This window comes from Kitasatospora sp. NPDC051853 (assembly GCF_044452665.1).
Lineage (GTDB): Bacteria > Actinomycetota > Actinomycetes > Streptomycetales > Streptomycetaceae > Kitasatospora.
In genome coordinates, this window is the sequence record NZ_JBITBY010000003.1 from 117,765 (window position 1) to 231,026 (window position 113,262).

General features: G+C 73.3%; 97 protein-coding genes, 3 tRNA genes and 3 pseudogenes. 47 read left to right on the forward strand and 56 right to left on the reverse strand.

The features are described from left to right. The first annotated feature begins 376 nt into the window (after positions 1-376). Genes ACIA8O_RS09535 through ACIA8O_RS09550 form a run of 4 tightly spaced genes read left to right on the forward strand, consistent with a single transcriptional unit; the run spans position 377 to position 5,624 of the window. The gene (locus ACIA8O_RS09535) at positions 377-2,029 is read left to right on the forward strand and encodes a (2,3-dihydroxybenzoyl)adenylate synthase (protein WP_396293060.1); all 1,653 of its coding nucleotides are present in this window, start codon (positions 377-379) and stop codon (positions 2,027-2,029) included. A gap of 27 nt (positions 2,030-2,056) precedes the next feature. After that, entirely contained in the window at positions 2,057-3,097 is a 1,041-nt protein-coding gene (locus ACIA8O_RS09540) for a ketoacyl-ACP synthase III family protein (protein WP_396293061.1), read from the forward strand. Between the two features lie 53 nt (positions 3,098-3,150). After that, positions 3,151-4,248 carry an AMP-binding protein gene (locus ACIA8O_RS09545; RefSeq protein ID WP_396293062.1) on the forward strand — a complete coding sequence of 366 codons (1,098 nt, stop codon included), beginning with the start codon at positions 3,151-3,153 and terminating at the stop codon, positions 4,246-4,248. Further along, positions 4,248-5,624, forward strand: coding sequence for an aldehyde dehydrogenase family protein (locus tag ACIA8O_RS09550; protein ID WP_396293063.1), 1,377 nt, complete (start codon positions 4,248-4,250; stop codon positions 5,622-5,624). Before ACIA8O_RS09545 ends, ACIA8O_RS09550 begins: the two co-directional genes overlap by 1 nt. 61 nt (positions 5,625-5,685) lie before the next feature. Here the strand turns inward: ACIA8O_RS09550 and ACIA8O_RS09555 are convergent, their stop codons facing one another. The 5 genes from ACIA8O_RS09555 to ACIA8O_RS09575 form a co-directional block, all read right to left on the reverse strand. Beyond that, the gene (locus tag ACIA8O_RS09555) at positions 5,686-6,747 is read right to left on the reverse strand and encodes a CE1758 family FMN-dependent luciferase-like monooxygenase (protein ID WP_396293064.1); all 1,062 of its coding nucleotides are present in this window, start codon (positions 6,745-6,747) and stop codon (positions 5,686-5,688) included. Positions 6,748-6,844: 97 nt separating this feature from the next. Further along, positions 6,845-8,242, reverse strand: a complete 1,398-nt coding sequence (locus tag ACIA8O_RS09560) for an MFS transporter (RefSeq protein WP_396293066.1) — start codon at positions 8,240-8,242, stop codon at positions 6,845-6,847. A gap of 133 nt (positions 8,243-8,375) precedes the next feature. Further along, positions 8,376-8,801: a PPOX class F420-dependent oxidoreductase gene (locus ACIA8O_RS09565; protein WP_396293067.1), complete on the reverse strand. Its 426-nt coding sequence runs from the start codon at positions 8,799-8,801 to the stop codon at positions 8,376-8,378. Between the two features lie 112 nt (positions 8,802-8,913). After that, positions 8,914-9,864: an oxidoreductase gene (locus tag ACIA8O_RS09570; protein ID WP_396293068.1), complete on the reverse strand. Its 951-nt coding sequence runs from the start codon at positions 9,862-9,864 to the stop codon at positions 8,914-8,916. Between the two features lie 494 nt (positions 9,865-10,358). After that, positions 10,359-10,432: transfer RNA gene (locus ACIA8O_RS09575), tRNA-Gly, on the reverse strand. Between the two features lie 160 nt (positions 10,433-10,592). Between ACIA8O_RS09575 and ACIA8O_RS09580 the strand changes: the two genes are divergently transcribed. Both ACIA8O_RS09580 and dcd read left to right on the forward strand, forming a co-directional pair. Further along, positions 10,593-10,814, forward strand: a complete 222-nt coding sequence (locus ACIA8O_RS09580) for a hypothetical protein (RefSeq protein WP_396293069.1) — start codon at positions 10,593-10,595, stop codon at positions 10,812-10,814. A gap of 69 nt (positions 10,815-10,883) precedes the next feature. Continuing rightward, a complete protein-coding gene (gene dcd / locus ACIA8O_RS09585) occupies positions 10,884-11,459 on the forward strand; it encodes a dCTP deaminase (protein ID WP_396293070.1) in 576 nt (191 codons plus the stop codon). Between the two features lie 52 nt (positions 11,460-11,511). On the opposite strand, the gene ACIA8O_RS09590 is transcribed toward dcd, so the two are convergent. The 4 genes and pseudogenes from ACIA8O_RS09590 to ACIA8O_RS09605 form a co-directional block, all read right to left on the reverse strand. Further along, a complete protein-coding gene (locus ACIA8O_RS09590; RefSeq protein ID WP_396293072.1) occupies positions 11,512-12,402 on the reverse strand; it encodes a metal-dependent hydrolase in 891 nt (296 codons plus the stop codon). Positions 12,403-12,461: 59 nt separating this feature from the next. Then, on the reverse strand, positions 12,462-13,415 hold the full coding sequence (locus ACIA8O_RS09595) for a Yip1 family protein (protein WP_396293073.1): 954 nt from the start codon (positions 13,413-13,415) through the stop codon (positions 12,462-12,464). A gap of 192 nt (positions 13,416-13,607) precedes the next feature. Then, positions 13,608-14,672, reverse strand: a pseudogene (locus tag ACIA8O_RS09600) (sugar phosphate nucleotidyltransferase); the annotation flags it as partial. 559 nt (positions 14,673-15,231) lie between these two features. Beyond that, positions 15,232-17,442, reverse strand: coding sequence for a (Fe-S)-binding protein (locus ACIA8O_RS09605; RefSeq protein ID WP_396293074.1), 2,211 nt, complete (start codon positions 17,440-17,442; stop codon positions 15,232-15,234). 285 nt (positions 17,443-17,727) lie between these two features. Here ACIA8O_RS09605 and dnaK point away from each other — a divergent pair, with 285 nt between their 5' ends. From dnaK to ACIA8O_RS09630, 5 genes are all read left to right on the forward strand, one after another. Continuing rightward, on the forward strand, positions 17,728-19,575 hold the full coding sequence (dnaK, locus tag ACIA8O_RS09610) for a molecular chaperone DnaK (protein WP_396293075.1): 1,848 nt from the start codon (positions 17,728-17,730) through the stop codon (positions 19,573-19,575). Beyond that, on the forward strand, positions 19,572-20,168 hold the full coding sequence (gene grpE, locus ACIA8O_RS09615) for a nucleotide exchange factor GrpE (RefSeq protein ID WP_396293076.1): 597 nt from the start codon (positions 19,572-19,574) through the stop codon (positions 20,166-20,168). The genes dnaK and grpE overlap by 4 nt, the downstream gene beginning before the upstream one ends. A 108-nt stretch (positions 20,169-20,276) precedes the next feature. Next, positions 20,277-21,422 (forward strand): molecular chaperone DnaJ, encoded by a 1,146-nt coding sequence (gene dnaJ, locus ACIA8O_RS09620; RefSeq protein ID WP_396293077.1) that lies wholly within the window; start codon positions 20,277-20,279, stop codon positions 21,420-21,422. A gap of 7 nt (positions 21,423-21,429) precedes the next feature. Next, positions 21,430-21,927, forward strand: a complete 498-nt coding sequence (locus tag ACIA8O_RS09625) for a heat shock protein transcriptional repressor HspR (protein ID WP_396293078.1) — start codon at positions 21,430-21,432, stop codon at positions 21,925-21,927. A 194-nt stretch (positions 21,928-22,121) separates the two neighbouring features. Further along, positions 22,122-23,123: a hypothetical protein gene (locus tag ACIA8O_RS09630; protein WP_396293080.1), complete on the forward strand. Its 1,002-nt coding sequence runs from the start codon at positions 22,122-22,124 to the stop codon at positions 23,121-23,123. Positions 23,124-23,217: 94 nt separating this feature from the next. Here the strand turns inward: ACIA8O_RS09630 and ACIA8O_RS09635 are convergent, their stop codons facing one another. Continuing rightward, positions 23,218-23,385 carry a hypothetical protein gene (locus tag ACIA8O_RS09635; RefSeq protein WP_396293081.1) on the reverse strand — a complete coding sequence of 56 codons (168 nt, stop codon included), beginning with the start codon at positions 23,383-23,385 and terminating at the stop codon, positions 23,218-23,220. A gap of 351 nt (positions 23,386-23,736) precedes the next feature. Here ACIA8O_RS09635 and ACIA8O_RS09640 point away from each other — a divergent pair, with 351 nt between their 5' ends. Next, positions 23,737-24,360, forward strand: coding sequence for a hypothetical protein (locus tag ACIA8O_RS09640; protein ID WP_396293083.1), 624 nt, complete (start codon positions 23,737-23,739; stop codon positions 24,358-24,360). A gap of 27 nt (positions 24,361-24,387) precedes the next feature. On the opposite strand, the gene ACIA8O_RS09645 is transcribed toward ACIA8O_RS09640, so the two are convergent. The 5 genes from ACIA8O_RS09645 to ACIA8O_RS09665 form a co-directional block, all read right to left on the reverse strand. Next, complete coding sequence (locus ACIA8O_RS09645) at positions 24,388-25,356, reverse strand: LuxR family transcriptional regulator (RefSeq protein ID WP_396293084.1); 969 nt, start codon at positions 25,354-25,356, stop codon at positions 24,388-24,390. Next, positions 25,349-26,320: a LuxR C-terminal-related transcriptional regulator gene (locus ACIA8O_RS09650; protein WP_396293085.1), complete on the reverse strand. Its 972-nt coding sequence runs from the start codon at positions 26,318-26,320 to the stop codon at positions 25,349-25,351. The genes ACIA8O_RS09645 and ACIA8O_RS09650 overlap by 8 nt, the downstream gene beginning before the upstream one ends. Before the next feature lie 391 nt (positions 26,321-26,711). Then, the gene (locus tag ACIA8O_RS09655) at positions 26,712-27,710 is read right to left on the reverse strand and encodes a LuxR family transcriptional regulator (protein WP_396293086.1); all 999 of its coding nucleotides are present in this window, start codon (positions 27,708-27,710) and stop codon (positions 26,712-26,714) included. Between the two features lie 196 nt (positions 27,711-27,906). Further along, on the reverse strand, positions 27,907-28,872 hold the full coding sequence (locus ACIA8O_RS09660; protein WP_396293087.1) for a LuxR C-terminal-related transcriptional regulator: 966 nt from the start codon (positions 28,870-28,872) through the stop codon (positions 27,907-27,909). A 570-nt stretch (positions 28,873-29,442) separates the two neighbouring features. Beyond that, entirely contained in the window at positions 29,443-30,549 is a 1,107-nt protein-coding gene (locus ACIA8O_RS09665) for a TDT family transporter (protein WP_396293088.1), read from the reverse strand. Between the two features lie 70 nt (positions 30,550-30,619). Here ACIA8O_RS09665 and ACIA8O_RS09670 point away from each other — a divergent pair, with 70 nt between their 5' ends. From ACIA8O_RS09670 to pyrE, 8 genes are all read left to right on the forward strand, one after another. Beyond that, entirely contained in the window at positions 30,620-31,522 is a 903-nt protein-coding gene (locus tag ACIA8O_RS09670) for a LysR family transcriptional regulator (protein WP_396293089.1), read from the forward strand. A gap of 227 nt (positions 31,523-31,749) precedes the next feature. Continuing rightward, entirely contained in the window at positions 31,750-34,365 is a 2,616-nt protein-coding gene (gene clpB / locus ACIA8O_RS09675) for an ATP-dependent chaperone ClpB (protein ID WP_396293090.1), read from the forward strand. Positions 34,366-34,526: 161 nt separating this feature from the next. Beyond that, the gene (locus ACIA8O_RS09680; RefSeq protein WP_396293092.1) at positions 34,527-35,075 is read left to right on the forward strand and encodes a YbjN domain-containing protein; all 549 of its coding nucleotides are present in this window, start codon (positions 34,527-34,529) and stop codon (positions 35,073-35,075) included. A 129-nt stretch (positions 35,076-35,204) separates the two neighbouring features. Continuing rightward, a complete protein-coding gene (locus tag ACIA8O_RS09685; protein WP_396293093.1) occupies positions 35,205-36,368 on the forward strand; it encodes a pyridoxal phosphate-dependent aminotransferase in 1,164 nt (387 codons plus the stop codon). 324 nt (positions 36,369-36,692) lie between these two features. Continuing rightward, positions 36,693-37,271: a DUF2617 family protein gene (locus ACIA8O_RS09690; RefSeq protein ID WP_396293095.1), complete on the forward strand. Its 579-nt coding sequence runs from the start codon at positions 36,693-36,695 to the stop codon at positions 37,269-37,271. A gap of 79 nt (positions 37,272-37,350) precedes the next feature. Further along, positions 37,351-38,970, forward strand: coding sequence for a spermidine synthase (locus tag ACIA8O_RS09695; RefSeq protein ID WP_396293096.1), 1,620 nt, complete (start codon positions 37,351-37,353; stop codon positions 38,968-38,970). A 325-nt stretch (positions 38,971-39,295) separates the two neighbouring features. Then, entirely contained in the window at positions 39,296-40,183 is an 888-nt protein-coding gene (locus ACIA8O_RS09700; protein WP_396293097.1) for an SRPBCC domain-containing protein, read from the forward strand. 37 nt (positions 40,184-40,220) lie between these two features. Then, positions 40,221-40,757: an orotate phosphoribosyltransferase gene (pyrE, locus tag ACIA8O_RS09705; RefSeq protein ID WP_396293098.1), complete on the forward strand. Its 537-nt coding sequence runs from the start codon at positions 40,221-40,223 to the stop codon at positions 40,755-40,757. Between the two features lie 87 nt (positions 40,758-40,844). Here the strand turns inward: pyrE and ACIA8O_RS09710 are convergent, their stop codons facing one another. Continuing rightward, positions 40,845-41,561 (reverse strand): DedA family protein, encoded by a 717-nt coding sequence (locus ACIA8O_RS09710; protein ID WP_396293100.1) that lies wholly within the window; start codon positions 41,559-41,561, stop codon positions 40,845-40,847. A 321-nt stretch (positions 41,562-41,882) separates the two neighbouring features. On the opposite strand from ACIA8O_RS09710, the gene fbaA reads away from it, so the two are divergent. Then, positions 41,883-42,905, forward strand: coding sequence for a class II fructose-bisphosphate aldolase (fbaA, locus tag ACIA8O_RS09715; protein WP_396293101.1), 1,023 nt, complete (start codon positions 41,883-41,885; stop codon positions 42,903-42,905). Between the two features lie 61 nt (positions 42,906-42,966). On the opposite strand, the gene ACIA8O_RS09720 is transcribed toward fbaA, so the two are convergent. Beyond that, a complete protein-coding gene (locus tag ACIA8O_RS09720) occupies positions 42,967-43,386 on the reverse strand; it encodes a DUF3151 domain-containing protein (protein ID WP_396293102.1) in 420 nt (139 codons plus the stop codon). A 190-nt stretch (positions 43,387-43,576) separates the two neighbouring features. Here ACIA8O_RS09720 and ACIA8O_RS09725 point away from each other — a divergent pair, with 190 nt between their 5' ends. After that, the gene (locus tag ACIA8O_RS09725) at positions 43,577-44,458 is read left to right on the forward strand and encodes a DUF3152 domain-containing protein (RefSeq protein ID WP_396293103.1); all 882 of its coding nucleotides are present in this window, start codon (positions 43,577-43,579) and stop codon (positions 44,456-44,458) included. Positions 44,459-44,496: 38 nt separating this feature from the next. Here the strand turns inward: ACIA8O_RS09725 and ACIA8O_RS09730 are convergent, their stop codons facing one another. The 4 genes from ACIA8O_RS09730 to purS all read right to left on the reverse strand — a co-directional run bounded on the left by ACIA8O_RS09730 (position 44,497) and on the right by purS (position 48,579). Further along, the gene (locus ACIA8O_RS09730) at positions 44,497-45,333 is read right to left on the reverse strand and encodes a sterol carrier family protein (RefSeq protein WP_396293105.1); all 837 of its coding nucleotides are present in this window, start codon (positions 45,331-45,333) and stop codon (positions 44,497-44,499) included. Positions 45,334-45,395: 62 nt separating this feature from the next. Next, complete coding sequence (gene purL / locus ACIA8O_RS09735; protein WP_396293107.1) at positions 45,396-47,651, reverse strand: phosphoribosylformylglycinamidine synthase subunit PurL; 2,256 nt, start codon at positions 47,649-47,651, stop codon at positions 45,396-45,398. Continuing rightward, a complete protein-coding gene (gene purQ / locus ACIA8O_RS09740) occupies positions 47,651-48,328 on the reverse strand; it encodes a phosphoribosylformylglycinamidine synthase subunit PurQ (protein WP_396293109.1) in 678 nt (225 codons plus the stop codon). Before purQ ends, purL begins: the two co-directional genes overlap by 1 nt. Continuing rightward, positions 48,325-48,579 (reverse strand): phosphoribosylformylglycinamidine synthase subunit PurS, encoded by a 255-nt coding sequence (gene purS / locus ACIA8O_RS09745; protein ID WP_396293111.1) that lies wholly within the window; start codon positions 48,577-48,579, stop codon positions 48,325-48,327. The genes purQ and purS overlap by 4 nt, the downstream gene beginning before the upstream one ends. A gap of 407 nt (positions 48,580-48,986) precedes the next feature. On the opposite strand from purS, the gene ACIA8O_RS09750 reads away from it, so the two are divergent. The 7 genes from ACIA8O_RS09750 to ACIA8O_RS09780 all read left to right on the forward strand — a co-directional run bounded on the left by ACIA8O_RS09750 (position 48,987) and on the right by ACIA8O_RS09780 (position 53,473). After that, entirely contained in the window at positions 48,987-49,304 is a 318-nt protein-coding gene (locus ACIA8O_RS09750; RefSeq protein WP_396293113.1) for an Lsr2 family protein, read from the forward strand. Between the two features lie 143 nt (positions 49,305-49,447). Further along, positions 49,448-49,520, forward strand: a tRNA-Gly gene (locus ACIA8O_RS09755). 36 nt (positions 49,521-49,556) lie between these two features. Continuing rightward, positions 49,557-49,629, forward strand: a tRNA-Gly gene (locus tag ACIA8O_RS09760). Between the two features lie 158 nt (positions 49,630-49,787). Further along, on the forward strand, positions 49,788-50,792 hold the full coding sequence (locus tag ACIA8O_RS09765) for an ABC transporter ATP-binding protein (RefSeq protein WP_396293114.1): 1,005 nt from the start codon (positions 49,788-49,790) through the stop codon (positions 50,790-50,792). Next, positions 50,789-51,580, forward strand: a complete 792-nt coding sequence (locus ACIA8O_RS09770) for an ABC transporter permease (RefSeq protein ID WP_396293115.1) — start codon at positions 50,789-50,791, stop codon at positions 51,578-51,580. The genes ACIA8O_RS09765 and ACIA8O_RS09770 overlap by 4 nt, the downstream gene beginning before the upstream one ends. A 43-nt stretch (positions 51,581-51,623) precedes the next feature. Beyond that, on the forward strand, positions 51,624-52,850 hold the full coding sequence (locus ACIA8O_RS09775) for a sensor histidine kinase (protein WP_396293116.1): 1,227 nt from the start codon (positions 51,624-51,626) through the stop codon (positions 52,848-52,850). Beyond that, positions 52,847-53,473 (forward strand): response regulator, encoded by a 627-nt coding sequence (locus ACIA8O_RS09780; RefSeq protein WP_396293117.1) that lies wholly within the window; start codon positions 52,847-52,849, stop codon positions 53,471-53,473. The genes ACIA8O_RS09775 and ACIA8O_RS09780 overlap by 4 nt, the downstream gene beginning before the upstream one ends. Before the next feature lie 56 nt (positions 53,474-53,529). Here ACIA8O_RS09780 and ACIA8O_RS09785 read toward each other — a convergent pair whose 3' ends face one another. From ACIA8O_RS09785 to purD, 4 genes are all read right to left on the reverse strand, one after another. After that, complete coding sequence (locus tag ACIA8O_RS09785) at positions 53,530-54,429, reverse strand: phosphoribosylaminoimidazolesuccinocarboxamide synthase (RefSeq protein ID WP_396293118.1); 900 nt, start codon at positions 54,427-54,429, stop codon at positions 53,530-53,532. 76 nt (positions 54,430-54,505) lie between these two features. Continuing rightward, on the reverse strand, positions 54,506-56,041 hold the full coding sequence (locus ACIA8O_RS09790) for a N,N-dimethylformamidase beta subunit family domain-containing protein (protein WP_396293119.1): 1,536 nt from the start codon (positions 56,039-56,041) through the stop codon (positions 54,506-54,508). A 177-nt stretch (positions 56,042-56,218) separates the two neighbouring features. Further along, positions 56,219-57,781: a hypothetical protein gene (locus ACIA8O_RS09795; RefSeq protein ID WP_396293120.1), complete on the reverse strand. Its 1,563-nt coding sequence runs from the start codon at positions 57,779-57,781 to the stop codon at positions 56,219-56,221. Positions 57,782-58,297: 516 nt separating this feature from the next. Further along, complete coding sequence (gene purD, locus ACIA8O_RS09800; protein ID WP_396293121.1) at positions 58,298-59,542, reverse strand: phosphoribosylamine--glycine ligase; 1,245 nt, start codon at positions 59,540-59,542, stop codon at positions 58,298-58,300. Positions 59,543-60,033: 491 nt separating this feature from the next. Between purD and ACIA8O_RS09805 the strand changes: the two genes are divergently transcribed. Continuing rightward, positions 60,034-60,816: an SLATT domain-containing protein gene (locus tag ACIA8O_RS09805; RefSeq protein ID WP_396293122.1), complete on the forward strand. Its 783-nt coding sequence runs from the start codon at positions 60,034-60,036 to the stop codon at positions 60,814-60,816. Between the two features lie 195 nt (positions 60,817-61,011). On the opposite strand, the gene ACIA8O_RS09810 is transcribed toward ACIA8O_RS09805, so the two are convergent. From ACIA8O_RS09810 to ACIA8O_RS09820, 3 genes are all read right to left on the reverse strand, one after another. Beyond that, positions 61,012-61,659, reverse strand: coding sequence for a hypothetical protein (locus tag ACIA8O_RS09810; protein WP_345290468.1), 648 nt, complete (start codon positions 61,657-61,659; stop codon positions 61,012-61,014). Positions 61,660-61,704: 45 nt separating this feature from the next. Continuing rightward, positions 61,705-62,670, reverse strand: coding sequence for a GntR family transcriptional regulator (locus ACIA8O_RS09815; RefSeq protein WP_396293123.1), 966 nt, complete (start codon positions 62,668-62,670; stop codon positions 61,705-61,707). 246 nt (positions 62,671-62,916) lie between these two features. After that, positions 62,917-63,714: a carbon-nitrogen family hydrolase gene (locus tag ACIA8O_RS09820; RefSeq protein ID WP_345290470.1), complete on the reverse strand. Its 798-nt coding sequence runs from the start codon at positions 63,712-63,714 to the stop codon at positions 62,917-62,919. Between the two features lie 150 nt (positions 63,715-63,864). Here ACIA8O_RS09820 and ACIA8O_RS09825 point away from each other — a divergent pair, with 150 nt between their 5' ends. Continuing rightward, positions 63,865-64,689 carry a maleylpyruvate isomerase family mycothiol-dependent enzyme gene (locus ACIA8O_RS09825; protein ID WP_396293124.1) on the forward strand — a complete coding sequence of 275 codons (825 nt, stop codon included), beginning with the start codon at positions 63,865-63,867 and terminating at the stop codon, positions 64,687-64,689. A 134-nt stretch (positions 64,690-64,823) separates the two neighbouring features. Next, positions 64,824-65,636, forward strand: a complete 813-nt coding sequence (locus ACIA8O_RS09830; protein ID WP_396293125.1) for a Bro-N domain-containing protein — start codon at positions 64,824-64,826, stop codon at positions 65,634-65,636. Positions 65,637-65,700: 64 nt separating this feature from the next. Here the strand turns inward: ACIA8O_RS09830 and ACIA8O_RS09835 are convergent, their stop codons facing one another. From ACIA8O_RS09835 to ACIA8O_RS09860, 6 genes are all read right to left on the reverse strand, one after another. Further along, positions 65,701-67,023: a nitrate/nitrite transporter gene (locus ACIA8O_RS09835; RefSeq protein WP_396293127.1), complete on the reverse strand. Its 1,323-nt coding sequence runs from the start codon at positions 67,021-67,023 to the stop codon at positions 65,701-65,703. 61 nt (positions 67,024-67,084) lie between these two features. Beyond that, positions 67,085-68,344: a M64 family metallopeptidase gene (locus ACIA8O_RS09840; protein ID WP_396293128.1), complete on the reverse strand. Its 1,260-nt coding sequence runs from the start codon at positions 68,342-68,344 to the stop codon at positions 67,085-67,087. Positions 68,345-68,586: 242 nt separating this feature from the next. Continuing rightward, complete coding sequence (locus tag ACIA8O_RS09845; protein WP_396293129.1) at positions 68,587-69,837, reverse strand: ABC transporter permease; 1,251 nt, start codon at positions 69,835-69,837, stop codon at positions 68,587-68,589. A gap of 1 nt (position 69,838) precedes the next feature. Beyond that, the gene (locus tag ACIA8O_RS09850; protein WP_396293130.1) at positions 69,839-70,459 is read right to left on the reverse strand and encodes an ATP-binding cassette domain-containing protein; all 621 of its coding nucleotides are present in this window, start codon (positions 70,457-70,459) and stop codon (positions 69,839-69,841) included. Then, on the reverse strand, positions 70,456-71,799 hold the full coding sequence (locus tag ACIA8O_RS09855) for a peptidoglycan-binding protein (RefSeq protein WP_396293131.1): 1,344 nt from the start codon (positions 71,797-71,799) through the stop codon (positions 70,456-70,458). The genes ACIA8O_RS09850 and ACIA8O_RS09855 overlap by 4 nt, the downstream gene beginning before the upstream one ends. Positions 71,800-72,023: 224 nt before the next feature. Next, a complete protein-coding gene (locus ACIA8O_RS09860) occupies positions 72,024-73,253 on the reverse strand; it encodes a benzoate/H(+) symporter BenE family transporter (protein ID WP_396293132.1) in 1,230 nt (409 codons plus the stop codon). 185 nt (positions 73,254-73,438) lie between these two features. Between ACIA8O_RS09860 and ACIA8O_RS09865 the strand changes: the two genes are divergently transcribed. Both ACIA8O_RS09865 and ACIA8O_RS09870 read left to right on the forward strand, forming a co-directional pair. Further along, positions 73,439-74,263, forward strand: coding sequence for an LAETG motif-containing sortase-dependent surface protein (locus tag ACIA8O_RS09865; protein ID WP_396293133.1), 825 nt, complete (start codon positions 73,439-73,441; stop codon positions 74,261-74,263). A 51-nt stretch (positions 74,264-74,314) separates the two neighbouring features. Then, positions 74,315-75,121, forward strand: a complete 807-nt coding sequence (locus ACIA8O_RS09870; RefSeq protein ID WP_396293134.1) for a hypothetical protein — start codon at positions 74,315-74,317, stop codon at positions 75,119-75,121. Between the two features lie 64 nt (positions 75,122-75,185). Here ACIA8O_RS09870 and ACIA8O_RS09875 read toward each other — a convergent pair whose 3' ends face one another. The 3 genes from ACIA8O_RS09875 to pdhA are packed head-to-tail and all read right to left on the reverse strand — an operon-like array spanning position 75,186 to position 78,738. Further along, entirely contained in the window at positions 75,186-76,607 is a 1,422-nt protein-coding gene (locus ACIA8O_RS09875; RefSeq protein ID WP_396293135.1) for a dihydrolipoamide acetyltransferase family protein, read from the reverse strand. 14 nt (positions 76,608-76,621) lie between these two features. Further along, the gene (locus ACIA8O_RS09880; protein WP_396293136.1) at positions 76,622-77,596 is read right to left on the reverse strand and encodes an alpha-ketoacid dehydrogenase subunit beta; all 975 of its coding nucleotides are present in this window, start codon (positions 77,594-77,596) and stop codon (positions 76,622-76,624) included. Beyond that, positions 77,596-78,738, reverse strand: coding sequence for a pyruvate dehydrogenase (acetyl-transferring) E1 component subunit alpha (gene pdhA / locus ACIA8O_RS09885; RefSeq protein WP_396293137.1), 1,143 nt, complete (start codon positions 78,736-78,738; stop codon positions 77,596-77,598). The genes ACIA8O_RS09880 and pdhA overlap by 1 nt, the downstream gene beginning before the upstream one ends. 356 nt (positions 78,739-79,094) lie before the next feature. Between pdhA and ACIA8O_RS09890 the strand changes: the two genes are divergently transcribed. Together ACIA8O_RS09890 and ACIA8O_RS09895 are read left to right on the forward strand one after the other, a co-directional pair. After that, on the forward strand, positions 79,095-79,754 hold the full coding sequence (locus ACIA8O_RS09890; RefSeq protein WP_396293138.1) for a response regulator: 660 nt from the start codon (positions 79,095-79,097) through the stop codon (positions 79,752-79,754). An 82-nt stretch (positions 79,755-79,836) separates the two neighbouring features. Then, a complete protein-coding gene (locus ACIA8O_RS09895) occupies positions 79,837-80,919 on the forward strand; it encodes a phosphotransferase enzyme family protein (RefSeq protein WP_396293139.1) in 1,083 nt (360 codons plus the stop codon). Between the two features lie 22 nt (positions 80,920-80,941). Here the strand turns inward: ACIA8O_RS09895 and ACIA8O_RS09900 are convergent, their stop codons facing one another. From ACIA8O_RS09900 to ACIA8O_RS09915, 4 genes are all read right to left on the reverse strand, one after another. Next, the gene (locus ACIA8O_RS09900; RefSeq protein ID WP_396293140.1) at positions 80,942-82,693 is read right to left on the reverse strand and encodes a protein kinase; all 1,752 of its coding nucleotides are present in this window, start codon (positions 82,691-82,693) and stop codon (positions 80,942-80,944) included. A gap of 96 nt (positions 82,694-82,789) precedes the next feature. Beyond that, the gene (locus tag ACIA8O_RS09905) at positions 82,790-84,268 is read right to left on the reverse strand and encodes a protein kinase (RefSeq protein ID WP_396293141.1); all 1,479 of its coding nucleotides are present in this window, start codon (positions 84,266-84,268) and stop codon (positions 82,790-82,792) included. A 219-nt stretch (positions 84,269-84,487) separates the two neighbouring features. Continuing rightward, a complete protein-coding gene (locus ACIA8O_RS09910; protein WP_396293142.1) occupies positions 84,488-85,078 on the reverse strand; it encodes a bacterial proteasome activator family protein in 591 nt (196 codons plus the stop codon). 151 nt (positions 85,079-85,229) lie between these two features. Next, entirely contained in the window at positions 85,230-86,156 is a 927-nt protein-coding gene (locus ACIA8O_RS09915; RefSeq protein WP_396293143.1) for a hypothetical protein, read from the reverse strand. 167 nt (positions 86,157-86,323) lie between these two features. Between ACIA8O_RS09915 and ACIA8O_RS09920 the strand changes: the two genes are divergently transcribed. Further along, entirely contained in the window at positions 86,324-87,037 is a 714-nt protein-coding gene (locus ACIA8O_RS09920; RefSeq protein ID WP_396293145.1) for a hypothetical protein, read from the forward strand. Beyond that, positions 87,034-88,329, forward strand: a complete 1,296-nt coding sequence (locus tag ACIA8O_RS09925) for a nucleotidyl transferase AbiEii/AbiGii toxin family protein (protein ID WP_396293146.1) — start codon at positions 87,034-87,036, stop codon at positions 88,327-88,329. The genes ACIA8O_RS09920 and ACIA8O_RS09925 overlap by 4 nt, the downstream gene beginning before the upstream one ends. Positions 88,330-88,333: 4 nt before the next feature. Here the strand turns inward: ACIA8O_RS09925 and ACIA8O_RS09930 are convergent, their stop codons facing one another. Together ACIA8O_RS09930 and ACIA8O_RS09935 are read right to left on the reverse strand one after the other, a co-directional pair. Then, a complete protein-coding gene (locus tag ACIA8O_RS09930; protein ID WP_396293147.1) occupies positions 88,334-89,311 on the reverse strand; it encodes an NAD(P)H-quinone oxidoreductase in 978 nt (325 codons plus the stop codon). A gap of 168 nt (positions 89,312-89,479) precedes the next feature. After that, positions 89,480-90,145: pseudogene (locus ACIA8O_RS09935) on the reverse strand (potassium channel family protein); the annotation flags it as partial. 157 nt (positions 90,146-90,302) lie between these two features. Here ACIA8O_RS09935 and ACIA8O_RS09940 point away from each other — a divergent pair. Continuing rightward, positions 90,303-91,406, forward strand: a complete 1,104-nt coding sequence (locus ACIA8O_RS09940; protein WP_396293148.1) for a potassium channel family protein — start codon at positions 90,303-90,305, stop codon at positions 91,404-91,406. 239 nt (positions 91,407-91,645) lie between these two features. Here the strand turns inward: ACIA8O_RS09940 and ACIA8O_RS09945 are convergent, their stop codons facing one another. From ACIA8O_RS09945 to ACIA8O_RS09960, 4 genes and pseudogenes are all read right to left on the reverse strand, one after another. After that, positions 91,646-92,815 (reverse strand): molybdopterin molybdotransferase MoeA, encoded by a 1,170-nt coding sequence (locus ACIA8O_RS09945; protein WP_396293590.1) that lies wholly within the window; start codon positions 92,813-92,815, stop codon positions 91,646-91,648. A gap of 155 nt (positions 92,816-92,970) precedes the next feature. Further along, a pseudogene (locus ACIA8O_RS09950) lies at positions 92,971-93,929 on the reverse strand (NTP transferase domain-containing protein). A gap of 47 nt (positions 93,930-93,976) precedes the next feature. Then, the gene (locus tag ACIA8O_RS09955; RefSeq protein ID WP_396293149.1) at positions 93,977-94,960 is read right to left on the reverse strand and encodes an MBL fold metallo-hydrolase; all 984 of its coding nucleotides are present in this window, start codon (positions 94,958-94,960) and stop codon (positions 93,977-93,979) included. Positions 94,961-95,122: 162 nt separating this feature from the next. Further along, positions 95,123-95,896, reverse strand: coding sequence for a polyprenol monophosphomannose synthase (locus tag ACIA8O_RS09960; protein WP_396293150.1), 774 nt, complete (start codon positions 95,894-95,896; stop codon positions 95,123-95,125). 358 nt (positions 95,897-96,254) lie between these two features. On the opposite strand from ACIA8O_RS09960, the gene ACIA8O_RS09965 reads away from it, so the two are divergent. Further along, on the forward strand, positions 96,255-97,637 hold the full coding sequence (locus tag ACIA8O_RS09965; protein WP_396293151.1) for a phosphomannomutase/phosphoglucomutase: 1,383 nt from the start codon (positions 96,255-96,257) through the stop codon (positions 97,635-97,637). 113 nt (positions 97,638-97,750) lie between these two features. Next, complete coding sequence (gene manA / locus ACIA8O_RS09970; protein ID WP_396293152.1) at positions 97,751-98,947, forward strand: mannose-6-phosphate isomerase, class I; 1,197 nt, start codon at positions 97,751-97,753, stop codon at positions 98,945-98,947. Positions 98,948-99,020: 73 nt separating this feature from the next. Here manA and ACIA8O_RS09975 read toward each other — a convergent pair whose 3' ends face one another. Continuing rightward, positions 99,021-99,596 (reverse strand): class I SAM-dependent methyltransferase, encoded by a 576-nt coding sequence (locus tag ACIA8O_RS09975; RefSeq protein ID WP_396293153.1) that lies wholly within the window; start codon positions 99,594-99,596, stop codon positions 99,021-99,023. 136 nt (positions 99,597-99,732) lie between these two features. Here ACIA8O_RS09975 and ACIA8O_RS09980 point away from each other — a divergent pair, with 136 nt between their 5' ends. The 3 genes from ACIA8O_RS09980 (at position 99,733) to ACIA8O_RS09990 (ending at position 103,403) form a co-directional block, all read left to right on the forward strand. Further along, positions 99,733-100,647 (forward strand): NADP-dependent oxidoreductase, encoded by a 915-nt coding sequence (locus ACIA8O_RS09980; RefSeq protein ID WP_396293154.1) that lies wholly within the window; start codon positions 99,733-99,735, stop codon positions 100,645-100,647. A 62-nt stretch (positions 100,648-100,709) separates the two neighbouring features. Then, positions 100,710-102,443, forward strand: coding sequence for an APC family permease (locus ACIA8O_RS09985; RefSeq protein ID WP_396293155.1), 1,734 nt, complete (start codon positions 100,710-100,712; stop codon positions 102,441-102,443). 30 nt (positions 102,444-102,473) lie between these two features. After that, the gene (locus ACIA8O_RS09990; RefSeq protein ID WP_396293156.1) at positions 102,474-103,403 is read left to right on the forward strand and encodes an oxygenase MpaB family protein; all 930 of its coding nucleotides are present in this window, start codon (positions 102,474-102,476) and stop codon (positions 103,401-103,403) included. 44 nt (positions 103,404-103,447) lie between these two features. On the opposite strand, the gene ACIA8O_RS09995 is transcribed toward ACIA8O_RS09990, so the two are convergent. Together ACIA8O_RS09995 and ACIA8O_RS10000 are read right to left on the reverse strand one after the other, a co-directional pair. Next, entirely contained in the window at positions 103,448-104,254 is an 807-nt protein-coding gene (locus ACIA8O_RS09995; protein ID WP_396293157.1) for an alpha/beta fold hydrolase, read from the reverse strand. Positions 104,255-104,286: 32 nt separating this feature from the next. Then, the gene (locus ACIA8O_RS10000; protein WP_396293158.1) at positions 104,287-104,952 is read right to left on the reverse strand and encodes a DUF4097 family beta strand repeat-containing protein; all 666 of its coding nucleotides are present in this window, start codon (positions 104,950-104,952) and stop codon (positions 104,287-104,289) included. Between the two features lie 229 nt (positions 104,953-105,181). Between ACIA8O_RS10000 and ACIA8O_RS10005 the strand changes: the two genes are divergently transcribed. Beyond that, positions 105,182-105,901, forward strand: coding sequence for a helix-turn-helix domain-containing protein (locus ACIA8O_RS10005; protein ID WP_396293591.1), 720 nt, complete (start codon positions 105,182-105,184; stop codon positions 105,899-105,901). Positions 105,902-106,014: 113 nt separating this feature from the next. After that, entirely contained in the window at positions 106,015-107,223 is a 1,209-nt protein-coding gene (locus ACIA8O_RS10010; RefSeq protein ID WP_396293159.1) for a GNAT family N-acetyltransferase, read from the forward strand. A 7-nt stretch (positions 107,224-107,230) separates the two neighbouring features. Here ACIA8O_RS10010 and ACIA8O_RS10015 read toward each other — a convergent pair whose 3' ends face one another. Both ACIA8O_RS10015 and dnaB read right to left on the reverse strand, forming a co-directional pair. Continuing rightward, positions 107,231-108,076, reverse strand: coding sequence for a hypothetical protein (locus ACIA8O_RS10015; protein WP_396293160.1), 846 nt, complete (start codon positions 108,074-108,076; stop codon positions 107,231-107,233). 40 nt (positions 108,077-108,116) lie between these two features. After that, positions 108,117-109,709 carry a replicative DNA helicase gene (gene dnaB / locus ACIA8O_RS10020; protein WP_396293161.1) on the reverse strand — a complete coding sequence of 531 codons (1,593 nt, stop codon included), beginning with the start codon at positions 109,707-109,709 and terminating at the stop codon, positions 108,117-108,119. A 271-nt stretch (positions 109,710-109,980) separates the two neighbouring features. Here dnaB and ACIA8O_RS10025 point away from each other — a divergent pair, with 271 nt between their 5' ends. Beyond that, the gene (locus tag ACIA8O_RS10025) at positions 109,981-111,306 is read left to right on the forward strand and encodes an MATE family efflux transporter (RefSeq protein WP_396293162.1); all 1,326 of its coding nucleotides are present in this window, start codon (positions 109,981-109,983) and stop codon (positions 111,304-111,306) included. Positions 111,307-111,394: 88 nt separating this feature from the next. On the opposite strand, the gene rplI is transcribed toward ACIA8O_RS10025, so the two are convergent. The 4 genes from rplI to rpsF form a co-directional block, all read right to left on the reverse strand. After that, positions 111,395-111,841 (reverse strand): 50S ribosomal protein L9, encoded by a 447-nt coding sequence (gene rplI, locus ACIA8O_RS10030; protein WP_396293164.1) that lies wholly within the window; start codon positions 111,839-111,841, stop codon positions 111,395-111,397. 17 nt (positions 111,842-111,858) lie between these two features. Further along, a complete protein-coding gene (gene rpsR, locus ACIA8O_RS10035; protein WP_030270170.1) occupies positions 111,859-112,095 on the reverse strand; it encodes a 30S ribosomal protein S18 in 237 nt (78 codons plus the stop codon). Between the two features lie 68 nt (positions 112,096-112,163). Beyond that, positions 112,164-112,793 carry a single-stranded DNA-binding protein gene (locus tag ACIA8O_RS10040; RefSeq protein ID WP_396293165.1) on the reverse strand — a complete coding sequence of 210 codons (630 nt, stop codon included), beginning with the start codon at positions 112,791-112,793 and terminating at the stop codon, positions 112,164-112,166. A 102-nt stretch (positions 112,794-112,895) separates the two neighbouring features. Continuing rightward, the gene (rpsF, locus tag ACIA8O_RS10045) at positions 112,896-113,186 is read right to left on the reverse strand and encodes a 30S ribosomal protein S6 (protein ID WP_345290507.1); all 291 of its coding nucleotides are present in this window, start codon (positions 113,184-113,186) and stop codon (positions 112,896-112,898) included. Between the last annotated feature and the right edge of the window lie 76 nt (positions 113,187-113,262).

Here is a 113,262-nt window from a genome sequence, read left to right on the forward strand (position 1 = left end):
GCCCGCGGGGGGTTGCAGCGCGCCCGGGGGCTGTGGGGCGCGCGGGCCGCTACCTCACCCCGCCAAAGCCCCCCGCCCCCGCAGCGGGGGGGGCGCCGGTTCGGCCGCCCCCCCCCGCTTCTTGCTTTTCCCGCCCGCGCACGTGCCCGACCTGTGCCGATCCTGTGAGGAATCGACCTTCCGAGCGCCAAAAAGAAACCGGGACCGCCGTTTCCGAGCGGCCCTTTTTCGTTTCCATAAAGAGTATTTCCTTATGATGCCATGTCAAAATGACATACTTAATACTGTCGCATTGCAGCTGAAGGTGGGGGGAACGATGCTCGGGGCGCGGGGATAACCCTCGGGTGGAAAAGCCTCAGCGAAGGGGACGCAGAGCATGGAAAGAGTCGGAGTGGTGTCATGGCCGAAGGAGGCCGAGGTCACCTACGTCGCCGAGGGCTACTGGCGGGAGCAGCCCCTCGGTGCGCTGCTCTGGCAGTGGGCCGAAGAACGGGGCGGGCGAATTGCCCTCGTCGACGGTGAACGCCGTTTGAGCTACCGGGAATTGGCGGAGACCGCCGACGCGCTGGCGGAGAACCTGGCGGGGCAGGGTCTCAAGGACGGCGACAACCTGCTGGTCCAACTCCCCAACAGCTGGGAGCTGGTGGTCCTGCTGCTGGCCTGCTTCCGGCTCGGCGTGGCCCCGGTGATGATGCTGCCGGCGCACCGCGACTACGAGCTCTCCGGCGTCGGCGGGCACACCCGGGTGGCGGCCATCGCCGTCCCGGACCTCTGCCGCGGCTACGACCACCAGGCGCTGGCCGCCCGGGTCTCGGCCGGCTTCGACTGGCCCTGTCTGACCCTGGTCTCCGGCACCGAGGTCAACCCCGGGAACGTGGACCTGCGTTCGCTCACCGCGGTGACCGGGGACGTGGCGGCCAGACGCGCCCGCCTGGACGCGGCCGCCCCGAACCCGGGCGACGTCGCGGTCTTCCTGCTCTCCGGCGGCACCACCGGCCTCTCCAAGGTGATCGCCCGGACGCACAACGACTACGAGTACAACGCCCGGCAGAGCGGTGCGGTCTGCGGGCTCGACGAGGACACCGTCTACCTGGTGGCACTGCCCGCCGGGCACAACTTCCCGCTCGCCTCCCCCGGCATCCTGGGCACCCTGATGGTCGGCGGACGGGTCGTCATGCTGCCCACCCCGTCGCCCCGGACCGCCTTCGCGACCATCGCCCGGGAGAGGGTCACCACGGTGGCCGCCGTCCCGGCCGTGGTCCAGCACTGGACCACCGCCGTCGCGGAGTTCGAGCCGGACCTGTCCAGCCTGAAGCTGGTGCAGGTGGGCGGCTCGCTGTTCGCCCCGGAGGACCACCACCGGGCGGTCAAGGAGCTGGGCTGCCACGTGCAGCAGTCCTTCGGGATGGCCGAGGGCCTGCTGAACTACACCCGCTTCGACGACGACCCCGAGGTGGTGGCCACCACCCAGGGCCGGCCGATCAGCCCGCACGACGAGGTCCTGATCGTGGACGAGGACGGACGGCCGGTGCCCGCCGGCGAGTCCGGTGAGCTGCTCACCCGCGGCCCGTACACCCCGCGCGGCTACTTCAACGCCCCCGAGCACAACGCCCGGGCCTTCACCGCCGACGGCTGGTACCGGACCGGCGACGTGGTCCGGATCGACCCGGCCAGCGGCAACTTCGTGGTCACCGGCCGGATCAAGGACCTGATCAACCGCGGCGGCGAGAAGATCTCGGCCGACGAGGTGGAGCGCCTGGTGCTGCTGCTGGACCACGTGGCCGAGGCGGCGGCGGTGGCCGCGCCGGACCCGGTGATGGGCGAGCGGGTCTGCCTCTACGTCACCCTGCACCCGGGCGGCGCGCTCGAACTGGACGACCTGAAGCAGCTGTTCGCCCGGCACCAGGTGGCCGCGTTCAAGGTCCCGGAGCGGATCGAGGTCGTCGCCGAGATGCCGTACACGGCCGTCGGGAAGATCGACAAGAAGGTGCTCCGCCAGCTGGCGGCCGCCGTCCCGGCCGGGCAGTGAGCCCGGCTCACCAGGGAGGTCAGTGAGATGAAGTACCACGGCCTGTACGTCAACGGGGTGGGCTCCTGGTACCCGAAGCCGTTCCCGGTGGACCAGGCGGTCTCCGAGGGGCACTACGAGGCGGAGCTGCAGGAGCGCACCGGCATGGTGAGCGTGGCCATCGCGGGCGAGGACGACTCGCAGCCCGAGATGGCGGTCCGGGCCGGACGCCAAGCGCTCGGCCAGTCCGGCCTGGCGGACGAGGAGTTCGGCCTGCTGCTGCACGCCACCGCCGGGTTCAACGGGCTGGACGGGTGGAACGTCGGCTCCTACCTGCAGCACCACCTGATCGGGGGCAACGGCACCGCCTTCGAGATCCGGCAGCTCTCCAACGGAGCGGTCGGCTCGATCGAGCTGGCGGCCGGCTTCCTCCAGGGCGGCACCGACCGGAACGCGGCGCTGATCACCGCCTCGGACCGGTTCGAGGCCCCGGTCTGGGACCGCTGGCACATGCACCCCGGCCTGATCTTCGGGGACGGGGCGAGCGCCCTGGTGCTCTCCCGCCGCCCGGGCTTCGCCAAGCTGGTCTCCTCGGTCACCGTGGCACACCCGGAGCTGGAGGGCATGCAGCGCGGCAGCCTGCCGTTCACCCCCAACTCCGACCCGTCCCAGCACCCGGTCCGGATCATCGACCGCACCAAGGACTTCGCGGCCCGCGAGCTGCCGCTGTCCCGGGTGGTGGAGCTGATGGACGCGGCGCTGGTCCGGACCGCGACGGCGGCCTGCGCCGAGGCCGGCATCCGGCCGACCGACGCGGAGCACGTGATCATGCCCAACTTCGGCGTCGAGATGGTGAAGCGGGAGAACCTCGACCCGCTCGGCATCGACCTGGAGCGGACCCCCTGGCGCTGGGCCCTGGAGGTGGGCCACGTCGGCGCCACCGACCAGTTCGGCGCACTCGACCAACTCGCCCACGAGGGGCGGCTCGAACCGGGTCAGCGGGTGCTGATGACCGGCATCGGCGGCGGCTTCAACTGGACCTCCGTGGTCCTGGAGATCGTCGACCGGCCCGTCCCGACCCCCCGCTGAGCCCATCCACACCACGCGAAACCGATCGCGGTACTGCCGAAGGGAACACTGAGTTGTCCGCCCCTGACCCGATCCTCGAATTGCCGTTCGACGTCCGCCCCGAGCCGGAGCAGTTCCTGCGTGCCGCCCTCAAGTGGCACTTCGAGCCGGCCACCGGCTCCCCGTTCTGGCTCCGGATCGCCGAGACCCTCGACTTCGACCCGCTGACCGAGATCCGCACCTTCGAGGACCTGTCCCGGTTCCCGAACGTGGCCAACCAGCTCCGCGACGTCCCGGTCGAGGACCTGATCCCGCGCGGCTACGGCCCCAAGCCGGAGATCACCGGCATCTACGACAGCGGCGGCACCACCGGCGCCCCCAAGCGCGTGGTGATGCTGCGCGAGTGGGCCGACGTCCTGGTCGAGCACAGCAGCGCCCAACTGGACGCGCACGGCGTCCCGCAGGGCGTGAACTGGCTGATGGTGATCCCGTCCGGCCCGCACATGGTCGGCGAGACCTTCCACCAACTGGTCCGCCGCCGGGGCGGGTTGGCGTTCACCGTGGACGTCGACCCGCGCTGGGTGAAGAAGCTGATCGGCCGCGGCGAGAAGGCCGAGGCCGAGCTGTACACCGAGCACCTGATCGACCAGCTGGCCTTCACCCTGGAGTCGCAGGAGGTGGGCGTGCTGATGCTCACCCCGCCGACCCTGGAGAAGCTCAGCCGCCGGGACGACCTGGTCGCGCTGGTCCGCAAGAAGGTCAAGGCGATCATGTGGGTCGGCACCCAGCTCGACCCCGACACCCGTGACCTCTACCGCACCGAGCTGTTCCCGGAGACGGTCTTCGTCAGCGGCTTCGGCAACACCATGACGCTCGGCCACGTGACCGAGCGCCCGGGCCTGACCGACGACGAGCCCTGCGTCTACGACCCGTTCTCCCCGTACATGACCTACCGGGTGATCGACGAGGAGACCGGCGAGCCGGTGCCGTACGGCGAGCGCGGCCGGGTGGTCATGCACTACGTCGGCAAGAGCCTGTTCCTGCCGAACAACCTGGAGCGCGACTACGCGACCCGGATCGCTCCGGTCGAGGGCCAGATCGGCGACTCGATCGCCGACGTCGCCCCGGTCAAGGAGTTCGACAACGAGACCGTGATCGAGGGGGTCTACTGATGACCACCGAGCCGATCGCCATCGACGCGCTCGGCCCGGCCGGGGCCTACCGGACCCGCAAGCGGTCCGCGATCCCCGACGTGACGGGCGCCACCTTCGCCGAACTCAGCATCGTGCCACGGCTGTTCGTGACCAGGGCGATGTCCGCGCTGCGGGCCGCGACCAGCCTGCCGGCCGAGCGCCGGCTGGCCGCGCTGGCCGAGGGGGCGGAGATCTTCCGGCACGGCGAGGTGGCCGGGCTGTCGTACGAGGCGTACGAGTACGCGGTCAGCCGGGTCTCCGGAGTCTCCCGGCAGGCCGTCCGCGACGCCGCCGACGAGATCCACGACGCCGCGCTGAAGGCGCACTACGCCACCTTCCAGGCCCGCCCCGGCAGCGCGGTGGCCGACTGGCGCGACCCGCTCACCCGGACCGGGCGGGCGGTGTGGACCAGGCGCGGCGAGGTCTTCGCGGTGCACGCGGCCGGCAACCACCCGGCGCCGCACGCGCTCTGGCTGGAGGCCCTGGCGCTCGGCTACCGGATCGCCGTCCGGCCGTCCCGGCGCGAGCCGCTGACCCCGCACCGGCTGATCATGGCGCTCCGTCAGGCCGGCTTCGGGGACGACCAGGTGGTGCTGCTGCCGACCGACCACGACGGCGCCGACGAGGTGCTGCGCGGGGCGGACCTGGGCATCGTCTACGGCGGCGACGCCGTGGTGCGCAAGTACGCCACCGACACCACCATGCTGGCCCAGGGCCCCGGCCGGTCCAAGACGCTGATCACGGCGGACACGGACTGGCGGGACCACCTGGACACCATCGTGGACTCGATCAGCCACCACGGCGGGGTGAAGTGCATCAACACCACCGCCGTCCTGGTCGAGGGCGACCCGGCGCCGCTGGCCGAGGCGATCGCCGAACGGCTGGCAGCCATCCCGGTGCTCCCGCCGGAGCACCCGGACGCGGTCCTGCCGGTGCAGCGCGCCGACTCCGCCCGGGCCGTCTCCGACTACCTGCTCAGCCAGGCCAAGGGCACCCGCGCCTGGCTCGGCGGTGACGGCGTGGTGGCCGAACTCGGCGACGGCAGCGCCGCGTTGACCCCCTCGGTGCGTCAGCTGGACCGCTGGGACAGCGGGCAGCTGGACATCGAACTCGGCTTCCCGTGCGTCTGGGTGGCGCCCTGGACGCCGGCCGACGGGGTGGCCCCGCTGCGCAACTCCCTGGTGCTGAACGCCTACACCAAGGACGAGGGCCTGATCGACCGGCTGATGGACGACCCGACCGTCAGCAACCTCTACCTGGGGGACCACCCCACGTACTGGATGGAGCCCGGGGTGCCGCACGACGGCTTCCTCGGCGAGTTCCTGATGCGGAGCAAGACCGTCATCCGCGGCTGAGCTCCCCCGACCACGACGGTGCCCTCCCCGGAAGTCCGGGGAGGGCACCGTCGTCACTGCTTCAGCGGGCCGCGGGGTGCACCGGGCCGGCCGGGACGTCCGCCGGGCGGCCGGCCGCGAACTCCTTGCGCAGCACCGGCAGGACCTCCTCGCCGAAGACCTCCAGCTGCTCCAGCACCACCTCCAGCGGGATGCCGCCGCCGTCGATCACGAACAACTGCCGCTGGTAGTCGCCGAAGTGCTCGCGGAAGGTGAGGGTCTTGTCGATCACCTGCTGCGGGCTGCCCACGGTGAGCGGGGTCTGGTCCATGTACTCCTCCAACGACGGACCGCCGCGGTAGACCGGCGAGTTGTCGAAGTACGGCCGGTAGGTGCGGATCGCGTCCTGGGAGTTCTTCCCGATGAAGATCTGGCCGCCGAGGCCGACCTGGGCCTGCTCGGGGCGGCCGTGGCCGTAGTGCGCGTAGCGGGTCCGGTACAGCTCGATCAGCCGCTGGAAGTGGTGGGTCGGCCAGAAGATGTGGTTGGCGAAGAAGCCGTCGCCGTAGTAGGCGGCCTGTTCGGCGATCTCGGGGCTGCGGATCGAGCCGTGCCAGACGAAGGGCGGCACGCCGTCCAGCGGGCGGGGCACCGAGGTGAAGCCCTGCAGCGGGGTGCGGAAGCGGCCCTTCCAGTCGACCGACTCCTCGCGCCAGAGCTTGTGCAGCAGCGCGTAGTTCTCGATCGCCAGCGGGATGCCCTGGCGGATGTCCTTGCCGAACCACGGGTAGACCGGGCCGGTGTTGCCACGGCCCATCATCAGGTCCACCCGGCCGTCGGCCAGGTGCTGCAGCACCGCGAAGTCCTCGGCGATCTTCACCGGGTCGTTGGTGGTGATCAGCGTCGTGGAGGTCGAGAGGATGATCCGCTCGGTCCGCGCGGCGATGTACGCCAGCAGCGTGGTCGGCGAGGAGCTGACGAACGGCGGATTGTGGTGCTCGCCGGTGGCGAAGACGTCCAGACCGATCTCCTCGGCCTTGCGGGCGATGGCCACCGTGGCCCTGATCCGCTCCTGCTCGGTCGGCGGCCGGCCGGTGTGCGGATCGGCGGTCAGGTCGCCGACGGTGAACAGACCGAACTGCATGCTGTCACTCATCTCGGTTGTCAGGAATGGGAGTTCGGCCGGACGGCCGGAAGGGCGGGTGCACCTGGGTGCACCCGCCCGGCCCGAATCGGGGACGTCACTCGGCTCGCGCCGCCTCCGCCCGCTTCAGGAAGGACCAGACCAGGACGGCGCCGATCAGCACCACCCCGGCGTCGATCAGCAGCGCCAGCCGGACACCGCCGAGCACCGCACGGGTGGCCGACTCGGTGGCCTCCAGCGCGTGGATCCGGGTCGCGGCCACCGCGCTGATCACCGGGATGCCGACCGCCAGCGCGACCTGCTGGGCCATCGTGGCCAGACCGGTGGCCAGGCCCTGCTCCTCGTTGGGCAGGCCGGAGGTGGCGGTGACCATGTAGGAGACCACGGCGGTCAGGTGGCCGAAGGCGCCGACCGCCAGCGCGGCCAGCACCAGCACGAAGCCGCTGCGGCTCTCCCCGATCAGGTACAGGCTGGCCGCGGCCAGCAGCTGGATCAGCATGCCGGCGAACAGGCCGTTGCGGTTGCCGAACCGGCCGATCACCTTGGGCGCCAGCACCCCGCCGAGGAAGGAGGCCACACCGAGCCCGCCGAAGGCCAGACCGGTGCTCAGCGCCGAGTAGTTGAGCACCTTCTGCAGGTAGACCGTGATCAGGAAGATCACCGCGGTCTGCATGGTGATGGTGACGAAGCCGCCCAGGTTGCCCCAGAGCACGGTGGGCTTGCGCAGGATCCGGACCGGGGCCAGCGGCGCCTTGGCGCGCAGCTCGATCAGCCAGAACGCCACCAGCAGCAGCGCGCCGACCGCGATCAGGACCAGCGAGGCCGGGTCGCTCCAGCCCTCCTCACCGGCCCGGGAGACCCCGTAGACCAGCGAGACCAGGCCCAGACTGACGGTGACCGCACCCGGCACGTCCAGCTTGGCCCGGTCCGACGCCCGGCTCTCGGAGAGCAGCAGCGGGGTGGCGATCAGGATCGCCAGGCCCGCCGGGACGTTGATCAGGAAGGCCCAGCGCCAGCTGAGCAGCGCGGTGAGCAGACCGCCGACCACCGCGCCGACCGTGAAGCCGGCCGCGATCATCGCGCCGTTCAGGCCGAGCGCCTTGGCCCGCAGCGGGCCCTCGGGGAAGGCGATGGTGAGCAGCGAGAGCGCGGTCGGGGTGGCGATCGCGGTCGCCAGACCCTGCAACACCCGTGCGGCGATCAGGACTTCGGGCGTGGTGGCGACACCACCGAGCACCGAGGCGGCCACCAGCAGGGCGATCCCGCCGAGGAAGAACCGGCGGCGGCCGTAGAGGTCGCCGACCCGGCCGAACAGCAGGGTGAAGCCGGCCGCCGTGATGGCGAAGGAGGTGGCGATCCACTGGAGGTTCTCGACGGAGAAGCCGAGACCCGACCCGATCGCCGGGATGGCCACGTTGAGCAGCGAGAAGTCGGCGGCCAGCAGGAAGGCCGAGCCGAGCAGCAGGAGCAGGACCGCCCGCTGGCGGGAGGTCATCCGCAACTCCGTTCCGGCACCGGCCGCTTGAGCGGTCGATTCGTCCAGCAAGGACATCGGGCGAGTACCTTTCGCGTGGTCGAAACGGGAGGTCAGGACGGTTCGCGTCACCGCCTGATGCGGTGCGGTCCCCTCAGTCGGAGATGCCGCGCGATGCGATCACTTTGTTGATCTTGACCCGGACCAGCCATTCGCCCGGGACGCCGTTGCGGGCGCCGAACTCCTCGGCCCGGTCCGCGCCCATGTACCGGCCGCCGATCACCCCGGCCCAGTGCCGGAGCGCGGCCGGCTCTTCGTCGACGGTCGCCTCGCCCTCCAACTGGACGAAGGCGAACGGCGGTTGCTCGTCGTCCACGCAGACGGTCACCCGCGGGTCGCGGAGCAGGTTGCGGCCCTTGACCGAGCCCGGGCCGCAGTTGAACAGCAGTTCGTCGCCGTCCAGGACGAACCAGACCGGCACCACGTGCGGGCGCCCGTCCGGCCGGACGGTGGCCAGCTTGCCGGTCCTGGTCCCGGCGGCGACGAACTCGCGCCACTCCTCCTGCGTCATCTTCTCCATGCCGTCAATCGTCGACGGTCCGGAAATGCCGGGGAAAGCGGCGGCGAATACTCCATCAGCTTCCGGTGACCGGTGACCGGAAATCCGATCGTCCGCCGGAAAGATCGGTATTTCAGGCCTGCAGGGTGTCCAGCTCGGCCAGGTCCTCGGCGGTGAGCCGGATCGAGGCGGCCGCCACGTTCTGCTCCAGGTGCGCGACCGTGGAAGTCCCGGGGATGCAGACCAGGTTGGGCGAGCGGTGCAGCAGCCAGGCCAGCGCCACCTGGTAGGCGGAGGCGCCGTGGCGCTCGGCGACCAGGTCCAGCGCGCGGTTGTCCAGCGGGGTGGCCAGCGGCACCTTGGCGTCCACGCCGGCCGGCTTCTCGTGCCGCAGGGTGTAGGTGCCCAGCGGGAAGAAGGACATGTAGGCGATGCCCTCGGCCGCGGCCAGCCGGAGCAGCTCCTCGTCGTCCCGGCGGACCACGTTGTACTCGTTCTGGACGCAGACCACGGGGGCGATCGAGCGGGCCTCCCGGAACTGCGCCACGGTCACGTTGCTCACGCCCAGGTGGCGGATCTTGCCCTGCTCGCGCAGCTCGGCCAGCGCGGTGAACGGCTCCTCGATCGAGTCCTCCGGCCCGAGGCCACCGCCCTCCTCGACGATCCGCAGGTTGACCACGTCGAGCCGCTCCAGGCCCAGGTGGTCCAGGTTGTCGTGCACCGCCTGCACCAGCTCGGCCGGCTTCAGCGCGGCCGGCCAGTCCTTCTCCGGGGTGCGCCGGGCACCGACCTTGGTGACGATCACCAGGTCCTCGGGGTACGGGTGGATGGCCTCCTTGATGACACCGTTCACCACGTGCGGGCCGTAGTAGTCACTGGTGTCGATGTGGTTCACCCCGAGCTCCAGCGCACGGCGGACCACGGCCAGCGCGGCCTCGCGGTCCCGCGGCGGCCCCCAGACCCCCGGACCGGCCAGCTGCATCGCGCCGTACCCCATCCGACGGATCGTCAGGTCCCCGCCGAGGACGAACTCACCGGCGGCACCTGCGTGCACACCCTCACCAACGCCGACGGTGGAAGCCATCCCGGTTCTCCTCACGATTCCGATGGCCCCGACGGGCCGCGTAGGCCGATTCAACGGCGTTCGTACACGGGGGGGCCAAGCCCGCGGAGCGATTCCGTCAGGTGCTCGTCAGGCCTCGAACAAGGCAGCACCACAAGGGAGTTGATATTCCGCATACCACTGACCCGCACCCGGCAACGGCGAAACCCCGGGCCGTCCCGCCGCGAGCCCTCCGACCACGGCGGGACGGCCCGGCCCGGCGGCCGGCCACCTGTGATCCATTTCATGGCCGGGACTGCGCCGAAATGCCCCCTGTGTTCGCGAAACCCATTTGCCACCACCCCGGCCCACCCCCCACCGTGTGCGCGTGCCGGGGACCTGACGCCCCGGCGGTCATCTGATCCGCCCGGAGGAAACACGGCCGCAATCCAGATCACCCAGCGGATCGCCGCCCTCCGCAACGCCCCCTGACACACGAAGAAGCCCCAACCGGCTCGTTCCGGTTGGGGCTTCAGTGGAGCGGACGACGAGAATCGAACTCGCGCTAGAAGCTTGGGAAGCTCCTGTTCTACCATTAAACTACGTCCGCACTGACGATCCGTCAGGGACGGGCCGGTCGACCAACACTCTACCCCATCTGCGGAGTTGTCCGCGCCGTACCCGGAAGAGGCGGCGCGTTGCCGTGTGGAATGTCCGGTAGATCCCCTAATGTGACGCAGGTTCGGAGTGGGCCTGGGAAGGGGATCGCGATGGAGCAGCGTACCGTCGTCCGGTGTGCCGAGGGGCACCTGTTCAGCACGGCCGGTTTTCCGATGCGGACGCTCGGGGCGGGGCGGCTGGGCAAGAGCAGGCTGATCCGCTGTCCGCAGTGCGGGCGGCTGCGCAGCTCGGTGCTGGCCGACCTGAGCGAGCTGACGGGTGCGCAGGTGGACCGGGCGCTGCGCCGGGAGGCGGTGGAGTTCCTCGCCTGAACCACCGTGCGGCCTTCCGCCCCGTGGGCTCGATGAGGCCCACGGGGCGGTTTCACGTAGTCTCGTGTCGTGCTTCTCTCCGACTCTGACATCCGCGCCGAGATCGACAAGGGCCGGGTCTCCATCGACCCGTTCGACCCCACGATGATCCAGCCCTCCAGCATCGACGTCCGGCTGGACCGGTTCTTCCGGGTGTTCGAGAACCACCGGTACCCGCACATCGACCCGGCCGAGGAGCAGCCCGACCTGACCCGGCTGGTGGAGCCGGAGGGTGACGAGGCGTTCATCCTGCACCCGGGCGAGTTCGTGCTGGCCTCCACGTACGAGGTCATCACCCTCCCGGACGACGTGGCTTCCCGCCTGGAGGGGAAGTCCAGCCTCGGCCGCCTCGGCCTGCTGACGCACTCCACGGCCGGCTTCATCGACCCGGGCTTCAGCGGTCACGTGACCCTGGAGCTGTCGAACGTGGCCACCCTGCCGATCAAGCTCTACCCGGGGATGAAGATCGGCCAGCTCTGCCTGTTCCGGCTCTCCTCCCCCGCCGAGCACCCGTACGGCTCCGAGCGCTACGGCTCGCGCTACCTGGGCCAGCGCGGTCCGACGGCCTCGCGCTCCTACCTGAACTTCCACCGCACCAAGGTCTGAGAACGACGGAGGGGCGGCCGCCGGGAAACCGGTGGCCGCCCCTCCGTGCTGTTCAGGCCCGCTTCGGGCGGGTGACGGCGACCAGCTCGCTGCCGTCCTCCGAAAGGGTCAACTCGGTGCGCAGCTCGGCCAGTTCACCCAGGTGGTGGAGATGGGTGCCGCCGCAGGCGATGGTGGCCGCGCCCTCCGGGAGCTCGGCGTGCCACTGGCGGCGGGCGGTCAGCTCGGGGCCGGGGACGTCGATCCGGACGGCGGCGTCGGCGGCCACCCAGGAGGCCAGCCGGGCGTTGACCGCCTCGGTGACCGCGGGCAGGGCCTCGGCCAGCGAGGGCAGCTCCTCGGCGGCCTCGGTGGTGAAGCCCTTCTTCCGCAGGGACTTGCCGAGCCGGTAGGTGTCGGTGGAGGCCTCGGTGTCCATCACCGAGGAGGCCATCGCCAGGCTGTCGAAGTCCGGGTGGCCGAAGGCGTCGGAGCGGCCCGGGTCCTTGCGCCAGCGCGGGGCCAGCGCCTCGTTCAGGGCCAGCGCCAGCAGGTGGCAGCCGCTGTGCGCGGAGGAGAGCAGCGCCCGCCGCAGCGGGTCCACCGCCAGCTCCACCGGACGGCCGGTGACCGCGCCCGGGTCGCCGTCCAGCACGTGCAGCACCAGCCAGGACCAGGCCTCGTCCCCGCGCCGCACCGGGATCTCGGCGCCGACCAGGAACTCGCCCTCGGGGCCGTACCCGCCGGTCAGGCAGTCCACCACCGGGTGGGCGGTGCCGTCCACGGTCAGGGTGCCGAGGTCGGCGGGCTGGTCCGGCCAGGTGTGGTCCAGCGGGTGGAACGGGCTCTCCTCGGTGACCACCGCGTACCGGCCGTCGGCCAGCGGGTGGACGGCCAGCACGGTGGAGGAGCCGTTCACCTCCCCGGCCGGGAAGCTGACGCGGGTGGTGGGGAGGGTGGTCATGCGGTGGCTCCGTACGTGCATCGGGGTGGGAGGGGCGGAAGGAGGGGTGGAAGGAGGGGTCAGCCCAGCGTCGGCAGCTTGATCAGCACCAGCAGGGCCAGCAGCTGGATGGCGGCGGCACCGGCCGCCTTGCCCCAGGGCAGGTCGTGGATCCGGCGGACCATGGTGGTCAGCAGCCCGGCGCAGAGCAGCCAGGTGGCCCAACCGACCACCTGCACCACCATGTTGTCGGCGGGCAGGAAGAGGGCCAGCAGCAGGCGGGGCACGTCGCTGGTCCAGCCGATCAGCACCGCCAGGCCGATGGTGGACGGCCACGGGCCGTCCCCGCCGAGCTGGCGGGCCAGGCCGTAGGTGACCGCGCCGAGCATCGCCCCGGCCAGGGTGAAGGCGACCGCCGAACCGGCGATGGCCGACAGCGCCACCGAGAAGGTGGAGCCGAAGACGTCGTCCCTGGTCGCCCCGAGGCCGAGCACGGCGAGCGCGCCGTACAGCACCGAGACGGTCAGCGCGGGCAGCCAGACCTGGTGGTCGCGGACCCGGTCGAAGGTGGCCGCCGGGGCCCGGTAGATGCCGGTCAGCAGCTCCTTCCAGACCGGGCGCGGGCCGCCGGCCCGCGGGGTCTGCTGGCCGCCGGCCCGGTAGGTGGCGACGTTGTCGCCCTGCGGGGCGGAGGCGTAGTGCTGCTCCTCGTCGACCGAGAAGGCCCGGGTGTGCCCGGGCTGGTCCGTCCCGTAGGCGCCGTCCGGGTAGCCCTGCTGCGGGTACCCGGACTCCGGGTACTCCGGCTGCGGGTACCCGGGGTGCGCCTGCGGGTACCCCTGCTGCGGGTAGGCCGGGTGCGGAGCCGTGAAGAACTCGGGCTCCCCCGTCGGCGCGTACCCGTGCGGGCCCTGGGAACCCTGAGGACCCTGCGGGCCCGGTGCTCCCTGAGCACCCTGCCCACCTGGCGCCGCCCCCCAGCCCTGCCGGGGGTCGACGGCGCCCTCACCGTTGTCGTATGCGTTGCCAGCCACGGCACGAAGGTACCCGCTGGAGCTGACCGCACGTCGGTTGATCATGGCTTCGGCGCGGGATTGCAGCAGTGCTGTGACCCCGCGCCGAGCCGACGGACCGTCAGCGCGGGATCAGCGCGCCGCGGCCGCCTGGCCGTGCACCACGGCGGCCGAGGTCTCACCGGCCGGGCAGCCGCCCGGGCCGGCGGTGGTGCGGACGGCACCGACCGGCAGCAGGGTGCCGCAGGCGATCCGGATGCCCGTCGGCAGCTCGTTGTCGGCCTCGACGGTGGCGCCGTCACCGATCACCGCGCCGTCCAGCGAGGTGCGCTCCCCGACGGTGGCGTACGCGCCGACGATGGAGTCCTTCACGTAGGCGTCGGCGGCGATCACCGCGCCGGGCAGGACCACGCTGCCCTCGACGATCGCACCGCCCTTGACCACCGCACCCTCGGAGACCACGGTGCCGTTGCTCAGCACCGCGCCCGGGGCCACCTCGGCACCCGGGAGCAGCAGCGCCTCACCGGTCTCGCCGGGGACGGCCGGGGAGTCCACCTTGCCGAGCACCAGGTCGGCCGAGCCGCGCACGAAGGCACCCGGAGTGCCCAGGTCCAGCCAGTACGAGGTGTCGACGACACCGCGCACCAGCGCACCGGTGGCCAGCAGCTCGGGGAAGGTCTCGCGCTCGACCGAGACCTCGCGGCCGGCCGGGATGCGGTCGATCACCGATCGGGTGAACACGTAGCACCCGGCGTTGATCTGGTCGGTGACGATCTGCTCGGGGGTCTCCGGCTTCTCCAGGAACTCCAGCACCCGGCCCTGCTCGTCGGTCGGCACCAGGCCGAAGGCACGCGGGTCCTCGACCCGGGTCAGGTGCAGGGTGACGTCGGCGCCGGCGGCCACGTGGCCGTCCCGCAGCGCCGCGATGTCCAGGCCGGAGAGGATGTCGCCGTTGAAGATCAGGACCGGCTCGTCCGGACCGCAGGTCAGGCCCGAGGCGGCGTTGCGGATCGCACCGCCGGTGCCCAGCGGCACCTCCTCGGTCAGGTAGACCAGCTCCAGCCCGTACGGGCTGCCGTCCTTGAAGTGCTCCTCGAAGACCTCGGCCAGGTACGAGGTGGCCAGCACCACGCGGGTGACCCCGGCAGCGGCCGCGCGGGCCAGCTGGTGGGCGATAAACGGGACGCCCGCGACGGGCAGCATCGGCTTCGGGGTGTGGGTGGTCAGCGGGCGCAGTCGTGTGCCCTTGCCACCGACCAGCATGATCGCCTCGGTCATGGTCGCGCTTCTCCCCTTGCTCCGTTGCCGTCCGCCCCGCCGGGTCGCGAGGTGACGTTGTCACTGTCGTCCGCTCGTGGTCCACGAGTTCGACGCCTACTGTATTTCGTTCCAAACCGCCCCCGTTCCAACGGGGGTCCGATACGTACCACCCGACACCCCGGGTGCGCCACCGGCCAGGGCAGCAACCAGGCCGCGTACGCACCGGTTCTCCGGGCCGACGGCCCGTCCACGGACAGGTGAACGGGCGTCGTCCCGACGTCGTACACCCCGGTCAGCGGTCTCCGGCGGCCGACCGGCCGCGTCCTCCCCCGGAGGGTCCGTGCGGTGGCGGCGGCGGAACTGCCGTCCGCCCAGCGGGCCTTGTGGCCCGGCCCGGGGCGGCGGAAGCGGCACGAAACCTCCTCCGGGTGTTCACCACCGGCGCCGACGGACATGCCCCGGCCATCGCCCAGGGGCCGAAGCGCCGAGCCGTCGAAGTGCGTGGGGAACGACCCGGCCCCGGCCGCCCGGAGGGGGCGGCCGGGGCCAGGTCCTTGACGAGGGGTCAGGCCGGGGTTCAGGCCTCGACCGGCTCCGGGTCGGCGGGCTGCGCCTTGACGGAGTCCAGCAGCAGCTGCGCCACGTCGACCACCTTCAGGTGCTCCTTGGCGGCACCCTCGTTCTTCTTGCCGTTGACCGAGTCGGAGAGCATCACCAGGCAGAACGGGCAGGCGGTGGAGACGATGTCCGGGTTGAGGGACAGTGCCTCGTCCACGCGCTCGGTGTTGATGCGCTTGCCGATCCGCTCCTCCATCCACATCCGGGCACCACCGGCGCCGCAGCAGAAGCCGCGCTCCTTGTGCCGGTGCATCTCCTGCTGGCGCAGACCGGGGACCTTGTCCATGATCTCGCGCGGCGGGGTGTAGACCTTGTTGTGGCGGCCCAGGTAGCAGGGGTCGTGGTAGGTGATCAGGCCCTCGACCGGGTTGACCGGGAGGAGCTTGCCCTCGTCGATCAGGTGCTGCAGCAGCTGGGTGTGGTGGATCACCTCGAAGTGACCGCCGAGCTGCGGGTACTCGTTGGCGATGGTGTTGAAGCAGTGCGGGCAGGTGGCCACGATCCGCTTGGTGGGGGCGTCCTCCAGCGCGGCGTTCAGCGTCTCGACGTTCTGCGCGCCGAGCATCTGGAACAGGAACTCGTTGCCCAGGCGGCGCGGGGAGTCACCGGTGCAGGTCTCCTCCTTGCCGAGGATGGCGAACTTCACGCCCGCCGTGTGCAGCAGCTCCGCGAAGGCCTTGGTGGTCTTCTTCGCCCGGTCCTCCAGGGCGCCGGCGCAGCCGACCCAGTACAGGTACTCGACCTCGGCCGGGTCGATGTCCTCACCGATCACCGGCACCTCGATGCCGGTCTCCTTCTTGAGCTCCTTCACCCAGTCCAGGCGGGCCTTGGTGGCCATGCCCCACGGGTTGCCCTTGTTCTCCAGGTTCTTGAGCATGGTCCCGGCCTCGGTCGGGAAGTTGCTCTCGATCATCACCTGGTAGCGGCGCATGTCGACGATGTGGTCGATGTGCTCGATGTCCACCGGGCACTGCTCGACGCAGGCACCGCAGGTGGTGCAGGACCAGAGGACGTCCGGGTCGATGACGCCGTTCTCCTCGGCGGTGCCGATCAGCGGGCGCTCGGCCTCGGCCAGCGCGGCCGCCGGGACGTCCTTCAGCTGCTCGGGCGTGGCCTGCTCGTTGCCCTCCATGTCCTTGCCGCCGCCGGCCAGCAGGTACGGCGCCTTGGCGAAGGCGTGCTCCCGCAGGCTCATGATCAGCAGCTTCGGGGAGAGCGGCTTGCCGGTGTTCCAGGCGGGGCACTGCGACTGGCAGCGGCCGCACTCGGTGCAGGTGGAGAAGTCGAGGATGCCCTTCCAGGCGAAGTGCTCGACCTGGGAGACGCCGAAGACGGCGTCCTCGGCCGGGTCCTCGAAGTCGATCGGGGCGCCGTTGCTGGTCATCGGACGGAGCGCGCCGAGGGCGGTGCCGCCGTCCTCCTCGCGCTTGAAGTAGATGTTGAAGAAGGCCAGGAAGCGGTGCCAGGCCACACCCATCGAGGGGTTGATGCCGATGGTGGTGGCCCACGCGAACGAGATGCAGATCTTCAGCATCGCGAACAGGTAGACCAGGTTCTCCAGGGTGCCGGTGGCCACGCCGCGGAAGGCCGCGACGATCGGGTACGAGACCAGGTACGCCGGGTCGAAGGAGTCGACGCCTTCGAGGGCGCCCTCCAGACCGCGCAGCATCATGATGCACAGGCCGATGCCGAGGATCGTGTACTCGACGTAGAAGGCCTGCCAGGCGATCGAGCCGGCGAACCGGGACTTGCGGCCGGCCCGGGAGGGCAGGCTGAGCAGCCGGATCACCATCAGGGTGAGGATGCCCAGCGTGGTCAGGGTGCCGATCAACTCGACGAAGACGTTCCACACCAGCCAGTGGCCGATGACCGGCAGGACGAACTCGGCGTCGAAGAGCTGTCCGAAGGCGTTCACCAGGGTGAGCACCAGCGAGAAGAAGCCGACCGCGACGAACCAGTGGGCGATGCCGACGACACCCCACTGGTTCATCCTGGTGTGGCCGAAGAACTCCTTGGCCACGGTGGCGACGCGCTGGGCGGGCTGCCCGAAGCGGGTGCTGTCGGCGGCGCCGGTGCGCACCACCTTGTAGATGTACAACGCCGCCCGGGCGGCGAGCGCGGTGCCGATCACGAAGGTGACCAGCGAGATGACGATCGCTGCTAGCTGCATCGGCTCTCCGTCTCCAGCGGCTGGAATGTGTGCAGGCTCCCCCTGAGTGTACTCATCAGTAACTTTCAGGGCCGACGGCCCGGAGACTACCGCGCGTTAACACCTGTTCAGAAGACGCACCGGGTATGGCGGCTGTCACTAAGGGCGGACTCACCCGCTCGGAGCAGGGGTCGACATAAGCGCGCAGTAAAGTTGAGCCCGATCCACTCATGGCAGTTGACTCTCCCCGGAGGGCCGTGCATCCTTGAGTCCGTAAAGCTCAACTTCTTCCCGGAGGTATTCACGATGGCACGCGCGGTCGGCATCGACCTCGGTACGACGAACTCGGTCGTCAGCGTTCTCGAAGGCGGTGAGCCCACCGTCATCACCAACGCCGAGGGCGCCCGGACCACGCCGTCCGTCGTCGCCTTCGCCAAGAACGGCGAGATCCTGGTCGGCGAGGTGGCCAAGCGCCAGGCGGTCACCAACGTCGACCGCACCATCCGCTCGGTCAAGCGCCACATGGGCACCGGGTGGAAGATCAACCTGGACGGCAAGGACTTCAACCCCCAGCAGATCTCGGCCTTCATCCTGCAGAAGCTGAAGCGGGACGCCGAGTCGTACCTGGGCGAGACGGTCACCGACGCCGTCATCACCGTCCCGGCCTACTTCTCCGACTCCGAGCGCCAGGCCACCAAGGAGGCCGGTGAGATCGCGGGCCTCAACGTCCTGCGCATCGTCAACGAGCCGACCGCCGCCGCCCTGGCCTACGGCCTGGACAAGGACGACCAGACCATCCTGGTCTTCGACCTCGGTGGTGGCACCTTCGACGTCTCCCTGCTGGAGATCGGCGACGGCGTCGTCGAGGTGAAGGCCACCAACGGTGACAACCACCTCGGTGGTGACGACTGGGACCAGAAGGTCGTGGACCACCTGGTCAAGGTCTTCCAGGCCGGCCACGGCGTGGACCTCTCCAAGGACAAGATGGCGCTCCAGCGCCTGCGCGAGGCGGCCGAGAAGGCCAAGATCGAGCTCTCCTCGTCCTCCGAGACCTCGATCAACCTGCCCTACATCACCGCCTCGGCCGAGGGCCCGCTGCACCTGGACGAGAAGCTCACCCGGGCCCAGTTCCAGCAGCTGACCGCGGACCTGCTGGAGCGCTGCAAGACCCCGTTCCAGAACGTCATCAAGGACGCCGGCATCGCGCTGTCCGAGATCGACCACGTGGTCCTGGTCGGCGGCTCCACCCGCATGCCCGCCGTCGCGGAGCTCGTCAAGGAGCTGACCGGCGGTCAGGACGCCAACAAGGGCGTCAACCCGGACGAGGTCGTCGCCATCGGCGCCGCGCTGCAGGCCGGTGTCCTGAAGGGCGAGGTCAAGGACGTCCTGCTGCTCGACGTCACCCCGCTGTCCCTCGGCATCGAGACCAAGGGCGGCATCATGACCAAGCTGATCGAGCGCAACACCACGATCCCGACCAAGCGGTCCGAGATCTTCACCACGGCCGAGGACAACCAGCCGTCCGTGCAGATCCAGGTCTACCAGGGCGAGCGCGAGATCGCGGCGTACAACAAGAAGCTCGGCATGTTCGAGCTGACCGGCCTGCCGCCGGCCCCGCGCGGCCTGCCCCAGATCGAGGTCACCTTCGACATCGACGCCAACGGCATCATGCACGTCGGTGCCAAGGACCTGGGCACCGGCAAGGAGCAGCGGATGACCGTCACCGGTGGCTCCGCGCTGCCGAAGGACGACATCGAGCGCATGATGCGCGAGGCCGAGCAGTACGCGGAGGAGGACACCAAGCGCCGCGAGGCCGTGGAGACGCGGAACCAGGGCGAGCAGCTGGTCTACTCCACCGAGAAGTTCATCGCGGACAACACCGACAAGCTCCCGGCCGACGTCAAGACCGAGGTCGAGACCGCCATCGGCGAGCTCAAGGAAGCCCTCAAGGGCGAGGACATCGCGGCCATCCGCGAGGCCACCGAGAAGGTCTCCACCACCGCCCAGAAGCTCGGCGCCGCGCTGTACGCGCAGAACGACGCCGCGGGTGCCGCCCCGGCCGGTGACGCCGGTGCGGCCGGTGCCAAGGACGACGACGTCGTCGACGCCGAGATCGTGGACGACGAGAAGCCCAAGGGCGGTGCGTCGGCATGACGGAGAAGCCGCAGGGCAGCGAGCCCGGCGACGACTCCGCCGAGGAGGCCGTGCTCAAGGCCGCCGAGGAGGCCGTTGCGGGCGGCGACGAGCTGGCCGCCGCCAAGCGGGAGGCCGCCGAGCGCACCGGTGACCTCCAGCGCCTCCAGGCGGAGTACCAGAACTACCGCAAGCGGGTCGAGCGGGACCGTCTGACGGTCCGTGAGATCGCGGTCTCCAACATCCTGGAGGCCCTGATCCCGGTGCTGGACGACATCGGCCGGGCCCGCGAGCACGGTGAGGTCACCGGCGGGTTCAAGTCCGTCTCCGACAGCCTGGAGACGGTCGTGGCCAAGCTCGGGCTGCAGCAGTTCGGCAAGGAGGGCGAGCCCTTCGACCCGACGCTGCACGAGGCGCTGATGCACAGCTACTCCTCCGACGTCACCGAGGACACCTGCGTGCAGATCCTCCAGCCCGGCTACCGGATCGGCGAGCGGATCATCCGCCCGGCGATGGTGGCCGTGGCGGAGCCCCAGCCGGGCACCCAGACCACCGCCGCCGCGGATGCCGACTCGTCGGACTCCGACAAGGCCGACGGTGCCTCGGAGAGCTGACACGGCACGCACTGCGGAGTCGTCCGTCGTCCTGGACGACGGGCGGCTCCGCAGTGCCGTATCCCCGACCGACCCAGTACGGAACAGCCACGGGAGGTGGCGGCAGCCATGAGCGCGAAGGACTACGTGGAGAAGGACTACTACAAGGTCCTCGGCGTGCCCAAGGACGCCACCACCGCCGAGATCAAGAAGACGTACCGCAAGCTCGCCCGCGAGTTCCACCCGGACGCCAACAAGGGTGACGCCAAGGCCGAGGAGAAGTTCAAGGACATCTCCGAGGCGTACGACGTCCTCTCCGACGACAAGCGCCGCAAGGAGTACGACGAGGCTCGCAGCCTCTTCGGCAACGGCGGCTTCCGGGCCGGCGGCCAGCAGGGCGGCGGCTTCGACTTCGGCGACCTGTTCGGCGGGGCGGGCGGCCAGGCGGGCGGCGGCGGGGTCGGCGACCTGTTCGGCGGCCTGTTCAACCGCGGGCCCCGGCAGCCCCAGCCGCGCCGCGGCGCGGACGTCGAGACCGAGGTGACGCTGGCCTTCGAGGAGGCCGTGGACGGCGCCACCGTGCCGCTGCGGATGACCAGCCAGGCCGCCTGCCGGGCGTGTTCCGGCACCGGCGCCAAGGCCGGCACCACCCCCCGGGTCTGCCCCACCTGCGTCGGCGCGGGCACCGTCAGCCGGGGCCAGGGCGCCTTCGCGCTCTCCGAGCCCTGCCGGGACTGCAAGGGCCGCGGCATGCTGGTCGACGACCCCTGCACGGTCTGCCACGGCAGCGGGCGGGCCTCCTCGGCCCGCACCATGCAGGTGCGCATCCCGGCCGGGGTCCAGGACGGCCAGCGGATCAGGCTCAAGGGCAAGGGCGCCCAGGGCGAGCGGGGCGGCCAGCCCGGCGACCTCTACGTCACCGTGCACGTGGACGCCCACCCGGTGTTCGGCCGCAAGGCGGACAACCTGACCGTCACCGTGCCGGTCACCTTCCCCGAAGCCGCGCTCGGGGGCACCATCGAGGTGCCCACCCTGAACGGCCCCTCGGTGAAGCTGAAGCTCCCGGCCGGGAGCGCCAACGGACTCACCCTGCGGGCCCGTGGCAAGGGAGCCACCCGCAAGGACGGCACCCGCGGCGACCTGCTGGTCACCGTGGAGGTCGTGGTCCCCAAGCACCTGGACGACGAGGCCCTCGCCGCCCTGGAGCAGTACCGCGAGGCCACCGCCTCGGACGACCCGCGAGCCGCCCTCTTCAAGGCGGCAGAGGGAGCGTGATGACCAGATGAGCCCGACCCCTCCGATCGGTCCCGGCCTCGGCGAGGGCCTCCCCGGCGGCGCCCCGCGCCCCCGGGTGGGCGCGACCCACTACGTGCTGACCGAGGACACCCCGGTCTACGTGATCTCGGTCGCGGCCGAGCTCTCCGGTCTGCACCCGCAGACGCTGCGCCAGTACGACCGCCTCGGCCTGGTCTGCCCCGACCGCACCGCCGGCCGCGGCCGCCGCTACTCGGCCCGGGACATCCAGCAGCTGCGCGAGGTCCAGCGCCTCTCCCAGGACGAGGGCATCAACCTGGCCGGCATCAAGCGGATCATCGAGCTGGAGAACCAGGTCGCCGCCCTCCAGTCCAAGGTCACCGAGATGGTCGACGCCCTGGAGGGCGCGGCCGCCGCCCTCCAGCAGCGGGAGGCCGCGGTGCACGCCTCCTACCGCCGGGACCTGGTCCCCTACCAGCAGGTCCAGCAGTCCAGCGCCCTGGTGGTGTGGCGTCCGAAGCGGTAGGCCCTGTTCCGCCCCGGCCGTTGGTACCCCTCCCATCAGAGGGGTACCAACGGCCGGGGCGGAATGGAATAGTGCGGGGTGCACCGCCTGACCAGCATTCGGCGACGGGCAGCACGAGGGGCACGTACGTCCTAGGATCGTGATCCGTGGAAGCACGTATCGGCAGGGGTTCGGACGATCACGAGGAGCCTTAGATGAGTGGTCGGGAGCAGCTCGGCTCCACCTCCGGGCGGCCTGACATCCTCTCCTCCGATGCCCGCTCGCTCTACCTGGCCGCCATCCGGGACAAGGGGCAGTTGAATAGGGAAAAGGTGGGCCCGAGCGAGAATGAGGCGCTCGCCGAGTTGTTGAATATCGGGCTATTGGTTCCGGACAGCGACGATCCTGACGTGCTCATTGCCGTAGATCCGAAGCAGTTGGGTACGGCACTCAGCAATACCTGGCAGCGCCAGGCACTCGATCTTCTCGCTCACGCAGTGGCCCTTCCTGCGGACCTGCACGAGCTGGCGGAGGCGTTCCACACTCCGGAGCAGGTGGGCGGCAAGATCGAGTACGTCCGCGGCAAGGTCCTCATCAATCAGCGCCTGGCGCAGACCGCCGCGGCCGGCATGGAAGAGGCACTGGCACTGCAACCGGGGGGCCCGCGGCCGCCCGAGACCCTCGCGGGGACCATCGACCGGGACCTCGAGACACTGCGGCGCGGCGCGACGATGCGCACGATCTACCACCCGAGCACCCGCTACCACCAGCCGACCAGGGACTACGTGGCCACCCTCGCGAAAGCCGGTGGCCAGTTCCGCACCCTGGACGAGCCGTACACCCGGCTGATCGTGATCGACCGCAAGGTGGCCGTGATCCCGGTGGCGGACGACCTGAGCCTCGCCGCGTTCATCCGGGACCAGGCCGTGATCGACTACTTGGTGGAGGAAGTGTTCGAGCGGAACTGGAACCGGGCGCTGGCGTTCGAGGGCGACCGCACGGTGCCGCAGGAGGTGGTGTCAGGTCTGCGCCAGACGATCATCGACCTCATGCTGGCGGGCACCAACCACAGGGTGATCGCACGTCGGCTCGGGATCAGCGAGCGCACGCTGGCGCGCCACATAGCCGAGATGCGGGAAGACTACAACGTCGACTCCCTGTTCCAACTCGGCTACGTCCTCGCCCGGGCCTCCCATGAGGATCTCGGTGAACGCTGAACGGTCCGGCCGGTCAGCGGCAGCCCCGGCACCCCAGGGCGAAGCGCCCTAGGGACCCTGTCCCCGCGTCCGGGGGCCACCCGTCCGCCGGGGCTCAGGTCCAGCTGATGTCGTCGGCAGCCTGCGTGATGGCGACCTTGGCAGCGCTCGGCGAGGTCCCTGCGGCGTCGGCGCCCGCAGCGGAGTACGCGCCGAACAGTGCAGCCGCGCCGATCACGAGCGGAAGAACTGACTTGCGGACAAAACGGTGTATGCGGGACATGCTCCACCCCTTCTAAAAGAACTTCCGCACTCCGAACGAATGCCGATGGTTAGCACAATCGTGCACATGATGCCGCACGGCAGACTCCGGTGTCACCTGGCGCACCTACCCGAGTGCGTCATCTCCCTGCCAGGCAGTCAGATGCCACTGCGGAAACCTGGACGCCGACACTCCGAACGATGGACGATCAGTTCGCTCTCGATGGTGTCGCTGCACCCCAGAAAACTTGCCAATGTCCAATCAATGTAGTCATCGACCCCCCGGAGCAGCCGACTGAGCAGCAGTCGGGCTATTGACCTCACCACCGGCCCGGAGCCCCAGCTCACGGACCGACCTTCCCCCGGAGTCGTCATGAGTGAGCCTTACCTGCGCAACCGCGCCGTTCAGACCCCCGAGGGTCGGCGCGCCCGGGTGTTCCTCGCCGCGCCGCTCATGCGGCTGACCGGCCCGGCGGACAGCGTGGTGACGCTGGCCAGCCGCACCCGGCTGACCACCCTGCGCTCGACCCTGCTGAAGAGCGGCGCCGCCGTGTACAGCGCCCACCACAGCGACGCCTGGACGGTGAACGGCCGCGCCCCCGAGCCCCGCGTCCCGTCCGACTTCCGCGCACTGCAGACCGCCGACCTGGTCTTCGCCTACGTCGGTGCCCCGCTCTCGGCCGGCGTCGCGCTGGAGCTGGGCTGGGCCTCCTCGCTGCGCAAGCCGATCGTGCTGCTGGTCGACGAGGCGATCACCCACAACCCGCTGATAGCCACCATCGAGCAGGTCGCCCCGGTGCTGCCGCTGGTCTTCGACGACACCTGGTCGCAGGAGGCCCTGCACCACACCGTCGAGACCGCCCTCGACTGGGCCGGCATGGCCCTCTCGCTCCGCGAGGGCTTCTGGACCGCCCCGGCCGAGGCCTTCCCGGCGCCCCGCCAGGAGACCTCCGGCTTCGGCTACTGGAGCGACTGGGGCGGCGTCGCCACCGGCTGACCCCGCTCCCCGGACGCGCGGGGGCGGTCAGTTCTCTGACGTCCCCTCCGCCCCGCGCATCTGCCAGCCGAGCTGGAACAGCGTCTCGGCGTCGTACAGCTCCCGCAGCCTCGCGATGTGACCGGCCACCGTCCGCTCGCTCAGGCCCAGCCGGGAGGCGACCGCACGCTGGGCGAGCCCCTGTGCGAGTAGCCGGCCGACCTGCTCATGCACCGGCAACTTCCCTGCCATCCCCGCGAGTTCGCTCCAACGAACACGCTCGGCCCGCTCCCAGTCCCGCTCCCAGATGCCCAGCAGGACGTTGATCACCGCCGGGTCTTCCACGAAGGCCGCCGCAGTGTTGTCAGAGCGGGCCGGGACCACTGCGACCTGACGGTCGAACACCAGCATCCGGGTGAACGGCTCGTCCAGGACCCTGACCTGCTCGCCGTAGGAAGTGACCAGGGCGGCGTACTCGACGGTGGGACCGTCCGCCCGGGCACCTGGCTGATACAGCGTCAACTTACGGCCGCCGGACTCCAGGTACTCACGGTCGCGGCCCAGCGACTGGGCCAGGAACTCGGCCGGGCGGGCGCCACCGGGCTGGGCCGCCAGCACCTCCTCCCGCCGCTCCGCCTCGATCTGCACGATCCGGGAGCGGATCTCCTCCATGTCGCTGACGATCCGCACCACCCCCGAACGGTCCGAGCGGCGCGGCGCGGCGTCGTACGCCTGCGTCAGCTCTTCCAGCGGGGCGGGCACCCTCTCGGCCCGGCTCAGCAACTCCTGTCCGGTCGTCCGCAGTTCGGCCGCCCGCCGGTCCGCCACCGAGCGGGGGTTGACCGCCGTCAGGGTGCCGTCCTCGGTGTGGTGCACCAGCAGGCCGTACTCCAGCAGGCGCAGCACCGCCGGGGCGTCCTCGGGCACCACGTCCCGGAACCACACCCGGCCGCCCTCCGCGAGGACCGCCGCGTAGACGGACCGCTCGGCGGGGCCGAGCGGCTGACGGTCACTCATGTCCGCACCCGGGCCGCATCCGCCAGCCGAGCTGGAAGAGCGTCCGGGCTCCGTGCCGCTCGCGCAGCCGGGAGATGTGACCGGCCACTGTCCGCTCGCTCAGGCCCAGCCGGGAGGCGACGGTGCGCTGGGTGAGCCCTTGTGCGAGCAGCCCGCTGATCCGGTCCTGGGTGAGGTCGGCGGCGGACTCGGCGGCCCGGCAGGACCAGTCGACCGCGTCCGCCCGGGCCCAGTCGCGCTCGTGGACGGCGGCCAGGAAGGAGACCGTCACCGGGTCGGAGACGAAGACGGCCCGGGTGAGGTCCTCGGCGGCCGGGACCACCGCGACCCTCCGGTCGATGATCATCATGCGGCGGAACGGCTCGTCCAGCAGCCGGATCTCGGCCCCCTCGGCGGAGAGGGTGGCGGCGTACCCCACGGTGGCGGGCTCGCCGAGCACCAGCGGCTGGTAGAGGGTGCGCAGCCGGACGCCCCGGCGCCGCAGCGCGGTGTCCTGGCGGACGGCCATCCGCAGGCCCTCGGGGGGCCGGGGGCCGGGCTGGGCGGTGAGCAGTTCGCTCTCGCACTCGGAGAGCAGTTCGGCCAGCCGCTGGCGGATCTCCGCCAGGCCGTCGACGTGGACGGCCTGCTCGCTCTCGCCGCCCTGCCGGGGCACCGAGTCGTAGGCCCGGGTCAGGCCGTCCAGGGCGACGGGCAACTCCTCGACCCGCTGGAGCAGCCGGGCGGCGGCGGAGCAGAGTTCGGCGCCGATCCGCTCGCCCACCACCCGGGGGCTCTGGGCCACGTACCGGCTGCCCGGTCCATCCACCCGCACCAGGCCGGTCTCCAACAGCCGTGCCAGCGCCGGGCCCTGGGGCACGACGGTGACCGGCAGCCGGCCGCCCTCGGCGAGCACGGCCAGGTAGAGCTCCCGGGCCTCCTCGTCCAGCAGCCCGGCCTCTCCGGTCGGCGTGACCGTGGCCATGACCGTGTACCTCCTCGCCCGTTCCCGTACCGCTCCGGCCATGATCCCAGCGCGGTCCGGCCCGACGCGCCCCCCGGGGTACCAGCCCCCGGGAGACCCGCCGACATCGCACCAGGCCGGACGTCTTCCGACGGGACGGAGCAGCAACGTCCCGCCACGCTTCACGGGGGCCGATCACCACAAGCGGCACCCCGGCCGCGGCCCGCCCGTTCGAGACCGGTGCGTGGGGCACCGGCTACACCCCCGGGGGCGGGCCAAGTCGTCCCCGCCGGGCTGCGTGCGCCCGGTCGGCCTTGGCATGTACCACCCTCACAGGCGCCCGTACACCGGACAAGACCTGCGCGCATGCAGGTTCCCGCAAGTGCAGGAACAGGCAGCGGGGGTCACCCGGTCACCGTGCTCCGGAGCCTCCCCGCATCCGCCAGCCGAGCTGGAAGAGGGTCTCGGCCCCGTGCAGTTCGCGCAGCCGGGCGAGGTGGCCGGCCACCGTCCGCTCGCTCACGCCCAGGCGCAGCGCGATGGTGCGCTGGGTGAGCCCGGCCGCCAGCAGCCGGCCGACCTGCTCCTCCACCGCCCGCTCCGGCTCGGCCGCCTGGTCACCGGCCCAGCTGACCTGCTCGGCGCGCTGCCAGTCCCGCTCGAAGCCGCCGACCAGGAAGGACACCACCGCCGGGTCCTCGACGAAGGCGGCGCTGCTCTGGTCGGCGGCCGCCGGCACCACCGCCACGGACCGGTCGAACACCGTGACCCGCTTGAACGGCTCGCCCAACACCCTTACCGCGATGCCGAGTTCGGTGAGCGAGCGGGCGTACGCGACGGTGGCCGGATCGGCCCGCGCGGCCGGCTCGTAGAGCACCCGGGCGGTGCCGCCCCGGGCGACGAAGGCCCGGGCCCGCGCGGTGGAGTCGGCCAACTGCTGCGGCGCCAGCGGGGTGCCCGACTGGGCGGTCAGGATCTCCCGGGCACCGACCTCCAACTCCCGTGCCTGGTCGATCACCTGCTGGACGTCATGGACGTGCCGGATCACCCCGGACCGGACCGAACGGCGCGGCGCCGAGTCGAAGGCCGCGGTGAACTCCCGGAGCTCCTCACCCAGTTGCTCGGCCTCCAGCAGCTTCCTGGTACCCGCCGTCCGGAGCCCGGCGCTGATCCTGGCGCTCACCGCGCGCGGGTCCACCGCCGTCCAGCCCAGGCCGTCGTCACTGTCCACCAGCAGCCCGCCGGCCAGCAGCCGGCCCAGCGGCCCCTGGTCCGCCTCCCCGAAGGCGGCGTGCGGCACCCGGCCACCACGGGCCAGCACCTCCAGGTAGAGCTCGCGCTCGGCCTTGTCCGGCAGCTCCGGCACCTCGGACGGCACGGGCTCCGCCACCCGCTCCGGCAGTTCAGGCATCACGGTCTCCTCGCATCCGCCGGCCGGGCTGGAAGAAGGTCTGCGCCCCGCACCGCTCCCGCAACCGGGCGATGTGCCCGGCCACCGTCCGCTCGCAGCAGCATCCCGATCGCGTCGGCCCGCAGCCCGGCCGCGCGCACCCCGGCGGCGCCGTCCTCGTGCCCGTCCTCGACCATCCTCGGCGCACCCCTTCCCGCTACTCGGAGCGGTCCCGCATCCGCCAGCCGAGCTGGAAGAGGGTCTGTGCCCCGTACTGCTCGCGCAGCCGGGAGATGTGCCCGGCCACGGTGCGTTCGCTCAGGCCGAGGCGGGAGGCGACCGCCTTCTGGGTGAGGCCGGTGGCGAGCAGGCGGCCGACCCGGCGGGTGGCGGCCTGGGCGGGCGGGGCGGTGCCGAGGCCGCCCCAGTCGAAGGTCTCGGCGCGGGCCCAGTCGCGTTCGTAGACCGCGGCCAGGAAGGCGACCGCCGCCGGGTCGGTGATGAAGACCGCCCGGCTGTAGTCGTCCTCGGCGGGGACGACGGCGACCTTGTGGTCGATGATCAGCATCCGCTGGTAGGGCTCGTCCAGCAGCCGGACCTGGCCGCCCTCGGCGGCCACCGCGGTGGCGTACTCGACCGCGGTCGGCTCGTTGACCGTCATCGGCTGGTAGAGGGTGCGCAGCCGGGCGCCCCGGCGGAGCAGGGCGAGGTCCTGGAGGCGGGCGACGGCCAGGCCCTCGGGGTTGCGCGGGCCGGGCTGCGCGGTGAGCACCTCCTGGACGGCCTCGGAGACCAGTTCGGCGATCCGGTGGCGGATGCGGTCCTGGCCGACCACGACGGCCGGCTGGGCCGGTTCGGCGGTGCCGCGCGGGACGGCGTCGTAGGCGCGGGCGAGGCCGCCGAGGCTGTCGGGGAGCTGTTCGGCCTGGAGCAGCAGTCTGGTCGCGCCGGCCCGCAGTTCGCTGCTCATCCGCTCGCCGACCGAGCGGGGACTGACCGCGACGTAGGCCTTGTCGATGATGTTGGGGATCACCAGACCGGTGTGCAGCAGCTGGTCGAGCGCCGCCTGCTCGGTCTCGGGCACGTCGGTGAACGGGACCCGTCCACCGGCCGTCAGGATGTTCAGGTAGAGCCCGCGGGCCGCCTCGTCCGGGAACTCGGCCCCGGCCGTCTCCGCAGCCATCCCGGTACCTCCTCGCCGATCGCCGCAGACCGTCCCGGCCATGATCTCAGCGGCTTGGACCGACCTGTGTTCGGGGGGCAGATGAAGGAGCGACGTTGGGGTGCGTGGCTCGGCGGCGCCGACGAGGAAGTCCATGCGGAGCATCGGCGACCGAGGAGAAGCCGGCGAGGTACGCACCCCAACGCCGCGACGCTGCCCCCCGAACGCAGGTCGGTCTTGGGCCGACGTGTCCCCCGGGATGCCACGTCCCGGGGAACCCGTCGATCTCGCGCCAGGGTCCGGCGACCCCGGCGAGGCGGAGCAGCAACGCCTCGCCGACACCGGCCCGGAGCCATCACCACACATGGCGTACCGGCCGGGGCCCCACCTCGTCTCACCGGCGCGCGGACGCACCGGTGTCCCCCGTGGTGGGACGATTCGCCTCTCCCGGGCTGCGGTTGCCCGGACGACCTTGGCGTGTTCCCAACCTTCACAGCAGGGGGGGCTACGAACAAGGGGCGCCCGGCTGCAGGTTCCCGCAAGTGCAGGAACCTGCAGCCGGGCCCGGCCCCGGGGTCCTCCGACGGTCCGTCAGGTGGACTGGACCGGTCCGAGCAGCCGGCCGTCCCGCAGGCCCGCCACGGTCCGCGCCGAGGCCACCGCCCAGGCCACCACGAGCAGCAGGTAGAGCGCCGCCGCGAGGCCGGTGAAGCCGTCGAACCCGGTGTGCCGGGCCAGTCCCGCGGCCCCGGTGACCAGGGTGCCGACCGGGAAGGTGAAGGCCCACCAGGTCATCGCGAAGGGCATCTCGGCCCGCAGCGCCCGCAGGTTGGCGGCCAGCGCCACGGCCAGCCAGAGCATCGCGAAGCCGATCATCGAGACCCCGTAGAGCACCGCGAAGCCGGTCGCGAAGGGGGCCACCCCTGGGGCCACGCCCTTGGCCGCGTCGGCCAGCTGGTTCACCGCGGTGGTGGACTGGCCGAGCGGGCCGAGCACCAGGAAGAGCGAGGGGGTCAGCACCAGCGAGGGCAGCTTGCTGTGCACCAGCCCGGCGAAGACCACCGGCAGCAGCACCAGGGTGGCCAGCAGGCTGGCCCCGAACAGCGCGTAGCAGCCGTACAGCATGGCCGGCCGCAGCCCCTCCGGCAGGTGCGGCACCAGCACCGGGCCGAGCGCGGCGGAGACCATCGGTGCCACCACCGGCAGCAGCCAGGTGGGATTGGCCTCCAGCGGGGCCAGCCGGTGCCGGGTGATCATCAGGTACGGGATGCCGAAGGCCACCACCACCGCGTACACGGTGCCCACCGACCAGAGCACCAGGTCGGCGGTGAGCGCGGCCTGACTGCCGATCAGACGGGAGCCGAGCACCTCGGTGCCGTAGCCGACCGCCAGCAGGGCCATCGGCGGGCAGCCGTAGAAGACCGCGGTGGCCGGGTTGTCCAGCAGCTGCTCGCGGGCCGCCTCGCGGTGCTTGGTGAAGTGCACCAGCCGCCCGGCCACCAGCACCACCAGGGCCGCCGCGGAGAGCGCCCAGACCACCTCGCCGAAGCCGATCAGGCCCGGCAGGGCGACCGGCAGCGCGGCCGCCCCGTTGGCCACGATGGCCGTGCCCATCACGGCGGCGTACCAGTTGGGGCCGAGCCGGGAGAGGTCGAGGCCGTAGCCGGCGAGGGTGCGGGGTGCGGTGATGGTGGCCATGACTCCACGGTGCGCCCGGGGCGCCCCGGCCGGTAGCGCGGCCGGACCGATGGCGGCATAGCCTGGCCTTATGGCCCTCTCCCCGCACGTCCCCGAACTCGGCGCCCTGGAACTCCTGCTCGCGGTGGCGCGACTCGGCAGCGTCGGACGGGCCGCCGCCGAACTGGGGGTCAGTCAGCCCGCCGCCAGCGCCCGGATCAAGGGCATGGAGCAGCAGATCGGCGTCCCGCTGCTGGACCGCTCCCCGCGCGGCTCGCAGCCCACCGAGGCCGGCCGGCTGGTGGTCGAGTGGGCCCGCAACGTGGTCGAGGCCGCCGAGGCCCTGGACGCCGGTATCGACGCCCTGCGCGGCCGCCGCGACACCCGGCTCACCGTGGTCGCCAGCCTCACCGTCGCCGAGTACCTGATGCCCGGCTGGCTGCTCGCCCTCCACCGGATCAGCCCCGACACCTCCGTCACCCTGCGCACCGCCAACTCCGCCGACGTCGCCGCCCACGTGCTGGCCGGCGACGCCGACCTCGGCTTCGTCGAGGGCCCCACCACCCCGGCCGGCCTGCACGGCGCGGTGGTCGCCGCCGACCGGCTGGTGGTCGTGGTCGCCCCCTCCCACCCCTGGGCCCGCCGCCGCAGCCCACTCGGCGGCGCCGAACTGGCCGCCACCCCGCTGGTCCTGCGCGAACCCGGCTCGGGCACCCGCGAAGTGCTGGAACAGGCCCTCGCCCCGTACGGCGGCACCACCACACCACGGCTGGAACTGGCCTCCTCCACCGCCCTCAAGGCCGCCGCGATGACCGGCGCCGGGCCGGTCTGCCTCAGCGAACTCGCCGTCACCGAGGAGCTCGCCACCGGCCGCCTGGTCGCCGTCCCCGTCGACGGCGTCGACCTCCACCGCCCCCTCCGCGCCGTCTGGCCCGCCGGCCACCGCCCGGCCGGGCCGGCCCGGGAGCTGCTGGGCCTCACCCGCAAGAGGTAGTGGCTACGCGTTGGGGGCGCGAGGAACTGCGCGAGTGCGGAAGGCGGACCAGCGTGAGATCGGGGCAGGCCAGCCAGTTGCATGTGGTGCCGTTCCCCTGCGCGCAGTTCCTCGCGCCCCCAGGTCGCTGCCCTCCGGACGCCAGCCGTTTGCTGGACCCATAAAGGTTGAGCGCGCTAGACTCAACTTGTCGTACACCACCCGAGTCAAAGAGGAGCACGCCCGTAGTGGACGCCAGCAGGTTCACCAGCAAGACCCAGGACGCCCTGTCCGCCGCGATCCGCCAGGCCAGCGCCGCAGGTAACCCGGACGTCAAGCCGGTGCACATCCTGCTCGCGCTGCTGGAGCAGCCGGAGGGCATCGCCCGCCCCCTGCTCGAAGCGGTCGGCACGGACGTCGCCGCCGTCACCGCCGCCGCCAAGCGGCAGGCCACCGCCCTCCCGAGCGCCCAGGGCTCCACCGTCTCCGCCCCGCAGCTGGCCCGCGACACCCTCGCGGTGCTGGCCGAGGCGGGCAAGCGCGCCGAGGACCTGGACGACCAGTACCTCTCCACCGAGCACCTGCTGGTCGGCCTGGCCGCCGAGGGCGGCCCGGTGGCCGAGCTGCTCAAGGAGCACGGCGCGACGCCGAAGGCGCTGCTGGCCGCGTTCAAGGACGTCCGCGGCTCCGCCCGGGTCACCTCCGCCGACCCGGAGGGCACCTACAAGGCGCTGGAGAAGTACGGCACCGACCTCACCCAGGCGGCCCGGGACGGCAAGCTCGACCCGGTGATCGGCCGGGACCAGGAGATCCGCCGGGTGATCCAGGTGCTCTCCCGCCGGACCAAGAACAACCCGGTGCTGATCGGTGACCCGGGCGTCGGCAAGACCGCCGTGGTCGAGGGCCTGGCCCAGCGGATCGTGGCGGGCGACGTGCCGGAGTCGCTGCGCGGCAAGCGGCTGGTCTCGCTCGACCTGGGCGCGATGGTGGCCGGGGCCAAGTACCGCGGCGAGTTCGAGGAGCGGTTGAAGGCCGTCCTGAACGACATCAAGGCCAGCGACGGACAGGTCGTCACCTTCATCGACGAGCTGCACACCATGGTCGGCGCGGGCGCCGGCGGCGACTCCGCGATGGACGCGGGGAACATGCTCAAGCCGATGCTGGCCCGCGGCGAGCTGCGGATGGTCGGCGCGACCACGCTGGACGAGTACCGCGAGCGGATCGAGAAGGACCCGGCGCTGGAGCGCCGCTTCCAGCAGGTGCTGGTCGGCGAGCCGAGCGTCGATGACACCATCGCCATCCTGCGCGGCCTGAAGGGCCGGTACGAGGCGCACCACAAGGTGCAGATCGCCGACTCCGCCCTGGTCGCCGCCGCCACCCTCTCCAACCGGTACATCACCGCCCGGTTCCTGCCGGACAAGGCCATCGACCTGGTGGACGAGGCCGCCTCCCGGCTCCGGATGGAGATCGACTCCTCCCCGGTCGAGATCGACCAGCTCCAGCGCTCCGTCGACCGGCTGCGGATGGAGGAGCTGGCGCTGGAGAAGGAGTCCGACCCGGCCTCGGTGGACCGGCTGGAGCGGCTGCGCCGCGACCTGGCCGACAAGCAGGAGCAGCTGAGCGCGCTCAACGCCCGGTGGGAGCAGGAGAAGAAGTCGCTCAACCGGGTCGGCGAGCTCAAGGAGCGCCTCGACGACCTGCACGGCGCGCTCGAACGCGCCCAGCGGGACGGCGACTTCGAGCGCGCCTCCAAGCTGATGTACGCCGAGGTCCCGGCCGCCGAGCGCGAGCTGGCCGAGGCCCAGCAGCACGCCAGGGACGAGGACACCTCCGACTCGATGGTCAAGGAGGAGGTCGGCCCGGACGACGTGGCCGACGTGGTGGCCTCCTGGACGGGCATCCCGGCCGGCCGGCTGCTGGAGGGCGAGAGCGCCAAGCTCCTGCGCATGGAGGAGGAGCTCGGCCGGCGCCTGATCGGCCAGACCGAGGCCGTGGCGGCCGTCTCGGACGCCGTCCGGCGCACCCGCTCGGGCATCGCCGACCCGGACCGCCCGACCGGTTCCTTCCTGTTCCTCGGCCCGACCGGCGTCGGCAAGACCGAGCTCGCCAAGGCGCTGGCCGACTTCCTGTTCGACGACGAGCGGGCCATGGTCCGGATCGACATGAGCGAGTACGGCGAGAAGCACTCGGTCTCCCGCCTGGTCGGCGCCCCGCCCGGGTACGTCGGCTACGAGGAGGGCGGCCAGCTCACCGAGGCGGTCCGCCGCCGCCCGTACAGCGTGGTGCTGCTGGACGAGGTGGAGAAGGCCCACCCCGAGGTCTTCGACGTGCTGCTCCAGGTGCTCGACGACGGCCGGCTGACGGACGGTCAGGGCCGGACGGTGGACTTCCGCAACGCCATCCTGATCCTCACCTCCAACCTGGGCAGCCAGTACCTGGTCGACCCGGCCACCCCGGAGGACCGGAAGAAGCAGTTGGTGCTGGACACCGTCCGCTCCGCCTTCAAGCCCGAGTTCCTCAACCGGCTCGACGACATCGTGGTCTTCGACCCGCTGGGCACCGCCGAGCTCAGCCGGATCGTCGACCTCCAGGTCGCCGCGCTCGGCGCCCGGCTGCGCGACCGCCGGCTCACCCTGGAGGTCACCCCGGCCGCCCGCGACTGGCTGGCGATCACCGGCTACGACCCGGCCTACGGGGCCCGGCCGCTGCGCCGCCTGGTGCAGTCCGCGATCGGCGACCAGCTGGCCCGGGCGATCCTCTCCGGCCAGGTGCACGACGGCGACACCGTGGTGGTCGAGCAGGACGAGGCCGGCGACCGCCTGACCGTCCGCGCGGAGTCCCCCGGCACCGGGCTGCGGAAGTGATCCGGAGCGGCTCCGGAGCGCGTTCGCCCAGGGAGTAGTGCAAGTCGCGGCCCGGGCCGGGTAGGCCCTGTGTCCCGGGCCGCGAATGAGGCAGGATGGGTCCCGGAAGGGCGGCCCCTCACAGTTCGCCACCTCCTCGTGCACTGAGAAAAGGACCCCCGATGAGCATCGACCCGTCGTCCATCCCCTCCTTCGGCGCCCCGCAGGGCGGCGGCCAGCCGGCCCCGCAGGGCCCGCCGCCGGTCGTCGTGCCGGACCAGGCCCTGGTCGGCCAGCTGCTCGACCAGATGCAGCTCAAGCACGTGGTCGACGAGGAGGGTGACCTCACCGCTCCCTGGGAGGGCTTCCGGGTCTACTACATGTTCCGCGGCGAGCAGAAGGAGCTCTTCGCGGTCCGTGCCTTCTACGACCGCGCCTACCCGCTCGAGGACAAGGGCGAGATCCTCGACCTCATCGACGAGTGGAACCGCGAGACCCTCTGGCCCAAGGTCTACACCCACACCCACGAGGACGGCGTGGTCCGCCTGATCGGCGAGTCCCAGATGATCGTCGGCACCGGCGTCAACCTGGAGTACTTCGTCACCACCACCGCCAACTGGACCCAGGCCGCGGTCGGCTTCGAGCAGTGGATCGTCGAGCGCCTCGGCCTCCAGAAGGACATCGAGGAGGGCGAGGGCGGCGACGCCGCCGCCCCCTCCGACGAGAGCTGATCCAGCCACTCCGGAAGGCCCGTCTCCCCCGGGAGGCGGGCCTTTGCCGTGCCCGCAGGGCGTCCCCTTGCCCCGCCCCACCGCCCCCGCGAGGATGTGCCTGATTTCCACGAGCCGTGAGGAGCACCGATGGGTACGAGGCCGCTGCTGAACCGCAGCCTGGCGGGCATGGGAACGACGATCTTCGCGGAGATGTCCGCCCTCGCCGTCTCCACCGGTTCGATCAACCTCGGCCAGGGCTTCCCGGACACCGACGGCCCGGCCGAGATCGCCCGCGCCGCGGCCGACGCGGTGCTGACCGGCCGGGGCAACCAGTACCCGCCCGGCCCCGGCATCCCCGAGCTGCGCCACGCGATCGCCGAGCACCAGCAGCGGCTCTACGGCCTCTCCTACGACCCCGACCGCGAGGTGCTGGTCACGGCCGGCGCCACCGAGGCGATCGCCGCCTCGCTGCTCGCCCTGCTGGAGCCGGGCGACGAGGTGATCGCGATGGAGCCGTTCTACGACTCGTACGCCGCCTGCATCGCGATGGCCGGCGCCACCCGGGTGCCGCTCACCCTCCGCGCCCCGGACTTCCGCCCCGACCTGGACGAGCTCCGCGCCAAGGTCACCCCGCGCACCCGGCTGCTGCTGATCAACACCCCGCACAACCCGACCGGCACCGTCCTGACCGCCGAGGAGCTCCGCTCGATCGCCGAACTGGCCGTCGAGCGCGACCTGTTGGTGGTCACCGACGAGGTGTACGAGCACCTGGTGTACGGCCCCTCCGCCCACCACCCGATCGCCGCCCTGCCCGGCATGCGGGAGCGCACCGTCTCGATCTCCTCGGCCGGCAAGACCTTCTCCTTCACCGGTTGGAAGGTCGGCTGGGTGACCGGCTCCCCCGAGCTCGTCGCGGCCGTCCGGACCGCCAAGCAGTACCTGACCTTCGTCAGCGCGGGCCCGTTCCAGTACGCGGTGGCCGACGCGCTCCGCCTCCCGGACACCTACTTCGACGGCTTCCGGGCTGATCTCCTGCGCAAGCGCGACCTGCTCGCCGACGGCCTGGCGGCGGCCGGCTTCGAGGTCTACCGCCCGCAGGGCACCTACTTCATCACCACCGACATCACCCCGCTCGGCGAGACCGACGGACTGGAGTTCTGCCGGAAGCTGCCGGAGCGCTGCGGCGTGGTGGCGATCCCGAACGTGGTGTTCTACGACGACACCGAGGCCGGCCGGAGCCAGGTCAGGTGGGCCTTCTGCAAGAAGGACGAGGTGTTGGAGGAGGCCGTCGCCCGGCTCCGCAGGCTCTGACGGTCCCTCAGTGTGCGCCCCGGCGCACGACAGTGGTGAACGGCGCGCGCTCCGGTGAAAGGGGCGCGCGCCGTTCAGAGTCGTGCACCGGGTTGATCACACCAGGGCAGAGGGTGTAGCCAGAACGGTGAATGCCGGGCAAAGCTGGGTAAATCCCTGACGGACCCGGAGAATTCGTGCTTCTCTGCTGCTGAATCTCCAGCCGGAATCCTTCCTTCCACGGTCGGCCGCGCCACGGACCGCACAGCTTCGAACACCCCCGACGCCAACGCCGGGCCGGAGGCTGACGGCGGGCGCGCACGGAGCTGAAACGCGGAGCCCAGCATGCTCACCACACTGCAGACCTCCTACACGGACACCCGAGCCGGTGACCTGGCCTGGTGCCTGGGCGGCAGTCCGCTGCCCGCGCTCGCCGTGCGGGACCTGAGACTCGACCGCATCGGCAGCACACCGCCCGGTCGGCTCGCCGGCGGCACGCTGCAACTCAGGCTGCTCGGGGCCTCCCACCAGGTGATCCTGGCGGCCGGGCCGGGTGAGTGCCTGGAGACGGTGGCCTGTCTGCCGGGCCGTCAGACCCCGCTCCCCGCCCGGGTGGCCAAGCAGGTCGGTGGCTGGGAGTACGAGTTCGCGGCCCGGATCGAGGAGCTCTCCCCGCACGTCTTCGCGGCCCGGGCGCAGGAGCTGCTCGCCCTGGTGCAGGGCCACCCGTACGCGCTGGCCGGGGTCTTCCCGGGGGACCCGAGCGCCTTCACCGCCCTGGTCGCGCACGGGGACGACCAGCGGGTGCTCTGGCGGACCTGGCACGCCTACCCGCAGGAGGGCCGGCTGGTCTGCACCCGGTCCTCGTTGACGGTCTTCGGAAGCACGTCCGAACCGGACCGCCCCGCAGGTAACCCATGGTGATGAAACGTCAATTCTCTGCACCGTCAAGTCCGTCGAATGGGTGCAGCGGTCGGCCGCCCACCTCGCCTAGCGTTTGTTCGTGATCAACCATCCACCGGGCCCGCCCCTCCGTCCGCGCCCCGCACCCGACGACCCGGCCGGTCTGGCCGTGCTCGGGGCGAGCGCGGTCCGGGCCCGGGACACCGCCCACCCGGCCCCGCTGCGCGGCCGGGCCCGGGCGGCCCGGCTGCTGGTGCTGCTGGCGGCCTTCGTCTGCGCCGCCTGCGGCCTGGTGTACGAGCTGGAGCTGGTCGCCCTCGGCGGACAACTGCTCGGCGACGCCACCACCCAGACCTCGGTGGTGCTCTCCGTGATGGTCTTCGCGATGGGCGTCGGCTCGCTGCTCGCCAAACGGCTCACCCGCCGCCCCGCCGCCTCCTTCGCCCTGGTCGAGTGCGCGCTGGCCCTCACCGGCGGCACCTCCGTGCTGCTCCTCTACTGGGCCTGGGCCCGGCTGGACCAGCACGGGGCGACACTGGCCGGGGTGGTCGCCGCCACCTTCCTGATCGGCGTGCTGATCGGCGCCGAGATCCCGCTGCTGATGACCCTGATCCAGCGCATCCGCCGGGAGGACGCCGGCCGGGCCGCCGCCGACCTGTTCGCCGCCGACTACGTCGGCGCCCTGGTCGGCGGGCTGGCCTTCCCCTTCCTGCTGCTCCCCCAGCTCGGCCAGAGCACCGGCGCCCTGCTCACCGGCGCGGTCAACGCCGTCGCCGGGGCGGCCGTGGTGCTCCGGCTGTTCCGTGACGAGGTGTCACCCCGCGCCCGGGTCCTGCTCTGGACCGGCTGCGGCCTGGTGCTGCTCGCCCTCGCCGTCGCCGCCGCCTGCACCGACGCCATCGAACGCGCCGCCCGCCAGGCCCTCTACGGTGCCCAGGTCCGCCTCGCCCTGCACAGCCGCCTCCAGGAGATCGTCCTCACCGGCGACGCCGACCCCACCGCCCGGGTCCCCCCGCAGCGCGCCCCGCTGGAGCTCTACCTCGACGGGCGCCTCGCCGTCTGCGGCCCCGACGAGTACCGCGAGCACGAGGCCCTCGCCCACCCCGCCCTCGGCGGCGGCCCCGCCGGACGGGTCCTGCTGCTCGGCGGCGGCGACGGCCTCGCCCTGCGCGAGGTGCTCCGGCACCCGGCCGTCCGGGCCGTGGTGGTCGTCGAACCCGACCCCGCCCTGGCCGACCTCGCCCGCCGCGACCCCGCCCTCGCCGCCCTCGGCGAGCACTCCCTCGCCGACCCCCGGGTCCGGCTGGTGACCGGCGACCCGCTGCGGTGGCTGCGCGAGGCCGACGGCTCGTACGACGTGGTGCTCAGCGAACTGCGCGGGCGGCCGTACGACACCCAGGAGTTCTACGGGCTGGCCGCCCGCCTGCTCGGGCCCGGCGGGCGGCTGGCCGTCCGCGCCGAGGAGCTCTGGCCGGCCGAGGCCACCCTCCGCGCGGCCGGACTGCGCACCGCCCCCTACTCCGCCGCCGACGGCCCGCGGCACTGCCCGCGCGGCCCCGGCTCCCCCGCCGCCTTCGTCCTCGCCGCCCGCACCCCGCCCGTCCTCACCCTCACCGCCCCCACCCGCTCCCTCACCCCCGACCACCTCCGCACCACCGCCGCCGCCCTCGCCACCACCCGCCCCGACCCCCTCCCGGCACCACGCACCCTGCTGGGCTGAAGTGGTTGCACCGGGGGCGCGAGGAACTGCGCGAGTACGGAAGGCGGACCGGCGCCAGGTCGGGGCAGGCGAGCCGGTTGCACGTGTTGCCGTTCCCCTGCGGACGCTGCTCGGCTGGGCCGGGGGGCGCCCCGCAGGGGCGCGGGGAACTGCGCGCGGGGGAACGGCAGCACCGGCAACCGGCTGACGGCGATTCAGTTGCCGACGAGCCGCCTCCCGATCCGCGCAGTTCCCCGCGCCCCTGGAGGCATCACGTCGTCCCTCGCCGAAGGTGCCGGGCACGGCCTCTGCTCGGTGGCCACCCCGGGTGGGTAGGCTCGGCAGCATGGAGCATGAGGTTGTCGTCCAGCTGCCCGCCGCCGCCGTCCAGGAGGCCCTGCGGGACCAGGAGCTGGTGTCCCGCTGCGTCCCCGGACTGACCACCGACGAGGAGCCCGGCGGCCCGGCGCGGCTGCGCCTGCGCATCGGCGGCTCGACCATCACCTACCGCGGCGAGCTCTCGCTGATCGAGGGCCGCGAGGGCGTGCTGACCGTGCTGGCGGAGGGCCAGGAGGCGCGCGGCAGCGGCGAGGTGACCGCCACCGTCCGCCTCTCCGTGCAGGCCGGCGCCGACGACGAGAAGTCCTGCACCCTCCGCTTCACCGGCGACCTGTCCGCGACCGGCCGCCTCACCGAGTTCGACGCCGCCACCCTCGGCACCACCGGCCGCCGTCTGCTGGACCGTTTCGCGGCCGAGCTCACGGCCGAGCTGAGCGGGGCGGAGCCCCCGGAGGCGACCGTGGTCTACCTGGAGGACCACGCGGCCGGCTTCGGCACCGACCTGGACGACGACCTCTCCGACCTGATCGCCTTCTCCGACGACCTCCCGGCGGACGACGTCCTCCCCGAGCCGGCCGCGGCCGACCGGCCGGAGCGGCACCCCGAGCCCGAGCCCTCCCTCGACTACCTGACCGACCCGGCCGCCGCGTCCGGCGGCCCGGTCCGCCGCAGCATCGTCGGCCGTTCGGCCGAGGAGGTGGACCACGCCCCGCCGCGCGGCCGCTACGCCCCGGCGCTGCCGGCCCGCAGCGCGCGGGCCCGGGCGGCCAGCCGCTGGGGCGGCCCGGAGGTGGTGGCCCCGAACGACCGGAGCCCGCTGCCCTGGGTGATCGGCGGCGGCGCGGTGCTGCTCGGCGGCGCGGTGGTCCTGGTCCGCGCCCTCCGCAAGCGCTGACCAGCGCCTGGGCACCGCGCCCGTAGACTGACTGCCCATGAGCAACGACCGCGACGCCCTGCTGGCGCAGATCAAGGACAAGGCCGTCGTGCACGGCAAGGTCACCCTCTCCTCCGGCAAGGAGGCCGACTACTACGTCGACCTCCGCCGGATCACCCTGGACGCCGAGGCCGCCCCGCTGGTCGGCTCGGTCATGCTGGACGCCTCCGCGCACCTGGAGTACGACGCCGTCGGCGGCCTGACCCTGGGTGCCGACCCGGTGGCCGCCGCGATGCTGCACGCCGCCGCCGCGCGCGGGCAGAAGCTGGACGCCTTCGTGGTCCGCAAGGCGGGCAAGGCGCACGGCCTGCAGCGCCGGATCGAGGGCCCGGACGTGAAGGGCCGCCGGGTGCTGGCGGTCGAGGACACCTCCACCACCGGTGGCTCGGTGCTGACCGCCGTCGAGGCGCTCCGCGAGGCGGGCGCCGAGGTGGTCGGCGTCGCGGTGATCGTCGAGCGCGGCGCGGCCCCGGCCATCGCCGAGGCGGGCCTGGAGTACGTCACGGCCTACACCCTGGACGACCTCGGCCTCTGAGGTCCCCGACCGGACCGCCGTACGACAGTGGCCCGCCGCTCCACGTGTTTCACGTGAAACGGCGGGCCACTGCCGTGTGACGGAGCGTCAGCCCTTGCGGTGCCGGCCGCTGCCGGCCGCCTCGGCCGGGGCCTGCTCGGCCACGTCGGCCGCCTTCTTCTTCTTGCGCTCGCGCCAGACCTCGACGAAGACCGGGGAGAGCGAGACCAGGATGATCAGCAGCATCGCCGGGATCAGGTACTTGTCGATCACGGGCGCCAGCTGGTCACCGGTGAAGTAGCCGATCAGCAGCATGGACTCGGTCCACAGCAGGCCGCCGATCACGTTCCAGACGAAGAAGGTCTTGGCGGGCATCTCCAGCACGCCGGCGACCGGGTTGAGGAAGGTCCGCACGATCGGGATGAAGCGGGCCAGCACCACGGCCTTGGCCGGGCCGAACTTGTCGAAGTACTCCTCGGCCTTCACCACGAACTCGCGGCGGAAGATCTTCGAGTCCGGCTTGTCGAACATCTTGGGCCCGACCTTGACCCCGAACAGGTGCCCCAGCTGGGCCCCGGCGATGGCGCAGAGCGGGGCGCCGATCAGCAGGGCCGCGATCGACATCTGCGCCCCCTCCCCGAGCACCTTCTCGGCGGCGCTGGAGGCGGCCACGCCGGCCAGGATGAGCAGCGAGTCGCCCGGGAAGAAGAACCCGACCAGCAGGCCGGTCTCGGCGAAGATGATCGCCAGGATGCCGATCACACCGACCGATGCGACGAGCGATTTGGCGTCGAGCAGATTGACGGCGAGCTGGTTGTAGTCCACGGGCGCAGGATAGCGCCCTGGCCTTGCGGGAGGCTTAAGGTCCCTACCGCCCCAGGGCCCTCCGACTCCTCTCCCGACACCTTCCGTCCCAACCAGCGGGCCACTGGGTGTTCCCGGGGGCCGAGTCTGGGAAGATGGCACAGGTGTCCGGCCCGCGGTCGCACCCACCCTCAGTGCACACCGCGGCGGACTCCGCCGAACCGGGGTACCGGAGCCGCACCGCAGAGCCGCGACGGCAGCCGGCACCGCGCGTCGTACCGAAGGCGTACCGAGCGTCGGACAGGTCGTCCGTACGCCGAGCACCGACAGGAGCGAATTCGCATGCCCATCGCAACTCCCGAGGTCTACAACGAGATGCTCGACCGGGCCAAGGCGGGCAAGTTCGCCTACCCGGCCATCAACGTCACCTCGTCGCAGACCCTGCACGCCGCCCTGCGCGGCTTCGCCGAGGCCGAGAGCGACGGCATCATCCAGATCTCGACCGGTGGCGCGGAGTTCCTCGGCGGCCAGCACAACAAGGACATGGTCACCGGCGCGGTCGCGCTGGCCGAGTTCGCCCACATCGTGGCGGCCAAGTACGACATCACCGTCGCGCTGCACACCGACCACTGCCCCAAGGACAAGCTGGACACCTACGTCCGCCCGCTGATCGCGGTCTCCGCGGAGCGCGTGGCCCAGGGCCGCAACCCGCTGTTCCAGTCGCACATGTGGGACGGCTCCGCCGAGACCCTGGCCGACAACCTGGCCATCGGCCAGGAGCTGCTGGCCGCGGCCGCCGCCGCCAAGATCATCCTCGAGGTCGAGATCACCCCGACCGGTGGCGAGGAGGACGGTGTCTCGCACGAGATCAACGACGAGCTCTACACCACGGTGAACGACGCCGTCCGCACCGCCGAGGCCCTCGGCCTGGGCGAGAAGGGCCGCTACCTGCTGGCCGCCTCGTTCGGCAACGTGCACGGCGTCTACAAGCCGGGCAACGTCGTGCTGAAGCCGGAGCTGCTCCGCGACCTGCAGGACGAGATCGGCAAGCAGTACGGCAAGCAGGACCCGTTCGACTTCGTCTTCCACGGCGGCTCGGGCTCCACCGCCGAGGAGATCGCCACCGCGCTGGAGAACGGCGTCGTGAAGATGAACCTCGACACCGACACCCAGTACGCCTTCACCCGCCCGGTGGTGGCGCACATGTTCAGCAACTACGACGGCGTGCTGAAGGTCGACGGCGAGGTCGGCAAGAAGAACACCTACGACCCGCGCACCTGGGGCAAGCTGGCCGAGGCCGGCATGGCCGCCCGCGTGCTGGAGGCCGCGCAGCAGCTGCGCTCGGCCGGCAAGCGCATCAAGTAAGCAGCCAAGCGAAGGAGCCCCGGCCCACCACGGGCCGGGGCTCCTTCGCGTTCCGCGACGACTACTGCTTCAGCTCGGCGTAGGCCTCGGCGCTGCTGTCCTTGAGGAACTGCCAGCAGCGCTCGGCCTCCTCGGTCTCCTTGATCGCCTCGGCGGCCCGGGCCAGCGCCGCCAGGCAGCGCAGGAAGCCCCGGTTGCCCCGGTGCTCCCACGGCACCGGGCCGTGGCCCTTCCAGCCCGCCCGCCGCAGCGAGTCCAGCCCGCGGTGGTAGCCGGTCCGGGCGTAGGCGTAGGACTCGACCACCCGGCCGGCGTCGTACGCGTCGTCGGCCAGCATCGCCCAGGCCAGCGAGAAGGTCGGGAACGCCGCCGCCACCTGGGTCGGCGAGGCCGACTCCTCACCCAGCATCCGGTAGGGCTGCTCGTCCTCGGTCAGCCTGGTCGGTTCGGGGCCCCCGAGGAGGTTCTGGTGAATACTCATGCGTGCCAGTCTGCCCGTTCGGCGGTGCGGCTGTCGCCTCCCTCCCGGCTTCCCCACCTCCCTCCCGGCTTCCCCACGGACTCCGCCCGACTCCCGTCCGCACTCCGGTCGCGGGGAACCGCCCCCGAGCCGGGTATCGTCCTGAACGACAGTGCGACGAGTCCTGCCAGGCGACCAGAGAGCATCCGCAGTGCGATCCAACCCCAGGAGCACCCCGGCCCCCCGTGGACGGCGGGCGGCTGCCCCCGCGCCGAGCCGACGGCGGGCCGCCGCCGCACGGCGCCGGCAGCAGGCGGCCCGGCGCCGGCTGGTGCTGCTGGTGGGGCTGACCGGGGCGCTGGCCGTGCTCGGGGTCACCGCGTTCAACCTGTACGGCTCCGACGGCGAGCCCTCCGCCCCCGCCACCACCCAGGCCCGGGCCGTCCCGGCGGCCGAGGCCCCCGCCCCGGCCCAGCCGCCCGTCCCCGCGCCCTCGCCGACGCCGGCCGCCACCCCGACCGCGGTGGTCGAGAAGGGCAAGGGCACCTTCAGCACGGTGCGGGCCAACGGCCCCGTCGTCGGCAAGGGCGCCACCCTGCGCAAGTACAAGGTGGAGGTCGAAGACGGCATCGGCATCGACGCCGCCACCGCCACCGACCAGGTGCAGAAGATCCTCGCCGACAAGCGCGGCTGGACCGCCGACGGCAAGCACTCCTTCCAGCTGGTGGCCTCCGGCCCGGCCGACTTCTCGGTGAAGATCGCCTCCCCCGGCACGGTGGACGCGGTCTGCGCCAAGGCCGGCCTGAACACCGGCGGCGAGGTGAACTGCAACGTCGGCGAGGCCGTGATGGTCAACACCAAGCGCTGGACCGTCGGCTCCCCGCAGTTCAGCGGCCCGATCGAGGAGTACCGGGCCCTGATCGTCAACCACGAGGTCGGCCACTTCATCGGCCGCGGCCACGAGGGCTGCTCCGGCGCGGGGAAGCCCGCGCCGGCGATGATGCAGCAGATCTACGGCCTGGAGGGCTGCGTCTCCAACGCCTGGCCGTACGGGGCCGACGGCAAGTACATCTCCGGCCCGCCCCGCAAGTAGGCCTGACGGCGCGTCCCGGGCCCGGCCCTGACGCTGCCTCAGCCCAGCACCGGCAGGTACGCCGAGAGGTCGCTGCGCTCGCCGCTGGCGGTCAGCTCGGCGGCGTCCTCGGCGGTGGTCCAGGTGGTGCGGCCGGTGGCCAGGCGGATCCAGGTGAGCGGGTCGGTCTCGACCACGTTGGGCGGGGTGCCGCGGGTGTGGCGGGGGCCCTCGACGGCCTGGACGACGGCGTACGGGGGGATCCGCAGCTCGACCGAGCCGCCGGGCACCCGGTGGGCGAAGGCGTCGGCCAGCAGGCGGGTGACGGCGGCCAGGGCCTGCCGGTCGTGCGGGAAGGCGGGCAGCTCCAGGGCGGCCGCCAGGTCGTCCGCGTGCACCACGGTCTCGACCAGCCGGGTGACCAGGAAGTCGGTGACCAGGATCGGGCCGAAGCGGATCACGAACCGCCGGGCCGGGTCGGCCACTTCGGGCCGTTCCAGACTCGCCAGCAGCAGGTCGCAGGCGGCGTCGAACTCCTTCGCCACCTCGGCCGGGGAGCCCGCGAAGGCGCCCTCGGCGTGCTCGACCACGGCGGCGGAGATGGCCTCGGCGGCGGTCCTGGTCAGGCCCGGCCACTCGATCAGCGGGATCACCGCCCCGGCGGGCACCGGCTCGTCCAGGTGACGGGGCAGCCAGTCCAGGCAGAAGCCCAGGTGGGCGACGAGCTGACGGACGTTCCACTCCCCCAGCCTGGTCGGCCGGGCCAGCAGCTCCTCGGCGTCCGGCCGGGCGCACAGCTCGCGGACGGCGGCGCGCAGCGCCCCGGTCTGCCCGGCCAGCGCGGCGCGCACCTTGGCGGGGTCGTAACTGCGGGCCTTCTTCGCGGAGTTCGCCATTGCGCGAGCGTACAGCGAAGGGGCGGCCCGACCGGGCCGCCCCTTCACCAGGTGAGACGCCGTCAGGCGAGCAGCGCCTCGATCACACCGGTGTGCGCGTCCTTCAGCTCGGCCAGCGGGACCGAGAACTGACCCTGGACCTCGAGCACGTCGCCGTCCACCACGCCGATCCGGGTGGCGGGCAGGCCACGGGCCCCGCACATGTCGTTGAAGCGGAGCTCCTCGCTGCGCGGCACGGCCACGACGGCGCGGCCTGCCGACTCGGAGAACAGGAACACGAACGGGTCCATGCCCTCGGGGACCACGACGCGCGCGCCGTTGCCGCCCTTGAGGCAGCTCTCCACCAGGGCCTGGCCGAGGCCGCCGTCGGAGAGGTCGTGGGCCGCGTCGACCATGCCGTCCCGGGAGGCGGCGATCAGGATCTCGCCGAGCAGGCGCTCGCGCTCCAGGTCCACCTTGGGCGGCAGGCCGCCGAGGTGGCCGTGGACGACCTGGGTCCAGGCCGAGCCGCCGAGCTCGTCCTCGGTGTCGCCGAGCAGGTAGAGCAGCTGCCCCTGCTCGCCGAAGGCGACGGGCGTGCGGCGGGTGACGTCGTCGATGACGCCGAGCACCGCGACCACGGGGGTCGGGTGGATGGCGACCTCGCCGGTCTGGTTGTACAGCGAGACGTTGCCGCCGGTGACCGGGGTGCCGAGCACCAGGCAGGCGTCGGCCAGGCCGCGGGTGGCCTCGGCGAACTGCCACATCACGTCCGGGTCCTCGGGGGAGCCGAAGTTGAGGCAGTCGGAGACGGCGAGCGGCTTGGCACCGCCGGCCGCGACGTTGCGGTACGCCTCGGCCAGGGCCAGCTGGGCACCGGTGTACGGGTCCAGCTTGGCGAAGCGGCCGTTGCCGTCGGTGGCGACCGAGACGCCGAGGTTGGTCTCGTCGTCGATCCGGATCATGCCGGAGTCCTCACCGTGCGAGAGCACGGTGTTGCCGAGCACGTACCGGTCGTACTGGTCGGTGATCCAGGACTTGGAGGCCTGGTTCGGGGAGGAGGCGACGGCCAGCAGGGCCGCCTTGAGCTCCTCGCCGTTCGCCGGACGCGCGAGGCGCTCGGCGGTCGGCGCGTCGGCCTGCAGCGCGTCCTGCCAACTCGGCCGGGCGAACGGCCGGTTGTAGGTCGGGCCGTCGTGGGCGACGGAGCGCGGCGGCACGTCGACGACCTGCTCGCCGTGCCAGAAGATCTCCAGGCGCTCGCCCTCGGTCACCTCACCGATGACGGTGGCGATGACGTCCCACTTCTCGCAGATCTCCAGGAAGCGGTCGACCTTGTCGGGCTCGACGATGGCGCACATGCGCTCCTGCGACTCGCTCATGAGGATCTCCTCCGGCGAGAGCGTGTTGTCGCGCAGCGGCACGGTGTCCAGCTCGATCCGCATGCCGCCGGAGCCGGCCGAGGCCAACTCCGAGGTGGCGCAGGAGAGTCCGGCGCCGCCGAGGTCCTGGATGCCGAGCACCAGCTTCTCGGAGAAGATCTCCAGGGTGCACTCGATGAGGAGCTTCTCCTGGAACGGGTCGCCGACCTGGACGGCCGGGCGCTTGGCCGGCTTGGTGTCGTCGAAGGTCTCGGACGCGAGGACCGAGACGCCGCCGATGCCGTCGCCACCGGTACGGGCTCCGTACAGGATGACCTTGTTGCCGACGCCGCTGGCCTGCGCGAGGTGGATGTCCTCGTGCTTCATGACGCCCACGCAGAGCGCGTTGACCAGCGGGTTGCCCTGGTAGCAGGAGTCGAAGACGACCTCGCCGCCGATGTTCGGCAGGCCCAGGCAGTTGCCGTAGCCGCCGATGCCCGCGACGATCCCGGGCAGCACGCGCCGGGTGTCCGGGTGGTCGGCCGCACCGAAGCGCAGCGGGTCCATCACGGCGACCGGGCGGGCGCCCATCGCCAGGATGTCGCGGACGATGCCGCCGATGCCGGTGGCCGCGCCCTGGTAGGGCTCGATGTACGAGGGGTGGTTGTGCGACTCGACCTTGAAGGTCACCGCGTAGCCCTGGCCCACGTCGACCACACCGGCGTTCTCGCCGATGCCGACCAGCATCGCGTCGCTGTCCGGCTTCTTCTCGCCGAACTGCTTGAGGTGCACCTTGGAGCTCTTGTAGGAGCAGTGCTCGGACCACATGACCGAGTACATCGCCAGCTCGGCGCCGGTGGGACGGCGGCCGAGGATCTCGCGGATCCTGGCGTACTCGTCTTCCTTGAGCCCGAGTTCGGCCCAGGGCTGCGCGGAGTCCGGGGTCTGCTCGGCGTTCTTGACGGTGTCGAGGGACATCAGGCGTTCACCAGCTGCTTCAGGACGGAGGTGAAGAAGCCCAGGCCCTCGGTGGTCGGGCCCGTGAGCGGCTCCACGGCGTGCTCGGGGTGCGGCATCAGGCCGACGACATTGCCCGCCGCGTTGGTGATGCCGGCGATGTCGCGGTACGAACCGTTCGGGTTCACGTCCAAGTACCGTGCCACGATGCGGCCTTCGGCCTCGAGCTGGTCCAGGACGCGCTCCTCGGCGACGAACCGGCCCTCACCGTTCTTGAGCGGCACGACGATTTCCTGGCCCTCGGAGTAATCCTTGGTCCAGGCCGTCCCGGCGTTCTCGATGCGGAGCTTCTGGTCGCGGCAGATGAAGTGCAGCGAGTCGTTCCGGGTGAGCGCACCGGGCAGCAGGTGCGATTCGCAGAGCACCTGGAAGCCGTTGCAGATACCGAGGACCGGCATTCCCAGCTTGGCCTGCTCGATGATGCTGTCCATCACCGGGGAGAAGCGGGAGATGGCCCCGCAGCGCAGATAGTCACCGTAGGAGAATCCGCCCGGCAGGACGACGGCGTCGACCTGGTGGAGATCCTTGTCACGGTGCCAGAGGGCGACCGGCTCGGCGCCGGCCAGGCGGACCGCGCGCTGGGCGTCGCGGTCGTCGAGGGAGCCGGGGAAAGTGACGACGCCGACGCGGGTGGTCACTTGCCCTCCTCCTCGACCCGGACGGTGAAGTCCTCGATCACGGTGTTCGCGAGGAAGGTCTCGGCGGCTTCGCGGATCTTGGCGAGCGCGGCGTCGTCGACCGGACCCTCCAGCTCCAGTTCGAAACGCTTGCCCTGACGGACATCGGCGATCCCGGCGAATCCGAGCCGGGGCAGTGCACGCTGCACCGCCTGGCCCTGGGGGTCGAGGATCTCGGGCTTGAGCATGACGTCGACTACGACGCGAGCCACTGGCACTCCCGTTGGTGTGGTGCGTGAGGCGGGGGACCTCCAGACTACCGGGGCATTCGGGCGTGTTTGCGGGCCGGTCGGAGCGACGCGCGTAGACTCACGCCCCTTACGCCGCAAGGGTTCCACGACTCTCGGCCGCCCCCGCCCTGTCCCTTTTCGGCCGTTATCGCGATCCCTTGCGGACCGTCCGAATACCGGCACTACGGGACAGAACGACCAGCGCGATCCCCCGCTATCCCGTGTCCGACGAAGTCTCGTGAATATCCGGAAAAAGAAAGCGCAGCCCTTCGATTTCTCTCGCCTTTGGGTGCAGAATAGGGCCCACCGGTGACGGCGGGCGCTGCACATCAGCGCGGGTTCCTGCCTGCCCGGACGCGCTCGCGAATTGCCCGAGAGGATTGACACCCATGGCTCAGCGTGTAGTCGTCACGCTCTCCGACGACCTGGACGGCGGCGCCGCCGCGGAGACCGTCCACTTCGGTGTCGACGGGAAGTCGTACGAGATCGACCTGTCGCAGGACAACGCGGAGAAGCTCCGTGAGGCGCTCGCCCCGTTCGTCGCGGCCGGCCGTCGCCAGAGCCGCGCCGGAAAGTCCTTCCGCCGCACCGCTCTCACCCCGGACCCGGCCGCCGTCCGCGCCTGGGCGCAGTCCCGCGGAATGGAACTGCCCGCCCGCGGCCGCATCCCCAAGCACGTCTACGAGCAGTTCGCCGAGGCCAACTGACCTGGCACGGAGGCTCCGTCGCCCCGCCCCGACCGCCACGGCGGAAAGGGTGGGGCGACCACTCCTTCCGATGGGGTAGAGTTCTTCCTGTCGCCGCAACCGGAGAGATCCGGAGAGGCGGCTGGTGGCCTGACGGACACCATGCGGACGTGGCTCAGTTGGTAGAGCATCACCTTGCCAAGGTGAGGGTCGCGAGTTCGAATCTCGTCGTCCGCTCGCAGTAAGAAGTACCGCAGTACAACCGAAGATCGTGCGGACGTGGCTCAGTTGGTAGAGCATCACCTTGCCAAGGTGAGGGTCGCGAGTTCGAATCTCGTCGTCCGCTCAGTGTGAAGGGCCCCTCGGAAGAGGGGCCCTTCGTCGTTCCCGCACCACCCCCTCCCCCGCCGGTGACATTTGTCATCGGCGACCCGTGCGAACGCGGCACGGACCGGTGATGCCGCGCACTGCCCGCAGGCCCCGGCCGCCGGGAGGCTTGAGGGCATGGACAACAGCCACCGCGAGCCGCCCGCCATCGAGGCCACCGGCCTGCACCGCCACTACGGCCCCGCCGGGGACGCCGGCTTCGACGCCGTCCGGGGCCTGGACCTCACCGTCCGACGGGGCGAGGTCTTCGCCCTGCTCGGCACCAACGGTGCGGGCAAGACCTCCACCATGGAGCTGCTCGAAGGACTGGCCGCCCCGACGGAGGGTCAGGTCCGGGTGCTGGGCCACGACCCGTACCGGGAGCGGGCGGTGGTGCGGCCGAGGATCGGCATCATGCTCCAGGAGGGCGGCTTCCCGTCCGAGCTCACGGTGGCCGAGACCGGCCGGGCCTGGGCCGGGATGACCAGCGGGGCCCGTCCGGTGGACGAGGTGCTGGAGCTGGTCGGGCTGGTCCACCGGCGCACCGTGCGGGTCAAGCAGCTCTCCGGCGGCGAGCGCCGCCGGCTCGACCTGGCGCTGGCCCTGCTGGGCCGCCCCGAGGTGCTCTTCCTGGACGAGCCCAGCACCGGGCTGGACCCGGAGGCCCGGGCCGGCGTCTGGCGGCTGGTCCGCGAACTGCGGGCACAGGGCACCACGGTGCTGCTCACCACGCACTACCTGGAGGAGGCCGAGGAGCTGGCCGACCGGCTGGCCATCATGCACGCCGGACGGATCGTCACCCGGGGCACCGTGGCCGAGGTGATCGCCGGACGGCCGTCCCGGATCTCCTTCGAACTCCCGGAGCGCGAAGGCCGGTTCGAGGCGCTGGCGCTGCCGCAGCTGGCCGGCGCCGAGCTGCTGACCGAGGGCCGCCGGATCACCGTGCAGACCCCGCACCTCCAGGCCACCCTGACCGGGCTGCTCGGCTGGGCCGCCCGGCACGAGGTCCCGCTGGCCGGGCTGGACGCCCGCAGCGCCTCGCTGGAGGAGGCCTTCCTGGCCATCGCCTCCGGCGCCGCCGCCGACCCCACCGACTCCCCCGCCTCGCCCGCCGAGACCGTCCTGACCGGAGCCACCCGATGAGCACCGTCACCGCCACCGCCGCCCGCAGCACCACCGCCTCCCGGATGCTGGCCCTCGGCCGGGCCGAGACCACCCTGCTGCTGCGCAACCGCACCGCGCTGTTCACCGCCCTGGTGCTGCCGCCGCTGATGGCCGTCGCGCTGAGCGAGCCGATCAAGCAGCAGAGCCAGGACCTCCCCGGTCTCCCGGCCTCCGCCCTGGTGGTCACCGGACTGCTCGGGATGCTCCCGCTGTTCGTCGTCTACTACAACCTGACCTCGGCCTACGTGGCCCGCCGCGGCGAGCTGGTGCTCAAGCGGATGCGCACCGGCGAGGCCCGGGACGCCGAGCTGCTCGGCGGCATGGCGCTGCCGTCCGTCCTGCTCTCGCTGGTGCTCGGCGCGGTGCTCTGCGTGGCCGCGGCCTTCCTGATGGACCTGCCCGCGCCCTCCGACCCGGCCAGGGTGGTGCTCGGGATGCTGCTGGGCCTGGTGGTGCTGGTGCCGCTGGCCGCACTGTCCAGCGTGATCACCAGGACCGTGGAGAGCGCCGGGCTGACCACCCTGCCCCTGCTGCTGATCAGCCAGTTCGGCTCCGGCATGATCTTCCCGCTGGACGCGATGCCCGACCAGCTGGCCGCGTTCTGCCGACTGCTGCCGACCACGCCGGCCGTCCAACTGCTGCGCGACGGCTGGACGGGGGCGACCGGCTGGGGCGAGGCCCTGCCGCAGCTCGGCCTGGCCGTGGCCTGGACCCTGGTGGCCGGGTGGGCCGCACTGCGCTGGTTCCGCTGGGAGCCCCGGCGCTGACGCCTGATAGGAATTCCGTACCGATCGCACCGGAGGAGGGGCCGTGGAGCTGCGACGACCGCTGCGCCGCTGGCGCGCGCTGGGGAAGCCGCAGCGCACCGAGCTGTACGTCCGCTGGTCCTGCTACTTCGCGCTGTCGGCACAGCCGCTGGCGGTGCTCGGCGCGCTGGGCGAGGAGGCCGGGGAGGTACCGGTACTGACGCTCCGTCTGCTGCTGGTGGCGATGGTGGCCGGGGCGGTGCTCTCGGTCCTGCTGTTCCGCACCGGGCTGGCCCACTACCTGGGCCGCCGGGTGCTGCCCACCGGCCTGCTGGCCGCCTCCACCGTGCTCACCCTGGTCACGGTCTGGGTGCTCGCGCTGGCCTCCGGCCCCGTCCCGGACCGGGCGGCCGGGCTCGGCCCGGTCCTGGTGATGTTCTGGTTCGGCCCGGTGACGGTGACCCTGCCGGTCCGCCGGGCCTGCGCGCTCGGCGGCGGGATGCTGCTGGGGGTGGCGGCCGCGCTGCTGGCCGCGGGGGCGCCGCTCGCCACCTCGCTCGGCGTCTCCACGGTGGTGGCGTTCGGCTGCGTGTTCTTCGGCGCGACCTGCCGCTCCTCCGCCTGGCTGGCCGGGGTGGTCTGGGAGCTGGACGGCGCCCGGGAGACCCAGGCCCGGCTGGCGGTGGCCGAGGAGCGGCTGCGGTTCTCCCGGGACCTGCACGACGTGCTCGGCCGCAACCTCACCACGATCGCGCTGAAGAGCGAGCTGGCCTCCCAACTCGCCCGCCGGGGGCGGCCGGAGGCGGCCGACCAGATGACCGAGGTGCAGCGGATCGCCCAGGAGTCCCAGCGCGAGGTGCGCGAGGTGGTCCGGGCCTACCGCGGCGCCGACCTGAACGCCGAGCTGACCGGGGCCCGCTCGGTGCTCCGGGCCGCCGACGTGGACTGCGAGGTGGACCTGGCCGGGGCCGAGCAGCTCCCGCTCCCCGCCCAGTCGGTGCTCGGCTGGGTGGTCCGCGAGGGGACCACCAACGTACTCCGGCACAGCGAGGCCACCAGCTGCCGGATCCGCCTGCGGGTCGGCGGCGGCCAGGCCCTGCTGGAGATGGCCAACGACGGGGTGCCCGAGCGGCCCGCCGCCGCCCCCGGCACCGGCCTCACCGGCCTGCGCGAGCGGCTCGCCGTGTACGGCGGGCAGCTGGCCACTCCCCCCGCCGAACCCGGCTGGTTTCGCCTCACCGTGGACCTGCCGCTGACCGCACCCGCCCTCTCCCTGGAGACCACCGGATGACCGCGCCGACGACCGCGCCCGTACGACTCCTGCTCGCCGACGACGAGCACCTGATCCGGGGTGCGATGGCCGCCCTGCTGGCGCTGGAGGAGGACCTGACCGTGGTGGCCGAGGCCGCCTCGGGCCCGGAGGCGCTGGCGATGGCCAAGGCGCACCGGCCGGACGTCGCGGTGCTGGACCTGCAGATGCCCGGGATGGACGGGATCGAGGTGGCCACCGAGCTGCGCCGGGTGCTGCCAGAGTGCCGGACGATGATCGTCACCGGCCACGGGCGGCCCGGCTACCTCAAGCGGGCGCTGGAGGTCGGGGTGCGGGGCTTCCTGCCGAAGACCGTCTCGGCGGCCGACCTGGCCGGAATCATCCGCACCGTGGTGGCGGGCGGCCGGTACGTGGACCCGGAGCTGGCGGCGGACGCCATCGCGGCCGGGGAGAGCCCGCTCACCCCGCGCGAGACGGACGTGCTGGAGCTGGCCGCGCACGGCACCTCGGTCGCCGAGATCGCCGAGCGGGCCGCGCTCTCGCCCGGCACGGTGCGCAACTACCTCTCCTCGGCGGCCGGGAAGCTGGGCGCCGAGAACCGGCACGCGGCGGTCCGGATCGCCCGCGAGCACGGCTGGATCTGAGGCGGCGTCACGGACGCGGACGGCCGGGGCCCGCAGGGGCCCCGGCCGTTACGGCGTCACTGCCAGGTGTTGCCGGTCAGGCGCTCGTACGCCTCGACGTACTTGGCCCGGGTGGTGGCCACGATCTCGGCGGGCAGCTCCGGCGGCGGCTGCTCGCTCTTCCGGTCCCAGCCGGAGGCCGGGGAGTCCAGCCAGTCCCGGATGAACTGCTTGTCGAAGGAGGGCTGGGCCCGGCCCGGCTGCCAGAGGTCGGCCGGCCAGTAGCGGGAGGAGTCCGGGGTGAGCACCTCGTCGCCGATCACCAGCTCGCCCTCGTAGAGGCCGAACTCGAACTTGGTGTCGGCCAGGATCAGGCCGCGCTCGCGGGCGATGTCCCGGGCCCGGGAGTAGACGGCCAGGGTGGTCTGACGGAGCGTCGCCGCCAGGTCCGCGCCGATCCGGCGGGCGGTCTCCTCGTAGGAGACGTTCTCGTCGTGCTCGCCGACCTCGGCCTTGAGGGCCGGGGTGTAGATCGGGGCGGGCAGCTCGGAGCCGTCCTCCAGGCCCTCCGGCAGGGCGATGCCGCAGACCGTGCGGTCGTTGCGGTACTCGACCAGGCCGGAGCCGGTCAGGTAGCCGCGGGCCACGCACTCCACCGGGGCCATCTCCAGCGCCCGGCAGATCAGCGTCCGGCCCTTCCAGTCGGCGGGGGCGCCGGCCGGGAGCTCGGTGGAGATGACGTGGTTGGGCACGATGTCGGCGATCCGCTCGAACCACCAGAGCGAGAGCTGGGTGAGGATCCGGCCCTTGTCCGGGATCTCGTTGGGCAGCACCCAGTCGAAGGCGGAGGTGCGGTCGCTGGCCACCATCACCAGGTCGCCGTTGGCGGCCCGGTAGAGGTCGCGCACCTTGCCGGTGTGCAGGTGTTCCAGACCAGGTACCTGGACCGGTTCGGGCTTGGTGACAAATCCGCTCAAGGTCGTCTCAGTCCTCGGGGGAAGGGGTGCTGGGGCTCCGAGTCTTTCACGTGCGCCCCCGCACCCCCGCCCCCGGCTACTGCGGACCGGCCTTGCAGAGGTGGTCGAGCAGGTTGGCGGTGGCCCGCTGGATCCGCTCGTCGGTGTGGCCCGGGCGGTCCAGCGCGGGCGACCAGGCGAAGGTGCCGGAGGCGAAGACGTAGGCGCCGCTGGGCGCCCGGTAGAGCGAGCTCTCCTGGTACCGGACCTTCCCCTCGGCGTCCCGGTACGGCGAGTGCGCCAGCAGCACCCGCTCGGTGTGCTCGGGCAGCGCGACCCGCGGGAAGTAACGGTCCGCCTCACCGGCCACCAGGCCGGGCAGCTCCTCGCCCTCGCGCAGGCCGGTGCCCTCCCAGAGCCAGTGGCCGGTGTGCCGGGCCACCAGCGGGACGGGCGTGGGCACCCGGCCCGCGTACTGCACGCCGAGCAGCCGCTGCTCCGGCTCGCCCGCGTCCCGCCACAGGGCGCTGCGGCTGCCCGGCACCCCGGCGGCCGGGTGGTCGGCCGGGACGCGCTGGCGCTTGCGGCAGTTGAGCAGCCGGTGCGGCTCGCCGGACGGGCCGGGCTCCAGCTCGACCCGCCAGTACACCGAGTTGGCGGAGAGGAAGACCAGTGAGGTGCCGCCGTCCCGGGCCGCCTCGACGGCCCGGCGCATCGGCTCGGACCAGTACTCGTCGTGGCCGGGGAAGACCATCGCCTTGTACCGGGCCGGGTCGACGTGCCCGGCGTGCAGGTCGGTGGCGGTGGCGTAGGCCAGGTCGTAGCCGTAGCGCTCGGCCCAGCGGATGAAGTCGTAGGCGTGGCCGACGTGCAGCGGCAGGCCGGCGCCGGCGTGCGGGCGGTCGAAGGAGACCGTGACGGCGGCGTCCTCCTCGCCGAGCAGGCCGCCCGTCTCGTCCCAGGCGTGGTAGAGGCTGGCGCCGTGCAGGCCGTCCTCGGGGAACAGGTTGTAGGCCTGCCAGGTGACGTCCGGGAGCACCAGCAGCAGGTCGGCGGTCTGCTCGAAGTCCCGTACGGTGAACGGGATGTGACTGCGGTGCAGGTTGTCGGCGGTGGTCAGCACCGCGACGTAGGCGCCCGGCCTCCAGTGCAGCGGGACCTGGAGCCGCCAGGACTGCCACCAGTGGTGGCAGGAGACGGTGCGGCCGACCACCAGCGGGGCCGGCTGGGCCAGGCCGGAGATCAGCGGACTGGCCGTCATGTGGTGGGCGCCGTCACCGCCGTAGTGGCCGATCCGGTAGACGTCCACGGTGAAGCCGCGCGGCGGGTTCACGGTGACCCGCAGGTCCACCGAGCCGCCGGGGCGGATCACCCCGGCCGAGGCGAAGCCCTTGATCTGCCGCACCACGTCGTCGGAGTTGGCCGGGGTGCCGACCGGTGGCTTGGGGCGCGGGGCGGCCTGCGGGCGCTGGCCCGGGGCGTCCAGGCTGACGTACCAGGGCACCGCGCCCTCGATGCCGGCCACGTAGTGGTCCGGACTCCGCAGCCAGGGCAGCGGGCCCTGGCCGAACGGGTCCGAGACCCCGTGCTTGAGCGTCCCCGACTCCCAGCGGCGGTTGAGTTCCGACCCCACGCGCGCCCCTCCCCCCTCGCACCGGCCCGGCTCGGCCCCCGGTGGCATGTGCCACGCGGATGTGCGTGCGGACCAGCACACCACAGTGCTGGCGCTGCGTCACCCCACCGTAGCAACAAGTGTCGTTGAAAATTGATTCGTACCGGGCCGGTCCCCTGACCGGGGCATGACGCCTCGTCAGAGCCGTACCGAGCCCGTCGTCCGCAGCCCGGCCGACTCCAGCCAGCCGCGCAGCGGGGCACCGTCGCCGTGCTCCACCGCCTCGGCCACCAGGGCGGCCAGCTCCGGCCTGCGGGCGCCCGCCAGCAGCAGCACCGGGCCGTCCAGCCAGTCCAGGCCCGGACGGCCGGCCCCGGCCTCCAGCGCCGTCAGGCAGACCAGTGCGGTGACGTGGTCGGCCAGCAGGTCCCGGCCGGTGCGCACGACCTGCAGCGGGGGCGCGACCTGCCCGGTGCGCGCCACGTGCGCGGCGAGTGCTGCCGCCAGGGGCTCGCCGCCGCCCTCCGCGAGCCGGGTCAGCACCAGGTGCAGCGCCGGGCCGGGCTCCTCCGGCGCGCGCTCGCCGAGCACCGCGCGCAGCGCCCCGGCCTGGCCGCGCCAGCCCGCCTCGACCACCTCCGCCGGGTAGTCGGCCCAGGCCAGCTCGCGCCAGCCCGTCCCGACCGTGCCCACCGGCTCGCCGAACAGCACCTCGGCGGCCAGCAGCGAGACCGCCGCGTCCACCTTCCCCGGCTCCTCCAGCAGGTCGCAGGCGGGGCGGTCGCCCAGCCGGGTGCCGTAGCCGTCGGCCAGCCGGTCCCGGCGGGAGAGCTCGGTGAGCGCGGAGACCACGCCCGCGTTCAGGTGGGCCGGGTGGCGGCCCAGCCGCCAGGCCGGCAGGGCGACCCGGGTGAGCAGCCTGTCCCACCCCGCGTAGGCCAGGCCGACCTGCTCCTGGGCGGCGATCCGCAGCCCGTAGTCCACCGCCTTGGCCTGCTCGGAGGCGGCGGCCGCGACCGCCCGCTCCAGCTCGGCCGCGTGCTCCCGGCAGGCCGAGAGCAGCAGCCGGGTGAGCCGGTCCAACAGCGCGCCCGGCAGCGCCCCGGGGCCGCGCCGCTCGCCCAGCGAGGCGTCCAGGCCGCGCAGGAAGCGCCGGGCGGCGGCGATCTCCGGATCGGCCGAGGCCGCCGTGCCGGCCACCACCGGGGCAAGCAGGGCGCGCAGCTCGCCGGCCCGCATCCACCAGAGGAAGGGGGAGCCGATCACCAGCACCGGGGCGGCCTGCTGCCCGCTCCGGCCGGCCCTCAGCTCGTCGCCGACCGGGGCCGACGGGCCGTCAGGCGCCTTGCGGCGGCGGCCGGGCGGCTCCTCCAGCCAGCTGTCGCAGTCCGGGGTGAGCGCGATGGCGGAGGGCGCCGGGACGCCGAGCCGCTCGGCGAGGTCGCCGATCTGGCGGTACAGCTCCGGTGCGTCCTCCCGGGCCAGCGGCACCGCGGGGGTGCGCGGCGGCACCGCCCGGGCGTAGGCCCGGGCCGCCAGGCCGGCCGCCAGCAGCACCAGCGCGGCGACCGCGCAGACCACCCAGCGGACGGCGTCCCAGACCCCCGCGTCGGCCGAGCCGGGAGCGCCGATCCGGCCGGTGAACCGGCCGGCCAGCAGCACCACGGCGACGGCGACGGGCAGCGCGGCGGCGCCCAGCGCCAGCCCGCGGACCCTCAGCACGGCCTGGGCACGTGCGCGGGCTGCGTCGACAGCGGCCATGTGGCGCGGCACCCCCTTCGGGGCCCGGGGACGGGAGGACCGCACCGCCCTCCGGAGGGGAGGCGGCGATCCGGTCACCCGGGCCGACTCGAAATGATCAGTATCCGACCGGGAGGCGACGGAGGTCGCCCCCGGTTGTGCATCGTGCTTGGCACTTCTGACAGTTTTGACGCCCGTCCACGGGTGGGTGTTCCGGATCGCTACCGTTTCCACCCGTCCTGGTGACAACCACCACCCGGGACGCCACCGTCAGCTTCCCCCCGGCCGGGCCCGGACACCCGGCGGAGACCGCAGCGGCCGACGGCCGCCCACGCGATCCAGCGCACCCTACGACCCGGGACACGGCCACGTCAGCCGGATGGTCATCGGATCACCCGAAGGGCTGGAATCCTGCCGCCGAGCGGTGTGGTGGTTTGCCGCCCGCTCGAACGGGAGAGCGGTCCGCAGAACGACGGAGGGCGCTGCGTCCGGCGGGTGATCCCACCGGGCGCAGCGCCCTCACGGCCGTGCCCGTCCTTACTGCTGCGCCGCCTTCAGCGCGATGTCGGTGCGGTGCTGCCCGCCCTTGAGCGAGATCCGCGCGACGCCCCGGTAGGCCAGCTCGCGGGCCGCGGCCAGGTCGGCCCCGGTCGCGGTGACCGAGAGCACCCGGCCCCCGGCGCTCAGCACGGAGCCGTCCGGGCCCTCCTTGGTGCCGGCGTGCAGCACGAACGCGCCCTCGGCCTCGGCCTCGGCCAGCCCCTCGATCGGGTCGCCGGTGCGCGGCGCGGCCGGGTAGCCCTCGGAGGCCACCACCACGGTGACCGCGGCGCCCTCGTCCCAGCGCAGCGGCTCCAGCCCGCCCAGCGTCCCGTTGGCCGAGGCCAGCAGCACGCCCGCCAGCGGGGTGCGCAGCCGGGCCAGCACGACCTGGGTCTCCGGGTCGCCGAAGCGGGCGTTGAACTCGATCACCCGGGTGCCGCGCGAGGTCAGCGCCAGGCCCGCGTAGAGCAGGCCGGAGAACGGGGTGCCCCGGCGGCGCAGCTCGTCCACGGTCGGCTGCAGGACCGTCTCCAGCACCTCGTCGACTAGGCCCTCGGGGGCCCAGGGCAGCGGGGAGTAGGCGCCCATGCCGCCGGTGTTCGGGCCCTCGTCGCCGTCCAGCGCGCGCTTGAAGTCCTGCGCCGGGACCAGCGGCAGCACGGTGGTGCCGTCGGTGATGGCGAACAGCGAGACCTCGGGACCGTCCAGGTACTCCTCGATCACCACCTGCTCGCAGGAGGCCGCGTGGGCCAGCGCCTCGGCCAGGTCGGAGGTGACCACCACGCCCTTGCCGGCCGCCAGGCCGTCGTCCTTCACCACGTACGGGGCGCCGAAGGCGTCCAGCGCCTCGGCGGCCTCCTCCGGGGTGCGGCAGACGTAGGAGCGCGCGGTGGGCACGTTGGCCCCGGCCATCACGTCCTTGGCGAAGGCCTTGGAGCCCTCCAGCTGGGCGGCCTCCCCGGACGGGCCGAAGACCGGGATGCCGGCCGCCCGGACGGCGTCCGAGACGCCGGCCACCAGCGGGGCCTCCGGGCCGACCACGACCAGCTCGGCGCCGAGCTCCCGGGCCAGCGCGGTCACGGCCGCACCGTCCAGCTGGTCGACGGGGTGGACCGTCGCCACCTGTGCGATCCCGGCGTTGCCCGGGGCACAGTGCAGCTCGGTCACGGCAGGATCTTGGGACAGGGAGCGGCACAGGGCGTGTTCGCGGGCGCCGCCGCCGATGACGAGGACCTTCACGCTTGGCAAGCGTAGTCGGTGGCCGTTCCGGCCCCGGGTGCGGGCCCCGTGGCAAGCTCCAACGGATTGCCTGCTACGGGGCCCCGGGACTGGAGGAAGCTCCAGGGAGCGCCCCGGGCCGGGCCCGGCAGAGTGGCCGGAGTCAGGGCCGCAGGACCGGACGGGCTCGCTCGGAAGGGTGAAATCCGATCGGCCGCCGCAACTCTCCCACCTCGGGTCGATGGGGTGAATTCCGATAACGATCGCGGCCGAAGCGGCCACACGGTCAGCCATTCGGCGGTAAGAAGGTCTGTCGGACGACCCCCGGCCACGGCCGGGGCACGGCACCATGGGGCATCCCGCACCCGCTCCTGGCGCCGCCGTCCGACACGGTGTCAGATCCGGCCGCCATCCCCCGATAGAGGCCGCCCGACACCGACCGCCCGACGCACCGTCAGGCCCGGCACCCCGCCAGGGCCTTCGCAGTCCGCCCGCCACAGGGAGCCCCACAGGTGAGCCAGCCGGAAATGCAGCCCGAGGAGAGCCCTTGGGGCAAGGACCTCGGTGAAGAGGACCAGCCCGTGGCCACCTCCAGCCCGACCCCGACCCGCCGCCGCACCGACCTGAGTGCCCGCCAGTTCCCGCTCGGGGACTGGGGCGAGCCCGCCGAGCGGCTGGAGGAGCTCTACCGCTGGTCCGAGGAGCGCGCGGTCGAGGCCATCGACTGGTACCGCCGGGACCGGGTCTGGAAGCGGCGCTGGGCCCGCCTGCTCCGCTTCGGCGCCGCCGGGTTCGCGGTGGCCGGGGTGACGGCTCCGCTGGTCTCGATGACCGGCGCCTTCTCCTTCCACGCCTCCTGGGGCTACGTCGGGCTCGCCCTCTCCGCCGCCTGCGTCGGCCTGGACCGGGCCTTCGGCCTCACCTCCGGCTGGATGCGGGACGTCTCCACCGCGCAGGCGCTGCAACGGCGGCTGGAGACCTTCCAGTTCGACTGGGCCTCGGAGTGCGTCCGGGAGGTCCTCGGGCCGACCGAGGGCACGGCCGGGGAGGCGGCGGAGCGGTGCCTCGGGGTGCTGCGGCGCTTCTGCGAGGACGTCTCCGACGTGGTCCGCAGCGAGACCTCCGAGTGGATGCTCGAGTTCCGGGCCGGCATGACGCAGCTGCCCACCCAGTCGCCCGGCCCCTGGGGCGGCCGCACCGAACCGGGCACCGGAGCCCAGGTCCGCGTCCTCCCCCCGCCGGGCACCCGGCCCACCATGCCCCGCCAACGCCCCCCGGAGGGGCCGCTGCGGTAACCCTGCGGGGGCGCGCGGCAGGTGGTCACCCCAGGGGCGCGAGGAACTGCGCGAAGCGGAAGGAAATGACCCGTCTGCCGGGTACGGGGATCCACTGGCAAGTGACTGTCCGTACCCGGCACACGGGTCTCCGCCTACCGCCGCGCGCAGTTCCTCGCGCCCCTGGGTCCCCGACGGTCGCCCTCAGCGGGACGCCTAAGCGAAGACGATCATGGAGCCCTGGGTGACGCTTCGGGTGGCGGCGGCGTAGAGGCCGGCCCAGGCGTGGCGTTCGCGGGCGTAGGGGTGGAGGTCGTCGATCGGCGGCTCGAAGGGCTGCTCCAGCTCGGTGGGGGCGAGCGGGCGGGTGGGGGCCGGCGGGTCGAGCGGGTCGATGCCCAACACCGGTGCCACCGCCTGGAGTTCGCGCAGCAGCCCGTACGAGGACCCGAGCGGCCCGCCCTCGGCGAGCAACTCGTCGGCGACCAGCGGCAGTTGGAAGTCGATCGGAACGTACGCCCCGGCGTGGTCGAAGTGCCAGACCAGATGGGACTGTTCGGCCGTGGACTCGAACATCTCCAGCAGCTGCTCGTAGTCGCTGCCGAGCGCGTCCACCGGGGTGATCTGGAACCCGGTCAGCCCCAACAGGTAGGCGCGGCGCAGGAAGTGGAGCGAGTCGTAGTCGAAGGCGGCTATCGGCTCCACCGAGCCGCTCAGCTCCGCCGAGTACTGGTAGACCGGCACCGGCGGCAGCCCGTGCGCGGTGAGGGCGGCGTCGTAGCGCGCCAGGTCGTCCCGGAACGGGTTGTCGGAGCTGTACGTCAGGACGTCCACCAGCGGGACGAGCCAGAGGTCGCAGGCCATGGGCCGGCTCTTCCTCTCAGGGGGCGGGGCAACGGAGAGCCCACCCTACTGCCCGGGCAGGGCCTCGCGGCGAGCGGCGGCCTCCTCGGCCGGCTTCCCGGCGCGGGGGGCGGACGGGCGACCGAAGCGGCCCGGCGGGACGGCCCTGGGGAGCGGCACCAGCCCGTGGCCGACCTCCGGCCCGGCGGACGCCCCGACGGGCGCCTCGGTGGACGCTCCGGCCAGCGGCGGCGAGGCGGGCGGATCGGCCGGAGCCGGGGAGCCGCCGCCGGGGACCGGCCCGCGCAGCAGGGAGAGCACGCCCACCGACTCCAGCGAGTGGCCGCCGAGCCGGGCCAGCAGCTCGACGGTGAAGAGGTTGTACTGGTTCACGATCCGGTGCGCGCCGGAGATGTCGCGGGCCTCGATCCGGTCCACCAGCTCGGGGTGGCGGTCCCAGCAGACGCCCTCCATGGAGTCGGCGGCGCGCAGGTAGGGGGCCGCGTACATCCAGGACTGCACCCGCAGCCAGCCGAGGTAGCCGGCGATCCGGGTGTTGTCGAGCAGCACCGCGGCCTCGTGCCAGAACCGCAGGTCGCAGCCGACCAGGACGTCCAACTGCCCGGCGCGGGAGGCCCGTTGGGCGGCCTCGGCGCGGCGGCGCAGGGACGGGAGGCGGTGCCAGTCGTAGCGGCTGACCCGGTCGTGGAGCTGGCGCAGGGCCGAGTCGGTGAGCAGGGTGCGGGCCTCGAAGATCTCCAGGAAGTCCGACCAGGAGAACTCGGGGACGGTGAAGCCCCGGTGGTGCTCGGCCCGGAGCAGGCCCTGCGCGGCCAGGTCGACCAGCGCCTCGCGGGCGGGGGTGGCGGAGACCCCGTAGAGCTCGGCGATCTCCTTGACCGTGAAGTTGCGGCCCGCCTCCAGCCGGCCGGCCATCATCTCCTCGCGGAGCGCCGCGGCGATCTGCTCGCGCAGGCTGTTGCGCTGGATCGCCGGACGGCCGTCACCGGGGAGTCCCAGGGTGCTGGACATGCGGTCGTCGGGCTCCTCTCCGGCTCCGTGCTGGCCCTCGGCCGGCCCGGACGGGAACACGACCAAGGCTCATCTTCTCAAATGCGCCCAGCTGGTGCGCAAGAGCCTCACGGCCTCCATATCCGGACATTCGGCCGTGTCCGCAGGTCAGCGCGGTGCCCCGGCGCAGAACGGCCGCGGCCACCGGGGCCCCGGGCAGCACCCGGGGCGGCCCGGTGGCCGTCCGTGATCACCGTCGGGGCGCGGTCAGCGCTGGACCGGGGCCGGGATGCCCAGCAGGCGGTCCCGGAGCACCGGGAACTCGGCCCGGGCCTTGGCCGCCCCGGCGCCGTCGAACTCCACCGTGAGCACCTCCTCGCCCGCCCCGGCCTCGGCCAGCACCTTGCCCCACGGGTCCACCACGATCGAGTGGCCGCCCTGCTCCACCCCGGCGTGGGTGCCGGCGGTGTTGCAGGCCAGCACGTACGCCTGCTCCTCCACCGCCCGGGCCCGGGCCAGCAGGGTCCAGTGCTCGCGCCGGCGCTCCGGCCAGGCCGCCGGGACCACCAGCAGCTCCGCCCCGGCGTCCAGCAGCGCCCGGAACAGCTCCGGGAAGCGCAGGTCGTAACAGGTCGCCAGACCGAGGGTGCCCAGCTCGGTGGTGGCGGTGACGATCTCCTGCCCCGCCCCCATCGCGACCGCCTCACCGCTGTCGAAGCCGAAGCGGTGGATCTTGCGGTACGTCGCGGCCAGCTCGCCGTCCGGGGCGAACAGCAGCGAGGTGTTGTAGATCGGGCCGTCCGGATCGCGTTCCACGATCGAACCGGCGTGCAGCCACACCCCGGTCGCCCGGGCGGCCGCCGACATCGCCTCGGCGGTCGGGCCGTCCAGCGGCTCCGCCCCGTCCGACCACGCGTCGTACGCGAACCCGCCGAGCGGCCACAGCTCGGGCAGGACCACCAGGTCAGCGCCCTCCTGGGCGCGGACCAACGCGGCCGCCCGGGCCCGGCGTTCCGCCACCGGCTCGGCGTCGGACACGGCGAGTTGGATCAATGAGGCGCGCACACTACCACCGTCCATGGGACCAGTCCTACGATCGTCACCCGAAAGCGCTGCCCTGCTGTCACCCGGCAGCGTAACGTGCGGGTAGCGCCCGCGCCGGGAAGCCCCGACCTTGGTGCGGTGGTGCGGAACTGACGGAGGGCCGGATAACCCGTGACCGACAACGAGACGACCGTGCAGACCTGCGTCGACGCCTGGACGCAGTCGATCGAAGCGATATCCGAACTCGTCGCCGCCCTGCCCGGCGACGCCTGGAACCGTCCCACCGAGTGCCCGGGCTGGTCCGTCCGCGACGTCGTCTCGCACATCATCGCCCTGGAGTCCGAACTCCTCGGCGACCCCCGCCCGATCCACTCCCTCCCCTCCGACCTCCGGCACGTCAGCGGTGACTTCGCCCGCTACATGGAGCTCCCCGTCGACAAGCGGCGCTGCCACACCCCGCCGGAGCTCACCGGCGAACTGGAGTACACGATCATCCGGCGCTCGCGCGCCCTGCGGGACTCCCGCCACCAGGCCGAGGACCTCGTACGGTGGCCGGCCGGCCCGCTCTCCCGGGACGTCCCCTACCTCACCCTGCTGCGGCTACGCGTCTTCGACGTCTGGGTCCACGAGCAGGACCTCCGCCGCGCCCTCGCCCTCCCCGGCAACCTCGACTCCCCCGGCGCCCGCATCACCCGCGACCACCTGGTCTCCGCCCTCCCCCGCACCGTCGCCAAGTCCGCCGGCGCCCCCATCGGCACCACCCTCGCCCTCGACGTCACCGGCGCGCAGGAGTTCTTCCGGACCGTCCGGGTCGGCGCGGACGGCCGCGCCACCGTCGACGAGTCGGTGACCCTCGCCCCGACGGTCTCGCTCGGCATGGACTGGGAGACCTTCGTCCGGCTCTCCTGCGGCCGCGGCAAGCGCGGCCCCGTCACGGTGGACGGCGACCACGAACTCGCCGACCGCATCCTCGACCACTTCGCCGTCACCCCCTGAGGGCGCGCACTCCGCACGCACGCGGGGTGGCGCACCTCGCGTACTCCTGTCCGATCTCGGCGGGCCAGTACGTCACCCGTTCGGCCTCGTTGTGCCAGACAGCCCATACCTCCGAACAGAATTGAGGGGCTGTCATGAACGACGAGTCGATGGAACTGGTCCGCACCAGCTTCCCGGTCACCGGCCAGCCGATCCGGGTGGTGATGATCAACGACGAGCCCTGGTTCGTCACGGCCGACGTGTGTGCGGTGCTCCAGCGGACCAACCCCAGCTGGGCCAGCCGCATCCTGTCGCCGGAGGACACGCGCACCGTCGACATGCGCTCGGTATGCCTCACTTCAAGTGAGGCATACGGCGTTCCCGCAGGTCAGAAAGCCTCCGTGCGGGGCAATCCCTACCTCAACGTGATCAGCGAGGCGGGTCTCTACCTCCTGATCATGCGATCGAAGAAGCCGTCCGCGCGCGGGTTCCAGCAGTGGGTCACCGCCGACCTGTTGCCGTCGATCCGGCGAGGTGACACCGACGTGCCGCGGCAGCAGCAGCGGATGGCGGAGACCCTCGCGGACGCGATCGGGCAGCAGGTGCACATCGTCGCCGAGGTCCAGCAGGACGACGGGCCCGACTTCCACGTCCGCTCCGACGGGACGGTGCACTGCCGCCACGGCGAGATGGGCTTCCGGATGCCGAACCGTCAGGAGGACAGCGGCCCGCCCTTCGGCGGGTACTTCCACTGCCTCAGCTACGAGCGCGTCGGGATCCGCGGCGGCAAGGCGATCCCGCGCTGCGAGAAGCTCAAGCTGGTCGACCTGGTCCGCCGTCTGAACGCCCGGCCTCCCGCGCCCGAACCCTCCCTCGGTGGAACGGTCCACGGCGAGGTCGGCCCGTTCCGGTTCACCACCGGCCCGGACGAGTTCGTCGACCTGATGCGGCGCAGCGGCCTGCTGTAGCGCCTCGCTGGGCGAATAGCCTGACCAACGGTCAGGCTATTCGCGTTTCCACAGGTCGGAAACCCTACGCGACCTTCCGCCGGAGGTGCAGGATCATCCCCGTGCCGAACGCCAGCGGCACGAACAGCCAGCACAGCGCCCAGCGGTACGCGTCCGCCGTGTGTGCCGCTCCCGCCGGGGTGAGGGCGTCGAGGAGGAGGCCGACGCCCAGCAGGGTGGTGACGATGCCGAGGAAGCCGCCCATGTTGGCGATGCCGGTGGCGGTGCCGAGGCGGGTCGCCGGGTTGTTAGCGCGGGCGTAGTCGAGGCCGACGAGGGAGGCGGGGCCGTTGGTTCCCATCACCACGAGGAGGGTGACGAGGAGCCAGGTGGGCGGGGTGGCGCCGGGCCAGGCGAGGACGGCGGCCCAGGTGAGGGCGGTGGCGGTGATGACGGTGAGGGTGACGGGCATCCGGGCCCGGACGGTGCGGAGCAGGAGGCGGCCGAGCAGCAGGGCGAAGACCATGTTGGCGAAGACCAGCAGGGTGAGCAGGCCGCCCGCCTCGGCGCGCGAGAGTCCCTGGCCCTCCACCAGGTAGGGCATCCCCCAGAGGAGTCCGAAGGCTCCGGCCGGGAAGGCGGTGGTGAAGTGGACCCACAGCCCCAGCCGGGTGCCGGGCTCGCGCCAGCTGTCGCGGACCTGGGAGCGGAGCGAGGGCCGCCCCTCGGCGGTCGAGGGCAGCGGGGCGGCGCCGGGGGGTGCCTCCCGGAGCAGCAGGGCGACGGCCGCGAAGACGGCGACGCCGAGCAGGGCGACGGTGGCGAAGGAGGCGGTCCAGCCCTGGCTGTGCAGGGTCTGGGCGAGGACGGCGGTGGTGAGGAGGTTGCCGCCCATGCCGACCAGGCCGGTGAGTTGGGCGACCATCGGGTTCTGGGCGGCGGGGAACCACCGGGCGGCGATCCGGAGCACGCTGATGAAGGTCATGGCGTCGCCGCAGCCGAGCACGGCCCGGGAGGCCAGGGCGGGGCCGAAGGCGGTGGAGAAGGCGAAGGCGAGCTGACCGAGGCTCAGCAGCAGGATGCCGCCGAGCAGGACGCGCTTGGGCCCGTAGCGGTCGACCAGCAGGCCGACGGGTATCTGCATGGCCGCGTAGACCAGGACCTGGAGCACGGCGAAGGTGGAGAGCGCCGAGGCCCCGATGCCGAAGCGGTCGGCGGCGTCGATGCCGGCCACGCCGAGGCTGGTGCGGTGGATCACCGCGAGCACGTAGACGGTGGCGGCGACCGCCCAGGCGAACCACGCGGCGCCGCCCCCCGGGGCCCCCGGGGCGGCGGAGGCGACCGGCGCCCGCTGCCCGGGGACGGCGGCGACGGTGGGGGCTGCGACGGTCTCCGGGTCGGTGCTCACTCGAACAGGTTAAACAGCCCGTCAACAGCCGGAATCCGGACGTCGCACACGAAGCACCGTCTCATCCCTTGAGCGTCCAGCTCACCGTCCGGGTCATCCGCTGCTCCCGGAAGGCCTCGTCCCGGACCCAGTCGGTGTCGTCCCGCACGGTGGCCGAGACGGTGACGGTCCGTCCGGCGGGGACGGCGAGCCCGGCGGTCTCCAGCCAGCTGCCGTCGGGGGCGGGGCTGGTCACCGGGAGGCCGTCGACCCGCCACTCGACCACCAGTTGGCGGTCCCCGGCGAGCGGGACGGGGCGGACCAGCAGTCGGGGGCGGCCGGCCACCGGGCCGGGGGTGGGTTCGGGGCGGTCGGCGGGGCTGATCCGCTGGTAGAGCTGCTTGACGATGGCCTCCCGGGAGGGCGGGTTGTAGCTGCCCCCGAGGGTGCGCATCACCGAGTCGGCGGTGGGGCGGAAGGTGCCGTTGGCGCTCCGGTAGGCGCCGACCACGCCCGCGCCGCCCTCGGTCTCCGCGCCCAGCCAGCGCCACCACTTGAGCTGACGGCGCCTCATCTCCTCGGCGTCCACGGTGGAGAGGTTGGGGTAGTCGGCGTCGCCCGGCGCGCTGTCGTACTCGTCGCCGAGGTCGCCGACGGTGTGGCCCATCTCGTGCTGGATGATCCGCCCGGCGTCGGGGCTGCCGCCCGCCAGGGTGGTCACCCCGGTGCCGCCGGCTCCGCCGTACTCCCTGGAGTTGGCGAGTGCGATCAGGTACTGCGGACCTTCGCCCTCCCCGGCGTAGCGGGCGGCGGCGGCCTCGTCGGCGCAGAGCAGCCGGGCGGTGCCCTCGCACCAGAAGTGCATGCCGAGCGGGGTGCCGGGGCGGCGGCCGGTCTGCTCGCCCTCGGCGATGCCGGGGGTCGGGGAGACCACCTCGACCCGCCGTATGTTGAAGAAGCCCTGGTAGCTGTGGAAGGGCTCGATCTCCATCAGTGCGTGCCAGGCCTGGTCGGCCTGACGGCGGAACAGCTCCTGCTGGTCGGCGGTGTAGCCGTCGCCGAGCAGGACCAGGGTGATCCGGTTGGCCGGGTCGCCGGTGCGCCGTATGTCCACGGTCGGGGCGGTGCCCGGCGTGCTGGCGGCCGGCCCGGGGGGCCGTTCGACGCCGTTCGGCGGGGCGGCCCGGTCGGGGGCGGGGGACGGGACGCCGATGACCTCGTACGGGGGCCGGGCGGTGAGTTCCAGGGCGGCGGGCAGCCCGGCCAGCGGGAGCAGCAGGAGCGCGGCCAGGCCTCGTCCCGTTCCTCGGCGGACGCGGTGTCCGGTATCGCCAGGCGCCATACGGGTACGTCCTCGGTGCTCCGGTCACCCGGCGGGGGCCAGGGTGGGGGGTCGCGGAGACGTACCCGCGCCGCGCGCCCCCGCAGTACTCCCGCGCCGCGGGTTCCCCGGGCCGGACCAACCGGTTCCGCCGCCCGGCCCACCCGGCTTGCGACCGCGCCCCGGTCCGTACGCACGGCGGCCCGTACACGTCCCGGTCCGTACGCGCGGCGGCCCGGAATCAGCCGTGCAGGGGCCCGGGGTCAGCCGCGCAGGGCCGCGACCGGGTCGGTGCGGGCCGCCCGGAGCGCCGGGTGGGCGCCGGCCAGCAGGCCGAGGGCGGTGCCGAGCAGCGGTGCGGGGAGCACGGCCCAGGCCGGGAGCACGGCGGTCCAGTCCCGGGCCAGGGCCACCGCGAGGACGGTGAGCACGCCGAGGCCGGTGCCGGCCAGTCCGGCGAGGGTGCCGGCGGTGGCCGCCTCGGTGAGGAACTGGGCGCCCACCGCCCGGCGGGAGGCTCCGAGGGCACGCCGCAGGCCGGTCTCGGGGGCGCGTTCCCCCACCGCGACCAGGCCGGCCGAGGCGGTCACGACCGCGCCGACGGCCAGGCAGGCCCCGGCCAGGGTCAGTGCCACCAGGAGGCCGGTGCGCCGGGGTGCGCCGCCCCGGCGCTCGTACGGGTCGGGCGGGGCGTCCACGGCGAGCCGGTCGGGTGCCTCGGGGCGCAGGGCGGCCGGGAGCTGACGGGCCACCACCCCGGCGGCCCCGGGGCGGGTGGCGACCAGCACCTTGGCCGATTCGCGTCCGGCCGGGCCCGGGTTGCCGAAGCGCTCCAGCGCCGTCCCGGCCGGGACGATCAGGCCGTGCAGCGTCTCGGGGGCACGGGCCACCTGCCGGTAGAGGCCGATCACGGTGAAGGGGACGCCGTCCAGGAAGACGGCGGGCTGGGCCGCGACCAGGCCGGGGCCGATGCCCAGCCGGGTGGCGGTCTCCTCGCTGAGCATCGCCACGGGCAGCCGCCGCCGCTCCGGGAACTGATCGAGGGTCACCCCGGCGGTCAGCTCCGGGGCCATCGCGGCGACCGCGCCGGGGCTGGCCGCGAAGACGGTGGTGCCGGGGCCGGCCGGGCCCTCGGCGGCCGGGTTGGCGGCGATCCGGACGCCGTCGCCGACCCGCCACCAGACCCCGGCGGCCGTCACCCCGGAGATCCGGGAGACCCGGGCCTCGGTGTCGGCCGGCAGGCCGGTGGGCGGGGCGGCGCCGGGGGGCAGGCCGGTGGCGTCGGGCTGGTCCACGGCGGTGACGGTGGTGGCCCTGGTGAGGTCGTAGCCGGGGCGGACCTGCCCGTCGGCGGTGGCGGTCAGGCCGAGCGCGGCGACCAGGGTGCCGATCCCGAGCGCCGGGGCGAGCAGCGTGAGCAGGGTGCGCCGGGGCCGCTCCAGCAGCCCGGCCAGCGTCTCGGCGCCCAGGTCCCGCAGGGCCGGCCCCCGGCTCCCGCCCGCTCTCCGGAGCACCTCAGACCACCACCGCTCCGGCCGTCTCCCCGTCGGGGAGCCGTACCGTCCGCCCGGCCCGGTCGGCCGCCGCCCGGTCCCGGGTGAGCAGCAGGACGGTCCGGCCCTCGCCGTGCAGCCGGTCGAGGTGGTCCAGCACCGTCCCGGCCGCGGCCGGGTCCAGGCCGGCGGTCGGTTCCTCGCAGAGCAGCAGCGCGGGCCGGTTGACCAGGGCCCGGGCCAGGGCGAGGCACTGCCGCTCGCCGTCGGAGAGGGCGCCGGGCAGCGCGGCGGCCCGGTGGCCGAGGCCGACCGCTTCCAGGGCGGCCCGGGCGGCGGCGCGCCGCCCGGCGCGCGGGGTGCGGGCGTAGACCTGGGCGAGCAGCAGGTTCTCCTCGGCGGTGCGGTGCGGGAGCAGCACGGGCCGCCGGAGCAGCAGACCGATCCGGCGGCCGCGCAGCAGGGCGCGCTCCGGCTCGGTGAGCCGGCCGGTGTCGGTGCCCTCCAGCAGGAGGCGGCCGGGGGCGGCGGCCTCGAACAGGGCGAGCAGCGGCAGCAGCCCTGGCGGCCCGGCGAGGGCCACGCACTCCCCGTCGGAGACGGTGAACTCCCCCGGGGCACCGCGCAGTTCGATGACCGTCACGAGCCGACCGCCACCTGGTCGCCGGCCGCCAGCCCGCCGCCGGTCAGGGCCACCCAGCCGCCCACCGTGACGCCGGTGGTGACCGCGACCACCTCGCGGCGGCCGTCCTCGGTGACCCGGGTGACCACGGTGCGACCGGCCGAGTCGGTGAAGACCGCCGCCACCGGCACGCTGGGCACCGGCTCGGCGGCCGGGCCCTGGAGCACGGTGAGCCGGACGTTCTGGCCGTTCAGGGCGGCGGGCAGGCCCTGCTCGGTGGTGATCTGCAGCGGGACGTAGAGCGGACCGGGCTGCGCCGGGTCGGCCGGGGCGGGGGCCGGGCCGCCGATCGGGATCACCCGGCCGGCGGGCGGCAGGGCGGTGGGGGCGCCGAGCCCGGAGACGGTGCCCCGGGCGGTGGCGCCGCTGACCTCGGCGAGCAGTTCCACCGTCATCCCGGCCTGCACCCCGGCGGCCTGAGCGGGCGTCAGCCGGCCGGTGACGGCCAGTCCGCCGCCGGCCAGGGAGAGCAGCGGGCCGGAGACCGGGGCCCCGACGGGCGCGTTGACGGCCGTCACGGTGGCCGGAAAGGCGGGCAGCAGCACCACCTCGCCCGCCGGGACCATCGGACCGTCGGCCGCCTCGGCCTTCGCCAGCGCCTCCCGGTCGGCCGCCAACCTCCGCCTGGCCTCCGGCAGTTGGGCCTGCCGTTCCGGATCGGCGGCGGTCTCGGCCAGCTGCCGCTGGTCCGCCTCGACGGCCCGGCGGGCCGCCTCCACCGCCTGCCGGGTCTCCGGCCCCGGGGTCGGCGCGGTCTGCCCGATGCTGCGGTAGTAGTCGCCCACCGCCTTGGCGGTGCCCCGGCCGTAGCTGCCCTCCGGATCGCCCCCCGGGCCGAAGCCCAGCTCCTCCAGCGCCTTCTGGAGCTGGGCCACGTCCGGGCCGGTGGAGCCGGGCTTGAGGTCCCGGTACGCGGGAACGTCCCCGTGCAGCACGAACAGCGGACGGCCGGAGACCACCGCGAGCAGGCGGCCGTTCTCCACCCGCTCGCCCGGACGGACGGCCAGCGCGGAGACGAACAGCTGGGTGATCTCGGCGGAGGAGGCCCGCGGCGTCACCTCGTACCGGGTCGGCGGGTAGACCTCGCCCCGGGCCACCACCGAGGGGGTGAGCGCGCGCAGCGTCACCGGGGCGGTGAGCAGGCTGCGCGGCGGCGGCGCGGCCCCGACGGTCCGCTCGGCCGGGGACTCCACCAGGGAGGAGGCGGCCCAGCCGCCGGTGGAGACCAGCGCGGCCCCGACCGCCACCAGCAGCGCGGCGCGCTGGCGGCGGGCCAGCCGCGACGTCCCGGCCTCGTCCACTCCGGCCCCCTCCCGCGCGGCGGTCCGCCCCGGACGGCGCGCCGGGGCTCCGGTGCGCGGAGGGCGGGTCGCGCCACCGCGCAGGTCACCACCAGCATGCGCGGGCACCGGGCCCCGGCCCGGTCACCCGGGCCGCGCCGCGCGGGCGGTGGCACCGGTGCGGGGGACGGCGGCAGCCATTCGGCCCAGCCCCGCCTTGACGCGGCGTCAAGGCGGGTCGTCCGTCAGGCCTTCTCCCGCCGCCCGGCCTCCAGCACCAGGTGCGTCCCGACGCCGAACAGCAGCCCCCAGAACGCCGAGCCGATCCCGTACAGCGTCATCCCCGAGGCGGTCACCAGGAAGGTCACCACCGCCCCGTCCCGGCCGAACGGCTCGGCCAGCGCGCCGGTCAGGCTGCCCTGGAAGGAGGCCATCAGGGCGACTCCGGCGATCACCGCGATCAGCGCGGGCGGCAGGCCGGTGAAGAGGCTGACCAGCACCCCGGCGAAGCTGCCGATCAGGATGTAGAGCACCCCGGTGGACATCCCGGCCACGTACCGGCGGCGCGGGTCGGGGTGGCTCTCCGGGCTGGTGCAGATGGCGGCGGTGATGGCGGCCAGGTTGACCCCCGGCGAGCCGAACGGGGCCAGCAGCACCGAGAGTCCGCCGGTCGCACCGATCAGCAGCCGGTCGTCCGGGTCGTAGCCGGAGGCTCGCATCACCCCGAGGCCGGGCGCGTTCTGCGAGGCCAGCGCGACGATGGTGAGCGGCAGCGCCAGGCCGACGGTGGCCGCCCAGCTGAACTGCGGCACCGTCAGTTCCGGCCGTACCGGGCCGCCCTGGCCGAGGTGGAGCGGCAGCCCGACCGTGGCGGCGGCCAGCACCGCGCCCGCCAGCAGCGCCACCGGCACCGCGTAGCGGGGCACGAAGCGGCGGGCCAGCAGGAAGGCGGCGAAGCTGCCGAGCACCAGCGCCGGGGCGCTCTTCACCGAGGTGAAGATGCCCGCGCCGAAGGAGAAGAGAATGCCGGCCAGCATCGCGTTCACGATCCCGGCGGGTATCGCCCGCATCAGCCGCCCGAACAGACCGGTCACCCCGAACAGCGCCACCGCCACGCTGCTCAGCAGGAAGGCACCGACCGCCTCCCGGTACGGGTAGTCGCCCAGGCTGGTCACCAGCAGCGCCGCACCGGGCGTGGACCAGGCCGCGATCACCGGGGTGCGGGTCCACCAGCTGAGCAGCAGACAGCTCAGCCCGCTGCCGATCGAGACCGCCCAGATCCAGGAGGCGGTCTGCCCCTGGTCCAGCCGCCCCGCCTGCGCGGCGGCCAGCACCACCACCAGCGGGCCGGAGAACGACACCGCCACGCACACCAGCCCGGCCAGCAGCGCCGGCCCCGACACGTCCCGCCGCAGCGACGGCCGCGCGTCCCCGTCGACCGCCGTCACCTCGGGTTTCCCCCGCAGTTTCGTCATCCCGGAAGTATCGCGGAGGGCCGTTCGAAGGGCCCGGAAAAAAGTTTTGAAGTCACCTGCAACCCCCCGGGGGGATGGACGTCTGTATGGATGAAGGCACGGAGAGCGGCCCCGGCAAGGGGACCGGCGCCGCAAGGACCTTCACCTCACACACCGTCAGACACGACTCCCTGGGGGGACACACCATGCGCGCGTCCGTTATCAACCGTTTTGCGAAGATTGCCCCGCTCTCCGTCGCCACCCTGCTGCTCACCAGCGGCATCACCCTGATCACCGCCGACACCGCCTGGGCGTGCGGCCCGTCGCCCGTTCCGCCGATGTACGAGGGCCCGCGCCACGCCACCGAGCCGGTGCAGGCCTTCATCCCGGAGCTGCCCCGGACGATCACGGCCGGCGGCGCGAAGGTCGAGGTGGGCATCGAGCTCTTCAACGGCACCGGCTCGGCCTACCAGCAGATCACCCCCGGGTTCGGGCTGCTCGCGCCGCAGCCGGCCGGCGGGCGGCAGGCCCTCCGCGCACAGGACATCACCGTGGAAGCCATGGTCGGCGGGGTCTGGAAGACGCTCCCGACCCGCTACGACTGCGGCGGCGCCTTCTACACCGACACCGCCGCGCTGAAGGGCCCGCTCGACACCGGACACGCCAAGCGCTTCATGTTCCGGGTCGGCCTCAAGAGCAGCACTCCCGCCACCCAAGGCTCGATCCTGCTCCACACCACCGACCAGCCGGCCACCCTGAAGGTCGTGCACCCGGGCGCGGCCCCCGCACCGGCCGCCCCCAAGCCGATCCCCTCCACCGCCAAGGCCGCCGCTCCCACCGCTCCCGCCGCTCCCACCGAGGCCCCGAAGGCCACCCCGAGCACCGCGAGCACTCCTGCCGCCATCCCCGCCGCCGAGTTGGCCAGCACCGGACCCAAGACCCCGACCGCCCCGCTGGCCGGTGCCGCCGCCGCGCTGCTCGCCCTCGGTGCCGGCGTTCTGTTCCTCGCCCGCCGCCGCACCGCCCGCTGACCGACGCCCACCGACCACGAGCCAGTTCACGACCACACGGGGACCACCACCATGCGCATCGCCCGCCCGCTCGCCGTCACCGCCGCCGCCCTCACCCTGGCCGTCGGCGTCCCGCTCGCCACCGGCTCGACCTCCGCCTGGGCGGTCTGCAGCGAGGCCTCGCCGCTCCCGGCCGGCACCCCGGCCCCGAAGCACCGGGGCACCCTGGCGGTCGAGGCGCTCAAGACCCTGCCGACCCGGATCACGGCGGGCGGCGCCCCGGTCGAGGTCCCGGTCCGGATCACCAACCGGACGGACGCGGCGTACCGGCAGGTCGAGCCGATGATCTCGCTCGGGCACTTCTACGACACCAGCACCGACCTGCAGATCAAGCAGGTCACGGTGGAGTGGCGGCAGGGCAAGGGCGCGTGGCAGAAGCTCGGGATCCAGCAGGGCTGCACCCGCGGCCTGGTCAACCGGGACGTCCTGCCGAGGCTCGCGCTGGAGCAGGGCGAGTCGGCCGAACTCACCTTCCGGATCGGCCTGGTGGCCGACGTGCCGAAGGCCCTGGACACGGTCATGTACACCGTCTCCGCCCAGGGCGAGGACCGCACCGAGAGCACTGTGCACGCGACCCTGAAGGTGGCCCCGGCAACCGCGAAGGCCTCCCCCACCCCGGCTCCCGCGAGGCCCTCCCCCGCCTCGGCCGCCACGAAGGCCTCGCCCACCGCGGCACCCACCCAGCAGGCGGACGCCGCGACGGAGTTGGCGAGCACCGGCCCCAGCACGCCGAACACCTTCCTGGCCCTCTCGGCCCTGGGCGCGATCGCCTTCGGCGCGGCGGTGCTCGCGACCGTCCGGTGGCGCCGCTCGCACTGAGAACGGCCGAACGGGCCCTACCCACCAGGTGGGTAGGGCCCGTTCGGGCTGGTCCGACGGAGCGTCAGCTCCAGGTGATCAGGCGCTTCGGGCGCTCCAGGATCGCCGCGGTGTCCGCGAGCACCTTGGAGCCCAGCTCCCCGTCCACCAGGCGGTGGTCGAAGGAGAGCGCCAGGGTGGTGACCAGGCGCGGGACGACCTTGCCCTTGTGCACCCACGGCAGTTCGCGGACGGCGCCGAAGGCGAGGATGGCGGCCTCGCCCGGGTTGAGGATCGGCGTGCCGGTGTCGACGCCGAAGACGCCGACGTTGGTGATGGTGATGGTGCCGCCGGAGAGGTCGGCCGGGGAGGTCTTGCCCTGCCGCGCGACGTCCGTCAACTCACCGAGGGAGACCGCCAGTTGCGGCAGGGTCTTGGACCCGGCGTCCTTGATGTTGGGCACCAGCAGGCCGCGCGGGGTGGCCGCGGCGATGCCGAGGTTGACCTGCCCCTTGAGCACGATCTCCTGGTTGGCCTCGTCCCAGGCCGCGTTGATCTCCGGGTGGCGGCGGACCGCGGTGAGCAGCGCCCGGGCCACCAGCAGCAGCGGGCTGACCCGCACACCGGCACCCAGCTCGCCGCTCTCCTTGAGCTCGCGCACCAGCTTCATGGTCCGGGTCACGTCCACCTGGACGAACTCGGTCACGTGCGGGGCGGTGAACGCCGAGGCCACCATCGCCTGGGCGGTGGCCTTCCGGACACCCTTGACCGGCACCCGGACGTCCGCACCGCTGTGGGACACCGCGGCGACGACCGCCTCGACGGCCTCGGCCGGGGCGGACTCCACCACGGCCGCCACCGGGGCCGGAGCCGCGGCGGCGTGCACGTCCTCGCGGGTGATCACGCCGTCCTTGCCGGTCGGGGTGACGGTCCGCAGGTCGATGCCCAGGTCCTTGGCCAGCTTGCGGACCGGCGGCTTCGCCAACGGCCGCTCGTCACCGACCGGTTCGGCCTGCGCGGGCACCACCACGGGCGGGGCCGCGACGACCGGTGCCGCGACGACCGGGGCGGGCACCACGGGGGCGGCCGCCGCCGGAGCGGCGGTGGTCTTGCGGGCCCGGCGCTGCACGGTGCCGGTGCGCGGGCCGTAGCCGACCAGCACCTCCCGGCGCTCCGGCTCGGCGGCGGCAGCGGCCGGAGCCGCCTCGGCGGCCGGGGCGGCAGCGGCCGGAGCCGGCTCGGCCCCGCCCTCGCCGACCGCGACCGCGATGATCGCCGTGCCGACGTCCACCGTGGTCCCGGCCGGGAAGAACAGCTGGTCGACGACCCCGTTGAAGGGGATCGGCAGCTCGACCGCCGCCTTGGCGGTCTCCACCTCGCAGACCACCTGACCGTCCGTCACCACGTCACCGGGCTTGACGTACCAGGTCAGGATCTCGGCCTCGGTGAGGCCCTCGCCGACGTCCGGCATCTTGAACTCGCGGAGCGAGCGCACCTCTGTGGTCATGGGTCGCTCCGTTCTCAGAAGGCCAGCGCGCGGTCGACGGCGTCGAGCACACGGTCCAGGTCGGGCAGGAAGGTCTCCTCCACCCGCGACGGCGGGTAGGGGGCGTGGTAACCGCCGACCCGGAGCACGGGGGCCTCCAGGTGGTAGAAGCACTTCTCGGTGATCCGGGCGGCCAGCTCGGCGCCCAGGCCCAGGAAGACCGGCGCCTCGTGCACCACCACGGCGCGGCCGGTGCGCTTCACCGACGCCTCGACGGTGGCGAAGTCCACCGGCGAGAGCGAGCGCAGGTCGACGACCTCCAGGCGGCGGCCGTCCTCCTCGGCGGCCGCGGCGGCCTCCTGGCAGACCTTCACCATCGGGCCGTACGCGATCAGGGTGGCGTCGGCGCCCTCGCGGACCACCTTGGCGGTGTGCAGGCCGATGCCGGCCTCGTCGCCCACCTCGCCCTTGTCCCAGTAGCGCCGCTTGGGCTCCAGGAAGATCACCGGGTCGTCCGAGGCGATCGCCTGACGGAGCATCCAGTGCGCGTCGTGCGCGTTGGAGGGGCTGACCACCCGCAGACCGGCGGTGTGGATGAAGTACGCCTCGTGCGACTCGCTGTGGTGCTCCACCGCGCCGATGCCGCCGCCGTACGGGATGCGGACGGTGACCGGCATCTTCACGTGGCCGAGCGCACGGGCGTGCATCTTGGCCAGCTGGGAGACGATCTGGTCGAAGGCCGGGTAGACGAAGCCGTCGAACTGGATCTCCACCACCGGGCGGTAGCCGCGCAGGGCCAGGCCGATCGCGGTGCCCATGATGCCGGACTCGGCCAGCGGGCTGTCGATCACCCGGTCCTCGCCGAAGTCCTTCTGCAGGCCGTCGGTGATCCGGAAGACGCCACCGAGCTTGCCGATGTCCTCACCCATGAGGAGGGTCTTCGGGTCGCTCTCCAGCGACTTGCGGAGCGCCTCGTTGAGCGCCTTCGCGACACTGAGCTGCGTGCCCATCAGTGGTTCTCCCCGCCCTCGAAGGAGGCGGCGTACGCCTCGTACTCGGCCCGCTCCTCGTCCACCAGCGCGTGCGGCTCGGTGTAGACGTGGTCGAAGATCAGCGTCGGGTCCGGGTCCGGCATGTTCCGGACGCCCTCACGGACCCGCAGGCCGAGCTTCTCGCTCTCGGCCTCGACCTCGGCGAAGAACGCCTCGTCGGCGATGCCCTCCGCCTCCAGGTGCGCCTTCAGCCGGGCGATCGGGTCCTTGGCCTTCCAGGCCTCGGTCTCCTCCGACGCGCGGTAGCGGGTCGGGTCGTCCGAGGTGGTGTGGGCACCCATCCGGTAGGTGAAGGCCTCGACCAGCACCGGGCCCTGCCCGCTGCGGGCGTGGTCCAGCGCCCAGCGGGTCACCGCGAGGCAGGCCAGCACGTCGTTGCCGTCCACCCGGACGCCCGGGAAGCCGAAGCCGGAGGCGCGGCGGTAGAGCGGGATGCGGGTCTGGGTGGTGGTCGGCTCGGAGATCGCCCACTGGTTGTTCTGGCAGAAGAACACCACCGGCGCGTTGTAGACCGAGGCGAAGGTGAAGGCCTCGTTGACGTCGCCCTGGCTGGAGGCGCCGTCACCGAAGTACGCGATCACCGCGTCGTCGGCGCCGTCCTTGGTGATGCCCATCGCGTACCCGGTGGCGTGCAGGGTCTGCGCGCCGATCACGATGGTGTAGAGGTGGAAGTTCTTCTCGTTCGGGTCCCAGCCGCCGTGGTTGACGCCGCGGAACATGCCGAGCAGGTTCAGCGGGTCGACGTCGCGGCACCAGGCCACGCCGTGCTCGCGGTAGGTCGGGAAGGCGTAGTCGCCGGTGCGCATCGCGCGGCCCGAACCGACCTGGGCCGCCTCCTGGCCCAGCAGCGAGGCCCACAGGCCCAGTTCGCCCTGACGCTGGAGCGAGGTGGCCTCGGCGTCGAAGCGCCGCACCAGCACCAGGTCGCGGTAGAGCGAGCGCAGCTCCTCCGGCGTCGTGGTCAGCGGGAAGTCGGGGTGCTCGACCCGCGCGCCTTCCGGCGTGAGCAGCTGTACGAGCTCCGGCGCGTCCGTACGCCGGCTGTCAGTGACGGCGGGGGCGGGCTTCTTGCGCGCCCTCGTCGTGCTCTTGACGGTCACGTTCACTCCTCGGTCTGTCCGGCCGCCCGGGGTCGCCGGTGACCGGTCCGGTCACCGCCTCGCAGTGGAGAGCGCGTGGGTGTGCGCACCGACTCTGCTCGGCAGGTGGTGTTCCTTCTCCGACGGCTTCCCTCACGAGAACGTTACCCAGCGCAGCCCCTGGGCGCGTCTGCGCTAGGACGTCCTACTTGTTCCCTGTCAGAACAGCCGCGGGTGTGGCGCGGCTCTCATCCGTGGTGCCGTCAGGACACCTGCGCACGCTATCCGGGCGCCGGTCTCCGCGTAAGGGGGTAATCGGCATCAATTTCCGGCCGGGGGGATAGGTCTTCTGTACGTGGCTATGGGAGCATTTGCCCGTGAGTGGAAACGGACATATCAGGGTATTCCTTCTCGATGATCACGAGGTCGTCCGCCGGGGCGTACACGACCTGCTGTCCATGGAGGACGACATCGAGGTGGTCGGCGAGGCCGGCACCGCGGCCGAGGCGCTGACCCGCATCCCGGCCGTCGACCCCGACGTGGCGGTGCTCGACGTCCGCCTCCCGGACGGCAACGGGGTCGAGGTCTGCCGCGAGGTGCGCTCCCGGCGCCCGGAGATCAAGTGCCTGATGCTGACCTCCTTCTCGGACGACGAAGCGCTCTTCGACGCGATCATGGCGGGGGCCTCCGGGTACGTACTGAAGGCGATCCGCGGCACCGACCTGCTCTCCGCGGTGCGCGACGTGGCGGCCGGCAAGTCGCTGCTCGACCCGATCGCCACCAGCCGGGTGCTGGAGCGGCTGCGGGACGGCGGCGAGAAGGAGGACGAGCGGCTGGCCCAGCTGACCAAGCAGGAGCGGCGCATCCTCGACCTGATCGGCGAGGGGATGACCAACCGTCAGATCGGCAACGAGCTGCACCTGGCCGAGAAGACCGTCAAGAACTACGTCTCCAGCCTGCTCGCCAAGATGGGCATGGAGCGCCGCACCCAGGCCGCCGCCTACGTGGCCCGGCACCAGGCCGACCACCACCACTGAGGCGTGGTTCACCACCTCTTCAGAAGCACATCACCGACAGTATGTCAAGCACCACCTTGCGTCACCACTACGCTCAGGGGGCGTGAACCACACCCTCCGCTTCGCGGACGCACCGGCCCGCCCGGACACGGCCGCACCCCCCGTCGGCACGCTCAGCCCCCCGGTCCCCGACCACGCCCTGACCGGGGTGCTGCGCCGCTTCCGGGTCGGACCCGCGGCCGTCACCCCGGTCGCCGAAGGACTGCTCAACCGGGGCTACCGGGTCGAGAGCGAAAACGGTCCGTACTTCCTCAAGTGCTACGTGGACTCGGCCACCTCCGGCCGCCCGGCGGTCGCGGCACAGCACCGCGCCTCCACCGCGCTGGCGGCGCGCGGACTGCCCGTCGCGCCCCCGTTGCCGGCGGTCGGCGGCCGCACCGTGGTCGCCCACGGCGGCCGGCTCTTCGCCCTCTACCCCTGGGTCGACGGGGTCCACCTGCACGGCACCGAGCTCGACCCGGCCGGCTGCGCCGCGCTGGGCTCCCTGCTCGGACTGCTGCACGGCACCCTCGCCGAGGTCTGCCCGCCGGTGCTCCAACCCGCCGGGCAACTCTCGGCCGACCCGGTGGAGACCGAACGGCTGGTCCGCGAGCTCCGTGAGCGCGCCCGCTCGGCCCGGCCGCGGCTGCCCTTCGACGCCCTGGCCGAACGGCGCCTGACGGAGCGTCTGGACCTGCTGGACACCCACGGCCACCGCCGGCCCGCCCCCGAGGCGGTCCCGCCCACCGGCTGGACCCACGGCGACTTCCACGGCCTCAACGTGCTGCACCGCGGCGGCCGGGTGGCCGCCGTGCTCGACTGGGACAAGCTCGGCACCCGGCCCACCGCCGAGGAGACCGTCCGGGCCGCCACCCTGCTCTTCGACGACCGGCGCACCGGGGTGCTCGACCTCTGCCGGGTCCGCCAGTGGTCCCGGGCCTACCGCGCCACCGGTGCGGCCACCGCCGCCGAACTGGCCGCCGCGGCCCACCGGGTGTGGTGGGAGCGGCTGAACGACCTGTGGATGCTCCAGTGGCACTACCAGCGCGGCGACCACCGCGCCGACCACCTCTACCCGGGCTCGGCTGGCCAGCTCACCTGGTGGTGCCAGGAGTACGAGCAGGTCCTGGACGCGCTGACCAACTGACCCGGCGTCACCCGACCCCGGTTCAGTTGCCGTTGCTCGCCGCCCCGCTGGCACCGGGCGAGGCGCCGCCGCCGCCCGAGGACGGCGTCGGGGAGGTCCCGGGCGGCGGGTTGGACGAGCTCGTCGCCGAGGCCGAGCCGCTCGCCTTCGGGCTCGCCGAGCCGCTGGCGGACGAGCTGGCCGACGAACTGGCCGACCCGCTCGGCGACTTGCTCGGGCTCGGCGACGGGGTCGACGACGGCGTGGGCGACGGGGTCGACGTCGGACCGTGGGTGGTCGGCTGGTTCGGGACGGTGGTGCTGCCCTTGGTGGTCGACTTGGTCGCCGGGGTGGACGGCTGCGAGGTGGGCTCCTCCGCCGTGGCCGTCGGGGAGGTGGCGGTCACCGGGGCGGTGGGCGTGCCCTTGTCGTTGTCACCGCTCAGTGCCACGCCGATGCCGGCCCCGGCCGCGGCCAGCACCAGCAGCACCCCGATCACCCAGGGCCAGGGCCCGCGGCGGCGCCCGCCCCCTGACGGACCGTCACCCGATCCGTCGTCGGCGCCCCCGCCCACGGCGGAGTACGGCTCCGACGGCGTCCGGTACGGCGAGGAGGCCGGGAACGGCATGACCGCGGTCTGCTCGCTGCCGCCGACCGGGCCGAGCGGCTCGGTGAGGGCGGCCGAGCCGTTCGGGGTGTCGTGGAAGCCCGGGTAGTGGCCGCTGTTGCCCGAACCGGCGGCGGCCAGACCCGCGGCGGCGGCAGCGGCGGCGGCCGCCCCCTCCGCGTACCCCGCCCCGGCCGCGCCGTGCATCTCGCGCAGCGCGTGCTGGAGGTGGGCGCGGAACTCGTCGGCGCTCTGGTACCGCTCGTCCGGGTTCTTCGCCAGCGCGCGCAGCACCAGGCCGTCCAGCTGCGGCGGCACCCGGTGGTTGGCCTCGGAGGGCGGCACCGGCGCGTCCTGGACGTGCTGGTAGACCACCGAGAGCGGGGTGTCGCCGGTGAACGGCGGTCGCAGCGCGAGCAGTTCGTAGAGCATGCAGCCGGCCGCGTACAGGTCGGAGCGGTGGTCCACCGCCTTGCCCAGCGCCTGCTCCGGCGAGAGGTACTGCGGGGTGCCCATCACCATGCCGGTCTGGGTCATGGTGGAGGCCTCGCCGGTGAGCGCCCGGGCGATGCCGAAGTCCATCACCTTGACCGCGCCGCCGGTCGTGATGATCACGTTGGCGGGCTTGATGTCGCGGTGCACGATGCCGTGCCGGTGGCTGTAGGCCAGCGCCTCCAGCACCCCGGCGATGATGATCAGCGCCTGGTCGACCGGCGGCGCCTCCTCGTCCACCAGCAGCTCGCGGACGGTCCGGCCCTCGACCAGCTCCATCACGATGAACGGCGTGGACTCGCCGTGCTCGACCTGCTCGCCGGTGTCGTAGACCGCGACGATCGAGTGATGGTTGAGCGAGGCGACCGAGTGCGCCTCGCGGGTGAACCGGAGCCGGGCCACCTCGTCCTGGGACAGCTCGGGCCGGAGCAGCTTGACCGCCACGGTGCGGGCCAGCCGGACGTCCTGGGCCGCGAAGACCTCGGCCATGCCGCCGCGGCCCAGCCGGGAGGTGAGCCGGTAGCGGCCGTCCCCGACGGTGCCGAGCGGAGCGGCCACGCCCCGGGAGGGGGTGGCGGGCCCGGCGGTCGCGGGCAGCACGGCCGTCTCGGCCGTCTCGGCGCCGGCCGGCGGCACCGGTGGCGTCTCGTGGCCGTTCTCGTCCTCGCCGTCGCCCGGCCGCTGTGTCTGCGCCATCACTCCTCGCCCCGGGCCTGGGGCCCTGTCAGTTGCGTTCCTGGCACGCTACCGCTTCGGCGGCCCGGGTGTGGCGCGGCGTACCCGGTGCGACGGTCAGACCGCGGGCCCCCGCGGCGGCTCCACGACCGCCACGACCGCGGCCGGCGCCCCGGAGCCGACCGACCCGTACAGGTCCTGCTGGCGCTGCTGCTCCTGCTTGGCCACCACGATCCCGACGATCACCGCGGCCAGCACGATCACGCCCACGATCACGCCGACCACCACCAGTGCGGTGGAGCAGCCGTTCCCCTTGGCCTGCGGCGGGGCGAACGGCGGCGCGAAGGGCTGCGGCCCCTGCGGCGGGAAGGGCTGCGGCGGGAGCGGCTGGTGCTGCGGCAGCGGGTACTGCGGCGGCACCTGCTGCTGCGGGAAGGGGCCGGGGGTGTGCGGCCCCGGCGCGAGCGGGCCCGGTGCGAGCGGGCCGGGGGTGTGCGGGCCGGGGTACTGCGGCGGGGCCGGCGGGAAGGCCGGCGGCGGGGTCTGCGGCCCGTAGGCGGGCGCGGGCGTCGGCGCGTACGGCTGGTGCACCTGCGGGGCGGGGCTGCGCGGCTCGCCCATCAACGGCGGGAAGGCCACCGGACCGCCGCCGCCGGCCGAGACCGAGCGCGGGCCCTCGCCGATCACCAGCGGGGTGACCGCCGGGGCGCCCTGGGCCTGGCCGCCCGCGGCCAGCCGCTCCACCTCGGCCCGCATCGCCTCGGCGGTCGGGAAGCGGTGCCCCGGGTCCTTGCGCAGCGCCCGGGCCACCAGCGCGTCCACGCCGGGCCGGACCGCCGGGTTGGTCCCGGACGGGGCCGGCGGCTCCTCCTGGACGTGCTTGTAGGCGATCGAGAAGGGCGAGTCGCCGTCGAAGGGCAGCTGGCCGGTGAGCAGCTCGTAGAGCATGCAGCCGACCGAGTAGAGGTCCGAGCGGGCGTCCACGCTCTTGCCCAGCGCCTGCTCCGGGGAGAGGTACTGCGGGGTGCCGACCACCATGCCGGTCTGGGTCATCGAGGTGACCCCGGACTGGAGCGCCCGCGCGATGCCGAAGTCCATCACCTTGACGGTGCCCTTGGTGCTCACCATCACGTTGCCCGGCTTGATGTCGCGGTGCACCAGGCCCTGGTCGTGCGAGGCCTCCAGCGCGGAGAGCACCGCACCGGTGATCTTCAGCGCCTGCTCGGCCGGCATCGCCCCGTGCCGGGCGATCGCCTCGTTCAGCACGTCCCGCAGGGACTTGCCCTCGACGTACTCCATGACGATGTACGGCGTGGTGGCGCCGTCCGGGCCGACGTCCTCGCCGCTGTCGAAGACCGAGACGATGTTGGTGTGCTGCAGCCGGGCCACCGCCTGCGCCTCGCGGCGGAAGCGCTCCCGGAAGGCCTGCTCCCGGCCGAGCTCGGTGTGCAGGGTCTTCACCGCGACCTGACGGTCCAGCACGGTGTCGTGGGCGAGGTGGACCGAGGCCATCCCGCCCTGGCCGAGCAGGTGCCGCAGCACGTACCGCCCGCCCGCCAGTGCGTGGCCGTCTACGGCGGCGCCGTCCTCGCTCATGTCCCCTGCTTCCCCCTCCGGTGCGGAGGCGCTCCCGGCACTGCCCGGCCCCCGGCATCCCGTGTTGGACCGGACCGGCCCCTGGCCGGCGGCCCACCGGGCCGACGAACAGGGGTCAGGGTATCGGCTCGCCCCGACGCCTCCGGGCGCCGGGGCGCGGCTGTGTCCGAGGTGTGTCCCGGCCGTGAAACTCCGTCCGCGAAGGGCGGGCCCGGTGGCCTACAGGTACGGACCCGAGCGGATGCCGCGGCCGGGCTCCGGCTCCTCCGGCTCCGGCTCGGCGCCGTGCAGACCGGGCGGCAGCGCGCGGCGCATCTGCTCCAGCTGCGCCCGGGCCGCCATCTGCTGCGCGAACAGCGCGGTCTGGATGCCGTGGAACAGTCCCTCCAGCCAGCCGACCAGCTGGGCCTGGGCGATCCGCAGCTCGGCCTCGGTCGGGATGCTGTCCTCGGTGAACGGCAGCGAGAGCCGCTCCAGCTCCTCCACCAGCTCCGGTGCGAGGCCGAGCTCCAGCTCCTTGATCGAGCTGGCGTGGATGTCCTTCAGCCGGGCCCGGCTGGCCTCGTCGAGGGGGGCCATCCGGACCTCCTCCAGCAGCTGCTTGATCATCGAGCCGATCCGCATGACCTTCGCCGGCTGCTCGACCATCTCGGTCACCGGCAGCTCCCGCGGCACGACCTCCTCGCCGTCCCCGACCCGGCCGAACCCCGAGCCGGGGGCCGCCCCGACCGGCAGCCCGTCCGGACCGACGATCAGCACCTTCGGGGACTCGTCCTCCGACTGCGACCGTTCGTTCATCGGCTTCGTCATGGTTCCTTCATATGCTTCGTGCGCGGGGAGGGTCAACTGAGGAGCGCCCGACGTGGCCGGGCGCCGTCCGGGGTGGGGACTCTGACGGACCATCATGCCGCCCACCGGCCGTCCGGGTGCACCGATCCGGCGGGCCGGGGCTGACGCCCGGTCAGCGGCGGCGCAGGCGCAGGCCCACCAGGCCGAGGCCGCAGCCGATCATCGCCAGCCCGGCGCCGAGCGGGAACTGCAGGGTGGAGGCGTCGGTCCAGCGCAGCGGGGCGGCCAACTGCACGGCCGCCGGTGTCGGGCCGGGCACCACCGGGGCCGCCACCGGCGCTTCGACGGCCTCGACCGCCTCCTCGACCGCCGTGCCGTCCCCGAGCTCCGCCGCGGCGCCCGGGGCGGCGGCCCCGGGACGGGCGGCCGGGGCCGCCGGGGCGACCCGGTGGACCGGGGCGGGCCGCTGCACGGCCGGGGCCGCGGGGCGTTCGGCCGCGCCGGGCACCCGGCCCGGGGCCGCGGCGGGCTGCTCGGCGCGGGCGGTCGCGGTGGGGGCCGGCGTCCGGCCGGGCCGGGCGGTCGCGGTGGGCCGGGGGGTCGGCGCCGGGGTGCCGCTCGGGACGGGCGTCGGCAGGACGGTCTGCGCGGCGGCCGGGGTCGGCTCCGCGGCGGGGACGGGCGTCGGCTGCGGGGTGGGCCGGGGGGCCGGGGTCGGCCCGGCCGTCGGGGTCGGGGTGGCCTCGGGCGTCGGGTCGGGGGTCGGGAGAGTCGCCGGGGCCGCGGTGGGGGTGGGGTCGGCCGGCTCGGGGGGCTCGGGCTTGGCCGGGACGGAGCGGCCGGGAGTGGCCGGCACGGTGATCGGCATCTGCACGGTCGGCAGCGCGGGCAGCGGGGGTATCTGGACCTGGGGCAGGCCCGGCAGGGCCGGGCCGCCCGAGGCCTCCGCGACGACCGGCTGCACCGCCTGGGACCCGCCCTGCTCCCCCGCCGCCGGCCCGCCGGCCAGGACCAACGGCAGGGCCAGCCCGGCCGCCACGGCAGCCCGGAGCACGGCCGGAACGGGGAGCGCTGAGTACGCGAACGGAAGTGCGGCCACGGGTGGAGGTCCTTCCGACGGCCGGCCGCGCGGAGCGCGGACGGCGGGCGGGAACAGCTCCGCACCAGCCTCACACACGCGGACAATCCGGGCATTACGGGCAGTCCACCGGAGGTCACTCCGAAAACACGGTGCCGGCGTCAGTGCCGCTTGCGATGATTCCGACCATGCCCACCCCCGCACCGGCGGCCACCGTCCGGGCCGCCACGGCCGAGCACCCGCCGGCCGCCGCTCCCGGTCCGGTCGACCACTTCACCGGCGATTTCGAGACCCACCTGACCGTCTCGATCCCCGCCGCCCGGCTCGCGCGGCTGGAGCGCTGGGCCGACGCGGCCGGGCTCGAGGTCACCCACATCGTGCTGGCCCGGGGCCGCACCCGCCACCAGCCGATGCTCACCCTGACCGGCCGGGGCACCTTCCCGGAGCAGCGCGCCGAAGCCCTGGCCGCCGCCGCCCGGCTGCGGGCCGCCGGCTTCGCGGTGACCCGGATCAAGATCGAGGCCTCCCCGTGGGCCACCGGCGTCCCGGCCACCGCCGCCGAGGCGGTCCGGCTGGGCCCGGACACCTACTTCGAGCACCACCTCAAGGTCCTGCTCCCGCCCGGCCCGGACCACGAGGCCCTGGCCGAACTGGCGGGCCGTCACCACGCCCACCTGTCCTGGAACGCCCGCCGCACCGACCGGGCCGGCCGCCAGCAGCGCTTCGTCACCCAGCGCTGCCACCGGGTCGGCCTGCCCGAGGCCGGCCGGCAGCTGGCCCGGCTGACCGAGGCCGTGACCGGGGCCGGGTACGAGATCCTCTCCTCCGAAAGGGAGTTCGTCGTGTACGACGACAACCTCGCCGTGGACCACGGCTGGCTGACCACCGGGGCGCAGCGGTGACGGGCACCTGGCGGTCCTTCGGCTGGAACAGCCGCGATGTCCCGGACCACCCGCCGAGCGAGCGCGAACGGTCCGAGTACGGGATCCCCCTGACGCTCCGTCCGGTGCAGGGCCCCGGCGCCTCCCAGCGCTCGGTCTTCGAGCCGGCCCTCAAGCAGTACCCCAACGCCTACCGGGCCGCCGACCCGGCCTTCCGCGACCCCGCGCTGGCCGCCGCCTGGCTGCGCGCCCGCCGCCGGGCGATGGACCTGGTGCTGGCCGCGATCGCCGACTCCCCCTGGGTGGACGACCTGGTGATCCGGGGCAGCGTGCTGCTGCGCGCCTGGTTCGGCGAGCAGGCCCGCGAACCGGGCGACCTGGACTTCGTCGTGGTGCCGGCGGACCGCGGCATCGAGGACCCGCGCTCCGCCGCGATGCTCGACGGCATCGCGGCCGCGGCCCGGCTCACCGCCGAGCAGGACGACCGGGGCGTCCGCTTCGACGCCCGCGCGGCGGTCGCCGAGGACATCTGGACCTACGAGCGGGTGCCCGGCCGCCGCCTGGTGCTGCCCTGGACCGCCGAGGGCCTGCCCGGCGGCGTCGTCCAGCTGGACTTCGTCTTCAACGAGCCGCTCCCCGTCCCGCCCGAGCCGACCGCCGTCCCCGGCCTGGAGCGGCGCCGGTCACCGGTGCTCAACGCGGCCACCCCCGAGCTCTCGCTCGCCTGGAAGGTGATGTGGCTGCTCACCGACCGGTACGGGCAGGGCAAGGACCTGCGCGACGCGGTCCTGCTGGCCGAGCACGGGCCGCTGCGGCTGGAGGTCCTGCGCGAGGTGTTCGCCGAGGGCGAGGGGTACTACGCCCTGAACCCGCCCGGGGCCGCCGCGCTCCGCCGGGCCGTCGCCGGTGTGGAGTGGAAGCACTTCGTCACCGAGTACCCGGCCTTCGCCGACCGCGAGGCCGAGCACGGGCAGCGGCTGCTGACCGCGCTGGCCCCCACCTTCGCCGGGCTGCCCGACCTCCCGGAGGAGGACCGGGCCCACCTCCGCCGGTGGCTGGCCGCCTGGGTCGGGCGCTACCGCGAGGTGCTCGACCGGGACGGCTTCGACGCCCTCCAGGAGGCGCTGTCGCGGCGGCTGGGCCACTACCCGGCCGCCGTCGTGATCACCCGGGAGCTGCTCGGCCCCGACCGGCACGGCCTGGCCGGGACCGAGCAGCTGCTCCGTGCCCACCCGGCCTGGTCCGGCTGGCACGGCTACTACGAGCGCAACCCCGCCAGGCTCACCGAGGACCTGGCGCGCTACGACTGGTGACCCGTCAGGCGAGCAGCACCACCTTGCCGACCTGCTCGCCGGCCTCCAGCACGCGGTGCGCCTCGGCGGCCTCGGTGAGCGGCAGCTCACGGTCGACCACCGGCTTCACCACGCCCGCCTCGACCAGCGGCCAGACGTGCTCGCGGACGGCGGCCACGATGGCCGCCTTCTCGGCCAGCGGGCGGCTGCGCAGGGTGGTGGCGGCGACGGCGGCGCGCTTGCGGAGCAGGACGGAGAGGTCGAGCTCGGCCTTCACACCGCCCTGGAGGCCGATGATGACGAGCCGTCCGTTCCGGGCCAGGGCGTCGACGTTCCGCTGGAGGTACTTGGCGCCCATGATGTCGAGCACCACGTCCGCCCCGGCGCCGTCGGTGGCGGCCAGGACCTCGGCGACGAAGTCCTGCTCGCGGTAGTCGATCAGCACGTCGGCGCCCAGTTCGGCACAGCGGGCCAGCTTCTCCGCGCTCCCGGCGGTGACCAGCACCCGGGCGCCGACGGCCTTGGCCAGCTGGATCGCCATCGTCCCGATGCCGCTGGCGCCGCCGTGCAGCAACACCGTCTCGGCGGGGCGCAGGTGCGCCACCATGAACAGGTTCGACCAGACCGTGCAGGCCACCTCCGGCAGTGCGGCGGCCTGGGCCGCCGTCAGGCCCTTGGGCACCGGCAGCAGTTGGCCGGCCGGGACGGCCACCCGCTGGGCGTACCCGCCGCCGACCAGCAGGGCGCAGACCTCGTCGCCGACCGACCAGCCGGAGACCCCGGGGCCGAGGGCGGCGATCCGTCCGGCGCACTCCAGGCCGGGGTAGGGGGAGCTGCCGGGCGGCGGGTCGTAGAAGCCCTGGCGCTGGAGCAGGTCGGCCCGGTTGACGGCGGTGGCCGCCACCTCGACCAGCACCTCGCCTTCACCGGGCACCGGGTCCGGCACCTCGGCCCACACCAGTGCGTCGGGACCGCCGGGCTGAGGGATCGTCATCGCATGCATGCCCCCGACCGTAGTGCGCCCAGGACCTGCCGCGGCCGAACACGGCTACGCGTTCGGGGCTGCGAGGAACTGCGCGGGTACGGAAGGCGGCCCGGCGTGAGATCGGGGCACGTCAGCCGGTTGCACGTGCTGCCGTTCCCCTGCGCGCAGTTCCCCGCGCCCCCGACATCACGTTCCGCTGCGCGAGGCGGCCGGCTGGATGGTGATCACCCGGTCGGTGAGCTGGAGCACCGCCGCCTCCGGGTCGGTGTAGTTGAGCACCCGCCGCCCCCGGACCACCGCCACCACCAGGTCGCCGCACTCGCGCGGACTGCGGCCCGCCTCGGCCTTGGTGACGGTCCGTTCGACCAGGTCGAGCCCGGTGCCGTGGGTGATCAGGTCCTCCATCACCGCCCCGGCGTGCGGGCTGAGCAGCGAGAGGCCGAGCAGCTGCCCGGCCGAGCTGGAGCTGGTGACCACCGCGTCGGCGCCGCTCTGCCGCAGCAGCGGGGCGTTCTCGTCCTCCCGGACGGCCGCCACCACGGTGGCCTCCTTGTTCAGCTGACGGGCGGTCAGGGTGACCAGGACCGCGGTGTCGTCCCGCTCCGGGGTGACCACGATCCGGGCGGCGGTCGGCAGGTCGGCCCGGACCAGGGTCTCGGTCCGGGTGGCGTCCCCGTGCACCCCGGTCAGGCCGTCCCGGCCCGCCTGGTCGATCACCTTGCGCTGCGGGTCCACGATCACGATCTCGTGCTTGCCCACCCCCTGGCCGAGCAACGCGGCGACCGCGTGGCGGCCCTTGGTGCCGTAGCCGATCACGACGGTGTGCTCCCGCACGGTGGACCTCCAACGACTCCACGGGGGCGGCCACCACTCCGGCGCCACCACTGCCCGCGACGATACCCACCCGCCCGCCCGTCCTCCGCACTCCACCACCCGTGCCCCCGTCCGCACGGCGCGACGCGCCGGGGTGGTGGCACACCTGCGCCGGGGCGCCCGCCATCCTTGGACGATGACTGCCAATCAGCAGCCCGAGCCCACGGGCGACAGCACGTGGTTCCGCCGCCCCCGCGCCGGGGGCGGACGGGTCCAGGACACCGACGACCCCGGCGGCCGGATCACCCTGCCGTCCCGGCCGCCCCGGCCGCCGCTGCGCCAGGTCTCCGCCCGGCTGCTGCTGGCCCTCCTGGTACTGGCCTCCACCACCCTGATCGTCTGGCTGGACCGCAGCGGCTACAACGACAACTCCGACGGCGCGGTCGACCTCCTGGACGCCGCCTACTACGCCACCGTCACCCTCTCCACCACCGGCTACGGCGACATCACCCCCGTCAGCGACGGCGCCCGGCTGACCAACATCCTGGTGATCACCCCGCTCCGGGTGGTCTTCCTGATCATCCTGGTCGGCACCACCCTGGAGGTGCTCACCGAACGCACCCGCCAGCAGTGGCGGGTCAGCCGCTGGAAGGACACCGTCCGGGACCACGTGGTGGTCATCGGCTACGGCACCAAGGGCCGCCACGCGGTCGCCGCGCTGCTCGGCCAAGGCTTCCCCAAGGAGTCCATCGTGGTGGTGGACCCGCAGCCCAAGGTGGTCGAGCAGGCCGCCCTGGACGGCCTGGTCGCCGTCCGCGGCGACGCCACCCGCTCCGAGACCCTGATCCGGGCCGAACTCCCCCGCGCCGCCCGGGTCGTGGTCGCCCCCCAGCGCGACGACACCGCCGTCCTGGTCACCCTGACGGCCCGCCAGCTCAACCGCCGCGCCACCGTCGTCGCGGCCGTCCGGGAGGACGAGAACGCCCCGCTGCTGCGGCAGAGCGGCGCCGACGTGGTGGTCCCCAGCTCCAGCTCGGCCGGACGCCTGCTCGGCATGTCGATGCTCAGCCCCAACACCGGCGCCGTGATGGAGGACCTCCTCACCTTCGGCACCGGCCTCGACGTGGCCGAACGGCCCGTCACCCGCGAGGAGGTCGGGCGCAGCCCGCGCGACTGCGACGACCTCGTGGTCGCGGTGGTCCGCGGCCGCAAACTCCTCAACTACAACGACCCCGAAGCCGCCCTCCTCAAACTCGGCGACCGCGTCATCACCATCCAACAGGCCGTCCCCCGCACCTGAGACACACGGCTCGGGGCTGTGCCACCAGGACATGCCGGGTCGCGGCAGAACGTGATGCCGGGGGCGCGAGGAACTGCGCGAAGCGGAAGGCGGACCGGAGCCGGATCGGGGCAGGCGAGCCAGTTGCACGTGCTGCCGTACCCCCGCGCGCAGTTCCCCGCGCCCCCGGCATCACCACCTACGTTCCTCGCTCCCGTGGCATCACGCTCCGCCGCGCGAGGCAGCCGGCACCGCTCCCCTCAGCCAGGAACGGGCAGCACCTCGGCGTAGGCGCCCACCGGCAGGCCGCCCGGGGGGACGACGGCCAGGGCGTCGGCCAGCGCCAGCCCCCGGAGCATGGCGGGCCCGTCGAACGGCAGCGGCCGCAGGCCCGCCTCGGTGCGGAGCACCGGGACGAGCCGGGTGTCCGCCGGGTGGCCGGGGAGGGCCGCCGCGACGGGTTCGCGGCGGGGTGCGGTGTCCGGCCGCCCGGAGCGGGCGTGCAGCAGTGGGAGGGCGAGGGTGAGCAGCCCGGCCACCGCGGCCAGCGGGTTGCCGGGCAGGCCGACCAGGTGGCGTCCGTCGGGGAGGGCGGCGAGCAGCATGGGGTGGCCCGGCCGGACGGCCACGCCGTCCACCAGCAGGTGGGCGCCGACGGCCGCCAGGGCCTCGTGCAGGAAGTCCACCGGCCCGGCCGCCGTCCCGCCGGTGGTGACGACCAGGTCGGCGGGCGAGTGCCGGACGGCGTCGCGGAGCAGTCCGAGGTCGTCCCCGACCCGGCGGCAGCCGGTGAGTTCGGCCCCGGCCGCCGCCAGCCACGGCGGGAGCAGCGGGCCGAGCGCGTCGCGGACCATTCCGGGCCGGGGCAGCCCGTGGTCCAGCAGTTCGTCGCCGAGCAGCAGCAGTTCGACGGTGGGGCGGCGGTGCACCGCCAGTTCGTCGTACCCGGCGGCCGCCGCCAGTCCGAGCACGGCCGGGGTGACCACGCCGCCGGCCGCCAGCAGCGGTTCGCCGAGGCGGCACTCCTGTCCGCGCGGGCGGACGTCCTGACCGGGTGTCACCTCGCCGTGCCCGTACAGCTGGCCGCCCTCGGCCCGGCCGTGCTCGCGCCGCAGGACGCCGGTGGCGCCGGGCGGGAGCTGGGCGCCGGTGGCGATCTCGACGGCCGCGCCGTCGGCCAGCGGGGTGCAGGTGCCGCCGGCCAGCAGACGGCCCGTCAGCCGCCAGGGGCCGGGGCCGGCCACCGCCCAGCCGTCCATCGCGGAGGTGTCGAAGGCGGGCAGGTCGGTGAGTGCGGTCAGCGGTTCGGCCAGGGTGCGGCCGAGGGCCGACCGCAGTGGCAGCCGCTCGGCCGGGGCGGGGGCGCCGCCGGCCGCCCGGGCCACCCGCCGGGCCTCGGGCCAGGGGCCGTGGTCCAGGGTGGCGGGCACCGCCGACGGCGCCCCGGGCAGCAGCCCGTCGGGCAGGTCGAAGACGCCGTCACCCCGGGGAGCCCCCTGCGCACCGGCACCGGACGCCACGTCGCCCTCCTCCCCTGCCGTCTTCGGTACGTCCGTCCCCGTCCCGGCCTCGGACGCGAGGGCCGTCACGGCTGCCGCTCCTGCTCGGCGGCGGCCCAGCGCTCGGCGAGGGCGGCGGTGCGGGCCCGGGCCTCCTCGACGGCCTCGGGGCCGCCGCCCCGCAGGGCGGCGGCGTAGCCGACCAGGAAGGCCGTCAGCGGGGCGGCCGGGCGGGCCACGCCGTGGGCCACCACCCGGGCCAGGTCGAGCAGCCCCGCGGTGTCCACCGCCAGGTCGATGCCCAGTTCGGCGGCGGCTTCGGCGATCCAGTCGTCCAGGGTGCGCTCCATGGCCCCATGCTGCCCGATCCACCTGCCCCGTCCCGGTTCCACCCCGTGACCCCCGCGAGTCGGTTCCCTCACCCGGCGGACCGGTACGCGGTGAGGGGGCGTCAGTCCGGCCCGGTCCCCCGCAGCCGCCGCTCGGCCCGGGCCAGGTCGTCCCAGGTGTCGCAGTCGAGCGCGGTGGCGTCCGGGTCGGGCAGCCGGTGCAGCCGGAGCGGGCCGAGCAGGCGGCGCAGCGGGAGGCCGGCCGGGGGGCCGAGCGTGTCGAGGGAGGCCCGCAGGGCGGCGGTCCGGTAGGCCCCGGCGAGCGGCTGGTCCCGGCCGTCGGCGTCGACCAGCAGGACGCCGTCGTGGTCGCCGAGGCCGTCCAGCAGCCGGCCGGTCGCGGCCCGGTCGAGGAACGGCAGGTCGGCCGCGAGCAGCAGCACCACCTCGGCGGTGACCCGGGCCAGCCCGGCCGCGACCCCGGCCACCGGCCCGCCGCCGGGCGGCTCCTCGCGGCACCAGCGCAGGCCGCCGCGCTCGGTCGGCCGTTCGGGGCCGACCACCACGGTGGTGGCGGCGTCGGGGCAGGCGGCGAGCACCCGGTCGAGCAGGGTCCGCCCGCCGACCCTCAGGGCGGGCTTGTCGGCCCCGTCGAGCCGCCGGGCGGCGCCCCCGGCCAGCACCAGCGCGTCGTGGACCATCGGACGGACCGTCATGCGGCCAGTATCGTCCCCGCTGCCGCCCTCCGGGGGCGGCTCCGTGCTCAGGGGTCCTCGACGATCTCCGCGTCCACGATCCCGTTCTCGTGGCCGTTCTCCTCCGCCCCTGTCTCCGCCCCTGCCCCCGGCCCCGACCCCGCCGCCGCGTACGCCGCCACGTTGGCCGCCGCGCTGAGCTCCAGCAGGGCCGGCTGGGTCAGCCCCCCGTACCGCTCGTTGACGGCCGCGGCCAGTGCCTCGGCGTCGTCCCGGTGCTCGGCGAAGGCGGCGTCGAAGTCCCGCAGGTAGGCGTTGGTGAAGGCGAGCACCCGGGAGGCGTCGTCGTCCGCGCCGGGCGCCCGGTGGCCGGCGATCACCCGGTCCGCGCCGAGCTCGGCGATCCGGGCCAGGTTGGCCCGCCACTCCTCGCGCTGGGCCGGGTCGGTGTCGGCGGTCCAGACGTGGGTGCCGTTGTAGACGAAGTCCCCGGCGATCACCGTGCGGATGCCCGGGACGTGCACCACGGTGGAGCCCTCGCAGTCGGCCTGGCCGAGGCCGAGCACCCGGATCAGCTGACGGTCGATCATCAGCGGCTGCGGCAGCAGCGGGGCGGGCAGCAGCGGGTGGTCCGGGATGTCGGCCCCGTAGACCGGCTTCCACTGGGCGACCTTGGCGGCGACGGTGGCGGCGATCCCGGCCACCACCGGGGGCGCGGCCAGCAGCTGGGCCCGGGGGAAGAGCTTCAGCACCTCCTCGGCGCCGAAGTAGTGGTCGGGGTGGTGGTGGGTGATCACCACGGCCAGCAGCTGGCGGTCCTTGCCGGCCACCCACTCGGCCAGTTCGCGCCCGGCGCCCCGGGTGAGCTGGGCGTCCACCAGGATCGCGGTCCGCTCGCCCATGACCAGACTGGAGGTGGCGAAGAAGGCGGTCTCGGGACCGGTGAAGACCTCGACCGTCAGCGGGGCCGGCGGCGGCCCCTGCTCCGCCGACAGCCCGGACGCCCCGGCCGGCTCCGGCGCTTCCGGCGGTACAGACTGGTCGGGCGTCACATCGGCTCCCTGATCGGCGTGGTGGGCCGTCTCCGGACCCCGTACGGCCAGCTTGGGAGGTAACCGGGCCTTTCGCCGGGTAGGCACGCCCAGGTGAGTGATCAACCACATGCCGGAGGCCCGCCCTGACGCACTGTCAGGACGGGCCTCCGGGAGGTACTGCTACTTCTTCTTGCCCTTGCCGGTGAGCTTCTGCACCCGGGCACCGACGCCCCAGGCGGTGACCCGCCAGAGCGCCTCGACCACGATGTTGCGGCTCATCTTGGAGGCACCGAGCTCGCGCTCGACGAAGGTGATCGGCACCTCGCTGACCTTGTAGCCGGCCTTGACGGTGCGCCAGGCCAGGTCGACCTGGAAGCAGTACCCGGCCGAGGCGACCTCGTCCATGCCGAGACCCTCCAGGGTCTCCTTGCGGAAGGCGCGGTAGCCGCCGGTGACGTCCTTGATCGGCACGCCGAGCATCAGGCGGGAGTAGGTCGAGCCGCCGCGCGAGAGCAGCAGGCGGGACTTCGGCCAGTTGACGACCTTGCCGCCGGGCACCCAGCGGGAGCCGAGCACCAGGTCGGAGTTGCGCAGCGCGGTGAGCAGGCGGTGCAGCTCCTCCGGCTGGTGGGAGCCGTCGGCGTCCATCTCGACGAGGACGTCGTAGCCGTTGTCGATGCCCCAGCGGAAGCCCGCGAGGTAGGCGGCCCCGAGGCCCTCCTTGCCCTTGCGGTGCATCACCTTGATGTGGTCGTCGTCGGCGGCCAGCTTGTCGGCGATGTCGCCGGTGCCGTCCGGGCTGTTGTCGTCCGCGACCAGGACGTGGACCTCGGGGACGGCGGCGCGGACTCGGGAGGTGATCCGCTCGACGTTCTCGGCCTCGTTGTAGGTCGGGATGATTACGAGCACCTTGCCGAGGTCGGCGAAGGTGCTCTCCTGGTCAGCGGCGGTCACGTCTGAGCCTTTCGGAATGCAGCGGGGGGAAGCGGCAGCGAGCCCGCGCGTCCGGAGATGCCAGGACGGCCGAGCGCGTGCGGGTGCAGGGCCCACAGAAGAAGAAGACGTCTGAGAATGCGCATGCTACCCCGGGCCGGTGCGTGCTCCATCCTCCGGGCCACCTGCGGACTCGGTACGAAGCCCGTGAACAGGTAGTCTCCTGCTCATCCTGAACACCCGTGGGTCGCGAAGCAAACCGTTCGCTCGCGCCCGGTCGGCCGCCCGCCACGCCTCCTCTCGCGTCGGAGGGCAACCGCCGCAGCCGGAGCCCTGCCCGCGCAGGTGTGCCGACCGAACAGTGTGGAGTGCCAGTCCGATGCGGGACCTGAAGCAGCTGGTGAAGGCGTACGACGTCCGGGGTGTGGTGCCGGACCAGTGGGACGAGGTGCTGTCGCGGGCGTTGGGTGCGGCGTTCGTGCGGGTGGTGGGTGCCTCGGCGATCGTGGTGGGCCATGACATGCGCCCGTCCTCGCCGTCGCTGTCGCGGGCGTTCGCCGAGGGTGCGGCGGCCTCGGGCGCGGACGTGGTGGAGATCGGGCTGTGCTCCACCGACCAGCTGTACTACGCCTCGGGGTCGATGGACCTGCCGGGCGCGATGTTCACCGCCTCGCACAACCCCGCGCAGTACAACGGCATCAAGCTGTGCCGCGCGGGCGCGGCGCCGGTGGGCCAGGACACCGGCCTGTCCCAGATCCGTGAGCTGGTGGAGTCCTGGACCGCCGCCGACGACACGATCACCGTGCCGGCACTGGACGTCGAGGAGGGCGGCATTTCGCAGCGCGAGACGCTGCGCGGCTACGCCGACCACCTGCTGGGCCTGGTGGACCTGTCGGCGATCCGGCCGCTGAAGGTCGTCGTGGACGCGGGCAACGGCATGGGCGGCCACACCGTGCCGACCGTGTTCGACGGTCTGCCGCTGGAGGTGGTGGACCTGTACTTCGAGCTGGACGGCACCTTCCCCAACCACGAGGCGAACCCGCTGGACCCGGCGAACCTGGTGGACCTGCAGGCCAAGGTGGTCGAGGTCGGCGCGGACATCGGCCTGGCCTTCGACGGCGACGCGGACCGCTGCTTCGTCATCGACGAGAACGGTGACCCGGTCTCGCCCTCGGCGATCACCGCGCTGGTCGCCGCCCGCGAGATCGCCCGCGCCCGCGCCGCCGGCGAGGACAACCCCACCGTCATCCACAACCTGATCACCTCGCTGACCGTGCCCGAGGTGGTGCGCGAGCTGGGCGCCACCCCGGTGCGCACCCGGGTGGGGCACTCCTTCATCAAGCAGGAGATGGCCGACACCGACGCCGTCTTCGGCGGCGAGCACTCCGCGCACTACTACTTCCGCGACTTCTGGCGCGCCGACACCGGCATGCTCGCCGCCCTGCACGTGCTGGCCGCCCTCGGCGGCCAGGACCGCCCGCTGTCCCAGCTGACCGCCGCCTACGACCGCTACGCCGCCTCCGGCGAGATCAACTCCACCGTCGCCGACCAGGACGAGCGCACCCAGGCCGTCCTGGCCCACTACAACGGCGACGACACCACCGTCGACACCCTCGACGGCGTCACCGTCACCGGCCCCACCTGGTGGTTCAACCTGCGCGCCTCCAACACCGAACCCCTGCTGCGCCTGAACGTCGAGGCCAAGGACCAGGCCACCATGGAGGAGACCCGCGACACCGTGCTGGGCATCGTCCGCGCCTGACACCACCAGCCGCACGACCGACCGCCCGTATCCCGCCGTTCTCCGGTTGGTACGGGCGGTCGGTTAGGGTCTTCACCTCACTGCGCACTCGGCACCAGACAGGACGACAGCTCATGGACAGGCTCACCAACACCGTCCGCCCCTACGCCTGGGGGTCCGTCCACGCGATCCCCGCGCTGCTGGGTGTCCCGGCCACCGGTGCACCGCAGGCCGAGCTGTGGATGGGCGCCCACCCGGGCGACTCCTCCCGGGTGGACCGCGGTGAGGGCCCGGCCGCGCTGAACGAGCTGATCGCGGCCGCCCCGGAGGCGGAGCTGGGCGCCGAGTCGGTGGCCAAGTTCGGACCCGAACTGCCCTTCCTGCTCAAGGTGCTGGCCGCCGGGCTGCCGCTCTCCATCCAGGCCCACCCGACGCTGGAGCAGGCCAAGGCCGGCTTCGCCGACGAGGAGGCCCGCGGCGTGCCGCTGGAGGCACCGCACCGCAACTACAAGGACGCCAACCACAAGCCCGAACTCATCTGCGCGCTGGACGAGTTCGACGGCCTGTGCGGCTTCCGCACGCCGGCCGAGGCGGCCGCCCTGATGGAGTCCCTGGACGTCCCGGAGCTGGCCCCGCTGGTCGAACTGCTGCGCGGCAAGCCGGAGTCGGAGGCGCTCAGCGCCGCACTGGCCACCGTCCTGTCGATGACCGGCGAGACCGCCGAGCGCACCGTGGCGGCCACCGCCGCCGCCGTGGAGCGGGCCGCCGCGGGCGAGGACCCGACCGGCCAGTTCGGCGGATACGCCTACGCCGCCCGGGAGTTCCCCGGCGACACCGGGCTGCTCGCGGCCCTGCTGCTCAACCACGTCCGGCTCCAGCCCGGCGAGGCGCTCTACCTGGGCGCCGGCCTGGTCCACGCCTACCTGCGCGGGACCGGCGTCGAGATCATGGCCAACTCGGACAACGTGCTGCGCTGCGGCCTCACCCCCAAGCACGTGGACGTCCCCGAGCTGCTCAAGGTGGTCGAGTTCACCGCCTCCCGCCCCGAGGTGATGCGGCCCGCCGCCGACGCCTCCGGCGAGCAGCTCTACCCGGTGCCGATCGACGAGTTCCGGCTCTCCCGGTACGCGCTCGACGGCACCCCCCGCACCCTGCCGGGCCGGGCCCCGCAGATCCTGCTCTGCACCGAGGGCACCGCCCTGCTCACCGCCGCCGACGGCACCGAACTGACCCTCGCCACCGGCCAGTCCGCCTTCCTCCCCGCCGCCGGCACCGGGACCACCCTCACGGGCGAGTCCGCCACCGTCTTCCGCGCCACCGTCACTCTCTGACGCACCGTCATCCCCTGACGCACCGCCACCCTCCGGCACGCCGTCACCCGGTGTCCTGGGGCCCGCCCGGGGCTCAGGACACCGGCCGCTCCAGCACCAGCTGCTCCCAGCGCACCCCGGCCCGCCCGTGCCCGTCGGCCCGCCCGCTCCGGTGCACCTCGGCCAGCCCGGACCCGCCGCCCAGCAGGGCGCTCTCCTCGGCCGACACCGGGAACATCCGCCGCCCGGCCGGCACCGGCCCGTGGCGCAGCGTCAGCAGCAACCGTCCACCGGGCGCCAGCAGTCCGGCCACCCGGCGCATCGCCGTCCGCCGCTGCTCCTCGTCCAGGTGCATCCACACCGCGACCGCCGTCACCAGCTCGTACTCCCCCACCACCCGGGCCAGGTCGGGCAGTTCGTCGACCAGCCAGGTGATCCCGGGGCCCTCGTGCACCCGTAGCTCCACCACCGGCTCCACCGCCGTGACCAGATGGCCGCGGGCCGCCAGCCAGGCCGCGTCCCGGCCGGTGCCCGCCCCCAACTCCAGGACCCGCACCGGCCGTTGCGGCAGCAGGTGGAGCACCTGCGCGTGCAGCTGCTCGAAGGTGACCTCCTCGTACTGGGCGATCAGCTCCGCCGCCGCCTCCCGGTACCCGCTGGTGCCGTGCACGCCCACCGCCCCTTCCTCCCTCAGCCTGGGACCGCCGGTCCCAGGCTGAACCGTCCTCTGCCACCGCCGGCCGCGCGGTGGAAACCTCGTCCACGTCAACGAGATCACGAACAGCGACGGACCAGGAGTTCCCACCATGCGCGCAGTCACCGTCTCCACCTTCGGCGGCCCCGAGAACGTCGAGATCACCGAGGCCCCGGTGCCCGGGCCCGCCGCCGGCGAGCTGCGGATCCGCACCCGGGCCGCCGCCGTCCACCCGGCCGACGCGGCCGTCCGCTCCGGCGCCGTCGCCGCCTACCTGCCGTCGCTGCCCTCCCACCGGCTGGGCTGGGACCTCGCGGGCACGGTGGACGCGGTGGGCGAGGGGGTGCGGGGCTTCCGCCCGGGCGACGAGGTGATCGGCCTCTCGCACTGGTTCCGCAGCCACAACGGCGTGCACGCCGAGTACGCGGTGCTGCCCGCCTCCGCCGTCGCCCCCGCCCCGGCCGGGGTGGACGCCACCGTGGCGGCCGCCCTCCCGCTGAACGGCCTCACCGCCCTCCAAGCCCTGGACGCCACCGGACTGACGGCCGGTCAGACCCTGCTGATCACCGGCGCCGCCGGGAACCTCGGCGGCCTGGCCCTCCAACTGGCCACCGCACGGGGCCTGGACGTGCTGGCGCTGGCCGGCCCCGGCGACCGCGAGTTCGTCACCGCGCACGGCGGCCGCTTCGTCGACCGGGACGACCTGGCCTCGCTGGCGCTGCTCGCCCCCGACGGCGTGGACGCCGTGCTGGACACCGCCCTGCTCGGCCCGGCCCTGCTCCCGCACCTGCTGCCCGGCACGGTCTTCGTCGCCGTCCGCCCCACCGGCGACCTGCCGGCCGACACCCGGCTGACCGTCGTCGACGTGGTGCCGGACGGGGCGCGGCTGGCCGAGCTGGCCGAGCTGGTGGCCTCCTCCGCGCTCACCGTCCGGGTGGACACCGCCGTCCCGTTCACCGAGGCGGCGAAGGCCCACGCCCGGCTGGCCGGGCGCGGGGTGCGCGGCGCGGTGGTGCTCACCTTCTGACGGGGTGTCGGCAGGGGTGCCGACGGGGGCGGACGGACCGGATGAAGGGCACGAAAAGGGACATGCGATCCTTTTTCGTGGCCATCACCACCAGATCCGGCCAGACCGACAGGAGCACCGTGCCCACGCCGCCCGAACCCAGCACCGGGAACTACCGGAAGACCCTGGGGACCGTCGCCCTCACCGCCACCGGCCTCGGCTCGATCATCGGCTCCGGCTGGCTGTTCGGCGCCGCCAACGCGGCGGCCATCGCGGGGCCGGCCTCGATCCTGGCCTGGGTGGTCGGCGCGGCCATCGCCTTCACCATCGCGCTCTCCTACACCGAGCTGGGCGCGGCCTTCCCGGAGGCCGGGGCGATGGTCCGGTTCGGGCACTACTCGCACGGCTCGCTCACCGGCTACCTGGCGGCCTGGGCGAACTGGATCGCCATCGTCTCGGTGATCCCCGGCGAGGCCACCGCCTCGGTCCAGTACATGAGCTCCTGGGACTTCGCCTGGGCCCGGGGCCTGTTCGACGGCAGGGAGCTGACCGGCACCGGGCTCGCGGCGGCGGCCGTGCTGGTGGTGGTCTACTTCGCGCTGAACTGGTTCGCCGTCAGCATGTTCGCGAAGACCAACACCGCGATCACGGTCTTCAAGCTGGTCGTCCCGGCGCTCACCGTGGCCGCCCTGCTGGCCACCTCGCACCACACCGAGAACCTCACCTCCGGCGGCGGCTTCGCCCCGGGCGGCGCCTCCGCGGTGCTCACCGCCGTCGCCACCTCGGGCATCGTCTGGGCCTTCAACGGCTTCCAGTCCCCGGTCAACCTGGCCGCCGAGGCCAAGAACCCGGGCCGCTCGCTGCCGGTCGCCGTACTCGGCTCGATCGGCATCGCGCTGGTGGTCTACCTGGGCCTGCAGACCGCCTACCTGCTCGCAGTGGACCCGGCCGCGCTGGCCGCCGAGGGCTGGGGCGGCCTGCAGACCACCTTCCGCTCGCCCTTCGCCGACCTGGCCACCGCGCTGATGCTCAACTGGCTGGCGCTGCTGCTCTTCGCGGACGCCTTCGTCTCCCCCTCGGGCACCGGCATGACCTACGCCGCCACCACCGCCCGGATGATCCACGGCATCCAGCGCAACGGCCACCTGCCCGCGGTCTTCGCCAAGGTGGACCGGAAGTCCGGCATCCCGCGCCCGGCGATGCTGCTCAACCTGGCGATCGCCTTCCTCTTCCTGGCGGTCTTCCGGGGCTGGGGCGCGCTGGCCGCGATCGTCTCGGTGGCCACCGTGATCTCCTACGTCACCGGCCCGGTGGCCGCGGTGGCACTGCGCCGGATCGCCCCCGAGCTGCCCCGCCCGGTGCGGCTCCGTCAGCTGCCCTGGGTGGCCCCGCTGGCCTTCGTCTTCGGCACCCTGGTGCTGTACTGGGCCCGCTGGCCGCTCACCGGCCAGGTGCTGCTGATCATCGGCGCCGGACTGCCGGTCTACGCCTGGTACGAGTGGCGCGCCCACCGCACCGACCCCGCGCACGACCTGGCCCGGCACCTGCGCTCCGGCGTCTGGCTGGTGGTCTACCTGGCCGCGATGGCCCTGGTCTCCTGGCTGGGCGGCACCGAGTTCGGCGGCCTGGGCTACCTGGCGCCCGGCTGGGACGTGCTGCTGGTCGCCCTGATCGGCTTCGCCACCTACCGCTGGGGCCTGGCCAGCGCCTGGCGCAGCCCGGCCCTGGACGAGGCCGTGGCGGCCGCCCTGACCCGTCGTCAGCAGGCCGGACAGGAGGCCCCGGTGACCGCCGGGGAGCCGGTCGGTACCGTGTGACGGTACGACGGGCGACGGGGGGAGCTGTCCATGACCGCGACGAGCACGGCGGGCCTGCCCAATCCCGTGGAGGCGCTCCGGGAGCACCTGCTGGCGCAGATCAACGCCACCGTGCACGGCCCCGACCTGCACCTGGAGCGCTACGACCGGCCGGCCGGCGACCCCGGCCTGTTCGGGCCGGACAGCGTGGTCTGGCGGGTGCACGCGCACCCCGCCGGGATGCTGGTCGGCGGCTTCGCCGCACTGCTGCTGCAGTCCCTGCACCCGCTGGCGATGGCCGGGGTGGACCACCACTCCGACTTCCGGGCCGACCCGACCGGCCGGCTGAACCGCACCGCCCGCTTCGTCACCACCACCACGCTGGGCTCCACCGAGGCGGCCCGGCAGGCGATAGCGGCCGTCCGCCGGATCCACCCGCACATCAAGGGGACCGCCGCCGACGGGCGGCCGTACCGGGCCGACGACCCGGCCCTGCTCACCTGGGTGCACACCGCCGAGGTGGCCTGCTTCCTGACGGGGTACCAGACCTTCGCCGCCGAGCGGCTGACCCCGTCCGAGTGCGACGCCTACCTGGCCGAGTACGCCCTGGTGGCCGAACTGCTGGGCGCCGCCGGCGTACCCGCCTCGCGTGCCGGGGTGCGGTCCTACCTGGCCGGCGTGCGGCCCGAACTGCACGCCGTACCGGCCGCCTTCGACGTGCTGCGGCTGCTGCGGGGCTTCGGGCGCTCCCCGCGCGAACGGCTCGCGGTGCGGGTGCTCACCAACGCCGCGCTGGCGGTGCTGCCGCCGTGGGCCCGGGCCGAGCTGGGCGTCCGGCGCCCGGCCGCGGTGCGCTCCGGCTGGGACCTGCCGCTGGCCCGGGCGCTCGGGCGGGTGATGGTCTGGGCCTGCGGCCCGTCCCAGATCCGGGCCGCCGCCGTGCGGCGGGCCACCGCCGCCCCGGGCTCGGACGCGGCCTGACGCTCCGTCACCGGCCCTGCCGGTCACGCCGCCGGTCCTGCCGGTCACGCCGCCGGGGCCAGGTCGCGGACGGCGTCGGCCACCGCGCGGAAGTCGTTGCGCAGGATCTTGGAGTGGTTGCTCCGCACCTTGGCGCTGATCTCCACGTTCGGGCTGCCCTCGGCCACCTTGCGGAAGTCCGCCCGGATGCCCTCCATCACCTCGGCCGCCCCGCCCAGGTTCCCGCCGGAGGCGAGCACGTAGCGGACCGGGGTCTGGATCCGCTCCAGCACCGGCACCAGGACGCGGGTGGCACAGACCTCGTTGGCCTCGATGTTCACCTCGGCGTGCTCGGCGGCGCTCATCTTCGCCGCCATCCCGAACAGGCGGGCCACCGGGAAGAGCGGGCCGAGCCGGCGGAACAGCCTGCGGATCTGCTCCCGGCCGGCCTCGTCCAGCCAGTCGTTCGGCAGCGCGCCGTCCACCGAGACCACGCCCGCGGCCCGGCCCGGGTTGCGGTCGGCCCAGTTGATCCCGATCGCCGCCCCGTAGGACCAGCCGACCAGCACCGGACGGTCCGCCTCGGTGATGCCGCGCGCCGCGAGCACCGCGCTCACGTCCCGCACGCAGGCGTCGAAGGAGTGGTCGGCCGAGCGGCCGGAGCGCCCCCGGGCCCGGGCGTCGAAGGTGATGTGCCGGTAGCCGTCGCCCAGTTCGGCGATCACCCGGCGCCAGTGCGAGGTGTCGGCGTAGCAGCCGTTCAGGTAGACCACCGGGCGGCCGGGGCCGCCGGTGTCGCTGACGGCCAGGGTGGTGTCCTCGACCTGCACGGTGCCGGTCCAGGCGGGGATGGTCATGGTGTCGATGCTCATGTCTGTTTGATCCCTCGGTGTGTGACGGACGGTCAGAGGCTGCGGGCGGCGATGTCGCCGTAGGAGGTGGTGGCGCGGATCGCGAGGGCGGGGGTGCCCGCGTTCTGCAGGGCGTTGACGACCCGGCCGTACGCGGTGCCGGCGTCCAGCGAGGCGGAGACGCCCCTGGCCGCGCCGACCGTGATGTCACCGGCCTCGGTGCGCAGCGCGAGGGTGCCCCCGTGGGCCTCGGCGACGGTCAGGTCGCCCTTGGCGGTGGTGAGTTCGGCGCTGCCGGTGAGGCGGGCCAGGTGGATGTCCCCCGCCTGGAGGGTGAGCCGGGCGGCCGAGGCCTCGTCGAGCTTCACGGTGCCGGCGGCGCCGGTGAAGACGACCTCCCCGAGCCGGCCGACCCCGCGCAGGTCCGCGGCGGCGGCCGTGGCCTCCACCCGGGAGCCGGCCGGCAGCTGGACGGTGACCTCGACCGAACCGCTCGGGCCGAAGACCCGCTTGGCGGCCTCCGGGGTGCTGACCCGCAGCACGCCGTCCCGGTACTCGACCACGGTCTTCCCGGCGGCCTCGACGTCGCGGCCGCGGCCCGGGTCGGCCGGGCGGACCTCGACGGTGGTGTCGGCGCGGTCCGCGGCGATCAGCTGGATGCGGCCGGCGGCGACGTCCAGAACGGTGGTGATCGGGGCGGTGGTGGCGAACTTCTGCATGGTGACTGCTCCTGCGTCGTTGGTGTTTCTGGCATCGCAAACGCTACGTTGCACTCACGGATCCGGCAACTACTTCATTGCACGCTACGGCCATATTCCCAGCTCAAGACCGCAAAATCATTGCAACGTCCTCCCGCTCAATGCAACGAAACGTTGCAATGGAATGACGGCGAACGCTATGCTGGTGCCACCCGACGAGAAGTCCAGCCAGAAGTCGAAGGAGCACGCGATGCCGGGCGGCCGCCTCACCCAGCAGGAACGCCAGCAGATCGCCCTCGGCCTGGCCGACGGCCTCGCCTACGCGGAGATCGCCAGACGCCTGGACCGCCCGACCTCCACCGTCACCCGCGAGGTGATGCGCAACGGCGGCCCCACCTCCTACCGCGCCGACCTCGCCCACCGCGCCACCGAGCAGCGCACCCGCCGCCGCACCCCCGCCGCACCCAGGCCCCGCACCGAGCTCCCCCAGACCCACGGACGGGACCCAGAGGCGGTGCGCGGGTACGAGGAGGTGCTCACCACCGTCCTGATGGCCACCGGCACGCCGAAGATGATGGCCCGGGTGCTGGCCTGCCTCTACATCACCGACTCCGGCAGCCTCACCGCCGCCGAACTGGCCCAGCGCCTCCAGGTCAGCCCCGCCTCGATCTCCAAGGCCGTCGCCTTCCTCGACCAGCAGGGCCTGCTCCGGCGCGAGCGCGACGAGCGGCGCCGCGAGCGCTACGTGGTCGACGACGACGTCTGGTACCAGGCGATGATCGCCAGCGCCGAGGGCACCACCCAGCTCGCCTCCACCGCCCGCGAGGGCGTCACCGTCCTCGGCCACGGCACCCCCGCCGGCACCCGGCTGGAGAACATCGCCCGCTTCGTCGACTTCGTCTCCGAGAGCATCGTCCGGGCCGCCGAACAGGCCCGCGAGATCCTCCACACCAAGCCGGAGAGCGACTGACCCCCCGTCACCGCGCCGCGAAATTCGATTGACCACCCCGGTGGGCGGCGCTGCACTGTGGCGGGGCACCGCGCACGGCGGCGCCGCGCGACACCGGGGAGACCGTGGCAGGCATGCAGATCCGTCCCACCACCGAGCAGGACCTCGACCTCTTCGTCGAGACCATGTACGCCGCCTTCGCCCGCTTCCCGGACGGCCCGGCCGACTCCCCCGGCGGCTGGTTCTCGGCGCTGGAGCCGGAGCGCGGCCTGTTCGCCCTGGACGGGACCGGCCGCCCGGTCGGCACCGCCGCCGCCTACAGCTTCGAACTCACCCTGCCGGGCGGCGCGTTGACCCCCGTCTCCGGGGTCAGCGCGGTCGGCGTGCTGCCCACCCACCGCCGCCGGGGCGCGCTCACCGCCCTGATGCGCCGTCAACTCGCCGACCTGCGCGCCCGCGGCGAGCACCTCGCCGTCCTGCTCGCCTCCGAGGCCCTGATCTACCGCCGCTTCGGCTACGGCCCGGCCACCTACACCGGCCGCCTCACCGTCCAGCGCTCCCGGGCCGGCCTCACCCCCTCCCGGGCCGGCCGCCCGGACACCGGCACCGTCGAGATCCTCCGCCGCTCCGAGTGCACCGACCTCCTGGCACAGGTCTACGACCGCTACCGCCGCACCCAGCCCGGCGCCCTCTCCCGCCCGCCCCGCTGGTGGGCCCGGGGCGCCGGCCAGCCCCCCGTCGCCCCGGCCGCCCGGTACGTCGCCGTGCACCGCGACGCCGACGGCACCCCCGACGGCTACGCCACCTACTCCATCAGCGAGCCCGACACCCTGGTCGTCGACGAGACCATCGCCGCCGACGACGCGGTGGTCACCGCCCTGACCGCCTTCCTGCTCCGGCACGACCTGGTCTCCAAGGTGGTCCTCAAGCACTTCGCCCCCGACCACCCGCTGCGCTGGCAGCTCACCGACCTCCGCGCCGCCGAGGCCAGCCACTACGACGACTGGCTCTGGGTCCGCCTCCTCGACGTCCCCGCCGCCCTCACCTCCCGCGGCTGGACCACCGACGGAGAGCTCGTCCTCGACGTCACCGACCCCTTCCTGGGCGAACACCACCGCTACGCCCTCACCACCCGCGCCGGCGAAGCCACCTGCACCCCCACCGACCGCACCCCGGACCTCACCCTCGACATCAGCGACCTCGGCTCGGTCTTCCTGGGCGGCACCACCCCCAGCACCCTGATCCGGGCCGGCCACGTCCAGGCCCACACCCCCGACGCGGCCGCCACCGCCGACGCCCTGTTCCGCGCCGAACGCCCCCCGCACTGCCTGCACTGGTTCTGACCCGCCGTCAGCCCTCCCCGCCGGGCGGGACGGTCCACCGCAACACCGTCCCGCCCGCCCCGTCCTCCTCCAAGGTGACGGGGTACACCAGCCCGGCGTCCCGCCCCCCGTGGTGCGTGACGGCGTAGTCCCCCTGGTCCCAGTCGATCCCGAGCACCCGGCAACCACCCACCTCGATCACTCCGTCGTGGAGCGGCCGGTGCCACGCGGCCCGCCGGAAACGGTGGAAGTCCGTGTGCTCCTCCACCCCGACGGCGACACCCCGGCTGTGCAGACCGCCCTGCCAGACCTCGATCTCCGCCGCCAGCGCGACCGCCTCCGCGAGCGGCAGGTCGAGCCAGCCATAGGAGGCCTCGACGTCGTCCTCGGCGATCCGCTCCCCGCCGAACCGCGCGTGCGCCCCGTCCTCGTACCGCCCCCAGTAGAAGACGTCGGCCAGCCCGTCCAGCGGCTCGTCGGCCGGCCCCGTCCACACGTCCAGCCCCGAGGCGTCGCCGACCACCATGCCGCACCGGTCCACCGGCAGGTCGCCGAGCAGGACCGGCCCCGGCTGGCCGGCGTTCCACGGCAGCCCGAGCGCGACCTCCAGAACCGCGATCGTCGGCTCCTCGTCGAACAGCGAGGGCCTGGTCGTGGCCCGCACCCGCAGGGGCCGGTCCGCGGCCGCCCGCACCACGACCACCTCGGCCTCGCCGTCCCGGAGATGACCACCACCGGTGGCCACCGCCTCCGCCGCCCGCACGGACAACGGCGCGCCGGTCTCCCGCCAGTGGTCGATCCACCCCGCCGTCCCGAGCACCAGCACGCCGGACGGCGCGGTGACGGATCCCAGGTCGGTGCAGGCGTCGCTCATGGGCCGATCCTCCCGCCCGGGTACGACAGCCGGCGGTGCGTCAGGTGACGTCGCGGGTCATGTCGACGAAGCGGGAGTAGTGGCCCTGGAAGGCGACCGTGATGGTGGCGGTGGGGCCGTTACGGTGCTTGGCGACGATCAGGTCGGCCTCACCGGCCCGCGGGGACTCCTTCTCGTAGGCGTCCTCGCGGTGCAGCAGGATGACCATGTCGGCGTCCTGCTCGATGGAGCCGGACTCGCGGAGGTCGCTGACCATCGGCTTCTTGTCGGTGCGCTGCTCGGGGCCACGGTTCAGCTGGGAGAGCGCGATGACCGGGAGCTCCAGCTCCTTGGCGAGCAGCTTGAGGTTACGGGACATGTCCGAGACCTCCTGCTGGCGGTTCTCGGCCCGCCGTGAGCCGCCGGACTGCATCAGCTGGAGGTAGTCGATGACCACCAGCTTGAGGTCCTGACGCTGCTTCAGGCGGCGGCACTTGGCCCGGATCTCCATCATCGACAGGTTGGGCGAGTCGTCGATGAAGAGCGGGGCGGCGGTGACGTCGGGCATCCGCCGGGCGACCCGGGTCCAGTCGTCGTCGGTCATGTTGCCGGAGCGCATGTGGTGCAGCGCGACCCGGGCCTCGGCCGAGAGCAGGCGCATGGCGATCTCGTTGCGCCCCATTTCGAGGGAGAAGATGACGCTGGGCAGCCCGTTGGTGATCGAGCAGGCCCGGGTGAAGTCCAGTGCCAGCGTCGACTTGCCCATCGCGGGACGGGCCGCGATGACGATCATCTGCCCGGGGTGCAGCCCGTTGGTGAGCGCGTCGAGGTCGGCGAAGCCGGTCGGCACGCCGGACATCTGGCCCTGCCGGGAGCCGATCGCCTCGATCTCGTCGAGCGCGCCCTCCATGATGTCGGCCAGCGGGGCGTAGTCCTCGCTGGTGCGCTGCTCGGTGACGGCGTAGATCTCGGCCTGGGCGGCGTTGACGATCTCGTCGACGTCGCCCTCGGCGGCGTAGCCCATGCCGGCGATCCGGGTGCCGGCCTCGACGAGGCGGCGGAGCACCGCGCGCTCGTGCACGATCTCGGCGTAGTACTCGGCGTTGGCCGCGGTGGGCACCGAGTTGACCAGGGTGTGCAGATAGCCGGGGCCGCCGACCCGGGTCAGTTCACCGCGCTTGGTGAGCTCACCGGCCACGGTGATCGGGTCGGCGGGCTCGCCCCGGGCGTAGAGGTCGAGGATGGCGCCGTGGATGAGCTCGTGGGCGGGCCGGTAGTAGTCGGCGGGCTTGAGCACCTCGACGACGTCGGCGATGGCGTCCTTGGAGAGCAGCATGCCGCCGAGCACGGACTGCTCGGCCGCCAGGTCCTGCGGGGGGACGCGTTCGAAGCCGTCGGCCTGCGGGCGGTCGTCGCCGTCCCCGTCGCGGCGGCGTCCGCCGCCCTTGCCGAAGGAGCCCTTGCCCTTGCCGAAGCCGCCTTCGCCGCGTCCCTCGCCCCGTCCTTCGCCGCGGTCGTCGCTGCGGCGGCTCACCGGGAGGCGGTCACCGGGCCCGTCCGGGAACGGCCCCGGCGGGAAGGCGTCGTCGGACGGCTGCCAGTCGTCCTCCGGGGGCGGGGGCGCATCGTGGTCGTCGTACTGGGGGCCGGTCACCAGCCAACGCTACCAAGCGGTTATCCACAGGGCGTGTGGACAACCGTCCCCATGCTGTGGAGAACTCACCGATTCCTGTGCACAACCCTGTGGACGTCCCCGAGTGACCATCGCCACGCACGCTCTGACCTGCGAGGACGGATGGTCCGCAGTGTGACGAGAAATCGTCCACAGACTTCCCCGGGCGGCCGAACCGCTGCTCGGTCACCGTTTCGAGTAAGTACCCCAAGCCTCTTGTACCGCTTACCTGTGGATGAGTAGCCTTGGCCGAATGAGATCCGCCACGTCCCGCCGCCGGCACGACCGGGAGATCCTCGCCCTCGCCGTCCCGGCCTTCGGCGCCCTGGTCGCCGAACCGCTCTTCCTGATGGCCGACTCGGCCGTCGTCGGCCACCTCGGCACCGCCCAGCTGGCCGGCCTGGGCGTCGCCACCTCGCTGCTCGCCACCCTCACCGGCGTCTTCGTCTTCCTGGCCTACGCGACCACCGCCGCGGTGGCCCGCCGGATCGGCGCCGGCGACCGCCGGGCCGCCGTCCAGCAGGGCATCGACGGCATCTGGCTGGCCCTGATGATCTCGGCCGGGCTGGTGCTGCTCACCCTGCTGTTCGCCCCGCAGGCCGCCGAACTGCTCGGCGCCTCCGACACCGCCGCCCCGTACGCGGTGACCTACCTGCGGATCAGCGCGCTCGGCATCCCGGCGATCCTGCTGGTGCTGGCCGCCACCGGCGTGCTGCGCGGGCTCCAGGACACCCGCACCCCGCTGCGGGTGGCGATCGCCGGCTTCGGCGCCAACCTGGCGCTCAACCTCCTGCTGGTCTACGGCGCCGGCCTCGGCGTGGCCGGCTCGGCCTGGGGCACCGTGCTGGCCCAGGCCGGGATGGCCGCCGTGTACGTCGCGGTGGTGGTCCGCGGCGCCCGCCGGGAGGGTGCGGGCCTGCGGCCGGACCTGGCCGGCATCCGGGCCAGTGCCCGGGCCGGCGGTCCGCTGCTGGTCCGCACGCTCAGCCTGCGCGCCGTGCTGATGCTGGCCACCGCGGTGGCGGCGGGCCTCGGCGACGTCGAGATGGCGGCCCATCAGATCGCCTTCACCATCTGGACCTTCCTGGCCTTCGCCCTGGACGCCATCGCGATCGCCGGCCAGGCCATCGTCGGCCGCTACCTGGGTGCCTCGGACGTGCCGGGCACCCGGGAGGCCACCCGCCGGATGATCGAGTGGGGCCTCGGCGTCGGGGTGCTGCTGGGCCTGCTGCTGGTGCTGGCCCGGCCGCTGTACGTGCCGCTGTTCACCGAGGACCCGGTGGTCCGCGAGCAGGTCTCCCGGGTGATGCTGGTGATCGCGCTGGCCCAGCCGGTGAGCGGGGTGGTCTTCGTGCTGGACGGGGTGCTGATGGGCGCCGGGGACGGCCGTTACCTGGCCTGGGCCGGGCTCGGGACGCTGGCCGTGTTCGCCCCGGCGGCGCTGCTGGTGCCGGAGCTGGGCGGCGGGCTGACCGCGCTCTGGTGGGCGATCAACCTGTTCATGCTGGCCCGCTGCGCCTTCCTCTGCCTGCGGGTCGCCACCGACCGCTGGCTGGTCACCGGCGCGGTCCGCGACTGACCCGACGGCCCGTCAGGACACCGCCCCGGCACGGCGAACGGCCCGGCTCCCCCGAGGGGGAACCGGGCCGTTGACGCTAACGCGTGGTTCAGGCGGCGACGACGGCGACGTCGAGGTTGGCCTGGACGTCGGCGTGCAGCTTGACCGAGACCTTGTGGGTGCCCACGGTCTTGATCGGCGAGGCGATCGCGACGGCGCGCTTGTCCACGGCGGGGCCGCCGGCGGCCTTGATGGCCTCGACGACGTCGGCCTGGGTCACCGAGCCGAACAGACGGCCGGCCTCGCCCGAGCGGACGGCCAGCTTGACCTGGACGCCCTCGAGCTTGCCCTTGACCTCGTTGGCGGCCTCGAGGGTCTGGATCTCGTGGATCTTGCGGGCGCGACGGATCGCGTCGACGTCCTTCTGGCCGCCCTTGGTCCAGCGGATGGCGAAGCCACGCGGGACCAGGAAGTTGCGGGCGTAACCGTCCTTGACCTCGACGACCTCGCCGGCCGAGCCGAGACCGGGGACCTCGTGAGTGAGGATGATCTTCATTCTTCGGTCACCCTCTCTTAGCGCGTGGTGGAGGTGTAGGGCAGCAGCGCCATCTCACGGCTGTTCTTCACGGCCGTGGCGACGTCACGCTGGTGCTGGGTGCAGTTGCCGGTGACCCGGCGGGCACGGATCTTGCCGCGGTCGGAGATGAACTTCCGCAGCAGGTTCGTGTCCTTGTAGTCAACGTAGTTGACCTTGTCCTTGCAGAAGACGCAAACCTTCTTCTTCGGCTTGCGAGCAGGCGGCTTCGCCATTGTGTGCTCCTGTGAATACGAGATCTGTCAGCATCGCCGGGCTTCCGAGGGCCCGGCACGCACCGCTGTTAGAACGGAGGCTCTTCCGAGTAGCCGCCACCGGCCGGGGCACCCCAGCCGCCGCCACCCTGGTTTCCACCGGAGGAGGACGGAGTGCTGGACGCCCACGGGTCGTCGGACGGGCCGGACTGGCCGCCGCCGGAGTTCCCACCCCAGCTGCCGCCACCCTGGTTGCCGCCACCGCCGCCCCAGGAGCCGCCCTGGCCGCCACCCTGCTGGCCGCCGCCGTAGCCACCGCCGCCGCCGGGACCGCCGCCGCCGGGACCGCCGGAGCGGTTGGCGCGGGTGACCTTGGCGGTTGCCGAGCGCAGGCTCGGGCCGACCTCGTCGACCTCGACCTCGAAGACCGTCCGCTTCTCGCCTTCCTTGGTCTCGTAAGACCGCTGGCGCAGTCGGCCCTGCACGATCACGCGCATGCCGCGCTGCAGCGACTCGGCCACGTTCTCCGCCGGCTGACGCCAGACGTTGCACGTGAGGAAGAGGCTCTCGCCGTCCTTCCACTCGTTGGTCTGGCGGTCGAAGGTGCGCGGGGTGGACGCGATACGGAACTTCGCGACCGCCGCACCCGACGGGGTGAAGCGCAGCTCGGGGTCGTCGACGAGATTGCCGACGAGGGTGATGACGGTCTCGCCTGCCATGGTGGTGATGACCTCTCGGAAAGAAGTTCTGCGGTGCTCGTCCGCTGTTTCACGTGAAACGACGGACGCGAGCCACCTGACGCCGGAGCGTCAGGAGTGGGCTCAGTGGGTGTCCGGGCGCAGGACCTTGGTCCGCAGAACCGACTCGCTCAGGCTGAGCTGGCGGTCGAGCTCCTTGACGACCTCGGGCGTGGCCTTCAGGTCGATGACCGAGTAGATGCCCTCGGACTGCTTGTTGATCTCGTACGCCAGGCGACGACGACCCCAGGTGTCGATCTTCTCGACCTTGCCGCCGCCGTTGCGCACGACGTTCAGGAAGGACTCGATCAGCGGGGCGACGGCGCGCTCCTCGACGGAGGGGTCGAGGATGAGCATCAGCTCGTAGTGACGCATGGGTAACCCACCTCCTTTGGACTCAACGGCCACGGTCTCTCCGTGGCAGGAGGGTTGTGCAGCGTCGGCACCGGTG

Excerpts from the sequence above, each read along its gene's own strand:
- ACIA8O_RS09605 (WP_396293074.1), bottom strand. The coding sequence starts at position 17,442 with ATGCAGCTAGCAGCGATCGTCATCTCGCTGGTCACCTTCGTGATCGGC.
- ACIA8O_RS09905 (WP_396293141.1), bottom strand. The coding sequence starts at position 84,268 with ATGAGCGAGGACGGCGCCGCCGTAGACGGCCACGCACTGGCGGGCGGG.
- grpE (WP_396293076.1), top strand. The coding sequence starts at position 19,572 with ATGACGGAGAAGCCGCAGGGCAGCGAGCCCGGCGACGACTCCGCCGAG.
- dnaK (WP_396293075.1), top strand. The coding sequence starts at position 17,728 with ATGGCACGCGCGGTCGGCATCGACCTCGGTACGACGAACTCGGTCGTC.
- ACIA8O_RS09700 (WP_396293097.1), top strand. The coding sequence starts at position 39,296 with ATGGAGCATGAGGTTGTCGTCCAGCTGCCCGCCGCCGCCGTCCAGGAG.
- ACIA8O_RS09865 (WP_396293133.1), top strand. The coding sequence starts at position 73,439 with ATGCGCGCGTCCGTTATCAACCGTTTTGCGAAGATTGCCCCGCTCTCC.
- purL (WP_396293107.1), bottom strand. The coding sequence starts at position 47,651 with ATGTCCCTCGACACCGTCAAGAACGCCGAGCAGACCCCGGACTCCGCG.
- ACIA8O_RS09645 (WP_396293084.1), bottom strand. The coding sequence starts at position 25,356 with ATGAGTGACCGTCAGCCGCTCGGCCCCGCCGAGCGGTCCGTCTACGCG.
- ACIA8O_RS09900 (WP_396293140.1), bottom strand. The coding sequence starts at position 82,693 with ATGGCGCAGACACAGCGGCCGGGCGACGGCGAGGACGAGAACGGCCAC.
- ACIA8O_RS09640 (WP_396293083.1), top strand. The coding sequence starts at position 23,737 with ATGAGTGAGCCTTACCTGCGCAACCGCGCCGTTCAGACCCCCGAGGGT.
- ACIA8O_RS09555 (WP_396293064.1), bottom strand. The coding sequence starts at position 6,747 with ATGCAGTTCGGTCTGTTCACCGTCGGCGACCTGACCGCCGATCCGCAC.
- ACIA8O_RS09635 (WP_396293081.1), bottom strand. The coding sequence starts at position 23,385 with ATGTCCCGCATACACCGTTTTGTCCGCAAGTCAGTTCTTCCGCTCGTG.
- ACIA8O_RS09985 (WP_396293155.1), top strand. The coding sequence starts at position 100,710 with ATGCGATCCTTTTTCGTGGCCATCACCACCAGATCCGGCCAGACCGAC.
- ACIA8O_RS09730 (WP_396293105.1), bottom strand. The coding sequence starts at position 45,333 with ATGGCGAACTCCGCGAAGAAGGCCCGCAGTTACGACCCCGCCAAGGTG.
- pyrE (WP_396293098.1), top strand. The coding sequence starts at position 40,221 with ATGAGCAACGACCGCGACGCCCTGCTGGCGCAGATCAAGGACAAGGCC.
- ACIA8O_RS09910 (WP_396293142.1), bottom strand. The coding sequence starts at position 85,078 with ATGACGAAGCCGATGAACGAACGGTCGCAGTCGGAGGACGAGTCCCCG.
- ACIA8O_RS09795 (WP_396293120.1), bottom strand. The coding sequence starts at position 57,781 with ATGGCCGCTGTCGACGCAGCCCGCGCACGTGCCCAGGCCGTGCTGAGG.
- ACIA8O_RS09690 (WP_396293095.1), top strand. The coding sequence starts at position 36,693 with ATGCTCACCACACTGCAGACCTCCTACACGGACACCCGAGCCGGTGAC.
- ACIA8O_RS09875 (WP_396293135.1), bottom strand. The coding sequence starts at position 76,607 with ATGACCACAGAGGTGCGCTCGCTCCGCGAGTTCAAGATGCCGGACGTC.
- ACIA8O_RS09995 (WP_396293157.1), bottom strand. The coding sequence starts at position 104,254 with ATGAGCATCGACACCATGACCATCCCCGCCTGGACCGGCACCGTGCAG.
- ACIA8O_RS09665 (WP_396293088.1), bottom strand. The coding sequence starts at position 30,549 with ATGGCCACCATCACCGCACCCCGCACCCTCGCCGGCTACGGCCTCGAC.
- ACIA8O_RS09810 (WP_345290468.1), bottom strand. The coding sequence starts at position 61,659 with ATGGCCTGCGACCTCTGGCTCGTCCCGCTGGTGGACGTCCTGACGTAC.
- ACIA8O_RS09770 (WP_396293115.1), top strand. The coding sequence starts at position 50,789 with ATGAGCACCGTCACCGCCACCGCCGCCCGCAGCACCACCGCCTCCCGG.
- dnaJ (WP_396293077.1), top strand. The coding sequence starts at position 20,277 with ATGAGCGCGAAGGACTACGTGGAGAAGGACTACTACAAGGTCCTCGGC.
- ACIA8O_RS09655 (WP_396293086.1), bottom strand. The coding sequence starts at position 27,710 with ATGCCTGAACTGCCGGAGCGGGTGGCGGAGCCCGTGCCGTCCGAGGTG.
- ACIA8O_RS09540 (WP_396293061.1), top strand. The coding sequence starts at position 2,057 with ATGAAGTACCACGGCCTGTACGTCAACGGGGTGGGCTCCTGGTACCCG.
- ACIA8O_RS10005 (WP_396293591.1), top strand. The coding sequence starts at position 105,182 with ATGCCGGGCGGCCGCCTCACCCAGCAGGAACGCCAGCAGATCGCCCTC.
- ACIA8O_RS09780 (WP_396293117.1), top strand. The coding sequence starts at position 52,847 with ATGACCGCGCCGACGACCGCGCCCGTACGACTCCTGCTCGCCGACGAC.
- ACIA8O_RS09570 (WP_396293068.1), bottom strand. The coding sequence starts at position 9,864 with ATGGCTTCCACCGTCGGCGTTGGTGAGGGTGTGCACGCAGGTGCCGCC.
- rpsR (WP_030270170.1), bottom strand. The coding sequence starts at position 112,095 with ATGGCGAAGCCGCCTGCTCGCAAGCCGAAGAAGAAGGTTTGCGTCTTC.
- ACIA8O_RS09830 (WP_396293125.1), top strand. The coding sequence starts at position 64,824 with ATGAACGACGAGTCGATGGAACTGGTCCGCACCAGCTTCCCGGTCACC.
- rplI (WP_396293164.1), bottom strand. The coding sequence starts at position 111,841 with ATGAAGATCATCCTCACTCACGAGGTCCCCGGTCTCGGCTCGGCCGGC.
- ACIA8O_RS09880 (WP_396293136.1), bottom strand. The coding sequence starts at position 77,596 with ATGGGCACGCAGCTCAGTGTCGCGAAGGCGCTCAACGAGGCGCTCCGC.
- ACIA8O_RS09660 (WP_396293087.1), bottom strand. The coding sequence starts at position 28,872 with ATGGCTGCGGAGACGGCCGGGGCCGAGTTCCCGGACGAGGCGGCCCGC.
- ACIA8O_RS09720 (WP_396293102.1), bottom strand. The coding sequence starts at position 43,386 with ATGAGTATTCACCAGAACCTCCTCGGGGGCCCCGAACCGACCAGGCTG.
- ACIA8O_RS10015 (WP_396293160.1), bottom strand. The coding sequence starts at position 108,076 with ATGAGCGACGCCTGCACCGACCTGGGATCCGTCACCGCGCCGTCCGGC.
- ACIA8O_RS09940 (WP_396293148.1), top strand. The coding sequence starts at position 90,303 with ATGACTGCCAATCAGCAGCCCGAGCCCACGGGCGACAGCACGTGGTTC.
- ACIA8O_RS10025 (WP_396293162.1), top strand. The coding sequence starts at position 109,981 with ATGAGATCCGCCACGTCCCGCCGCCGGCACGACCGGGAGATCCTCGCC.
- ACIA8O_RS10010 (WP_396293159.1), top strand. The coding sequence starts at position 106,015 with ATGCAGATCCGTCCCACCACCGAGCAGGACCTCGACCTCTTCGTCGAG.
- ACIA8O_RS09580 (WP_396293069.1), top strand. The coding sequence starts at position 10,593 with ATGGAGCAGCGTACCGTCGTCCGGTGTGCCGAGGGGCACCTGTTCAGC.
- ACIA8O_RS09980 (WP_396293154.1), top strand. The coding sequence starts at position 99,733 with ATGCGCGCAGTCACCGTCTCCACCTTCGGCGGCCCCGAGAACGTCGAG.
- ACIA8O_RS09750 (WP_396293113.1), top strand. The coding sequence starts at position 48,987 with ATGGCTCAGCGTGTAGTCGTCACGCTCTCCGACGACCTGGACGGCGGC.
- ACIA8O_RS09630 (WP_396293080.1), top strand. The coding sequence starts at position 22,122 with ATGAGTGGTCGGGAGCAGCTCGGCTCCACCTCCGGGCGGCCTGACATC.
- ACIA8O_RS09680 (WP_396293092.1), top strand. The coding sequence starts at position 34,527 with ATGAGCATCGACCCGTCGTCCATCCCCTCCTTCGGCGCCCCGCAGGGC.
- ACIA8O_RS09670 (WP_396293089.1), top strand. The coding sequence starts at position 30,620 with ATGGCCCTCTCCCCGCACGTCCCCGAACTCGGCGCCCTGGAACTCCTG.
- ACIA8O_RS09765 (WP_396293114.1), top strand. The coding sequence starts at position 49,788 with ATGGACAACAGCCACCGCGAGCCGCCCGCCATCGAGGCCACCGGCCTG.
- ACIA8O_RS09860 (WP_396293132.1), bottom strand. The coding sequence starts at position 73,253 with ATGACGAAACTGCGGGGGAAACCCGAGGTGACGGCGGTCGACGGGGAC.
- ACIA8O_RS10040 (WP_396293165.1), bottom strand. The coding sequence starts at position 112,793 with ATGGCAGGCGAGACCGTCATCACCCTCGTCGGCAATCTCGTCGACGAC.
- ACIA8O_RS09535 (WP_396293060.1), top strand. The coding sequence starts at position 377 with ATGGAAAGAGTCGGAGTGGTGTCATGGCCGAAGGAGGCCGAGGTCACC.
- ACIA8O_RS09920 (WP_396293145.1), top strand. The coding sequence starts at position 86,324 with ATGCCCACCCCCGCACCGGCGGCCACCGTCCGGGCCGCCACGGCCGAG.
- ACIA8O_RS09965 (WP_396293151.1), top strand. The coding sequence starts at position 96,255 with ATGCGGGACCTGAAGCAGCTGGTGAAGGCGTACGACGTCCGGGGTGTG.
- ACIA8O_RS09685 (WP_396293093.1), top strand. The coding sequence starts at position 35,205 with ATGGGTACGAGGCCGCTGCTGAACCGCAGCCTGGCGGGCATGGGAACG.
- ACIA8O_RS09625 (WP_396293078.1), top strand. The coding sequence starts at position 21,430 with ATGAGCCCGACCCCTCCGATCGGTCCCGGCCTCGGCGAGGGCCTCCCC.
- fbaA (WP_396293101.1), top strand. The coding sequence starts at position 41,883 with ATGCCCATCGCAACTCCCGAGGTCTACAACGAGATGCTCGACCGGGCC.
- ACIA8O_RS09870 (WP_396293134.1), top strand. The coding sequence starts at position 74,315 with ATGCGCATCGCCCGCCCGCTCGCCGTCACCGCCGCCGCCCTCACCCTG.
- ACIA8O_RS09990 (WP_396293156.1), top strand. The coding sequence starts at position 102,474 with ATGACCGCGACGAGCACGGCGGGCCTGCCCAATCCCGTGGAGGCGCTC.
- ACIA8O_RS09930 (WP_396293147.1), bottom strand. The coding sequence starts at position 89,311 with ATGCATGCGATGACGATCCCTCAGCCCGGCGGTCCCGACGCACTGGTG.
- ACIA8O_RS10000 (WP_396293158.1), bottom strand. The coding sequence starts at position 104,952 with ATGCAGAAGTTCGCCACCACCGCCCCGATCACCACCGTTCTGGACGTC.
- ACIA8O_RS09840 (WP_396293128.1), bottom strand. The coding sequence starts at position 68,344 with ATGGCGCCTGGCGATACCGGACACCGCGTCCGCCGAGGAACGGGACGA.
- ACIA8O_RS09565 (WP_396293067.1), bottom strand. The coding sequence starts at position 8,801 with ATGGAGAAGATGACGCAGGAGGAGTGGCGCGAGTTCGTCGCCGCCGGG.
- ACIA8O_RS09815 (WP_396293123.1), bottom strand. The coding sequence starts at position 62,670 with ATGTCCAGCACCCTGGGACTCCCCGGTGACGGCCGTCCGGCGATCCAG.
- rpsF (WP_345290507.1), bottom strand. The coding sequence starts at position 113,186 with ATGCGTCACTACGAGCTGATGCTCATCCTCGACCCCTCCGTCGAGGAG.
- ACIA8O_RS09550 (WP_396293063.1), top strand. The coding sequence starts at position 4,248 with ATGACCACCGAGCCGATCGCCATCGACGCGCTCGGCCCGGCCGGGGCC.
- ACIA8O_RS09650 (WP_396293085.1), bottom strand. The coding sequence starts at position 26,320 with ATGGCCACGGTCACGCCGACCGGAGAGGCCGGGCTGCTGGACGAGGAG.
- manA (WP_396293152.1), top strand. The coding sequence starts at position 97,751 with ATGGACAGGCTCACCAACACCGTCCGCCCCTACGCCTGGGGGTCCGTC.
- ACIA8O_RS09590 (WP_396293072.1), bottom strand. The coding sequence starts at position 12,402 with ATGACCACCCTCCCCACCACCCGCGTCAGCTTCCCGGCCGGGGAGGTG.
- ACIA8O_RS09560 (WP_396293066.1), bottom strand. The coding sequence starts at position 8,242 with ATGACCTCCCGCCAGCGGGCGGTCCTGCTCCTGCTGCTCGGCTCGGCC.